We start from the raw sequence: 113202 nt of genomic DNA on the forward strand, positions 1-113202 counted from the left end.
TTGCAGCTGCGCCTGCCTTCGCCGTCACCGTGAGCCGTGCCGACGGTCAGCCGATGAACCCCAACGGCGAGCCGTTCTCCGCCACGGGCCCGACGACGCTCACCAAGGGCATCGGCCTGAACTGTACCGCGACGTTCAACGGTACGATCACCACGACCGGCATCGTCCAGATCACGTCGGCGACGTTTGCCGCCGGCAGCGCTCTGTGCGGCTCGATCTCCGCTGTCACGCCGTGGAGCGGCCAGGCCGACACCACGACGCAACTGACGATCAACAACGTGCAGGTCAACACCCCGCTGGGCGCATGCGGCCCGAGCAAGGTGGCGACGGCGTTCAGCAGCGCGAACTCGTCGTTGACGTTCAACAACTCGCAACTGTCCGGCGGCTGCAGCGTTTCGGGCACGGTCAACACGTCGCCGAAGTTCGTCGTTCAGTAAGCCGCGAGGCATTGGAGGGTCAGGCCGCTTCAGTGGATGGGTGGGCGTCCGGCGGATGCAGCGGGCGGGGGCAGGATGAACCGGCCGCCGCATTCGCCGGGAGGGCATCCACGTTCCGATTCGCGGGCGCGCAATCCCGGCGCCCGGGTGTGCTCCGGTTGTGCGTGTCGCGCGGAGCGACGGGAGGCGGGCCGACATTTACCGTGAGAGCGCTTCCATGAGCATTCGCAGAATCGCGTCGTCTATCGCGGTGTGGGTGTGGGCAGCGACGGCCGCGAGCCAGGCTTGCGCCGTGATCGTGACGCGGGCCGACGGCCAGCCGATGAATCCAGTCGGGGAGCCGTTTTCCATGAAAGGGCCGTTCACGATCAGCAAGGGAGCGATCCAGGCGAACTGCGTGATGACACTGAACGGCACGGTCGGGCCGACGGGCGTCCTGACGGTCACGTCAGCGCAGTTCGCGGGCGCCGGGCTGTGCGCGCTGGCGACGGGGAGTGCCAATAGCGCTCTACCGTGGACCGGGCAGTTCGACAACACGTTTCGCTTACAGCTCAACAACATGGCGTTGAGCGTCAACCTGCTCGGCGGCTGCGGTCCGGGTATCGTCGCGGCGAACTGGACCAATCCCTCGTCGGCGACGTTCGTGAACGCCGTGCTGTCGCCGAATTGCGAGGTGGCGGGCAGCCTGGTGACGTCGCCGCAGTTGCAGGTGCAGTAACGCAGCAGCATGCCTTGAGTTCTGGCGATGTGGCGCCTGTCGATCACAGGCCGCGATGCGCGATGAAAGCGCGATGCGCACGGGATGGCCAAGAGCCATCTTGCGTGTATCGCCGCGAGCCGTACCGGATGTCGTCTTGCGCGTGCAAGACCGCCCGTCCCGTGAACCGGGCGTACAGGGCGGCGTGGCGGGATGACGTTCGTGATGAGTTGCGGGGTCCGGCACGCTGCCGAGAGCGTGTCGGCCGCCCTGCTGCGCGTCACCCGGCGAGCGACATGAGCACGTGGTGCGGGAGTACCGGCAGACGGGCGGTACGCGGGTGGAGGCCAACGCTCGCGCGCTGTCGAGTCCGAACATGGGGCCTATAACGAATCGTTCCTGGCGCAGTGCCGATCCAGCGGGCGATCCCGGGCAGCTTGCCGCCGGCGTAGGGCGCAAGAGCCTGCGCACGGCATTCAGCAGGGGTTGTCGCCCGGGATGCGGATCGCGATCTGCGTTGTTTTACTTGGATGACCCATGCTCACCTACAACACTCAGTATGGTTACGCCAACAGCCTGCCCCTCGACCGTCTGCGCACGGCCGCCTGGGTTCAGCATCTGCTGGATCGCCTGGAGCGGGTCGCGCACGCGATGATCGCGGGCGGCGACGCCGGCATGGCGGAGGCGGGCCGCGCGACGCTCGATCGTCTGCGCGTGAACGCGCCGCGCGACGCGAGTCTTCTCGATCCGCTCTTCACGGCGGTCCTGGGCAACGACGGGCGTCACGGCAACCGGTCCGGCACCGCGTACGGCAGCTTTGCCGGCGCGCCCGCGCGGCGCGAGCTGCTGCTCGTCGAGCGCTACGTGCCCGGGTCGAAGCACGCATTCGACGCCGCGCACGGCGTGATGCACGCGTATGCGTCGCGCGATCAGGAAGTCGGCTGGGCCGCGCTCGAATCGATCGAGGCGGGCATCGGGCGGCCCGCCCCGGCGGGCGAAGACGGCGAGCCGGTGAGCGCCGTGCGCGCCGCGCGCAACGAGGGGCTGCCGGCGGGACGGATCATCGACGGTGCGATCGGGCGGACGTGGCAGCCCGACGAATCGACGCGGCGCTTCGATGAAATGGTCGCGCTCGTCGACTTCGCGGCAGCGATCGCGGCCGATACGCCCGTCACGCTGGCGGCCTACGGCGGCGACTACAACAGCGTGGCGTGCGCGATCCGCGGCGACCGGAGCGATCTCGCGTCGGTCGACGGTCTGCTCGCCGCGCTGGCGGTGTGCCGTCTCGAGCAACTGACCGATGCGGGGAGTTTCTGGACGTACTACCTGCTGGCCGGCATCGTGATCGCGTCGCCGGACGCGATGCGCGAAATGGGCACGCACTTTTACGACGATGCGTGGCGGTGCTGGATCGATGCGCTGCTGGCGCTGCCCGCGAGCGGAGAACTGGGCCACGGCGAAGAGGAGGCGCTGTCGCAGCTCGAGGCGTCGATGAGCTTCGTTGCCCGCCGCAACCCGATCGTTCATACGCGGCGCAAGCCGATCCGCTAGGCGAAGCGGCGCGGGCCGTTTCGCGCGGAGCGGGAAATATCTGGCATGCTGGCGGTTCCGTTTTCCGCCACCCGTCTCCGTCGAGGCCGGACCATGTCACTGGACAGCATGCAAGTCGCATCGCCGCTTACAGACTGCAAGTGTTGCGACGGCGCGAGCCGCTTGTGCGGGGTGGTCGATTTCTCGCGCTGCGGCGCCGATCATCAGGCCGGCGCGAAGGTCGATCCGTTTGCCGGCGTGCCGGTGTACTACTACCGCTGCGAGGCGTGCGGTTTCGTGTTCACCCGCGCGCTCGACGCGTGGACGCATGAGGATTACGCCGCGCATATCTATAACGACGACTATGTGCGGCACGACCCCGACTACCTGGGCAAGCGGCCGTCCGAGAACGGGGAGATGATCGCGAAGAACTTCCCGGAGATGGCGGAGGCGAACCTGCTGGATTTCGGCTCGGGTCTGGGATTGCTCGAAAAGGAACTGAAGGCCCGCGGATTCGGCCGGGTCGATTCCTACGACCCCTATACGGCGAGCGCCGCCGCGCGCGCGAGCCTGGCCGCCGCTTACCGGACGGTGTTGGCGTTCGAGGTGTTCGAGCATCATCCGCAGCCGCGCGCGCTGATGGCGGAGCTGGCGGGTTTTCTCGACGACGACGGCGCGGTGCTGTTCAGCACGATGATGGCCGGCGACGCGGTGATGGCGGAAGGGATCGAGCGGTGGTGGTACTGCGCGCCGCGCAACGGACATATCTCGTTCTTCGCGCCGCGCACGCTGGCGCGGCTTGCCGCGCAGCATGGGCTCGTGGCGGGCTCGTTCAACGAGAATTTCCATTTCTTCTACAAGCGGTCGCTGCCCGCATGGGCCGCCCGTTTCTCGCACCAGATCTGTTCTCTCTGATGCCGCTCGGCGGCGCGGCGCCCGCATGCGGTGCCGTGCCGCCGGATCATGCCGCGCTCGGGCGCATCAGATCGACAGGCAGATCTTGCCGAAGTGCTTGCCGTCCGCCTGGTGGCGGAACGCGTCCGCGATCTCGTCGAGTGCGAAGGTACGGTCGATCACCGGTCGGAAGCGGCTTGCCTCGAGCGCGCGGATCATGTCGATCTGGTGTTGCCGGCTGCCGACGATGAGCCCCTGCAGCTTTTGCTGGCGCGTCATCAGCGTGACGGTGGACACCGGGCCCGCGATGCCGGTCAGCACGCCGATCAGCGCGATGTGGCCGCCGATCCGGCAGGCCTGGATCGACTGGTTCAGGGTGTCGGGGCCGCCGACTTCGATGACGTAATCGACGCCGCGTCCGCCCGTGAATTCCAGCACCTTTGCCGCCCAGTCGGTGTCGCGGCGATAGTTGACGACGTGATCGGCGCCGAGCGCGCGTGCCCGCTCGAGCTTCTCGTCCGACGACGACGTGACGATCACCGTCGCGCCCATCTGCTTGGCGAACTGCAGTGCGAAGATCGATACGCCGCCGGTGCCGAGCACGAGCACGCTGTCGCCGGCCTTCAGGTTGCCGTCGACGACGAGCGCGCGCCAGGCGGTCAGGCCTGCGGTGGTGAGCGTCGCGGCTTCCGCGTGGCTGTAGCCCTTCGGCGCGCGCGTGAACCCATGCGCGGGCAGCACGACGTATTCGCGTGCGTAGCCGTCGACGCCGTCGCCCGGTGTCGTCGCGAAATCCGCGACGTTCGGGCCGCCGTCCAGCCATTGCGGGTAGAAGCCCGACACGACGGCATCGCCGACGGCGAATTCCGTGACGCCTTCGCCGATCGCTTCGACGACGCCGGCGCCGTCGGACATCGGGATGCGGCCGTCGGCGGCCGGCAGCCGGCCGGTGACGACGCCGAGGTCGTGATAGTTGAGCGAACTGGCGTGGATGCGCACGCGGATCTCGCCGGCGCGCGGGGCGCCCGGATCGGGCAGCGTGACGCGTTCCAGATGGTCGAGGCCGCCGGGGGCGCGCAGGGTAATGGCTTTCATGTCGGAGTGGTTCCTTGAGTGTGGCGGACGACGGGCGCAGGCAATGCGACCCGGGTGTCCGGATGGAGAACGGGAGGGCACGCCGTTCGTCTCGCCGGCTGCCGCATGGCGACGGGCGGCGGCGAGTCACCCAATTGTCGGCGGGTACGTCGAATATCGCAAGAACGTACAATTAACGCCGGTACTATCAAACATGTAGGTATATGGCCATGCGACCGAAACGTCTGGACAGCAAGAGCGGGTGCGCCGTCGAAGTCACCTTGTCCGTCATCGGCGGATTGTGGAAGCCGGTGATCCTGTTTCATCTGATGAAGGAAAAGAAGCGTTTCATGGAGCTGACCCGCCTGATGCCGAGTACCACGCAACGGATGCTGACGCTGCAGCTGCGCGAGCTGGAGGCCGACGGCATCATCGTGCGGCATGTCTATCCGCAAATCCCGCCGAAGGTCGAGTACGAGCTGACGCCGTTCGGCGCGACGCTCACGCCGGTGTTGATCAGCCTGCGCGAATGGGGCGAGACGTACCAGACACGCCGCGCGCGCGGCGCGTCCTCCGATGCCGCGGAGCCGGCGCAGGCCGGAGCGAGGAAGCGCGCCGCGCGGACGCAGCGGGCGGCGTGATGGCGACCGGCGCGCGCCGCCGGTGTCACGTCGTTCCTTTTGTGTCGTGTTGCGCGCCAGCCATGCCGACCTCGTCTTGCGTGGAGGCCGGCGGATCGTTCCGCCGATCGATTCGCGCCCTGAGCGCCGCTCACAATTTGCAATCCGAATCATTTATTTCCGGATCCCGGGAGTGCCGGGGTGCTGAAGCCGCGCTTATCCGTCGATGAAGGCGAATGTGTGACGCGTGTGGATTTATGCGGTTTATCCGCGATTTTCGGTACTTGAAATCCATTCGGATATTTCCGCTATTTCTGCTCGATCTACAACGTGGATATCCGTGCCGGAACGGCGGCCGTGTAGTGCCCGATGCGGAGCGGAGCGGGGTATCGGGCCATATTGACCTGCATGATTAGTGCCGCGATTTTTTCAATTTCCCGGATTGGGGACAGTCAGTTTCCGTGTACGGGAAAGATGCGATTCGAATCGGCATTTCATATAGGGATGCGAAATCGTTTTCGAACGGGCGGATGTAACGGAGCGCGGCCGTCGCGTTACGTTACGGGTAGGGTAACGCCGATGAGGGTTTCCATCGATCTGTGCGGCGGGCGTCCCGTATCGGGCAATTTAATTGTTCGTATCTTTGGTTTGGCGGGCAGATCGTCAAGACGTGCATAGCGCCTTCTCGCTGGCATGCTCCCTGCAGTGACCTCCGGGCCGTATCCACGGCAGTCCAACCGACATGAGGTCAGACATGAATAAAACTTTCAAATTGACGAATCTTGCGCTGTCCGCCGCGGCGGCATTCGGGATGGCGGCGGGCGCACCGGCCCATGCAGGGACGGTGGATATCCTGCCGTTGCCGGCGGCGATCGGGAGCATCGACCTGGCCGGCACGCCCGCGGGTGCGGGCACGATCGGGGGCGGAGCGTTGGGAGGCAGCGCAAGCATCGGCGGGGCGGGGGCGGCCGGTGTGGGCGTGACGATCGGCAATCCGGCGGGCGGTCAGGGTATCGCGATCAACGTGGGCGCGACCGGCTCGGCGAATGCGTCGATCAGTATCGGCAGCGGCCTGGTCGGGCCACTGGAAGGAACGGTCAGTACGGTGGTTGGCGCGCTCGGCGGCGCCGACCCCGTGGGAGCGGTAGGCGGCGCGGTCAACACCGCGGTAGGCGCGGTGAGCGGCGCATTGGGCGGGGCCAACGGCGCACTGGCGCCGGTGACGGGAGCGGTTAATACGGTTGTTGGTTCGCTGGGCAGTGGGAATCCGGTGGGCGCATTGAACGGCGCAATCGGTACGGTGACAGGCGCGCTGGGTAATCCGAGCGGTGCACTGGCTCCGGTGACGGGCGCAGTGAATAGCGTCGTGAGCACGCTGGCCGGTGCCGCTGGCAGCAACCCGATCGCTCCGATCACGAGCATCGTGAACGGCCTGGGCAGCGCATTGCCGGTGGGTAATCTCGGGAATCCGGTGGGTGCGTTGAACGGCGCAATCGGTACGGTGACAGGCGCGCTGGGCAACCCGAGCGGCGCACTGGCGCCGGTGACCGGCGCAGTAAACAACGTCGTGAGCACGCTGGCCGGTGCCGCTGGCGGCAACCCGATTGCTCCGATCACGAGCATCGTGAACGGCCTGGGCAGTGCATTACCGGTGGGCAATCTCGGCAATCCGGTGGGTGCGTTGAATGGTGCGATCGGCACGGTGACCGGCGCGCTGGGTAATCCGAGCGGCGCACTGGCTCCGGTGACCGGTGCAGTGAACAACGTGGTGAGCACGTTGACCGGAGCCGCCGGCGGCAACCCGATTGCTCCGATCACGAGCATCGTGAACGGCCTGGGCAGTGCATTACCGGTGGGCAATCTCGGCAATCCGGTGGGTGCGTTGAATGGTGCGATCGGCACGGTGACCGGCGCGCTGGGTAATCCGAGCGGCGCACTGGCTCCGGTGACCGGTGCAGTGAACAACGTGGTGAGCACGTTGACCGGTGCCGCCGGCGGCAACCCGATTGCTCCGATCACGAGCATCGTGAACGGCCTGGGCAGTGCATTACCGGTGGGCAATCTCGGCAATCCGGTGGGCGCGTTGAATGGCGCAATCGGTACGGTGACAGGCGCGCTGGGTAATCCAAGCGGTGCCCTGGCGCCGGTGACGGGCGCAGTGAACAACGTCGTGAGCACGCTGGCCGGCGCCGTCGGCAACAACCCGATTGCTCCGATCACGAGCATCGTGAACGGCCTGGGCAGTGCATTGCCGGTGGGCAACCTCGGCAATCCGGTGGGTGCGTTGAACGGTGCGATCGGTACGGTGACGGGCGCGCTGGGTAATCCGAGCGGCGCACTGGCTCCGGTGACCGGTGCAGTGAACAACGTGGTGAGCACGTTGACCGGTGCCGCCGGCGGCAACCCGATTGCTCCGATCACGAGCATCGTGAACGGCCTGGGCAGTGCATTGCCGGTGGGCAACCTCGGCAATCCGGTGGGTGCGTTGAACGGTGCGATCGGTACGGTGACGGGCGCGCTGGGTAATCCGAGCGGCGCACTGGCTCCGGTGACCGGTGCAGTGAACAACGTGGTGAGCACGTTGACCGGTGCCGCCGGCGGCAACCCGATTGCTCCGATCACGAGCATCGTGAACGGCCTGGGCAGTGCATTACCGGTGGGCAACCTCGGCAATCCGGTGGGCGCGTTGAATGGCGCAATCGGTACGGTGACAGGCGCGCTGGGTAATCCAAGCGGTGCCCTGGCGCCGGTGACGGGCGCAGTGAACAACGTCGTGAGCACGCTGGCCGGCGCCGTCGGCAACAACCCGATTGCTCCGATCACGAGCATCGTGAACGGCCTGGGCAGTGCATTGCCGGTGGGCAACCTCGGCAATCCGGTGGGCGCATTGAACGGCGCAATCGGCACGGTGACAGGCGCGCTGGGCAACCCGAGCGGCGCACTGGCGCCGGTGACGGGCGCAGTGAACAGCGTCGTGAGCACGCTGGCCGGTGCCGCTGGCAGCAACCCGATCGCTCCGATCACGAGCATCGTGAACGGCCTGGGCAGTGCATTACCGGTGGGCAACCTCGGCAATCCGGTGGGCGCATTGAACGGCGCAATCGGCACGGTGACAGGGGCGCTGGGCACCCCGAGCGGCGCACTGGCTCCGGTGACGGGCGCAGTGAACAGCGTCGTGAGCACGCTGGCCGGTGCCGCTGGCAGCAACCCGATCGCTCCGATCACGAGCATCGTGAACGGCCTGGGCAGTGCATTGCCGGTGGGCAACCTCGGCAATCCGGTGGGTGCGTTGAACGGCGCAATCGGCACGGTGACAGGGGCGCTGGGCAACCCGAGCGGCGCACTGGCTCCGGTGACCGGTGCAGTGAACAACGTGGTGAGCACGTTGACCGGTGCCGCCGGCGGCAACCCGATTGCTCCGATCACGAGCATCGTGAACGGCCTGGGCAGTGCATTGCCGGTGGGCAACCTCGGCAATCCGGTGGGTGCGTTGAACGGCGCAATCGGCACGGTGACAGGCGCGCTGGGCAACCCGAGCGGCGCACTGGCGCCGGTGACCGGCGCAGTGAACAACGTCGTGAGCACGCTGGCCGGCGCCGTTGGCAGCAACCCGATTGCTCCGATCACGAGCATCGTGAACGGCCTGGGCAGTGCATTGCCGGTGGGCAACCTCGGCAACCCGGTAGGCGCATTGAACGGCGCAATCGGTACGGTGACGGGCGTGTTGTCCGGTGCGGGCGGCACAGCCGGCCCGGTGGGCGGCCTCGTGACTACCGTGGCAGGCTCGCTGACTGGCGTGGCGGGCGGCGGGGCGGCGGCGGTGGGTCAGATCGGCGGCGCGGCGGCCTCGCTGATCGGCTCGACCGCGGGCGCGACGGGCAACTTGCTGACTTCGAGCGCCAACGCGGTCGGCACCGTCGCGAATGCGGCGGGCTCGCTCGCGACGACGGGCGCGGCGGCCACCAGCACGGTCGTCACCGCGGTGGGATCGACGGCGGGCACCGTTGCCGCGACGATACCGAGTCTCACGATCGGGCTGTCGAATCCGTCCGCACACTCCAATGGCGCATCGGCCAATCCGCTCGCGCCGGTGACGTCGCTGATCTCGACGCTGACGGGGGCATTGCCGAAGTGACGCGCTCCACGGCGCATCCCGGCACACGCCGTTGATGCGCCGTGGATTGCCGCGCAAGAAAATCGGCGCGGCACAAGGCGGTATGGCATGCCATACCGCCTTTTTCACGAACGGCGCCCGCACGGGTCAAAGCGCATGCCCGCGAAGCACGTCCCCTGCGCGAGATCCGATCTCGCGAGCGATGACCGCCTCGCTCGCCGCGACGCATGCCCGACCGGCACAGCCGCCGCCGCGCATTCGCGAGCCCGGCGTCAGCCGCCGCAGGCCGGCACGACGGGATCGTTGCTGCCGGTATAGAGGAATCCGTCCGAGACCCACTGGTTCGAGCTGAGCCGATACCACAGCCGCGTCGCGCCCCAATTGCCTTGCACCGAATCGCCATAGGCGGAACAGGCGAGCTGCACCGTGTCGCCGTTCGCCGCAGTACCGACGACCGACGCGGACAGCGACGGCGCGCTGCGCAGATTGACCGGACCGGGCGACCGGATCGGCGCCGCGACCGGCGGAGTGGGGTCGGGCGGGCCGCCGGGATCGTCGGCGCCGTAGTTGGTCAGCGACGCCTGCACGGAGACGCGCCGCTGGTTCCTGACCGCATACCCCGCATACGCGTTGGGTCCTTCGAAGAACTGCCAGCCGCCGATCGTCTTGCCGGTCACCGGGATGTCGTTGCCGTCCTGGCTCAACGACAGATGCACATGCGCGCCGGTGGTGTGTCCGCCGCACGGCAGCGCATTGCCGATCCGTCCGAGGTACTCGCCCTGGCGGACGCGCGCGCCGTTGGCGACCGAGGCGAGCTGAACCATGTGGTAGTACGTGGTCGCATAGCCGTTGTCGTGGACGAGCTTCACGATCGCGCTACCGTTGCGCTCGCAACTTCTGTACAGATACCCGTCCCGTGCGGCGAGCACGCGGCCGTCGCCGCCGGAAAAATCCAGCGAATTGTACGGACGGTTCTCGCCGCTCCAGCCGTGCGCGCCGCCGGTCCAGTACCACGCGGTGTCCCGCTGCCAGGGCAGCGCGAGTCCGGTCTGTCCCGGTGCGGCTCTGGACGGCGCGGCAGGTCGCGTGCTTCGCGTGTCGAGATGCGCGCGTTCGGCATCGTCCACGAGCGTGGACGGCACGGCTCGCAACAGCGCGGCGAACGCGTCGCTGCCTTCCAGGCCGACCTGCCATGCGCCGTCCGCGCGCCGGGCGAGAAACAGCTTCGTCACGGGATCGGCGGGCGTTCCATCGGCCACGACCTGCGTGGCGGTGCCCAGCACCCAGCCGGCAGCGTCATCCGAGCGGATTGTTTCGATGGCGGCGCCGTCGGTGGCGATGGGGGGAGGCGCCTGTTTGTCGAGCCGCGCGGAGAATGCATGCAAGACCGCGCGTTGCAGGTCCGGCGCTTCGACAGGTGCTGCGTGGACGAAGCCGCAAACGCAGGCGGCTAGCAGGGGGGCGATGAAGCGAGGTCTGAACGGGGAACGCGGATCAAGCGATGCCATGGAGTCTCCTGGTCGAGGGTCGGCGAGATCTGACGAAATCCTTACGCTCTGAGAACCATAGTGAAGTATTTGTAAAAGTAAACCTGGCCGATATGAACGAGCGCAATCCGTGTGCACCGATGCGGATTGTTTCGGTTCGGGTACCGCGTGCGGCGCGCCGGATGAAACAACTCGCGGCGTTGCGTCCGTCTGCTGATTGAGGATTGCCGATGCGGCAAACGCCTGCGACAGACGACCGGCGGACCGTGGGCAGATCGCGCCGACGGATGCGCGTCTTCGCATGCAGCGGGCGATACGCCGGAAGGCCGTATAGTGGCTGGCGTGCATCGTGCGATGCGCCGTGCGAGATCCCGGTGCGGCGAGCCGCGAGCCGGCGCGCGATGGAACCGCCATTCGAGGCATCCGAGAGACAAGGGCCGAGCGCCCGCAAAGGACGGACATGAAGAAACTGATCAACGAGGTGTCGAACGTCGTTCCCGACATGCTGAACGGCCTCGTCGCGCTGAATCCCCATCTGGCGCTGCTGCAGGGCAAGACGATCGTCGTACGCGCGGATGCCGACGCGGCCGCGTCGCGCGGCGAGGTCGCGCTGATCTCCGGCGGCGGCTCGGGCCATGAGCCCGCGCACGGCGGCTACGTCGGCGCGGGCATGCTGAGCGCGGCGGTCGCGGGCGAGGTGTTCACGTCGCCGTCGACCGATGCGGTGCTCGACGCGATCCGCGCGGTCGCCGGCGCGGCCGGGGTGCTGCTGATCGTGAAGAACTACACGGGCGACCGGCTGAACTTCGGCCTTGCCGCGGAGATCGCCCGTGCGGAAGGCATCCCCGTCGAGATGGTGGTGGTGGCCGACGATGTCGCGTTGTCCGCGCACGGCGAACATGCGGGGCGGCGCGGCCTCGCGGGCACCGTGCTCGTGCACAAGATCGCCGGCGCGGCCGCGGCGGAAGGGCGGCCGCTCGCCGAGGTCGCGCAGGCGGCGCGCGACGCCGCCGCGGCGCTCGGCACGATGGGCGTCGCGCTTACGCCGTGCACCGTGCCCGCCGCCGGCAAGCCGGGGTTCGCGCTCGACGACGGCGAGATCGAATGGGGCCTCGGCATCCACGGCGAAGCCGGCATCGAGCGCGGCGCGCTCGCGCCGGCCGACGCGATCGTCGCCCGGCTGCTCGCGCGGATCGGGGACGACCTGAAGCTCGCGCGCGGCGAACGGGTGGCGCTGCTGGTCAACAATCTGGGCGGCACGCCCTCCAGCGAACTCGACATCGTCGCGGACGCCGCGCTGCGCGATCTGGCCGGCAAAGGCGTGCGGGTCGAGCGGGCCTGGGCCGGCACGTTCCTCAGCGCGCTCGACATGGCGGGCGTTTCGCTGACGGTGCTGCGCGTGGACGATGCGCGGCTCGCATGGCTCGATGCCGCGTCGCGCACGAGCGCGTGGCCGGCGCTCGGCGGCCGGCTCGCACCGGTGTCGGCGAAGGCGGCACCGGTTGCGCCGGCGCATGCATCGAGTGCGCGGCTCGCGCGCGATGCGGCGTTGCGCCGCGCGATCGAGGCTGTCTGCGCGCGCCTGCTGGCGTCGGAGGCCGTGCTGACGGACATGGATCAGCGCGTCGGCGACGGCGACCTCGGCATCAGCCTGTCGCGCGCGTCGCACGGCGTGCTCGACGAGATCGACGGCTGGCCGTCGGCGGACGAACCGGCCGCGGTGCTGCGCGCGATGTCGACGACGATTCGGCGGGTCGTCGGCGGTACGTCCGGTCCGCTATACGCGATCATGCTGATGCGTGCGGCGGCGGCGCTCGACGGCGTGCGCGTGCCGGACATGCACGCGTGGACGAAAGCGTTCGCGGCGGCGGTCGCGGGCGTGATGGAACTGGGCGGCGCGCGGCCGGGCGACCGCACGATGGTCGACGCGCTGCAGCCGGCCGTCGATGCGCTGCGGGCATCGCTGGCCGCCGGGTCCGATGCGACGAGCGCGTTGCGCGCGGCCACCGATGCGGCGGTCGAGGGCGCCGTGCGTACCGCGTCGATGACCCCGCGCCGCGGACGCTCCAGCTATATCGGCGAGCGGGCGCTCGGTCATGCCGATCCCGGCGCGCATGCGGTGGGGCTGTGGCTCGCGGCGATCCGCGACGAACTCGCGCGCTAGATTCGGCGGACGAGGGGCTGCGGCATGCCGTGAGCGGCGGTGGCGGCGCGCTTCGCGCGGCGCGAGGGCCGTCGCTCGCGGATCCGACGATGCGCGTCGCGGACAAAGCGCATTACGTTCGCCGGTACCGCCCGTCAGAGACGGGTCCAGAGACGAGACCGTGCTTCCGTCCAGGACGATGCGAGAAGCGTTTTCCCGCATCGTCCTGACTCGATCGACACCGTTTCCGATCGGCCGTTTGTGAAGGCGGACGCACCTGCGTGAGCCGGAGTCAGGAGATTTGCAGTCCTATTCGGATCAGATAAGGCCCGCATCATGCCTTCGCATCGCATCGCATCGCATCGCTTGGCGCTTCGAAGACGCGGTGCGCGGGACTCGCGCGGTGGCTTCGCTTCCCGCGCGTCACACCAGCCGCCGAATCGACCGGCGACGCCAGATCAGCCGATAGCAGCCCGTCTGAAGCACGAGCATCGCGACGAAGGTCAGCGCATAGGCCCACCAGATGCCGGATATGCCGATGAGGGCGTTTAATCGGAACGCGGCCGGCAGCTCGATGCACAGGATCGCGCCGATGCCGAGCGCGGTCGGGAGGAGGACCGCGCCGCTCGCTCGCATGGCCCCGACCAGCACGTTCGCGAAGCCGAGCACGACGACGCTCCACGCGACGATATGCAGCAGCCGCAATGCCAGCGCGGCGACCTGCGGATCGGCCAGAAACCAGCCGACGATCGTCGGCGCGAGCCAGTACGCGGCCGCGACGAAGCCGCCCGTGACGGCGAGATTCAGCCACAGGCCGGTCCGGACGATCGCGCCGATTCGCTCCGCGCGGCCGGCGCCGATCGCGTGCGACGAGAGGATCGCGGTGGTGATGCCGAGCGACATCGCCGGCAGTTGCATCCAGCTCATGACCTGGTTGACTGCGCCATACGCGGCGGTCGCGGTCGAACCGTGACGATTGACGAGGCCGAGCAGCGCCATCTCCGCGAGCGCCATCGTCATCATCTGCAGCGACGACGGAATGCCGATCTTCAGGATCTTCGGGGCGAGCGTGCGATCGATGCGCACCTGCCGCAGCAGCGCCCGATCGGGCGCCAGCGGATGCGCGTCGCGGTGCCAGCGCCACGTCGTCCAGATCATCGCGAGCGCGAATGCGAGCAGGGTCGATACGGCCGCGCTCGCGACGCCGAGACGCGGCAATCCGCCCCAACCGCGAATCAGCGCCGGCGTGAGGACCAGCGCAAGCGCGGTGGCGAGCGTCAGCGTCCACAGCGGCGTTACCGCATCGCCGACGCCGCGGCTCATCGACGTGATCAGCCACAGCAGGAAGACGATCGGCATGCCGAGCAGCATCAGCTGCGCATAGCGCGCCGCGTCGGCGAGCACGTTGGAGGGCGTGCCGAGCAACCGCATGAGCGGCGCGGCGCAGACGCCGCCGATCAGGCTGACCGCGACCCCTGCGCACAGCATCAGCGCGAGTGCCGTGCCGGCGATCGCGCGCACTGTCGCACGGTCGCCGGCGCCCCAAGCCTGGCCGATCAGCACGGTGGCGCCGCTGCTCAGGCCGATGACGATCGCGAGCAGCAGGAAGAACACAGGGAAGAACGCCGACACGGCCGCGATCGCATCGATGCCGAGCATCTGGCCGAGGTAGATGCCGTCGAGTGTACCCGAGGCGGATTGCAGGATGTTGGTCAGCATCATCGGCGCGAGGATGGCCAGATAGATGCGCGATAGCGGCCGGTTGGGCGGTGTGGCGAGCATGGTTTGCGTGGACATGCGGATTCCTCGGGCAAGGCGAGATCCTGTCGGTGCGGCGGTCCGACCGATGGAGGGGGCAGCGAGACGGAAAGCGGTGCCGGCGGCGCGCCGGTTCAGTGCGGGATCGCGAACGCGGATCGTGCCGATAGCGGCAGCAATCGCGTGTCTTCGACGGCCGCGGTGCGGTGGCCGATGCCCGCGAGATAGGCGCGATGGGACGCGAACGCCAGGAAGGACTCGGCACTGTGCTGACGCACCAGCATCGCGAGATCCCAGCGTTCGGCGGGCGGCCCGATCAGCCACGGACCGCCCGCGCCGACGAGCATCAGCTCGCCGCCCGTTTCGCGCAGGTAAGGCAGCGTGTGCGCGAGATAGCGTTCGAATGCCGCCGCGCCGCTGATCGGCGCGGCCGGCGCGAGCTCGGGCGTGGCCGAATAGTCGGCCACGTCGCGCAGGCGCAGCAGGTTCAGCATCAGGATGGGCCCGTCCATTTGCCGCATGACGAATGCGCGGCCGGACTCCCGGGTGGGATCGAGGTAGCGGACGGCCGGGTCGGAATGGATCATGGATCTGGACTCCTCGTCAATCGTTCCGGGCCGTCGTCGCGTCGTCGCCGCCGAAGGCGAGCCAGCGTGCGTGATCGCGCACGTCGGCCGGCCATGCCGCGACGCAGGCGTCGAAGCGCGACACATCGTTCGCGAACAGCGCGCGCGAAGCTTCCTCGAAGCCCGGCAGATCGCCCGCGAGCGCCGACATGAAGTGATACGCGCGTTCATGCGCGAGCCGGATCCGGTCGCGCTCGCCGTGTTGACGGCGCGCTTCGTCGACCAGCTTGCGCAGTACCACGGACGCGCCGCCCGGCTGGGTCGCCAGCCAATCCCAGTGTCTCGGCAGCAGCGTGACTTCGCGGGCGACCACGCCGAGCTTGGGGCGGCCCCGGCCGCGTGGTTGATCGGGCTGCGCGGCGGCATCGTCCGCATCGACCGGGCCGATGGCCTCCGGTTCGGCGAAGCGCGCGCGCATCTCCGCGTCCGTGCCGCGCATATCGATGTCGATCGAGCGGCCGGTGCGGTTGTCGAAGATCAGCACCGGACCGGCCGCGTGTCGGTCGAGCGCTTGCCTGGCCGCAACGGCGATCGTCGCCAGCGACCCGGAGGCGATGCGGCGATGGCCGTCGAAACTGGTGTACGGATGAGAATTCGGATAGTGGGCCACGGCGGACTCCGGTCGAGACAGTGCGAGAATAATACCCGGGTATTATTCTTGAATCAATATCACCCGGGTAAAAATTAAAAACTACCGCCTGACCTTTGCGGGTGGGGATTGCCGCTGCGCGCGGACGGGATGCCCGCTCGCTCGTGCGGGATCGCGCCGCCGCATCTGGGCGGGCGGACGTATCCGAGGAGATGTCGCCTCGTTCAGGAGCCGATCATGAAAGCAGCGCAGCGGGCGATGGCGTTATCGATGCTGGGAGCCGCGTGCGGCTGGGCGCAGGCGGGCGGGCCAGGCGGCGGCAACGTGCCCGGCGCGGCGACGGCCGGCATGACTGACCGGGGCGATCCGGTCGACGGACCGAATGCGCGTTATGCGGTACCCGCGGAGATGAGCGGCATGGCGGCGGATCGCGGCCAGGCGCCGCGGCGGATGACGCCGCCCGCCCGGCGGCCCGACGGCGGGCAATGAGCCGGCGCGCTCAATCCTTCCGGTGGATCAGGAAAATGCCGGCGATGACGGCGAGCACGAGCAGCGAAATACTCGACGCCGTGTTCGCGCGCAGGAAGTCGAATGCCGGATGCCTCACGTAGTACATGAGGGAAAGCAGGATCAGAACGGTAAAGCCGTGTCGCGCATGCTTCATTTCAACGTCCCCGTAGGCGATATCCCAGTGTCGATATTTTTTGTGTGATCTCTCTAATAACGCGGAACGGGGGAATCCGATGACAACGCGAGGGTTAACCGCCGTCGCCGGGCGTCCTGCGGACACGCGCGTCGACGCGGGGCCTCGATCGGCCGTCGCGAGGCGGTGGCGTTCATTCCTACGGAAACGAGGCTGCCGCGCGGCGGGCGATGGTCGTGAGGGGGAGGTCGGCGTGCGTGTATGCGCCGGTCGATCCGGCAGCCGGTGCGCGCCGTGCCGGATCAGGCGTGACGCGCGGGCCGTGCCGCTTCAGGCGGCGCGTCGAACAGCGGCTGCAGCTGGGGAGCGAGCGATCTCAGCAACTGCACCGACATCGCGCTCGTGAAGTCGTAGCGGGCAGCGTAAGGCTCGTGCGCATAGGCGGTCAGGACGCCGAAGAAACGCGTGCCGATCGCGAACACGAAGGTCGCGCTGCGGTTGACCTTGCGGGATTCGATGAGACGCGCGCCGGATGCGTACACATTGAAGCGCTGGTCGCCGGTGCCGGTTTTACCGTAGATGTCGAAGGTCCGGCCGTCGGGGAGCGTCAGCCCTTGCGCCAGCCGTTTGGCGGTGCCGTCGAGCACGACGTCCCGCAGCATCCGCCGCACGACGGCGACGATCTGCGGGGAGAGCATCGTCTGCGGGGCCGCGGGCGCGCGGGCGAAGTGCGTCTCGTAGGGGGTGCCCGTCGCGAAGGCGAGCTGTGTGATGCTTTCCGTCGGCCGTGCTTCGCCGCCGTTCGCGATCATGCCGATCAATCGCGCGAGCGCGTCTGGCTGATCGCCCGATGCGCCGATCGCGGCGGCGAGCGATGGCGTGAGATTCGCGAACGGGTAGCCGAGCGCTTGCCACGATTTGCCGATCGTGTCGTACGCGCGCAGCTCGACCATGCGCCGAATCCGGCGATCCTGGGTCGCGTGGTAGCGGGTTCGGTAGAGCCAGGCATAGGTGCTCGTGCGCACGTCCCGGCTCGCGTCCTGGAGCTGGTCGAGCGAGGCGTCCGGATGCCGGCGGAGGTAGGCCAGCGTCCACAGCGCCAGCGGGTGCACGCTGGCGATATAGCCGCGATCGTTCAGGCTGAAGCGATCGACGGCGTACTTTGCGTACAGCGCGGCCAGCGCGTCGTCCGGCAGCGCGGCCGCCGGCGTGCCCTTCAGCGCGGCGCGCATGCGTGCATCGAACCAGTCGAGCGGCGCGTCCGGCGCGACGCTGCGCAGGACCGTCGCGATCTTGGGCGGGGATTTGCGCACCGTGCGCAGCAGCGCGGCCAGCGCGTCGTCGGCGGGCATGCCGGCGTAGCGCGTGTAAAAGCGCTTCACGTAGACGCGGCTTTCCTGATCCACGAAGCGACGCAGATAGCGCGACCGTTCGACGGGATCGTCGAGCCACGTCGAGGACGGCCCGGCGGTCTCGATCATTTCGTAGTGGACGATGTCGCGCATCAAGCGCACGAACACGAGATTGACCGAATGCGTGAACGCCGAATGCACGGTCAGGATCCGGCCGTTGTCGGACTTGTCGAAGTTGGTGAATGCCTGTTCGCCACCGCCCGTGCGGAACGTCTCGCCCGCGCCCGCCGAGTACTTGCGCTCGATGGCCGCGTCGAGCATCGGCGGCAGCGCGCGATCCGGCGCGTGCGCGAGATACGTGAGCGCCCAGAGCGTCAGTCCGTCGGACGGATCGGGTTCGACGCGGGCCAGCTCCGCGGCGGACAGCGACGCGTAGCGCGCGTGCAGGGCGGACACGATCTGCAGGTAGGTGACGATGGTCCGCAGCTTCGCGGTCGACCCGAGATTGAGCCGCGCGCCCTGATTGATGTCGAACGGTTCGTCCACGCTGTCGGTCTGCACCCGCAGCAGATTCGCGCCGCCGCGGCGCTCGTACAGGGTGAAGCTGTAGGTGATCTTCGACGGATCGTCCGCCGGGCGCAGCATCTCGAAGCCGTACAGGCCGGCCGCCTGCGCGCCCGCGCGCGTCGAAAGGTTCGCGAGGCGCGCGGCCACCGCCTGCTGAACCGCGTTGTCGAGCGTATCGGTGGCATCGAGATCGAGCCGGTCGAGCTGATAGAAGCCGGGCAGGCCGAGCGCGCCGAGCAGGTGCGAACGCGCCGACGTGACGGCTTTGCGTTCGACGAAGGACGCCGCCGGCTCGGGCGCCGGCGCGCGGCTCAGCGCGAGATGCGCGTCGAGCGCCGCGTCGCGCAGCGCCGGCGAGATCACGCCGCCGCTCGCGAGCAGGCGCAGATAGCTGTCGGTCAGCCGCTGCAGGGCCGGATAGCCGCCGTGCAGGAAATACGATGGCGCGCGCTGCGCGATCAGCAGCGACAGGACCTGGCGGAAGGTCAGCGCCTGCTCGGCGAGATTGGCGGCGGACGCCGGCGCGGCGAGCACGCGGTTGACGTCGCCGAAATCGCGCCCGTACCACGCGGCCAGACCGTCGCCGATGCCGATCACTTCGCCGATAGGCGGGCGGGCCGCGAGCGGGACCGCGTTCAGGTAGTGCACGACGATCGCCCGCCGCGCGGGCATCGTCTGCGGGCCGTTCAGATAGGCCTGCAGCGACGCGGACGCGATCTGGCGGAGCTTCTCGGGCGGCGTCGCGGTGCGGCCGTCCGGCGAGTGCCGGAATTTTTCCATCTGCGTCGCGAGCGTGCTGCCGCCCGGCGTTGCCTGATGATGATTGATCAGACGCGCGCCCTGGTCGGCCAGCGCGCGGCCGAAGCGGCCCCAGTCGAGTGCCGGATTGCGGTTCGGTTCGCCGGCGTCGAGCAGCGAACGGTCCTCGATGAACAGCAATGACGCGACGATGACGGGCGGGATCGCGTCGAAGCCGGGATAGATGCGCTGCGGGTAGCGCGCGGCGAACAGCGGCGCGCCGGTATCGTCGCGCAGCGTCAGGCCCGTCTGGTCTTTCTCGTCGTAAGGGGGAAACAGGCCGTAGTCGGCGAGCGACAGCATCCGCTCGGACTGACGCGCCTGCGACGTCACGACGAAACCGTGTTCGAGCAGACGCTGCCGAAAGCCGGGCAGCGCCGCGTAGCCGAGACGCAGATCGTAGGGGCCGTCCGTCGGGAACCGGATGCGATCGCTCGGGCCGCTGTCGACGCGATACGCGAGATCGCGGGCGTACTCGGACAGATAGCGGGCCTGCAGCCGCGAGGTTTCGATCTCGACCTGACACAGCCGGGCGACGATGATGAGCCCGATCGCGACGAGCGCGACCAGCAGCCAGGCGACCCGCCTCCAGATCGAGGCGGCACCGAGCGAACGAAGCGGAATCCGAACCAGCGGCCGATTCATGGCGGCATCTCCCGGCAGGGACCGGAGCGTGCCGGATCCTTCTTCGTAGTGTAGTCGCCAATCGGGACATGCCGGGCTCGGGAGTGACCCGGGGCGCGGTGTATTCGAGGCGGAGCCGCGGGCTTGTGGGCGGCGCGCACGGATTGGTACCATCGTCGGCCGTCCCTTCTTCATCCGGCGGCCCGCCCCGATACGTCCGCGCGATGCGCGCCGCTCGCGCCGGTCCGCCCCGCTTGCCGAGCCGATGACCGATTTCACCCGAACCCTGCTGTTGTCCGCCGTCTGCATGCTGTGTGTGCAGGCAAGCCGCGCGGCGTCCGCCGCCGACGCGCCACTGGCGCTGCAGGCGGCACTGATTCATGCGAAGGCCGTCGACTATTGCGCGAAAGGCCCCGCTGATGATCGCCGTGCGTGCGAAAACGATTTCATCACCACCGCCAGCCAGATAGTCGTGAAGCAGCCCGAGGTCGTGCCGGCCGGCGCGCAGGCGGCGGATTACGCGGCGGCCGTCGCGGACGCCGCGCGCCGCCGCCTGCCCGCGGCGGAACAACGCGCGTCGCCGGCGCCGGCCGACAGTCCGGATCCCGGCCAGGACCCCGCCGCGCAGATGATCGGCTTGTCGCGCGTGTGCGAGAAACTGTTTCCGGACACTGCCGTGCGCGCGAACGCGCAGCGGCTCGCGGCGCTCGAGGCGCAGAGCCCGGAGATCCACCGGGAGGCGCTCGCGCTGGCGGCCGACCGCTCCGCGGCGGCGCGCCGCCGGATCCATGCGGCCGAGACGCAGTTCGCGTGGGACGGGCAGATCGCGAAGCTCGTCTGCACGCTGTCCTGAGGCGGCGGGGTGGGTAAAAGCCGGTTCATCGGATCAGACCCCTGAAACTGTTACACTTTCCGTGTCGGCGCGCGGGCATGCCGAAATCGGCGGAAAGCCCACCGGGCGGGGCGTTGAGCGATATCCGGCCGTCCTCGGGGAGAACCCGGGTCGGTTCTTGAATTTGTCAAAACCCATCCATATAATTAGCACTCGCTGCACGAGAGTGCTAACAATTCTCTGTCGGGCTTTCCGGCCCGGCAGATTCCCTCAGCGTTCTTCAGTCTCAATCAAGAGAGGAGTGAGTAATGAACCTTCGTCCTTTGCACGATCGCGTGATCGTCAAGCGTCTGGATCAGGAAACCAAGACCGCCTCGGGCATCGTGATCCCCGAAGCCGCTGCTGAAAAGCCGGATCAAGGCGAAATCCTGGCAGTCGGTCCGGGCAAGCGCGACGACAAGGGCGCCCAGATCGCCCTCGACGTGAAGGTCGGTGATCGCGTCCTGTTCGGCAAGTACGCCGGTCAGACCGTCAAGGTCGACGGCAACGAACTGCTCGTGATGCGCGAAGAAGACATCATGGCCGTGGTCAACGCCAAGTAAGCGTTCACTAACGCTCTACATTCCCAAAGTATTCAAGGAGTTAGAAGATGGCAGCTAAAGACGTTGTATTTGGCGATTCCGCCCGCGCGAAGATGGTCGAAGGCGTGAACATTCTCGCCAACGCGGTGAAGGTCACGCTGGGCCCGAAGGGCCGCAACGTGGTGCTCGAGCGCAGCTTCGGCGGCCCGACGGTCACGAAGGACGGCGTGTCGGTCGCGAAGGAAATCGAGCTGAAGGACAAGCTCCAGAACATGGGCGCGCAGATGGTCAAGGAAGTGGCTTCCAAGACCAGCGACAACGCCGGCGACGGCACGACGACGGCAACCGTCCTCGCGCAATCGATCGTTCGCGAAGGCATGAAGTACGTCGCATCGGGCATGAACCCGATGGACCTGAAGCGCGGCATCGACAAGGCCGTGGCCGCTGCGGTGGAAGAGCTGAAGAAGATCAGCAAGCCCTGCACGACGAACAAGGAAATCGCTCAGGTCGGCTCGATCTCGGCGAACAGCGATTCGTCGATCGGCGATCGCATCGCTGAGGCGATGGACAAGGTCGGCAAGGAAGGCGTGATCACCGTCGAAGACGGCAAGTCGCTGGCCGACGAGCTGGACGTCGTCGAAGGCATGCAATTCGACCGCGGCTACCTGTCGCCGTACTTCATCAACAACCCGGACAAGCAAGTCGCCGTGCTCGACAACCCGTTCGTGCTGCTGCACGACAAGAAGGTGTCGAACATCCGTGATCTGCTGCCGGTGCTCGAGCAAGTCGCGAAGGCTGGCCGTCCGCTGCTGATCATCGCCGAAGACGTCGAAGGCGAAGCGCTCGCGACGCTGGTGGTGAACAACATCCGCGGCATCCTGAAGACCGTTGCGGTCAAGGCGCCTGGCTTCGGCGATCGTCGCAAGGCGATGCTGGAAGACATCGCGATCCTGACGGGCGGCCAGGTGGTGGCGGAAGAAACCGGCCTGACGCTCGAGAAGGCAACGCTGGCCGAACTGGGCCAGGCGAAGCGCATCGAAGTGGGCAAGGAAAACACGACGATCATCGACGGCGCAGGCGAAGCCGTGAACATCGAAGCACGCGTGAAGCAAGTGCGCGCGCAGATCGAGGAAGCGACGTCGGACTACGACCGTGAAAAGCTGCAAGAGCGCGTGGCCAAGCTGGCCGGCGGCGTGGCGGTGATCAAGGTCGGCGCTGCGACCGAAGTCGAAATGAAGGAAAAGAAGGCACGTGTCGAAGACGCACTGCACGCAACGCGCGCAGCTGTGGAAGAAGGCATCGTGGCCGGCGGCGGCGTCGCGCTGATCCGCGCTCGCACCGCGATCGCGGGCCTGACGGGCATCAACGCCGATCAGAACGCCGGCATCAAGATCGTGCTGCGCGCGATGGAAGAGCCGCTGCGTCAGATCGTCACGAACGGCGGCGAAGAAGCGAGCGTCGTGGTGGCGGCGGTTGCGGCAGGCAAGGGCAACTACGGCTACAACGCGGCAACGGGCGAGTACGGCGACCTGGTGGAAGCCGGCGTGGTCGACCCGACCAAGGTGACGCGCACGGCGCTGCAGAACGCGGCATCGGTCGCGGGCCTGCTGCTGACGACGGACGCAGCCGTTGCCGAACTGCCGAAGGAAGATGCTCCGATGCCGGGCGGTATGCCGGGCGGCATGGGCGGCATGGGCATGGATATGTAATCGGCATTGCGCCGACTGCATTGAGGAGCGCGCGGCAACGCGCGTTCTCCCAACAAAAAACCCGCAGCGATGCGGGTTTTTTGTTGGGCGCAAAACAGGCGCCGTTTCGAACGGGGCGCGACTAGTGCCGGCGAGCCGCGCTGGCCGCCGCGCCGGCGCTTGCCGGTGTGACGGGTGCCTCGTCGTCGTTGCTGCGCGCCCAGAAGAGACGATCGGGCAGATACGCGCCCATGCCCGGCCGGAACGCGTCGCGCGCCGCCTGGTACAGATACTCCTGCGCCTCGCGCACCGCTTCGGGCGGCTCCTGGCCGTTGGCGAGCAGCGCCGCGATGGCCGAGCCGAGCGTATCGGTGATGCCCATCAGCCGGTGCGGCGTCCGTTCCCACAGGTCTTGCCGGATCTGGCCGTCTTCGCTGTACAGCGTGTTGACGAGCCGGTGCGTGCCGGTTTCGGTCGCAAGGATGTACTCGCAACCCTGCGACAGCAGATGCGAGATCGCGGCGTCGAGATTCGGCGCCTCGGCGTCGCCGTCGGGCTGCGCGAGCGCGATCAGGGTCGCGTGATCGGCCACGAGCAGGGTGGTCTGCGGAGCGAGCAGATCGGCGATCGACTCGCGCAGATCGTCCGCCGCGAGCACGTGCTCATCGTCGAGCGTGAAGTCGGGGGCGAGCACGAGCGGCACGCCGTCGTAGTCGGCCACGACTTCCGCGATCGCGCTCACCACTTCGGCGCGGGTCGCGGCGCCGATCTTGAAGGCGGCCACGGGCATGTCCTCGAGCAGCATGCGGGCTTGCGCGGCGACGGTGTCGGGGTCGAGCCCGGTGACTTCGTCGCAGGCGGCGGAGTCGCGCACGGTATAGCCCGTCAGGACGGAAACGCCGTGACAACCCATGCTCGCCAGCGTCATCAGATCGGCTTGGAGGCCGGAGCCGCCAGTGGGATCGGACAGGCCGAAGGAGAGGACGATCGGAGGGGCGTTGCTGGACATGGAAAAAATGGGGAAAGAAAAAACGGAAGTGCGGAACGCACCACGAATGTGCGTGCTGCTAGGCATTATGCGGCTGAATTTGACGGATCGACCGGGTTTTTTTATCGCACCGCAACGAAGCCGCCCGGCTAGAGGCGGATCGCTAGGCAGTCCGGCCCCGACACGGTACCATCATGGCTCTCAAATCAACGGACTGTCCCTACGCGGCTTAAGATGGAATATACAAGCTGGATGTGCCTGATCTGCGGTTGGATTTACGACGAAGAGGCAGGCTTGCCGGAAGAGGGCATTGCCCCGGGCACACGCTGGGAAGACGTTCCCATCAATTGGACATGCCCTGAGTGCGGCGCGCGCAAAGAAGACTTCGAGATGGTGCAGATCTGACCGTCCCGCGCCGGCGCCGCCGTTCGAGGTGCGCCGGCGGCGTTCATGCGGTGCGTCGTCCGCCGGGCCCAGGCGCCGGCCGCGGCGCCGCTTCATTTGCTCGTGCTGACGCAGGTGCCCATGAATCCTGATCCCACCGCGATTCCGGTCCTCGAGGCGTTGCCTAATCCGCGAGGCGGTGCGGTGCGGGCGGCCGAGTCCGCGTTGCACGACGCGCAGCGCCTGTTCGAGCGGCGCGCCGATCCTGCCGCGCCGCTCGCGGCTGCTGCTGCTGCGCTGCGTGATGCCGGCTGGCTGGCCGCGCAGCGTTTCGCGGTCGCGTTGTCGCAGGCCGCGCCGCTGGCGGCGGCCGATCCGTCGCCTGTCGCGTTCGGGGCGGCGCTGCGCGATTTCCGGATGGCCGTCGAGCGGCACAACCTGCGCGAGCTGGCCTGTTCGCCCACGCTCTTCGATCACTACCGCGCGCTCCTTACCCAGTTCGCACGCGATTTGCGGGCCGATACGCCGCGCGACGTGCTGGCCCTGGCCGGCCGGCCGGTGCCGCCCACCGTCCTGCACCCGCTGCCGCCTCATGCGTTCGCCCACGTGCGCGCCCGTTTCGAGCAGGCATTGCTCGGCGTGCTGCGCGCGCCGCAGTCGCCGCCCGGCGCGGCGCTCGACGAGATCGCCGCCTGCATCGCGGAGCTGGCCGGCCCGCATCCGTACGATTTCTGGCGGCTGGCCGGCGCTTGTGCGCGTACGCTGCGCATGAGCGGCGGCGTGGAATTCAAACGCTTTCTCGCGCGCTGCAACGTGCTGCTGGGCGAGCAGTCGCGCGGCCTCGCCGCGCCGCCGCCCGTACTGGTCAGGGAGACCCTCGCGCTGTTGTGGTGCGATTACGCGCTGTATGGCGCGGCGGCGGAGGATGTCGACGATGTCGATCTGCTGCGCGACTACGGGCTGACGGTGGATTGGCACGTGGCGGCGACGCAGGCGTCGGAAGTGCTGTGGGAAGCCGGCGCGGCGCGGGCGGAACGCGATGCGGTACGATCCGCGCCGACCCGCGAGCTAGGTGTCGTCACCGTGAACGAGCATGCGTACGAGGATTTCCTGCAGACCGCCGATGCGTCGATGACCGACCTGTCGCGCGACGTTCGCTCGGCCGATGCCGGCGCGGCGCTGCAGGCGGCCGACGCGGCGTACCGCATCGGTGCGGCGGCCTGCGCGCTCGGGCTGGGCCAGATGGCGCTGCTGGCCGACGCGCTGGGGCTCGCGTGGCGGCGCAGCGCGCATGCCGGGCCGCCGAGCGAAGACGGCGCGGCGGTGCTCACGCAGGCCGCGGAGGCGCTGCGCGCGGCGCTGCACAAGATCGCGGCGGGAGTCGCGCCGTCCGACCTGTCGACCGCCTGCTGGGCGCTCGCGGACCTGCTCGCCCATGCGGCGCAACCGGCATGAATCCCGCTTGGCGCGGCGCGCGCGGCAGCGGCGATGCGGAGCGTTTTTGTGTTTTCCCGGGGGGTGCCCGCTCGCCGGCCGAACCCGCGACGATCTGCGCCGAACGCGTGATAGAGTGCAGCGTGATCCGCCATTTTGACCCGCGCGGCGCCGTGAAGCCGCGAATCGCGACATCGGTCACGCCGCGAGGTCTTTGCTAAAATTCAAACCATGCCAAAGAGTTCCGATCGCATTAATCTCACCAACCAGTTCCTGATCGCCATGCCGAACATGGCCGATCCGACGTTCTCGGGAACGGTGGTCTATCTGTGCGATCACAGCGAGCGCGGGGCGCTCGGCCTCGTCATCAATCGTCCTACCGATATCGATCTCGAATCGCTGTTCAACCGCATCGACCTGAAGCTCGAGATCGAACCGCTGTTGCATATCCCTGTTTATTTCGGCGGCCCGGTGCAGACCGAGCGCGGTTTCGTGCTGCACGAGCCGGTCGAGGGCAGTTCGTACAATTCGTCGATGAGCGTCGAAGGCGGGCTCGAGATGACGACGTCGAAGGACGTGCTCGAAGCGGTCGCCACGGGCACCGGTCCGAAGCGCTTCCTGCTGACGCTCGGCCACGCGGGCTGGGGAGCGGGCCAGCTCGAGGAGGAAATCTCGAAGAACGGCTGGCTGACGGTCGAGGCCGATCCGAAGATCGTGTTCGACACGCCGGCGGATGAACGCTTCGAAGCCGCGCTCGGTCTGCTCGGCGTCAGTTCGTCGATGCTTTCCGGCGAGGCAGGGCACGCATGAGTGCGGCGGGCTCGCGCGATGCGACGCTCCTCGCGTTCGATTACGGCGAAAAGCGCATCGGCGTCGCGGTCGGCAATACGCTGACGCGTCTGGCGCGCGCGCTCGTGATCGTCCCCAATCTGAACCGGGCGCACCGTTTCAAGGCGGTCGGCGATCTGATCGCCGAATGGAAGCCCGATGCCCTCGTGGTCGGCCTGCCGCTGCATCCGGACGGCACGCCGCATGAGATGACCCAGCAGGCGAAGCGCTTCGGCAATCAGTTGAACGGCCGCTTCGATCTGCCCGTGAGCTGGGTCGACGAGCGCTATTCGTCGGTCGAAGCGAAAGCCGACCTGCGAGCGCGGGGCGAGCGCGTCGGCCTGGTCGATGCGGAAGCCGCGCGCGTCATCCTTCAACAATACTTCGACCAATTGCCCGATCATCATGAGCTTCATTGATGCCGAGGCGCTTTATCGCGTCTTGCTCGACCAGATTCGCGGCGCCCACGGCGACGCCTCGTTCGCCGATCCGGCGGGCCCCGTGCTCGCGGGCATTCACAGCGGCGGCGCGTGGCTCGCCGAGCGCCTCGCGCGCGACCTGCGGGCGCCCGGCTTCGGCGTCGTCAATGTCGCCCTGCACCGCGACGACTACGCGAAGAAGGGGCTGCACAGCCAGGCCAGCCCGACGTCCCTGCCGTTCGACGTCGACGGGCGCCGGATCGTGCTCGTCGACGACGTGCTGTATACCGGCCGCACGGTGCGGGCCGCGCTGAACGAGCTGTACGACTACGGCCGTCCGGCCGCGGTCGAGCTGGCGGTGCTCGCCGACCGAGGCGGCCGCGAACTGCCGGTCGCCGCGCGCTTCGTCGGCGGCACGCTCGACGTGCCGGCCGGCGCGACGCTCGTACTGGCGCGCACGGACGATGCGCATTTCACGCTTCGCACCGAGGCGTCCGGCGCTTGAGCGCACGCGCCGAACCCGGATCGCCGCGGCGCGGATGCGCCCGGGCTTCGATCAGCAACACGTTGGAATCACGCACACCATGACCACCGACATCTCCGGCCGCATCGGCAACGCCGTCGCGGCCGCGCCCGCCGAGCGTTTTCGCTACGGCTTCCTGAAGGGCAACCCGCAGCTCACGAAAAACGGCGAGCTGAAACATCTGCTGTCGATCGAGGGCCTGCCGCGCGCGATCGTCAACCAGATCCTCGACACCGCCGAGCAGTTCGTCAGCGTGACCGACCGCGAAGTGAAGAAAGTGCCGCTGCTGCGCGGCAAATCGGTGTTCAACCTGTTCTTCGAGAATTCGACGCGCACCCGCACGACCTTCGAGATCGCCGCGAAGCGCCTGTCGGCCGACGTCATCAACCTGAACATCAATGCGTCGTCGACCAGCAAGGGCGAGTCGCTGCTCGACACGATCAACAACCTCTCGGCGATGCATGCCGACCTGTTCGTCGTGCGCCATGCGTCGAGCGGCGCGCCGTACCTGATCGCCGAGCATTGCGCGCCGCACGTGCACGTGATCAACGCGGGCGACGGCCGGCATGCGCACCCGACGCAGGGCCTGCTCGACATGTATACGATCCGGCATTACAAGCGCGACTTCACGAAGCTGCGCGTCGCGATCGTCGGCGACATCCTGCACTCGCGCGTCGCGCGCTCCGACATCCACGCGCTGACGACGCTCGGCGTGCCGGAAGTGCGCGCGATCGGTCCGCGCACGCTGCTGCCGGGCGGGCTCGAACAGATGGGCGTGCGGGTGTTCCACAATCTCGACGAAGGCTTGAAGGGCGTCGACGTGATCATCATGCTGCGTCTGCAGAACGAGCGGATGAGCGGCGCGCTGCTGCCTTCCGCGCAGGAATACTTCAAGAGCTGGGGGCTGACGCCGGAGCGCCTCGCGCTCGCCGCGCCCGATGCGATCGTGATGCACCCGGGGCCGATGAACCGCGGCGTCGAGATCGACTCGCAGGTGGCCGACGGTCCGCAATCGGTGATCCTGAACCAGGTGACGTTCGGCATCGCGGTGCGGATGGCGGTGATGGGCCTCGTCGCGGGCACCAGCGACTGACGCGCGCTTTCGCCGCGGCTTTTCATCGAACTCAACGAATTCAACGAATCAACAGGCAGCGCATGAAGATTCATATCAAAGGCGGCACGCTGATCGATCCGGTCGCGGGCACGGAGCGGCGGGCCGACGTGTTCGTCGCCGCCGGCAAGGTCGCGGCGATCGGTGCGGCGCCGGCCGATTTCCATGCGGCGAAGACGCTCGATGCGACCGGCATGATCGTCGCGCCGGGTTTCGTCGACCTGTCCGCGCGGCTGCGCGAGCCCGGCAACGAGCATCGGGCGACGCTCGCGTCCGAGATGGCCGCGGCCGTCGCGGGCGGCGTGACGAGCCTCGTGTGCCCGCCCGACACCGATCCCGTGCTCGACGAGCCGGGCCTCGTCGAGATGCTCAAGTTCCGCGCGCGCAATCTGCACCAGGCGCACGTGTATCCGCTCGGCGCGCTGACGGTCGGCCTGAAGGGCCAGGTGATCACCGAGATGGTCGCGCTTACCGAGTCGGGCTGCGTCGGTTTCACGCAGGCGAACGAGCCGATCGTCGATACGCAGGTTTTGCTGCGCGCGCTGCAATATGCGAGCACCTACGGCCACACCGTCTGGCTGCGGCCGCTCGATCCCTTCCTCGCGAAGGGCGGTGTCGCGGCGAGCGGGCCGCTTGCGTCGCGGCTCGGGCTGTCCGGCGTGCCGGTGTCCGCCGAGACGATCGCGCTGCATACCCTGTTCGAGCTGATGCGCGTGACGGGCGCGCGCGTGCACGTCGCGCGGCTGTCGTCGGCCGCGGGCATCGCGCTGGTGCGCGAGGCGAAGGCGGAAGGATTGGCCGTGACGTGCGACGTGAGCGCGAACCACTTGCATCTGATCGATGTCGACATCGGCTATTTCGACGCGCAGTTCCGTCTCGATCCGCCGCTGCGCGGCGAGCGCGACCGCGAAGCGATTCGCGCCGCGGTCGCGGACGGCACGATCGATGCGATCTGCTCCGATCACACGCCGGTCGACGACGACGAGAAGCTGCTGCCGTTCGCCGAGGCGACGCCGGGCGCGACGGGCCTCGAGCTGCTGCTGTCGCTGACCGTGAAGTGGGCGGACGAAGCGGGCGTGCCGCTCGCGCGTGCGCTGAACCGGATCAGCGCGGCGCCCGCCGACGTGCTGAAGCTGCCGGCCGGGCGCATCGCGGAGGGCTGTGCGGCCGATCTGTGCGTGTTCGATCCGCGCGCGCACTGGCGCGTCGAGCCGCGCGCGCTGAAGAGCCAGGGCCACAACACGCCGTTCCTCGGCTACGAGCTGCCCGCGCGGGTGCGCGCGACGCTCGTCGCGGGGCAGGTGGCGTTCGAGCGCCACTGAGCGGATCGCGAGTCATGAGAGCCTTGCGCAAGGCGCGTCTCGTTCTCCATCTGCTGCGGGGCATGGCGATCGCGGCGCTGTGCTTCGGACGCGTGACGCCCGAGCGGCAGCAGGAGATCACGCGGCGCTGGACCGAGCAGATGCTGCGGCTGTGCGGGATGCGGCTCGTCGTGCACAACGACGGCGCGCGTCTCGACGCGCGGGCGCTGGTGGTCGGCAATCATGTCTCGTGGATCGATATCTACGTGATCAACGCGTGGCGGCCGACGCCGTTCGTGTCGAAGGCCGAGGTGCGGCAGTGGCCGGTGGTCGGTTGGCTCGCCGAGAAGCTCGGCACGGTGTTCATCCAGCGCGAGAAGCGCAGCGAGGCGAAGCGGATCATGCACGAGCTGGCCGATCGCTTGAACGGCGGCGAGCTGATGTGCGTATTTCCGGAAGGGACGACGTCGGACGGGCTCGGGCTGCTGCCGTTCCATTCGAACCTGTTCCAGGCGGCGGTATCGGCCGGGTGCCCGGTGCAGCCGGTGTGCCTGATGTACGAGGATGCGCATGGCCGGCAGTCGGTCGCGCCGGCGTATGTCGGCGAGATCTCGCTGGGCGAGTCGCTGGACCGGGTGTTGGGCGGCGGACCGCTGGTGGCGCACCTGTATGTCGGCGAACCGATCGACGCGGCGGGCGACCGTCGCGAACTGGCGGCGCGCGCGCAGGCCTCGGTGGCGGCGTCGCTGGCCGGGTTGCAGGCGCGGGTTGCACGTCCGACGGACGAGGCGCTGGCGCAGCTCGCGGCGCGTGCGCGCCTCGCCGAGCCGGCCGACGGCGCACGCGGGACGGCGGCCGGGCCGGATGCCGCGCCGGAGGCCATGTCCGGCCGGGAAAGGTAGGCGCCGGCGCGACGGCTTATTCGCCGTCCGCGCCGCAGCTTTCGCAGGCGACTTGCGTGACCTCCCGGGCGGCGGGGTCCGCGGCGAGCCGCACGGCCGACAGCTTGTTACCCCATACGCAGCCTGAATCCAGCGCGACGAGATTGTCGCGCAACATCAATCCCAGTGCGGCCCAGTGGCCGAACACCACCGTGATGCCGGCGCTCCTGCGTTCCGGCGCGTCGAACCACGGCAGATAGCCGGCCGGCGCGGACGCGGGGCCGCCGTTTGCGCGGAACTCCATCGCGCCGTCCGGCGTGCAAAAGCGGATGCGGGTGAACGCGTTGAACGCGACGCGCATCCGGTCCGCCTTGTTCAGATCCTTGCTCCAGCGATTCGGCTCGTTGCCGTACAGGCCGCGCAGCGTGTCGCGCCAGCCGGGCGCGCGCAGCGCGCGCTGCAGTTCGTCGGCGAGTTCGAGCGCGAGCGTTGCGTCCCATTGGGGGAGCAGGCCAGCATGGACCATCAGCATGCCGTGCTCGAAATGAGCGAACGGGCGATGGCGGACCCATTCGAGCAGGTCGTCGGCGTCGGGGGCGGCGAGAATTTCGCCGATCGTGTCGCCGGATTTGAGTTGGCGGATGCCGGCGGCGGCGGACAGCAGGTGCAGGTCGTGATTGCCGAGCACGGCCGTTGCGCGGTCGCCCAGCGCGATGACGTCGCGCAGCGTGGCGAGGGAGGCTGGGCCGCGGTTGATCAGGTCGCCGACGAACCAGAGGGGGGTGTCGGGAGGGGCAGCAACGAGCGCGAGTAATTGTTCGAATGCGGTATGGCAGCCTTGCAGGTCGCCGAAGGCGAGGGGCGGCAGGGTGGCGGCAGGCTTTGTCATTGCTTGACGATCGAGGAGAGTTAAGGCGCGCGAAAGCACTCAGACGGTAACACAAGTCGTTACCCACTTCGGGTGTGGGGGGCGCAGGTGAAATTTGTCTAAGAATGATATTTTTTGGTGAAAATTTACTCGTTTTTTATTTGTTATTGTATCTGTCAAGCTGTTTCAAGATGTCAGAGGGATGTTTTTTTGACCTCCATGGCCTTATAATCGCGCCTTCATGGAGCATGCGGCAGCGTGACTGTCCGGCGGTTCGGGCTCAGGGCTTGGCGGGCCGGGAGTTAGCGTTACTTACGGTATTCCTGCAGAGAAGTCGATAAGTAGGCTGCGGTTGCGATCGCCGTCCGTTTGATCCCTCCATACTTCGACAAAAGGAATCCCATGATCTTGGTAACGGGCGGTGCCGGCTTCATCGGTGCCAACTTTGTGCTCGACTGGCTGTCGCAGTCCGACGAGGCTGCGCTGAATCTCGACAAGCTCACGTATGCGGGCAATCTCGGCACATTAAAGTCGTTGCAGGGGAATCCGAAGCATGTTTTCGCCCGGGTCGACATCTGTGATCGGGCGGCACTCGACGCGTTACTGGCCGAACACAAACCCCGTGCGGTGCTGCATTTCGCCGCGGAGAGCCATGTAGACCGTTCGATTCACGGTCCGGCGGATTTCGTGCAGACCAACGTGGTCGGGACGTTCACGCTGCTCGAGGCGACGCGCCAGTACTGGAACGGGCTCGATAGCGAAGCGAAGGCGGCATTCCGCTTCCTGCATGTGTCGACCGATGAGGTGTTCGGTTCGTTGTCCGCAACGGATCCCCAGTTCTCGGAAACCACGCCGTATGCGCCGAACAGTCCTTATTCCGCGACCAAGGCAGGCTCTGACCATCTGGTGCGTGCCTATCATCATACCTACGGTCTGCCGGTGTTGACGACCAACTGCTCGAACAACTACGGCCCGTATCAATTTCCCGAGAAGCTCATTCCGCTGATGATCGCCAACGCGCTCGCCGGCAAGCCGCTCCCGGTCTATGGCGATGGACAGAATGTGCGCGACTGGCTGTATGTCGGCGACCACTGCGCTGCGATCCGTGAGGTGCTGGCACGCGGCATTCCTGGCGAAACGTATAACGTGGGTGGCTGGAACGAAAAGAAGAATCTCGATGTCGTGCATGTGCTGTGCGATCTGCTCGACGAACTCAGGCCGAAGGCCAGCGGTTCGTATCGCGAGCAAATCTCCTTTGTGACGGATCGTCCGGGCCATGACCGCCGTTATGCGATCGATGCGCGCAAGCTCGAGAGGGAGCTGGGCTGGAAGCCTGCGGAAACATTCGAAACCGGTATGAGGAAAACCGTGCGGTGGTATCTCGGCAACCAGGTCTGGGTGGACGACGTGCTGTCGGGCGATTACCGCAAGTGGGTCGAAACGAACTACGCACAGCGTGTGTGAGGGCAAAGCGATGACACGCAAAGGCATTATTCTTGCCGGCGGTTCCGGCACACGGCTGTATCCGATCACGCATGCCGTTTCGAAGCAACTGCTCCCGGTGTACGACAAGCCGATGATCTACTACCCGTTGTCGACGCTGATGGTGGCGGACATACGCGATGTGCTGATCATCTCGACGCCGCAAGACACGCCGCGTTTCGAAGCCATGCTGGGCGACGGTAGTCAGTGGGGCATGAATCTCCGTTATGCCGTCCAGCCCTCGCCGGATGGTCTGGCGCAGGCCTTCATTATCGGCCGAGAGTTTCTCGGCAACGATCCGTCGACACTCATTCTCGGCGACAACATCTTCTACGGGCACGATCTGGCGAAACAACTCGAACGCGCGGCGGCACAGCCGTCCGGTGCGACGGTGTTCGCGTATCATGTGCACGATCCGGAGCGTTATGGCGTCGTGGAATTCGACCGGGATTTCAAGGCTGTCTCCATCGAGGAAAAGCCGACGAAACCCCGTTCGAACTACGCGGTGACCGGGCTGTACTTCTACGACAATCAGGTATGCGACATAGTGTCGGATATCAAGCCGTCGGCACGCGGCGAGCTTGAGATTACCGACGTGAATTCGCGTTATCTTGCCGCTGGCACGCTGGACGTCGAGATCATGGGACGCGGCTACGCCTGGCTAGATACCGGTACGCACGATTCGCTGATCGAAGCCGCGACGTTCGTCGCGACATTGCAGAAGCGCCAAGGGCTTGTAGTTGCGTGTCCGGAAGAGATCGCCTACAGAAGGCGCTGGATCGATGCCGAGCAGTTGCTGAAGCTGGCGCGGCCGCTTGCCAAGAACGGCTATGGGCAATACCTGAAAAACCTTCTTACGGATCAAGTGGCATGGCCATCCAAGTAACGTCGACAGTGCTTCCTGAAGTCAAGATCATCGAGCCGAAGGTGTTCGGCGATGCACGGGGCTTCTTCTACGAGAGCTTCAATGCACGAGAGTTCGCCGAGCATGTCGAAGCGGGTATTGAGTTTGTACAGGACAATCATTCGCGTTCGGCCAAAGGCGTGCTGCGCGGATTGCATTATCAGGTTCAGCATGCGCAGGGAAAGCTCGTTCGCGTAGTCGAAGGAGAAGTGTTCGACGTCGCCGTGGATGTGCGCAAGAGTTCACCGAATTTCGGCAAGTGGGCAGGTGTCGTCCTGTCGGCGGAAAACAAGCGTCAGCTGTGGGTGCCTGCGGGCTTCGCTCACGGTTTTGTCGTGCTGAGCGCGTCGGCCGAATTTCTGTACAAGACGACCGACTACTGGTATCCCGAGTTCGAGCGCAGCATCGTCTGGAACGACGCCGAGATCGGGATCGATTGGCCGATCGACGGCGAACCGCTGGTAGCGGCGAAGGATGCCGCCGGTAAGCGGTTTTGCGACGCCGAAGTATTTGCCTGAGAGTGCCATGAACAAGGAAGCTACGATCCTCGTCACCGGCATTAACGGGCAGGTCGGTTTCGAACTGGCGCGTACGTTGCAAGGTCTGGGGCGCGTTGTTGCGCTTGATCGGTCCGGGCTCGATTTGTCCGATCTGGAACAGATACGCTCGGTGGTGCGCGAGTTGAAGCCAGCCATCATCGTCAATCCTGCCGCGTATACAGCGGTCGACAAGGCTGAAACGGATGTCGACGCTGCAATGCGACTCAATGCGGATGCGCCTCGTGTCTTGGCAGAGGAAGCCGCGAGATGCGGTGCAACACTTCTTCACTACTCGACCGACTACGTTTTCGATGGCACCAAAGAGGGAGCCTATGTCGAAACCGACGCTACGAATCCGTCGAATGTATATGGCCGCAGTAAGCTCGCCGGAGAGCAGGCGATCGAGGCGACAGGCTGCGCCCATCTGATTCTGCGGACGAGTTGGGTGTATGGTCGAAGGGGCCGGAATTTCCTGTTGACGATGTTGAAGCTCGGGCGTGAGCGTCCGGAGCTGAAAATCGTCGCGGATCAGTTTGGGGCACCGACCTGGGCCAATACGATTGCTGTTGCTACGTCGCATATCGTTGCGCAAGGCGTTGCTGCGGGTAATGCGCAGGAGTGGTGGCGCGAGCGTTCCGGTGTCTATCATCTTACGGCGGCCGGCTTGACTTCCTGGCATGGCTTTGCCGAGGCTATTTTCGACCTCGCGCTGGGCGAGCACGCACCGAAGGCAGTGCCGATTCCTGCGAGCGAATACCCAGTTCCGGCAAGGCGGCCGGTCAACTCGCAGATGGCGCACGATAAGCTCACGGAGACGTTTGGCTTGCGCATGCCGGCATGGCATGACGCACTGCGACTTTGTTTGAGCGACTAGATGAGCTCAAACGTTACCCGATGTGAGGCATCGGGGGCCGTGGTTGTTTTCTATCGACCTGATCGCGCGTGCGTGGCGCGCGCCAACCGGCTTGCAGAGTCCGGGCTCTGTGTCGTAGTCGACAACACGGAGCAGGTTCGCGATGCCGGTGCACTGGGCTTGGATGCACGGATCATCTATGTGTCCAACGGCGAGAATCTGGGGGTGGCGACCGCCATCAACCAAGGTATCGAGAGACTGTTGCAGGAAGGCTGCGATAAAGCGCTCATCTTCGATCAGGATAGCGAGCCCTCGGCACGCTTGCTAAGCGAATTGCCTCGTCTGCTGCAACGGGAACTGGATCGTGGCGTGCGCGTCGCGCTGATTGGACCGGCTTACGAAGATGTTCGCCTCGGCGGGGTAGCACCGTTCGTGCGCTTTGGCTACTGGCGACTGCAACGAGTTATACCGCTTGGAGAGGAGCCCGTCAACGTGGACTTTCTGATCACGTCGGGTTCGTGTGTCAATCTCGCGGTGTGGCAAGAAGTAGGACCGATGGACGATCGCTTGTTTATCGACTTCGTCGATCTGGAGTGGTGCATCCGGGCTCGCTCGAAGGGGTATGTGATCCTCGGCGCGCCCACGGTCCGATTGAAGCATGAGCTCGGCGGCGAGCCCGTGAACGTACTTGGGCGAAGCTATCCCGGACACAGCGCGCTACGTCATTACTACATGTTCCGTAACGCGATCGAATTGATGAAACGAAGCTATGTTCCATGGAGTTGGAAGTCCACGGAGTTCGTCAAGCTTCCCATCAGGTTGATCGTCTACGGTTGCTTCATGCCGTCGGGCATGGAGCATGTCCGGCTGTCCATCCTGGGCGTACGGCACGGTTTGAGTGGTAGGCTGGGGCCGTTCAGGCGTTGATGGCGGTAGCGGCACCCATCGGAATTTTGAGAGATCTTGGACATTTCATGCTTAATCTCGCATTGACAGACTTGAAGCAAAGCATCGCGTCGTGGCGACTGTGGACTTTGCTTGGATGGTTGGAAATCAGGCAACGATATGCTCGCTCGAGGGTCGGTCCGTTCTGGCTGACCATCAGCATGGGCGTGATGATTGCGTCGATCGGCATCGTCTACGGTACCCTGTTCGGCCAGAAAATGAGCGAGTATCTGCCGTTCCTGGCGATCAGTCTTGTGGTGTGGAACGTATTCGCGCAGACGATTCAGGAGGGTAGTCTCGCTTATATCAATAGCAGTGCGTACATTCGCCAGGCATCTACTCCGAAGCTGATATATGTGTTCCAGGTGATGTGGAGGAATCTGATCGTTCTTTCACATAACTTCGTGATTGTCGTTGTCCTGTTCGCGATTTTTGGTGTCAAGAATTGGGAAATCGCGCCACTTTTCATCCCGGCCATGATCGTGTACTTGATCAATGCCCTGTGGATATCGATGCTGGCCGGCCTGCTTTCCGCAAGATTCCGGGATCTTCCGCAAATCATTGCCGCTCTGGTGCAGATCGCGTTCTATGTGACGCCAGTCATCTACAAGCCGAGCGCATTGAGCCGCTTTACCTTCATCGTTGAATTCAATCCCCTCGCTTATTTGATCGAGTTGGTGCGGACGCCGCTGATCGGAGAAGCCCCAACGCTGATGACGTGGGGCGTCACCATCGGGATGGCGGTCATCGGGCTGCCGACCGCGCTGCTGCTGACCGGACGCTACCTGAAGCGCATTCCGTACTGGGTTTGAGAGACTACGAATATGGCTTTTATCGAATTGAACGGGGTTACCCTCGATTTGCCGATTTACGATGTGCAAGGCCGTTCGCTGAAGAAGAAAGTAATGCGGATGGGACGTCGTAATACGATCGCGGAAGACAGTGACGGCGTGGTGGTCGTGCGCGCGCTGGATGACGTGAGTTTTCGCTTCGAGTCGGGTGATCGGGTCGGTCTGATCGGTCATAACGGTGCGGGCAAATCCACGTTGCTAAGAACGATGTCGGGCATTTACGCCCCGACGACCGGCCAGATTTCTCGCGACGGCAAGGTTGTCCCGTTGCTGGATATCAGCCTCGGGATGGATGAGAATTCGACCGGCCTGCAAAACATCAGGCTGCGCGGTTTGCTGCTCGGCATGAGCGATGGAGAAATTCGCGCCAAGCAACATGACATCGCGGAGTTTTGCGAGCTTGGAGATTATCTCGATCTACCGATTCGCACGTACTCGAGCGGGATGCGCGTGAGGTTGGCTTTCGCGGTATCGACCGCCGTAGATGCGGAAATTCTGCTGCTCGATGAGGTCATGGGCGTTGGTGATGCGTCATTCCGACACAAAGCCCAGGAGCGACTCGAGGATCTGCACAGCCGTGCCGAGATTGTCGTGCTCGCCATGCATTCCAACTCCGAAATTCGGCGGGTATGCAACAAGGCGCTCTGGATGGATCGAGGGAAGGTCAGGGCATTCGGGGCTGTCGACGATGTTGTCGCGGCCTACGAGGCGCAGATCTGACGTCCTCTACATCACGTGGCAAGCGCCGGGAGCGCTGGGGGCATGGCCAGAATCTGGCTTTCCGGTGAGCGGTATTTAAAATGGCGAGCGGCGGCTTGTACGCTCGGTAGGCATATTGTGGAAAAGGTAGATGCAATGAGTGATACCTCAAGCAATCGTTTGGTCGAGATATTTTTTGACCACAATGGAAATCTGTCGGATAAGTGGGAACAATATCTCAATATTTACGACATGGAGCTGAGAGGGTTCGTCGAACGGGCGCAGCCCGTTAGCCTACTGGAAATCGGTGTGCAAAATGGTGGCTCGCTGCAAGTGTGGAAGAAGTACTTCACGAACGGCTCGCGCATTGTCGGCCTCGACATAGAGGAAGCATGTCGTGGCCTGGATCTCGGTGAAAACATCGAGATCCTGATCGGCGATGCGTCCGACCCGGTGCAAATTCAGCAGCTGCTTGGTGACGACACGTTCGATGTCATCGTCGATGACGGCTCGCATCGGTCGGACCATATTATTGCCACGTTCATCGCATGTTTCGATCGATTGCGTGCGGGAGGGGTGTTCATTATCGAGGACATCCACTGTAGCTACATGGCGTCGCACGTCGGTGGGTTCCGCAAGCGTGATGCGGCCATCGAGATGCTCAAAGGATTGGCTGATGCAGTCAACTTCGATCATGTCGAAGAGGATGCACTTTCTTCGATGGCCAGTGAGGAACGGGCATATCTGAAGGAGATGAATCGTCACGTGGCCAGTGTGTCGTTTTACGATTCTGTCGTGGTCGTGCGAAAACTGATGACGCCGAAAACGCAGCCATATCGTCGAATCATGACAGGCAAGAAAATGCCGGTGGCGGATCCTTCGCCGGCGATCGTCGGAGAGGTGGCGCCGCTGTTGCGGGAGTTTGTCCTGTCATCGGCGGCAACGGGTGCATTCGGACCGCTGATACTGGAATCCCTCGCGTCGACGAAAGAGAGTCTGGAGCGAGTGCGTGCCGAGAGAGACGGGTTGGCCGCCAAGTCGGCGACGGAGGCGCGCGAGCTTGCTGCGGAAATTGGCCGGCTGCGCGAGGAGCATCAACAAACGAAGGGCGTCAGCATGCTCGCCGACGCGGAGATTCGTCGTTTGCGTGCTGCATCTCGCGTGGCGGTGCAATCGAGCCAGGATGCTGCGGAAGAGATTCGAGCGTTGAAGGAGGAGCGAGGTGAACTTGCCGCCAGGGCGCATGCATTGAGTGGCGAACTGACGAATCTGGAAAGCCGACTCGGCGAGATCATGCGCAGTACGTCGTGGAGGTTCGGAGCGCCTGTTCGGGTGCTCGGCACACAGCTCATGCATCGTTCGGCTGCCGTTAAGCGCGTAATGTATGCGAAACGTGCCGCGGGGGGATGGGCGCCGCTGCTGCGGATTGTGCGCCGGACGCTACGCGAGCAGGGATGGCGCGGCGTGGAGCAACGTTCGAGACAGTTCGCTGGCGACAGCGTCGAGATTCATCGACCGGATGCGCTTCAGGTGCGTATGACACAGACGCTGTCCGGTATCGCGGCTCGCTTCGGACCGGCTATCCATAAGCCTGCGGAGCCGCTGCGCGGCCCGACGATCTCACTGCTGATGCCGGTATACCGGACACCGCTGGATGCATTGCGTCAAGCAATCGCTTCCGTGATTCAGCAAACCTATCCGTCATGGGAACTGTGCGTTGTCGATGACGCCTCGATGGATGAGCGGTTGCGCAGCCTTCTCGAGGAATTTTCACGCAAGGACGCGCGCATCAAGATCAAGGTTGCGGACGTGAACGGTGGTATCTCGTCCGCGACCAATCTGGCATATGAAATGGCGACGGGGGAGTTCATCGCCCTCTTCGATCATGACGACCTGTTGACGCATGACGCGCTATCGGAGGTGGTTGCCGCGATTGCCGACAATCCGTCGGCGGACCTCTTCTACTCCGACGAGTGCAAGGTGGATCCGCGCGGTACACCGCTCGAAGTGTTTTCCAAGCCGGATTGGAGCCCGCTACTGCTGCATTCGTCGATGTATATCGGCCATCTGTCGGTGTACCGGCGTAGCCTGATGGAGCGTGTAGGGGGCTTTCGCAGCGATTTCGACTTTTCGCAAGATTATGACTTTGCCTTGCGAGCAGTGGAATTGACGGACGGTATCGTACATATCCCGAAGGTGCTCTACGGATGGCGGATGATTGCCGCATCGGGAGCCGCCGGTGGAAAGCCCTATGCACGGCTAAGCAACATCAATGCACTGCAATCGGCGGCAGACCGACAAAACCTGAAGGCCAAGGCGATTCCGCTGCCGACCGCGAACTATCTCCAATGGGGCGATGACGCCGTCTCCGGGTTCGTTTCGATCATCATCCCTTCCGACAACGAGCGCAACATCACTGAATCGATCAAGTCGATTCAGAACGAGACTGACTACCCGCATTGGGAAGTCCTCGTGGTGACGAATTCGACGATCGTTGATCGTTTGTCTGCGGATTCCGGGGACAAACGGATTCGATATGTTCGCTACGACAAGCCGTTCAACTTTTCGGATAAGTGCAATGTCGGTGCTGCTGTCGCCAGTGGCGAGTTCCTTGTTTTCTACAACGACGACGTTCGCGTTATCACGAAGAAGTGGGTCCAGCGAATTCTGGAATTGCTGCAGATGGCAAGCGTGGGCGCCGTAGCGCCCAAGATGTTGTATGAAAACGGCACGATCCAGCACGCTGGCATGGTGACCGGTGTGAGGCGTCTTTTCGGTACGGCGTTTCACTGCCTCGATGCGCAGACGACCCTTCACTATAATTTTGCGCAATCCATTCGTGAAGTGTCCGTGTTGTGCGGCGCGTGTATTGCCGTCACGAAGAAAGTATTCGAGGAAGTCGATGGGTTCGATGCCGTCAATGCCGCAATCTCGCATTCGGATGTCGACCTGTGTTTCAAGATACGCGATCGCGGTCTCTCGTGCGTCTATACACCGTACGCCGAGCTAACCCATATCGGCCACGTATCGATTGCCGAAACCGAGAAGGAAGACAAGAAGGCGGCCCGGCCCTTCAAGCAAGACAAGGCCGATATCAATATGCTGAGGCGCTGGCCTTGGTTCGTCGCCGACGATCCGTACTTTACGAAACCGATGCGGGAGCAGCTGTTTCACGACTCGCCCGAGCGTTTCCAGATCTTTGCGCCGCGGGAAGTCGCGCATGAAGACGGGCGCGACGTGTTGCTCCTCGCCCATGATCTGACGATGAGCGGCGCTCCGAGGCTGTTGTTCGAGATGGCGCTTTTCCTGAAGCGCAGCGGGCATTTCGTTGTGGTGGCGACGCCAGCGGACGGCGCGTACCGGGTGCCGCTTGTCGAGCATGGCATTCCGGTTATTTGTGATGAGCTGGTGTTGACCGGTTCGGATCATCTGTTCGATCTTGCGAAGAATTTCGATATCGTGATCGGCAATACCGTACTGTGCTGGAAAGACATCGATCGATTGGCGGGATACACGAAAACCTATCTTTATAGTCACGAGTCTCAGATTGTTTCGGATCACTTCGCCGGGTTGCATGGCTTTGGTTCCGCGGTGAAGTCTGCAACAGGGGTGATGGCGGCAAGCTCGCGCGCGGCAAGTCACCTTGAAAGATTCCGCAGCGATATCGATATTCTGCCGGGGTACGGAGCGGACGATCTTCCCTGGAAAAAATATGAGACTCCGGTGCCCGGTGCGGCGATCGTGGTGACGCTGATCGGCTCCAAGGAGTCCCGCAAGGGGCAAGATATTGCCGTCGAGGCGCTGCGCTTGCTGACGAGCCGCTATCGAGAGCGCAAGGTGGTTTTGCGATTGTATGGACGGGATCATGAGCCCGCGTTCGTTGCGAGGCTGGAGAAGCTGGTCGCCGATATGCCCGAGGTCGAGCTTGGCCCGGAATTGCCACATGACGCCTATATCGCAGCGCTGGGAGCGTCCGATATTGTCCTGTCGGCTGCGCGCGACGACACGCTGCCGCTGGTGTCGCTGGACGCTTTGGCGCTCGGGCGAATCATGGTGTGTACCCGTGAAACCGGAACCTCCGATTTTCTCGAGGAGGGCGTTTCCGGATTTGTCGCCGCACAGGCATCGCCGGAAGCCGTTGCAGACGCCTTGCAGCAAGCGCTCGACCAGATGGCGGACTGGCCGTCTATCGGTACCAACGCACGGAACGTGTTCGAAGAGAATTTCACGAAACGCATTTTCCATCAGAGAACGCTTGCCGTTCTGGACCTGCAGGAAGAAAGCATACCGTCCGCATAGCCCCCAAAGAGGTTCGTTAGAGGCGGGGGGGATTGATGGGGCTACGCCGGGGGACTATCCAAAACCTTGGCTAGACCGCCTTGCTCTGGACGGCGAGGCGGTCGAGTACCCCGCTAAGACGAATGCGACGCGTACCGACCCGTATCGCCGATTTGATCTGCGAATGACGCAGGGAGATGCGATATTCGCCGTTTCAGCGGGTAGAGCGGCGAGTTTCAGCGGGTTGGGTTGAGCCACCGACGAAGGGCTCTGAGCGGTTGAGTGAGTCGCCAGGACCGGGAGGCGGTCACTTGGGCGATTATCTGCTCGAGGGCAGTGATGCGCGATGCCGCCTCATGCTGCAACGCCGAGATCTCGATCTGGTGCTCATGCCTTAGAGTCTCTTCGCGGCGCCTGACTGTCTCGGTGACTCTGGCGGATTGCTCCTGGAACGTGACGGTCTCCTGCTGCAGTCTTTCGATCAAGGCGGAGTGGTTGACCGTTTCTTTTCGCAGGCGCGATAGTTCGCGCATAAGGGCGACACGGCTGAGCTCGTCGTGAGACGGATATTCCGTCCCCTGGGTACTGTTCACGCGCTGGCCGATTGCGTTGACTTCCCGCCCTGTTCGTACTTTCGAGGTATCGGCAAGACGTGCGTGAGCAGCTATTGCCTGCTCATGCGAACTGCGCGCGCCGATGATATTTGCCAGCCTTGACCAGAGGTATTCCGGATCGTTGATCAGTCTGGGGAAATCCAGAAAAATGATCGGGATGTCTTTCTCGACAAGTGCCCGTACGGTTTCGTGAAAGCCAAGCGCCAGGATGCGCGCCTGATCTACCGGGTTCAGTGAGTAGATGACGCCGCCAGGAGTTTCCGCCCAATTTTCCCAGTGTGTCGCGTCCTGCGGTAGCTGTTCATTGCCATATCGCGCACGCATTTCCAAAATGACCCTGCTTGTCGCCGCCTCGACAAGGTTTCTCATTGGGATGATGACTGCGTCGAGGGTGATGTCGGTCCGAGCAACCAAGTCATTGACCATCTCGAACAGCCAGGGAGATTTGACGACGTACGGCAGTTGACTATCCTGCACAAGCACGTCTTCGAGTCCTGCGTTGGCATTTTCGTCGAGTTGCTCGTGGGGGTTGGCCGTGAGCCGAGTGTCGAGCCCGCATGCTGTCAGGTACTGGACCAGGAAGCTGGTGCCCGCGCGACCTGTGCCGGCGATAACGAGGTGATGGGTCATTGCGCTTGTGAGGCTAGGCGCCTTGTCTTGGAAGACTGCATATTAACAAGAGGCTCGATCTTTCCAACGTGGGGGGATGGTTCGCTTTGTCCGGTGGATTCTGCGAAATGTAACGCACGATATTTTTGTTCGCGTTACTGATTCTGGTGCCGGAAATAACGGATCCTGCACGTATGGATGAAACGATGGATGCTGATTTGGAGCGTCGATGTCGATGGGGTAGTCGAATGCACGGCGATCGAATCGAGAAGCATCAGGATAGTGGCCTCTATTCTAACTGCTACGATGCTCGCGATGAGCAATCGGACCGCGGCATGCGTTGCGAATTGTTACACCATGGCCGGCGCCGAGAGTATGAAATGCAATATTGAGTTCAAGGGCACTTGATGTATTTATTTCGCGTTATTTCAATGCGGCGGGTATCGGGATCGCCCGCGCGGCGGGTTGCAGCCGAGGCGGGGATTGCTCAAACGAGTGCTTTTGAGCACACTGGCGGTTTTCCCGTCGGCTGGCCGGATTCGGGTGGAGCGGCTGCAGACTGCCATGATTGCTACTAGTGCATTCCCAGAAGAACGCGTGGAACTTTCGGTGTCGGTGGTCGTATATCGGCCGGATCTGGATGAATTGCGCGGTACCTTGCGCAGCCTGAGCGACGCACTCGTTGCGGCGCGCTCGCATCTTCCCGGTCTGTCGGCGCATTTGTACCTGATCGACAACGGCGGCTTCGATGCCGATTCGGCAACGATGGCGGTGCTTGCGGAGGGCGGCATTGCTTGCACGATGATCGCGGGACATGGCAATGTGGGTTACGGTTGTGGCCACAACCTTGCCGTCGCGAAAGCAAGCAGCCGCTATCATCTTGTTCTGAATCCTGACATCGATCTCGAGCGCGACGCGCTGGTGCGTGCGTTGTCTTTTATCAATACGTATTCCGATCTGGGCTTGCTGGCCCCGCGCGTCGGCGACGGCGACGGAGCGATCCAGTATCTGTGTCGCCGTTATCCCACGCTTCCTGATCTGTTCGTCCGAGGGTTCCTGCCAGCACGAATGCGCGTCCTGTTCGATCGGCGCCTCGCGCGATACGAGATGCGCGACGTCATCAACGATCGCGATGTCGTTTGGGATCCTCCGATCGTGAGCGGGTGCTTCATGCTGTTCCGTACCGATGTGCTCAGGAAACTCGGCGGCTTCGATCCTCGTTATTTTCTTTATTTCGAGGACTACGACCTGAGCCTGAGGGTGCATGAGGTGGCGCGCGTGGCATACGTACCGTCCGTCCGGGTCCGCCATTACGGTGGGGGTGCGGCCCGGAAAGGGTCCGCGCATATCCGGATGTTCGTCGCATCGGCATGTCGGTTCTTCAATCGGTTTGGCTGGAAGTGGTTATGAGCCGGATTCTGGTGACGGGAGCGAACGGGTTTGTCGGACGCGCGCTGTGCCGCGTGTTGCTCGCACGGGGGCACACCGTGACCGGCTTGGTCCGGAAGAGCGGCAGCTGCGTCCGCGGCGTCGCTGAATGGGTTGACGAGCGCGCGGATTTTCACGGACTCCCGGATAACTGGCCGGAAGGATTCGCGGCCGATTGCGTCATTCATCTAGCCGCTCGAGTGCATGTCATGGATGACAAGGCCCCGGACCCGCAAGCGGCATTTCGCGAATCCAATGTCCTGGGCACGCAGCGGGTCGCGCAGGCCGCCCAGCGGCACGGGGTGCGGCGTTTCGTATTTCTGAGCAGCATCAAGGCCGTCGCGGAGATCGATGACGGCCGGCCGCTAGATGAGACGGCGGAACCGTCGCCGCAAGACGCTTATGGGTGCTCGAAGCTCGAGGCAGAAAAGATGCTGGTGCAGTTCGGGAGCGAAACCGGGATGGAAACGGTGATAGTGCGCCCGCCGTTGGTCTACGGGCCGCATGTCAGGGCCAATTTTCTGCGTATGATGGATGTGGTCCGGCGAGGAATACCGCTGCCGCTGGGGGCGGTCGGCGCGAGGCGCAGCCTCGTCTACGTCGACAACCTAGCGGATGCGCTTGCTTTGTGCGCCGCTGATCCACGCGCCGCGAACCACTGTTTTCATGTTGCCGATGACGGTGCCCTGACCGTCCCCGAACTGCTGGCGCGCATTGGTCTGCATTTGCAGCGACCGGCAAGGTTGGTTCCGGTTCCCGTCGCATGGCTGCGTGCTGTGGGAAAGTTGACGGGAAGAACGGGAATGATCGAGCGATTGACGGGTGACTTGAGGGTGGATGCTTCCTTGATTCGCGAGGCGCTTGGCTGGCGACCTCCTCATACGGTAGATGAAGGGTTGTTGGCGACGGCTTGCTGGTATCGTTCGACACATGATTGATGAAAGGGTGTGCTGGCCGATGCAGTTTCATTCGATGTCACCGTGGGGAAGCCTGATGTTGAGCGCGGCGAGCGCCTGCCTCATCTGTCTGGTCATTCTGTTCGGCCTATTGAAAACGGGATGGGCATGGCGTCTGGCTACCGATATACCGAACGATCGTTCGATGCATACGCGCCCGACGCCGCGTGTCGGGGGATGGGGGGTGGTACCGGCTGCGGCAATCGTGATGTTCGCCGTCGGGCAGGAGGCCTGGCTCATCGGAGTGTTGACGCTATTTCTGGCTGCTGTCTCGCAGATCGACGATCGGCGAGGCTTGCCGGCCCGGTACCGGTTTGCCGCGCACCTGATTGCTGCCATCGTATTTGTCGCCTGCGGTTCGACGGGGCTCGCGTGGTGGTGGTCGGCCGTGCTCGCGATTGGACTTGTGTGGGGAGCCAATCTCTATAACTTCATGGATGGGTCCGACGGACTTGCGGGTGGAATGGCGTGTTTCGGTTTTGGCGGGTACGCGCTTGCGGCGCTCTATAGTCCTCTGCCCAACCCGGCTATTGCCTGGGTATGTGGCGGCATAGCCGGCGCGGCGTTCGCTTTCTTGCTATTCAACTTTCATCCCGCCCGGCTGTTTTTGGGCGATGCCGGCTCGATCTCGTTGGGTTTTCTGGGTGGAACCATGGGTATCTGGGGGGCGCGGACAGGGACCTGGCCGGTGTGGCTACCGGTTTTGCTGTTCGCTCCATTCATTGCAGATGCATCTGTAACGCTTTTGAGACGTTTGTTACGACGCGAAAAGTTCTGGCAAGCGCACCGTGACCATTATTATCAGCGTATGGTTCGGTCGGGAATCGGGCACGCCCGTGTCGCATTGTATTGGTACGCCGCCATGCTTGGAGGCATCATATGCGCGTGGTGGGCGCTAGGACGCTCCGCGTGGGTCCAATGGACGGTTGTCGCCGGGTGGATGTTGGTGTTGATGCTGATCGGTGCTGTGATCGACGTTCGTTGGTCCCGGTATCAAACAACTATTGCTAAATCGTGAGAGGTATGACGCCGATGTTCAGACCCCCAGCGTCATGGCTGTCCTTCTGTGCTTTCCTGTTCGATCTACTGGCAGTCGCGGTAGTGTGGCTGGTCGCGTACCTGGTCAGATTCAATGGCGGCATCCCCCCGGAATTTCTTGAAGGCGGGATTGCTGCGCTCGTCTGGGTGCTACCCGTCTATGCATTGATGTTTCGGGTCTTCGGTCTTTATCGCGGGCTGTGGGTGTTCGCCAGCCTGCCCGATTTGCTGCGTATTTCGAAAGCCGTGATTTGCGGCGGCCTTGTCGTCATGGTGGGTGCAGTGATGTTGCGCCCCACGCCGATCATTCCTCGCTCCGTTCTGCTGCTGTCGCCACTTTTGCTTTTTCTTGCGATGGGCGGCGCGCGCGCACTCTACCGCGCCACGAAAGAATTCTATTTGTACGGGGGGCTCGTCGGACAGGGCAAACCGGTACTGGTGCTGGGAGCGGGCACGGCCGGCGCAAGCCTTGCGAGGGAGTTGTCGCGCTCCGGTGAATGGCGGCTCGCGGGTTTGCTCGACGACGATCCCATGAAACAGGGGCGCGAAGTCTACGGCTACAAGGTGCTGGGGCCGATTAGCGATTTGGCCCGGTGGGCCGAGGCGACGAAAGCGGAACACGTCATTATCGCGATTCCTTCGGCGACCGTCGAAGCGCAGCGTCGAGTCGCCACATTCTGCGTGCGTGCTGGTGTTCGCGCGATGGTGCTGCCGTCGCTCACCGCGCTGATGCCAGGGCAGGGCTTCCTATCTCAGGTCCGCCAGATTGATCTCGAAGATCTGCTCGGGCGTGATGCCGTGTCGATCGATACGCCTCACGTCGAGGCGTTGTTGCGCGACCGGGTGGTCATGGTGACCGGTGCGGGCGGCTCGATCGGTTCCGAGCTGTGCCGCCAAATTCTTCGCTTTGAACCTGCGCAACTGATCGCGTTCGATCTGTCAGAGTATGCAATGTATCGCCTGACGGAGGAATTGCGTGAACGTTTCCCCGAGCAATACATCGTTCCCATCATCGGTGATGCGAAGGATTCGCTGCTGCTCGACCAGGTCATGTCGCGCTACGCGCCGCATATCGTATTCCATGCCGCTGCGTACAAGCATGTGCCGCTGATGGAAGAGCTTAATGCATGGCAGGCGCTGCGCAACAACGTGCTCGGAACCTATCGCGTCGCGCGTGCGGCGATCCGCCACGACGTCCGCCATTTCGTGCTGATTTCGACCGACAAGGCGGTTAACCCGACCAATGTGATGGGTGCGAGCAAACGCCTCGCCGAAATGGCGTGCCAGGCGTTACAGCAAACCAGTGACCACACCCAGTTCGAAACGGTGCGCTTCGGGAATGTCCTGGGCAGCGCCGGCAGCGTGATCCCGAAGTTCCAGCAACAGATCGCTAAAGGCGGCCCTGTAACGGTCACGCATCCGGAAATCACGCGCTTTTTCATGACGATCCCCGAAGCCTCGCAGTTGGTGCTGCAAGCATCGAGCATGGGGCAGGGCGGCGAAATCTTCATCCTGGACATGGGCGAACCCGTCAAGATCGTCGATCTCGCGCGCGACTTGATTCGCCTGTACGGTTTGTCCGAGGATCAGATCCGTATCGAATTCAGCGGTCTGCGTCCAGGCGAAAAATTATATGAAGAATTGCTGGCGGATGACGAGACGACCACGCGCACCCCGCATCCGAAATTGCGTACTGCGCGTGCGCGCGAAGTAGCGGACAACTTGCTGGATGAACTGCTGCCTTGGCTGATGCAGCATCGGGTACTGAGCGATGACGAAGTCCGCCGTGATTTGCGGCGCTGGGTGCCCGAATACCAGCCGGCGGTCAGTCCGACGCTACAGACGGTGCAATACAGCAAAAGCCGCGATAGCCGGACTCGTGGTGGCACGTGAACCTGGATGGCCAAGACTGGAGAACAGGCGATCCGAAGCGTCTGTTCTCATGACTGGTTTGTTTTTTGCCGCTTCCTCACCACCAACCAGCGCGGCACCTTGAACCTCACGATGCTCATATAAAGCCACACATAAGTGACGGCGAACACGATCACGAACGCGAACAGGTGCACCGTGTGCCGCCAGAACAGCGTCGCCGGAATCACCGCCACGAGGCACAGCAGCCACAGATACGGCGACGTCAGCGAATTGCGCCGCGTCAGCTCGTGCGCCACGCGGGTGCCGACCGCCCAGCGCATCAGCCGCTTGTAGACCAGCATATGCAGGTGAACGCCGTCCGGAATGCCCGGCGAGATGCCGCGCACGAACTTCTTCCGGTAGATCGAGAAACAGGTCTCGAAGATCGGATACATGAAGAGCAGCACCGGGTACCATGCCGACACCTCGCGATGCCGCATCACGAGCAGGATCGCCAGTTCGGCCAGCATGAAGCCGATGAAATACGCGCCGCCGTCGCCGAGAAAGATCAGTCCCGCCGGGAAATTCCAGATGAAGAAGCCCATGATCGCGCCCATCATCACCAGCGACGCGGACAGCACGATCGCATCTCCCACCTTGAACGCCACATAAGCGAGCGACGCGAACATCATGAACGCCACCATCGACGCCAGACCGTTGAAGCCGTCGATGATGTTGATCGCGTTGGCAAGCGCGGCCACGGCGAGAACGGTCACCACGGCTGAGATCGCCGTGTAGGCCAGCAGGAAATCGAGCGGCGGCACGCTGATCCGGGTCACCGCGACACCCAGCACCCCGAAGGCGAGCGCCGCGGCACCCATCGTGCAGATCAGCCGCGCGCGCGGCGATACGCGTTTGGTCAGATCCTCGATCAGCCCGGACGCAAACGCCGGCAGGCCGCAGGCGGCCAGCCCCAGGATGCTGCCGGCGATGACGGGGTACTGACGGGAAATCAGCAGCGACGAGACGATCACCCCGGCCAGAATCCCGATGCCGCCGACGCGCGGCACCGGATGCGTGTGAAATTTCTGCACGCCCGCGAGATCGCTGTCCGTCGAGAATTTCTCGTGCAGATGGGCGTAACGCACGATGAAGAGCGTGACGAGCAGGGAGACGATGAAGCCGGAGGCGAAACTCAGCATGGGACTGCCCGGGGAAAGGTCAGCGGATTATACAAAACCCTGCGGGTTCTTTTCCTGCCATCTCCAGTGGTCGGCGCACATCTGCTCGATGCCGAACTGCGCGCGCCAGCCGATGATTTCCGCGGCGGCGGCGGGGTTCGCATAGCATTCGGCGACGTCGCCGGGGCGCCGCGCGACGAGTTCGTACGGCACCGGCCGTCCCGACGCCTGCTCGAACGCGCGCACGACGTCGAGCACGCTGTAGCCGTGGCCGGTGCCGAGGTTGACGACGAAGCTCGCGTCGCGCGTCGCCAGCGCATCGAGCGCGGCGAGATGGCCGCGCGCGAGGTCGACCACGTGAATGTAATCGCGCACGCCCGTGCCGTCGGGGGTCGGATAGTCGCTGCCGAACACGCGCAGCTTGTCGAGCTTGCCGACCGCCACCTGCGCCACATACGGCATCAGATTGTTCGGGATGCCGGCGGGGTCCTCGCCGATCAGGCCGCTCGCGTGCGCGCCGACCGGATTGAAGTAGCGCAGCGTCGCGACCCGCCAGGCCGGGTCGGCCCGTTCGACGTCGCGCAGGATCTGCTCGGCGATCAGCTTGGTCTGGCCGTACGGATTGGTGGCCGATAGCGGAAAGGTCTCGTCGATCGGCGAGCGCCCGGGCACGCCGTAGACGGTCGCCGACGAACTGAACACGATGTTCCGGACCTTGCGTTCGCGCATCACCTTCAGCAGCGCGAGCAGGCTGTCCACGTTGTTACGGTAGTACTCGATCGGTTTCGCGACCGATTCGCCGACCGCCTTCAGCGCCGCGAAATGGATCGCCGCCGTGATCGGATGCGCATCGAAGACGCGGCCGAGCGCGGCTTCGTCGCAGACGTCGATCGGATGGAACGCGGGGGTTTTGCCGGTGATCGCGGCGATCCGCGCGAGCGCTTCGCGCTTGCTGTTGACCAGGTTGTCCGCGATCACGACGTCATAGCCGTGTTCGAGCAGCTCGACAGCGGTATGGGAGCCGATGTAACCCGCGCCGCCCGTGACGAGAATCGTGCCTTTGGTGCTCATGCCGATGTACTCCCTCAGAATGTGATGCCCGTCTGGGCGTGAATGGTGTGCTGATAGCGCTCGACAACCCGCGCCTCGTCGAATTCGTCGGCAACCTTGCGCCGGCCGCGCTCGCCCATCGCGCGGCGGGCATCGTCGCCTAGGTCGAGCATCCGCGCCATCTGCGCGGCAAGGCTCGCACTGTCGCGCGCCGCGCAGAGCAGGCCGGTTTCGCCGTCGGCGACCACGTCGCGGCAGCCCGGCACGTCCGTGGCGACGATCGGGCGGCCCATCGCCGACGCTTCCATCAGCGTGCGCGGCACGCCTTCGCGGTACGACGGCAGTACGACGCAGTCCGCCGCCGCGATATGCGGCCGCACGTCGTGCGCCTCGCCCAGGTAGTCGATCACGCCTTCATGCGCCCACGCATCGATGTCCCGCATCGAAATGGCGCTCGGATTGTCGACGCCGGCCGGCCCGAGCAGCTGGAAGCGCGCATGCGGATAGCGGCCGCGCAGCGCGCGTGCCGCATCGACATACTCCCGCACGCCCTTGTCCCACAACAAGCGGCCGATCAGCACGAAGACGAAGGTGTCGCGCGCGGGCAGCGGCGTGAAGGCGAACTGCTCGAGATCGACGCCTTCGCCGTGCAGCAGGCGCGCGCGTTCGGGGTGCGCGAGCAGGCGTTCCTGCTCGAACGTCGCCAGATCGTCGCGGTTCAGGAACCAGACCTCGCGGGGGAAGCGGAACGCGAACCGGTAGAGCCGCTTCGCGACCTGCGCGGCGCGGCTCTTCTGGATGAACACGTAGCCGAGCCCCGTCGTCACGGCGATCGACGGCGTGCGTGCGAGCCACGCGGCGATCGAGCCGTAGATGTTCGGCTTGATGGTGTAGTGAAACACCAGATGCGGTTTCAGCGCACGGTAATGCCGGTATAGCGCCGCGAGCGTGCGCAGGTCTTCCCACGGACTCGTGCCTTTCGACGCGACGGGCAATGCCAGGTAGCGGCAGCCCATCTCGATCAGCGGCTCGACGGTGCGGTCGCGCGGCGCGAGCACGATCACGTCCGCGCCCCGGGCGACGAGCATCCGGATCAGTCCGTGGCGGTAGGTGTGGATCGCCCAGGCCGTGTTGCAGACCAGGACGATGCGCAGCGGGGAAGCATCGCTCATGAAAATTCGAAAATAAATAGCGGGCGGCGGCGCGTCATGCTGGTTTGCGCGACGCGAACAGGGTGCGCTTCAGCCATTGCAGCGTGCGGTACGGCGTGACGAAATGCAGCAAATTCTTGGCGAGACCGGCCCAGTCGTAGGGGTTGAGCGCATTGAAATGCCGCAGCAGCAGCGCCAGCGTCGACGCGACCTGCCGGCGCCGCTTTGTCGCGCTGATCCCGCCCTCGTTCAGCTCGTAGTACAGCCCCAGCTCGGGCAAATTCGCGCAATCGTAGCGTTCCATTAAGCGCAAAAAAAGATCGAGATCCTCGGCCGCGCGGTATCGGGCGCGGTAGTTGCCGGCCGCCCGAACCGCGTCGATCCGCAGCATCATCGAGGGATGCACGAACGGCGAGCGGAAGAACCGCGTGCGCCGCAGCGTCGCGGGATCGGCGGGCGGGGTCAGCATGAACAGCGGCCGGCCGTCGCGCGTCACTACCTGGGTCCACATGCCGAGCCCGGCGACCCGCGGGTGCGCGTCGAGGTACGCGCGCTGCTTCGCGAGCCGGCCGGGCGCGGCGAGATCGCCCGCGTCGATCCGGGCCGCATAGCGGAAGCCGCGCGCGGCCAGCGCATCGATGCCGGCCGCGAGCGCGCGCTCGATGCCGACGTTGTGCGGCATCCGCAGCACGTCGACCGCGAGGCCCGGCAGGTCCGGCGCGACGATCGGCGGCGTGCTGCCGTCGTCGACGATCAGCACGCGGACCGGTGCGTCCTCGCGAAACGACGCGAGCGTGCGTAGCACGTCGTCGTGCCCGTTGTACGCGGGCATCAGCACGGCGACGTCGTCGAGCGAGGAAATGGGGGAGGACGTCATGGGCGCAGCTTGAAGCGGATGTAGTAGAAATTGACCGAAGCGGCGGCCAGATAGCCGGCCGCGAGACCGACCAGTGCGCCGTACAGGCCGAGTCGTGGAATCGCGATCAGGTTGACGACGGCGGCGATCGCGAGCGCGAGCAGCCATTTCGTCAGCAAAACGAATTTCGCCTGATATTTGAGAACGATAAGATTACCAATGGCTTCGATGCCGGCGGGTACGGAAAGCCACACTGCCCAGCGAAAGATGCTGACCGACGCCTCGTAGCCCGGCCCGAACACCTTGCCGATGATGAGCCCGGCGAGCAGGTCGAGCACCAGCGCGCCGGCCACCATCAGCGCGGCCGTCATGCCGATCAGGCGCCAGACGTTGCGGCGCAGCCGGGCGACGTCCTGCACCCGATAGATGAACGCGGGCGCGATGGTCTGGGCCAGCATCAGCGCGAGCGTGATCCAGTTCTCGTTCAACTGCTGCGCGGCCGCGTAGCGGCCGAGTTCGGCGAACGACACGTGGCGTTCGAGCATCAGCCGGTCGAGTTTCAGGAACAGGTACATGCAGATCAGGCCAAGCCAGAACACCGTGCCGGCGGTCGCGAAATGCCGGAACAGCGGCCGCTCGACGGTCCAGCCGAGCGTGCCGCCGTGGCGGTGGCGGTAATACAGCAGCAGCGCGGCGGCGATCGCGGCGGCTTCGAGCGCCCACAGCCAGCCGAAGCGCGCCGGGCCGGCGGCGGCCCGCACCAGCAGCCAGACCAGCGCGGCCTTGGCGAGCGCGGCGGCCATGCTCGCCAGCAGCTGCGGCTTGCTGTAGGTCATGCTCTGCAGCCACGCGTTGACCACGCCGACGAACGGTTCGCGCAGTACCATCGTCACGGCGAGCCCCGCGAGCATCGCGCCGACGAGCGGATCGAGCATGCCCGCCGCGATGCCGCCCCAGGTGAGCGCGAGCGCCGCGGCCGATACGGCGAAGCGCAGCGCGAACGCGCTGCCGAGCACGGCGCCCAGCTGGGCGGCCGGGCGCTGGACGATGGTCGGCACCAGGATTTCCGCGCCGCACACCCAGGTGAGCGGCGCGAGCACCAGCAGCAGCGTGTTCGCGTACTGCCACTTGCCGAACACGTCCGGGCCGAAGTAGCGCGCGAGCAGGCCGCTGATCGCGATCGCGACGCCGATCTGCGTGAGCCGCTCGAGGCCCAGCCAGACGAGGTTCGCGACGGCTTTCGCGACGTCCGGGTTCGCGATCCGCGTGAGCGAGAGCTTCAGCATGGGAATCGGGGTGGAAATGTACGCAAGATGACCGGGCGAGCCGCTTCCGCCCGCAACTTTGCTGCAATGAAGCATCCAGGCATTAAAATGGGCGCGATCCGCGTATCTGAAACCGGCGATTATAAGTTGGATCGGGTTCGCTCCCGGCATTGGCATGGCCCGCGCCGCCCGTCCCCGGCAATCCGCCGGGGCGGCAGGTTCGGCGCGCGGCTGGCGGGCGGCCTTTTTTTCATGCACGACACTGAGAGTGAATCGATGATTTCCCAATCCATTTTCAAGGCATACGACATTCGCGGCGTGATCGGCAAGACGCTCGACACCGACACCGCGCGCTCGATCGGCCGCGCATTCGGCAGCGAAGTGCGCGCCCAGGGCGGCGACGCCGTCGTGGTGGCCCGCGACGGGCGCCTGTCCGGCCCGGACCTCGTCGGCGCGCTGGCCGACGGATTGCGTTCGGCCGGCGTCGACGTCGTCGACGTCGGCATGGTGCCGACCCCGGTCGGTTATTTCGGCGCGAGCGTGCCGCTCGCGCTCGCGGGCGGCGAGCGCCGGATCGATTCGTGCATCGTCGTGACGGGCAGCCACAATCCGCCCGACTACAACGGCTTCAAGATGGTGCTGCGCGGCGCGGCGATCTACGGCGAGCAGATCCAGGCGCTCTATCGCCGCATCGTCGCGGGCGACTTCGCCGAGGGCGAGGGGAGCTACGAGCGCTACGATCTCGCCGACAAATACATCGAGCGCATCGTCGGCGATATCAAGCTCGCGCGGCCGCTCAAGCTCGTCGTCGACACGGGCAACGGTGTCGCGGGGCAACTCGCGCCGCGCCTTTTCAAGGCGCTCGGCTGCGAGGTGGTCGAGCTGTTCACCGAGATCGACGGCAATTTCCCGAACCACCATCCGGACCCGGCGCATCCCGAGAACCTGCAGGACGTGATCCGCGCGCTGAAGGAAACCGATGCGGAGATCGGCTTCGCGTTCGACGGCGACGGCGACCGCCTCGGCGTCGTCACGAAGGACGGCCAGATCATCTATCCGGACCGCCAACTGATGCTGTTCGCCGAGGAAGTGCTGTCGCGCAACCCGGGCGCGCAGATCATCTACGACGTCAAGTGCACGCGCAATCTCGCGCAATGGGTGCGCGACAAGGGCGGCGAGCCGCTGATGTGGAAGACCGGCCACTCGCTGGTGAAGGCGAAGCTGCGCGAGACCGGCGCGCCGCTGGCGGGCGAGATGAGCGGCCACGTGTTCTTCAAGGATCGCTGGTACGGCTTCGACGACGGCCTGTACACCGGCGCGCGCCTGCTCGAAATCCTCGCGCGCGTCGCCGATCCTAGCCGACTGCTGAACGGCCTGCCGAACTCGATCTCGACGCCCGAACTGCAGCTGAAGCTCGAGGAAGGCGAGAACGTGAAGCTGATCGACCGGCTGCTCGCGAACGCGAAGTTCGACGGCGCGGACGAGGTCGTGACGATCGACGGGCTGCGCGTCGAATATCCGGACGGTTTCGGTCTCGCGCGTTCGTCGAACACGACGCCCGTCGTCGTGCTGCGTTTCGAGGCCACCAGCGAAGCGGCGCTCGCGCGGATCCAGGACGCGTTCCGTCGCGAACTGACGGCGGCGAAGCCGGACGCGAAGCTGCCATTCTGACAGTCTGATCCGGCCCGGCCGGGCGGCGGCGCGGGGCGTTCGCGACCCTTGCGCCGGCGCAAGCCGGCGGCAAAAAGCGGCGAGGCGCGCAAGCGTCCGCCGCTTTTTGCCTGTGCGGGGGCCGCGCCGCGATAAAATCCGTCCTTTATGCCTGTGCCGGCCGTCAGCCGGCTTTTTTTCAGCGTGCAAAAAATTCTGATCGTGCGGGTGTCGTCGCTGGGCGACGTCGTGCACAACATGCCGGTGATCGCCGATATTCGCCGGCGCCATCCCGATGCGCAAATCGACTGGCTTGTCGAGGAGAGCTTCGCCGACCTGGTGCGTCTGGTCGACGGCGTGCGCAACGTACTGCCGTTCTCGCTGCGGCGCTGGCGCAAGCGGCTCGGCTCGGCGGCTACCTGGCGCGAAATCCGCGCGTTCCGGCGCCGGCTGGCCGCCGAACACTACGATCTGGTGATCGACTGCCAGGGCCTCATCAAGACCGCCTGGGTCGCGAGCTGGGCGCGGGGGCCGCTGGTCGGGCTCGGTAACCGCACCGACGGCGCAGGCTACGAATGGCCCGTGCGCTTCTTCTACAGCCGGCGCGTGCCGATCCCGCCGCGCACCCACGTGGTCGAGCGCTCGCGCCAGCTGGTTGCGGCGGCGCTCGGCGATCCGGCGCCCACGCCGGCCGATCCGGTCGAATTCGGCCTCGACACGCGCCGGGCGGCGCTCGCGCTGTCCGCGCTGGACCTGAATCTGCCGGTGCCGTACGTGGTGTTCGTCCATGCGACGTCGCGCTCGGACAAGCAGTGGCCCGACGCCGCGTGGATCGAACTGGGCCAGGCGCTCGTGCGGCGCGGCGCGTCGCTGGTGCTGCCGTGGGGCAACGATGCCGAGCGGGCGACCAGCGAACGGCTCGCGAAGGAGTTCGGCGCGGCCGCGATCGTGCCGCCGAAGCTGCCGCTGCCGGCCGTGGTCGGCCTGATCGACGGCGCGGCGGCCACGGTCGGGGTTGACACGGGTCTGGTCCACATCGCCGCGGCGCTGAAGCGTCCGAGCGTCGAACTGTACAATTTCGCCACTGCCTGGCGCACCGGCGGCTACTGGTCGCCGAACGTCGTCAATCTCGGCACGGCCGGCCAGCCGCCGTCGCTTTCCCAGGTGAAGGCGGCGCTCGCGGCGTTCGGCCTGCTGTAATCCACACAGGCGATCATGAGCGAATCCCAGATCATCGAAGTGACGTCCGCCGATTGGAGCGGACTCAATCTCTCCGTGCCGCGCGAGCAACTGCTCGCCGCGGTCGAAACCGGCAAGGTGCTGTATTTCCCGCACCTGCGCTTTCCGATCGAAGGCGGCGAGGAAGCGCTGCTCGATCCGGCGCTCGCCGACCCGAAACGCAAGAACATCAGCCTGGCGCCGAACGGCGGCGCGCTCGCGGGCGTGCTCGGCGACGGCGTCACCCAGTCGGCGGTGCGCGCGCTCGTCGCGCGCTTCCAGCAGCAGGCGGGCACGCTCGTCGACGGGCTATTCCCCGAGTATCGCGGCAAGCTGCGCGTCGCGCCCACCAGCCTGCGGCTGATGCAGGTCGAGACGCGCCAGACTTCGTGGCGCAAGGACGACAGCCGGCTGCACGTTGATGCGTTCCCGTCGCGCCCGAACTACGGCGAACGGATCCTGCGGGTCTTCACGAACGTGAACCCGGCTGCCGTGCCGCGCGTGTGGCGCGTCGGCGAGCCGTTCGAAGATGTCGCGAAGCGCTTCCTGCCCCGTATCAGGCCGCAACGGCCGGGCTCCGCATGGCTGCTCGATCTGCTGCACGTGACGAAGTCGCGGCGCAGCGCGTACGACCACCTGATGCTGAATCTGCACGACGGCATGAAGGCCGACCTCGACTACCAGCGCAACAGCCCGCAGCAGACGATGCCGTTCCCGCCCGGCTGCGTGTGGATCTGCTTCTCCGACCAGACCTCGCACGCGGTGATGTCCGGCCAGTTCATGATGGAACAGACTTTCTTCCTGCCGGTCGCCGCGATGGCGCGGCCGGATCACGCGCCGCTCGGCATCCTCGAGCGTCTGCAGGGCAGGGCGCTGGTGTGAACGCGCATCGATCGAATTACACCGGGGTGACGGTTTCATGCTGAGAGCGATCTATCGCGCACTATGGTGGCTCGTCGCGCCGCTGGCCGTGCTGCGCCTGCTGCTGCGTTCGCGCAGGGAACGCGGCTACCGCGAGCATATCGGCGAGCGCTTCGGCCGCCGGAGCGCGTCGGCTGTCGCCGCGCGGGGCCCCGACGATCTCGCGCCGCTGGTGTGGGTGCATGCGGTATCGGTCGGCGAGACGCGCGCGGCGCAGCCGCTGATCGAGGCGCTGATGCACGCCCGGCCCGACGTGAAGATCCTGCTCACGCACATGACGCCGGGCGGCCGCGCGACGGGCGAACAGATCTTCGGCGACCGGGTGCTGCGTTGCTATCTGCCGTACGACATGCCGCACCTGGTGCGCCGGTTCCTGCGCGCATGGCGGCCGACGCTCGGCCTCGTGATGGAAACCGAGGTATGGCCGACGCTGATCGACGAGTGCCGCCGCGCGGACGTGCCGCTGGTGCTGACCAACGCGCGGATGTCGGCGCGTTCGTTCCGGCGCGCCGCGAAATTCGGCGCGGCCGCGCGCGAGGTGTTCGGCGGTTTTTCTCGCGTGCTCGCACAGAGTCCGGCGGATGCGGAGCGGCTGGCGTCGCTCGGCGCGCGCAACGTAGCGGTGCTCGGCAATCTGAAATTCGACATGGCGACCCCGCCCGAATTGGCGGCACGCGGCCGCGCGTGGCGCGCCGCGATCGGCGCGCGGCCGGTATGGGTGGCGGCCAGCACGCGCGAGGGCGAGGAGGCGCTGGTGCTGGAGGCGTTCGCCGCGCTCGCGACGCCGGGCGCGCTGCTGATCCTCGTGCCGCGCCATCCGCAGCGTTTCGCCGAGGTGGCCGCGCTGGTCGAGCGCGGCGGCATGACCTGCGTGCGCCGGTCGGTGTGGGCGCCCGATGCCGCCGCGGCGGCGGCGGGACAGACGATCGCCGCGCTGCCGCGGGACGTGTCGGTGCTGCTCGGCGATTCGATGGGCGAGATGGTCGCGTATTACGCGGCATCGGATGTCGCGTTCATCGGCGGCAGCCTGTTGCCGTTGGGCGGGCAAAACCTGATCGAGGCTTGCGCGGTCGGCGTGCCGGTGCTGATCGGGCCGCACGTGTTCAACTTCACGCAGGCCACGACGGATGCGGTGGCCGCCGGCGCGGCGGTGCAGGTGCCCGATCCGGCGGGGCTCGCGCAGGCGCTCGGCGCGCTGTTCGAGGACCGCGCGCGGCGCGTGGCGATGGGCGCGGCGGCCGCCGCGTTTGCCGCGCGGCATCGCGGCGCGACGGCGCGCACGGTCGACGTGCTGGCCGCGCTGCTGCCACAGCGCGGTGCACAGGCACGCGGCGACGGCGAGTTCGAAACCGACTGATACCGCGTGGCCGGCCGGACACGGCGCTTCGTGCCCGGCCGGCGCTCAGGCCGTCAGCAGCCCCTTCTTCTCGATGAACGCGATCACGTCGGCAACGCCGTCGAGCGCTTTCAGATTGCACATCACGTACGGACGTTCGCCGCGCATCTTGCGCGTGTCCGATGCCATCACGTCGAGATTCGCGCCGACCATCGGCGCGAGATCCGTCTTGTTGATCACCAGCAGGTCCGATTTCGTGATGCCGGGGCCGCCCTTGCGCGGAATCTTCTCGCCGCCCGCGACGTCGATCACGTAGATCGTCAGGTCCGACAGCTCGGGACTGAAGGTGGCGGCCAGGTTGTCGCCGCCGGATTCGATGAACACGATGTCCGCGTCGGGAAAGCGCGCGAGCATCCGGTCCACCGCCTCGAGATTGATCGATGCGTCCTCGCGGATCGCCGTGTGCGGACAGCCGCCCGTCTCGACCCCCATGATCCGCTCCTCGGGTAGCGCGCCCGCGACGGTCAGCAGCCGCTGATCTTCTTTCGTGTAGATGTCGTTGGTGATCGCGACGAGGTCGTAGCGGTCGCGCATCGCCTTGCAGAGCATTTCGAGCAGGGTGGTCTTGCCGGAGCCGACCGGGCCGCCGATGCCGACGCGTAGCGGCGGCAGTTTCCGGGTGCGGCGGGCGGCGGACGAAGGAGGTGTATTCATGATGGATGAGATCAGGAGCGGAACAGCCGCGAGTATTGCGATTCGTGCCGCGACGACAGGATGCCGAGCTGCGGCGCGAACGTGTTGAGATCGGCGGGCGCGGTCGCGAGCGCGCGGCGCACCGCGTCGCGGATCGGCGCGCGCAGCGCGACCAGGATCTTTTGTCCGGCCAACTGCCCGAGCGGCACGGCCTTCAGCGCGGCGGCCGTCTGGTTCTCGATCCAGCCGAATGCATAGGCGGTCAGCGCCGCCTCGGCGCCCGCATCGTGCGCGGCCGCGGCGAAGGCGAACGCGGTCGGCAGCGCGACCGGCGTCAACGACGCGAGCGTCGCGCGCCGCGCCGCATCGCCCCATTCGAGCGACGTGCACAGCTGCGCGAGCGACCAGCCCATCTGAGCGGTCTCGCGGCGCAACTCGGCCGATTCGCGGCTGGCGAGGAATTCCTCGTCGGCGTCGGCGAGCGCGGCCGCGTCGTGGTGCCGCCAGCGCGCGAGCTGATGCGCGAGAAACGGCAGCTCGCCGGACGCGAGCACGTCGGCGAGCCCGCTCGCGATCCAGTCGCGCGCGCTGTCGGCGTCGCGGATCAGGTTTGCGTCGAGCGCGGCTTCCAGGCCCTGCGAATAGCTGAACGCGCCGATCGGCAGCGCCGGCGACGCGAGGTGCAGCAGCGCGACGAGTTCAGCGGTGTCCATGGCCGTGCGCGTGCGAGCAGGACGGACCATGCGGGTGGTCGTGGTCGTGAGCATGATCGTGACCGTGCGAATGACCATGATGTTCGCCGAACACCTGCTGCGCGAGCGCGTAGTCTTCCGCGAAGGTCGCATCGTGTCCGTGACGATGGCCGCCGCCGTATGCGCCCGATTCCGGCTGGAACGTGGCCGCCACGCGCTCGACCGTCGCGCCGACGCGCGTCAGCATGTCGGCGAGCACCGGATCGTCCTCGAGCTTCAGATAATCGGCGCCGACCTCGACCGGCGTGTGCCGGTTGCCGAGGTGGTAGGCGGCGCGCGTGAGCGTCAGCCGGTCCGGCGCGCGTACCAGCAGCACCGCTTCGGCCGCCGCCGCGATCCGCACCAGCGCGCCGTCGTCGGCCACCAGCACGTCGCCGTCGCGCAGCACCGTGCCGCGCGGCAGCACCAGCGCGATCTCTTCGCCGCCGTCGAGCGTCGCGGCGAGCCGGCTCCTGCAGCGCGCGTCGTAGGAGAGGGTGAGCGTCGGCGCGCGCGCGACGAGCGAGGCGGCGAGCTTCACGTTGGGGGCGATGCGTTTGTCGAGGGTGCGCATGGATCGGGTGTCGTCGGAATGTCGAAAGCGTCAGAACAGGAAGTAGCGCTGTGCCATCGGCAGCACGGTCGCGGGCTCGCAGGTCAGCAGCTGGCCGTCGGCGACCACGTCGTAGGTCTCGGGATCGACGCTGATCGACGGCCGCCACGCGTTGTGGATCATGTCGTCCTTGGTCACGCTGCGGCAGCCGCGCACCGGCACCACGCGCTTCGCGAGCCCGTAGCGCTCGGCGATGCCCGCGTCCGCCGCCAGTTGCGACACGAAGGTCAGCGAAGTCCGCGCGAGCGCGCCGCCGCGGGTCGCGAACATCTCGCGGTAGTGGACCGGCTGCGGCGTCGGGATCGACGCGTTCGGGTCGCCCATCTGCGCCATCGCGATCATCCCGCCCTTCAGGATCATCGCGGGCTTGATGCCGAAGAACGCGGGTTCCCACAGCACGAGATCGGCCCACTTGCCGGGTTCGATCGACCCGACCTCGTGCGCGATGCCGTGCGCGAGCGCCGGATTGATCGTGTACTTCGCGACGTAGCGCTTCGCCCGGAAATTGTCGTTGCGCGCGCCGTCACCCGGCAGCGCGCCGCGCTGCACCTTCATCTTGTGCGCGGTTTGCCACGCGCGGATGATGACCTCGCCGACCCGGCCCATCGCCTGCGAATCCGACGACACCATCGACAGCGCGCCCAGGTCGTGCAGGATGTCCTCGGCGGCGATCGTTTCGCGGCGGATCCGCGATTCGGCGAACGCCAGATCCTCGGCGATCGACGGGTCGAGGTGATGGCACACCATCAGCATGTCGAGATGTTCGTCGAGCGTGTTGATCGTGTACGGACGGGTCGGATTCGTCGACGACGGCAGCACGTTCAGCTCGCCGCACACCTTGAGGATGTCGGGCGCGTGGCCGCCGCCGGCGCCTTCGGTGTGATACGTGTGGATCGTGCGCCCTTTGAACGCGGCGACCGTCGATTCGACGAAGCCGCCTTCGTTGAGCGTGTCGGTGTGGATCGCGACCTGGGTATCGGTGTCGTCCGCGACCGACAGGCAGTTGTCGATCGCGGCGGGCGTCGTGCCCCAGTCCTCGTGCAGCTTGAGGCCGATCGCGCCGGCGGCGATCTGCTCGGTGAGCGGCTGCGGCAGGCTCGTGTTGCCCTTGCCGAGAAAGCCGAGGTTGATCGGCCAGCCGTCCGCCGCCTGCAGCATCCGCTCCAGGTGCCACGGACCGGGCGTGCAGGTGGTCGCGTTGGTGCCGGCCGCCGGGCCGGTGCCGCCGCCCAGCATCGTCGTCACGCCGGACGCCAGCGCTTCGTCGATCTGCTGCGGGCTGATGAAGTGGATGTGCGTGTCGATGCCGCCCGCCGTGACGATCATGCCTTCGCCGGCGATCACCTCGGTCGCCGCGCCGATCGCGATCGTGACGCCGGGCTGGATGTCCGGGTTGCCGGCCTTGCCGATCGCGGCGATGCGTCCGTGCTTGAGCGCGATGTCCGCTTTCACGATGCCCCAGTGATCGAGGATCACCGCGTTGGTGATCACGGTGTCGGCGACGTCGGCCGCGTTGCGCTGCGACTGGCCCATGCCGTCGCGGATCACCTTGCCGCCGCCGAACTTCACTTCCTCGCCGTAGATCGTGCAGTCGCGCTCGATCTCGATCAGCAGCTCGGTGTCCGCGAGGCGGATGCGGTCGCCCGTGGTCGGGCCGAACATTTCCGCGTACGCGCGGCGGCTCAAGCGTAGTGTCATGGTGTGGTCGAATCCGTGGATGGCGTGGCGGCGTGCGGCGCGTCGCTCAGAGCGGCCCCATCACCTTGCCCTGAAAGCCGTACACGACGCGCGCGCCGGCCAGTTCGACAAGCTCGACGGTGCGCGACTGGCCGGGCTCGAAGCGCACCGCGGTGCCTGCCGCGATATTCAGCCGGAAGCCGCGCGCCTGTGCGCGATCGAACGACAGCGCGTCGTTGACTTCATGGAAGTGGTAGTGCGAGCCGACCTGCACGGGGCGATCGCCGGTGTTCGAGACGCTCAGCACGATCGTCTTGCGGCCGGCGTTCAGTTCGTGCTCGCCGTCGTCGGTGAGGATTTCGCCCGGGATCACGAGGCCTCCCGTCCGAACGGGCCGGTGGAGGCGTCGGCGCGGGAGCGGCGGCGGGCGGAGTCGCGAAAGCGCAGCATGGCGTGCCTTCAAGGAATCGGATGATGAACGGTGACGAGTTTGGTGCCGTCGGGGAACGTCGCTTCGACCTGGATGTCGGGAATCATCTCGGGCACGCCGTCCATCACGTCGTCGCGGCCGAGCAGCGTCGTGCCGTAGTGCATGACTTCCGCGACCGTCCTGCCATCGCGCGCCGCTTCCATCAGCGCGGCGGTGATGAACGCCACCGCTTCCGGATAGTTGAGCTTCAGGCCGCGTGCCCGGCGGCGTTCCGCGAGCAGCGCCGCGGTGAAGATCAGGAGTTTGTCTTTCTCGCGGGGAGTCAGCTTCATGAAAGATGAATGCTTTGGAAAACGTAATATGTCGATGCCGGCTGCGTGGCCGACGATGCGCGGCTATCGTAGCACCGCGCTTTCGACTGTGGCGCGACGGCGCTGAATCCTTTGAGCAAGGGGCATGCCACGCGTTCTTTCGAGGCAAAACGCGCGATCGTGGTGCCGCGCGCACCGCGATGACGCGCGCCGATGAAAGGCATGCGTCAGGACGGTGCAGGCTTCAGGTTTGCCAGAGCCGCAGCGGCCGGGCGTCGACGCCGTGCACGATCGGACGCAGGTGCAGCCACTGCAGGACGAACAGCTGCTGGAGGGCTTCCATCGAATGCGCGAGCGCGCGGATGAGGATCACGCCGGGCGTCACGCAGCTGACGCCGGCGCGCAGCGTGTCGTCGAACGGCAGCTGCGGCGCGAGGGTTTCGGCGAGCGTATCGGTGCAGGCGGCGCCGAGCGCCCACAGCGCGCCGTAGACCGGAAAGCCGCCGAGCCCCTGCAGCGCGTTGCGCAGCGGATCGTCCGCGTACAGGTGCGCGCGTTCGGCCCAGAGCGCGCGGCCGTCGGCGCCGACGATCTTCGAATGCGATGCGATCCGCCCGGTCGACCAGGTTTCGCCTGCCGCCTGCCGGCCCAGTTGCGACGCATCCCAGCCGAGCACGCTCGCGCCTTCGCCGAGCGTCAGCCTGAAGTCGAGCGAGGCCTGCGCGGCGTCGAAGAAGAGGTTGTTTTGCGGCAACCAGTCGAGCTTCGCGTGCGCGCCGACCGCGATGTCGATCCGCTGCTTCGCGTCGAGCCCGTTCGATTTGTACCACTTGGTCGCGCCGGGCGTGGCGAGCACCGCGTGCGCGCCGTCGCCGATGCGCACGCGGATGTCGAGGCGATCGCCGCCCGCCATGCCGCCGGGCGGATGCACGATCACCGCGTGACAGATGCCGTCGCCTTCGGGATAGAGCGCGCGCTGGACCCGCAGCGGTCCGTCGTGCAGCCGGTGCACGAGGGTCGTGCGCGCGTCGCGTCGCTCGAAGCCGAGTTCCAGCCGGGCGCGCCATGATTTGGCGGCGGCGGTGCGGACGAGCGTAGCGTGGGAATCGTGGGCGGACATCGGTCGAATCGAGAAAGCGGGCGCGCTAATGCTACAGGATGCGAGCCGTCCGATGGGCGCGCCGCATGCGGCGCGCCGGATCCGATGAGCGGACCCGGCACTGCCCGCGCGAGGCAGCCGCTCAGACGGCGATCAGCTCGCGCACGCCATGCGCATCCATGTCGCCGCCCGCGCCGCCCGCGACGATCTCGCCGCGGCTCATCACCCAGTACCGGTCGGCGATCGAGCGCGCGAAATCGTAGTACTGCTCGACCAGCAGCACGGTCATCTTCGATTCCTCGACGAGCTGGCGCAGCGTGCGCCCGATGTCCTGGATGATCGACGGCTGAATGCCTTCCGTCGGTTCGTCGAGGATCAGCAGTCCGGGCTCGCTCATCAGCGCGCGGCCGATCGCGAGCTGCTGCTGCTGGCCGCCCGACAGGTCGCCGCCGCGCCGCGCGCGCATGTCCTTCAGCACCGGGAACAGCGCATAGATCCGGTCCGGCACCTTCGACGGCGCCTTGCGGCTCGCCGCGCCGACCAGCAGGTTTTCCTCGACGGTCAGCCGCGGGAAGATGTCGCGGCCCTGCGGCACGTATGCGAGCCCCGCCGCCACGCGCGCATACGGCGGCAGCGCGCCGAGCGCGCGGCCGCGCCACGCGACGCTGCCGCTCTTCGCGGGCACCACGCCCATCAGGCAGCGCAGCAGCGTGGTCTTGCCGACGCCGTTGCGGCCGAGCAGCACGGTCAGCTCGCCCTCGCGCGCGCTCAGGCCGACGTTGCGCAGGATATGGCTGCCGCCGTAGTACTGATTGAGTCCTTCGATCGTCAGCATCGCATCATCGTCCCAGATAAGACTCGATCACCGCTTCGTCGCGCTGTACCTGATCGAGCGTGCCTTGCGCGAGCACCGCGCCTTCCGCCATCACCGTCACGCGGCCCGTGTCGCCCGCGAGCGCCGCGACGAATTCCATGTCGTGCTCGACCACCATCATCGAGCAGGTGCCGCGCAGCGTGTTCAGCAGCTCGGCCAGCTCCATCGTTTCGTGGTCGGTCATGCCGGCCGCCGGTTCGTCGAGCAGCAGCAGCGCCGGCCGCTGCATCAGCAGCATGCCGATCTCGAGCCGCTGCTTCTGGCCGTGCGACAGTTCGCCCGCGAGACGGTATGCGCTGTCCTCGAGCCGCAGCAGCGCGAGCGTTTCCTCGATGCGCGCCTGCGCGGCGCGGTCGAGTCGCGCGCGCAGCGACGCGAGCCAGCGCTTGTCGGTCTGCATCGCCAGTTCGAGGTTTTCCCACACGGGATGCTGCTCGAACACGGTGGGTTTCTGGAATTTGCGGCCGATGCCCGTGCGGGCGATCTCCGGTTCGCTCATGCGCGACAGGTCGATGGTCTGGCCGAGAAAGACCTTGCCCGCGTCGGGCCGAGTCTTGCCGGTGACGACATCCATCATGGTCGTCTTGCCGGCGCCGTTCGGGCCGATCACGCAGCGCAGTTCGCCCGCGTCGATCGCGAGCGACAGCTTCTTCAGCGCGCGGAAACCGTCGAAACTCACTTCGACGTCCTCGAGGTAGAGGATCGTGCCGTGAGCGGTGTCGATCGCGCCGGGCGTCACCAGGCGCGACATCGGCGCGGAGCCGCTGACGGCGTGCAGGTCGCCGCCGAAGGGCGTGTGGGGATCGTTCATCGGCGCGCTCCTCGACCGGTCAGGGTGTCGATCAGACCCATGATGCCGCGCGGCAGCAACAGGGGCACCAGCACGAAAATCAGCCCGAGGAAGAACAGCCAGTATTCGGCGAAGTACGCGGTGAACACGCTCTTCGCGCCGTTGACCGCGAACGCGCCGACGATCGGCCCGATCAGCGTGCCGCGTCCGCCGACCGCGACCCAGATCGCCATCTCGATCGAATTGCCCGGCGACATCTCGCCCGGATTGATGATGCCGACCTGCGGGACGTACAGCGCGCCCGCGATGCCGCACAGCGCCGCCGACACGGTCCACACGAACAGCTTGTACGCGAGCGGACTGTAGCCGAGGAACATCAGCCGGGTTTCGCCGTCGCGCACCGCGGTGACGACGCGCCCGAGCTTGCTCGTGACGATCGCGCGCGCGGCGACGAACGACAGCACGAGGGTCGCGAAGGTCAGCAGGAACAGCGTCGTGCGGGTGCCCGGCGAGGTGATCGCGAACCCGGCGATCCGCTTGAAGTCGGTGAAGCCGTTGTTGCCGCCGAAGCCGGTTTCGTTGCGATAGAACAGCAGCATCGCGGCGAACGTCATCGCCTGCGTGATGATCGACAGGTATACGCCCTTCACGCGCGAGCGGAACGTGAAATAGCCGAAGACCCAGGCGAGCGCCGCGGGTACCAGGATCACCAGCGCGAGCGCGTAGGCGAGATGGCTGGTGCCGCTCCAGTACCACGGCAGCTGGTGCCAGTCGAGGAACACCATGAAGTCGGGCAGGTCGCTGCCGTACTTGCCGTCGCGGCCGATCGCGCGCATCAGGTACATGCCCATCGCATAGCCGCCGAGCGCGAAGAACAGGCCGTGGCCGAGGCTCAGGATGCCGCAGTAGCCCCACACCAGGTCGAGGGCGAGCGCGGCGATCGCGTAGCACATCAGCTTGCCGGTGAGCGTCATCGCATAGGCGGACAGATGGAACGCGCTCGTCTCGGGCACCACCAGCGCGGCGAGCGGCACGCCGACGCCGATCGCGATGCACAGCGCGAGCAGCGCGAGCCACGCGCGCCGCGACAGCAAGGCGGGGCGCGGCGGCAGGCCGAGCGCGAAGCCGGTGGCCGGCGCGTCGGCGCCGGGTGCGACGGCGGGCTTCGGCGCGGACAGGGGTTGGGCGATCGATGTCATGTCAGGCCTCCGCGCTGCGGCCCTTCGGGGCGAACATGCCCTGCGGGCGCTTCTGGATGAACAGCACGATCATCGCGAGCACGATGATCTTCGCGAGCACCGCGCCCCAGAACGGCTCGATCGCCTTGCTGACGAGCCCGAGCCCGAAGCCGCCGAGCACCGTGCCGGCGATCTGCCCGACGCCGCCCAGCACCACGGCCATGAACGAATCGATGATGTAGTTCTGGCCGAGATCCGGGCCGACGTTGCCGATCTGCGACAGCGCGCAGCCGCCGAGACCGGCGATGCCCGCGCCGAACGCGAACGCATACGAATCGACCCGCGCGGTCTTCACGCCGACGCACGCGGCCATCCGGCGATTCTGCGTGACCGCGCGCACGAACAGGCCGAGCCGCGTTTTCGTCAGGACGGCCCACGCGATCGCGACGACGATCAGCGCGAACGCGAGGATCGCCAGGCGGTTGTACGGCAGGATCAGGCCTTGCATCACGGTGACGCCGCCGCTCATCCACGACGGATTCTCGACCTGCACGTTCTGCGCGCCGAAGATCGTCCGGGTCGCCTGGATCAGGATCAGGCTGACGCCGAAGGTGGCGAGCAGCGTTTCGAGCGGGCGGCCGTACAGGTGCTTGAGCACCGTGCGCTCGAGCACGATGCCGATCGCTGCCGCGGCGGCGAACGACGCGGGTATCGCGAGCAGCGGATACCAGTCGAACGCGCCGGGCAGGTAGCGCTGCACCAGCGCCTGCACCGCATAGGTCGCATACGCGCCGATCATCAGGAATTCGCCGTGCGCCATGTTGATCACGCCGATCAGCCCGTAGGTGATCGCCAGGCCGAGCGCGGCGAGCAGCAGCACGCTGCCGAGCGACAGCCCCGCGAACAGCGTACCGACGATCTCGCTGCGACGCTGGAGCGCATGCAGCGCGTCGAGGCCCTGCCGGGCCGCATCGCGCACCTGTGCATCGGGTTCGACGTCGCTGCCGTCCGGATTCTTCGCGACCAGCGGCCGCAACTGCTCGATCATGTCGAGGTCGCGTCGCGCGGCGACGAGCCGCACCGCTTCGAGGCGTTTCGCCGGATCGGCGTCATGCAGCGCGGCGATCGCCCACAGCGCGTCGAGGCGGCGCTTGAGCGCCGGATCGGTTTCCTTCGTGCGCGCCTGGTCGATCAGCGGCTTCAGCGATGCGTCGGGATTCTTCAGCAGCGCGTCGATCGCGGCGCGGCGCGCGGCGGGATCGGGCGACGCGAGGTCGAGCCCCGACAGCGCGTTCGCGATCTTGCTGCGCAGCAGGTTGTTGAGCATCACGGGCTGTGCGTCGCCGGCCGGCGCGGGCGCCTGCGTGACGGCGTCGCGTGCGGTGTCGCCGGTCTGGATCAGGAGGCGTCCGGCGTCGGTGGCGAGCGCGTCGCCGTTCGCGAGCGCGTTCAGCAGCGCGACGGCGGGCGGATCGCCGGCGGCGGCGAGGTGGTCGATCGCGGCGGCCTTCGCGTCGAAATCGTCGCCGGCGAGCGCGGCGGCATCGGCGGCGGCCAGCGCGAACGCGGCGGGCGTTGCGGCGGCGAGCGTCAGGAAGACGGCGAGCGCGGCGAGTGCGCGCGCCGCGCGGCGGGAAAGCATCGGCATCGGTACATCCTGGCAGGCGGAAAGGGCGCGCGCGGCACGGCCGCGCGCGGGCAGGGCGCCGCGTGAGCACGCGGCGCCGGCGGGGGCGTCACGCGACGGCGACGCGGCTGCGGCGCAGGAACGCCGGAATCGAGCTGACCACATCGGGCTTGCCCTGATTCCCCGCGATGTACGGGCTCCACGGCTGCGCGCGGATCGCGGTCTTGGTCTTCCACACCACGTTGAACTGACCGTCGCCGCGAATCTCGCCGATCATCACCGGCTTGTGCAGGTGATGGTTGCCGTCCATCGCCAGCGTGAAGCCCGACGGCGCGGCGACGGTCTGCCCGATCATCGCGACGCGCACCTTGTCGACGTCGGCGCTCTTCGCCTTCTCGACCGCCTGCTTCCACATGTGGATGCCGACGTAGGTGGCCTCCATCGGATCGTTGGTCACGCGCTTCGCGCCGCCCGGCAGGTTCTGCGACTTCACCCAGGCGGCGAACTGGTCCTTGAACTTCGTGTTGGTCGGGTTCTTGACCGACATGAAGTAGTTCCACGCGGCCAGGTGACCGACCAGCGGCTTGGTGTCGATCCCGCGCAGCTCTTCCTCGCCGACCGAGAACGCGACGACGGGCACGTCGGTCGCCTTGAGACCCTGGTTGCCGAGTTCCTTGTAGAACGGCACGTTCGAATCGCCGTTGATGGTGGAGATCACCGTGGTCTTGCCGCCCTGCGCGAAGGTCTTGATGTTCGCGACGATCGTCTGGTAATCGCTGTGGCCGAACGGCGTATAGATTTCCTGGATGTCCGCGTCCTTCACGCCCTTCGACTTCAGGAACGCGCGCAGGATCTTGTTGGTCGTGCGCGGGTAGACGTAGTCGGTACCGAGCAGGAAGAAGCGCTTCGCGCCGCCGCCTTCCGCGCTCATCATGTACTCGACGGCGGGCAGCGCCTGCTGGTTCGGCGCCGCGCCGGTGTAGAACACGTTGCGCGACATCTCTTCCCCTTCGTACTGCACCGGGTAGTACAGCAGGCCGTTCAGTTCCTCGAATACCGGCAGCACCGATTTGCGCGACACCGACGTCCAGCAGCCGAACACGCACGCGACCTTGTCCTGCGTGAGCAACTGGCGCGCCTTTTCCGCGAACAGCGGCCAGTTCGATGCGGGATCGACCACCACCGGCTGGATCGGCCGGCCGAGCACGCCGCCGCTGCGGTTGATTTCGGCGATCGTCATCAGCGCGGTGTCCTTCAGCGACGTTTCCGAGATCGCCATCGTGCCCGACAGCGAGTGCAGGATGCCGACCTTGAGCGGGCCGCCGGCCGGGTCCGCCGCACGCGCGAACGGGCTCTGTCCCGCGAGCGCCAGCGCGCCCGTCATCGATCCGAACTTCAACAGACTGCGACGTTTCATCGAATTCCCCTTGGCGTGTTGGAGTGCATGCGCACCGAATCGGGTGCGCTGCACGACGGGTCACGCAAGGCATGTGCCAGATCGCGTCCGGCGGACGCTGCCGCAAGGCCGGACGGGGCCGGCGTGACGAAAGCCGAGATCGCAGGCTGCATGCGGAGGCATCGCATGGGCCGTCGCGGTGCAGTGCGACGGGCTCAAATGGTGCATGGCCGGGCTGCGTCGGGTTGGGGCGAATTGGTTTGCCGGATCGTTCGGCGGCCTTGCGGATGGACGCGTCCGCGAGCGTTCGAGACAGTGGCGCGGCACGCTCGGGGCAACCTGGCCAAGACGGAGGTCGCCTTTTATCGAAGATCCTCTGACTCGGAGGCTGTCGGCGACGCACTCGGCGATGGCGTGTCGCCGGGCAACGTGCGGCGCGCGCCTGATGTGCCCCGGGCGCGACTATTTGGGGAGGCCGGGACTGCGCTGATCCCGATCGGTGCCGTCGCGCGTAAGCCGCGTGAAGGTAAACGGAGTCATGCGTCGGCGACGTCGGAGATTTTCGGAAGGATGTGAAGACGCGCGATGTGGGCGCTTTCTTCGCGTACTCTCTGCCGTCGATCGTCACGAGCGCATGGGAGGCGCAATCGTGCGGACGAACGCGGCGATGTGTCGTGTCGAGGCGGGATCAGTAGCGGGATGCAACGAACGGATCGGCGTTGCGCGACCGCGCGAGGCTGCGTGCGTTGCAGGCTGCGCCGCGTCGTGGAGCCGCGCGACTTGAAGCGAGCCGCGAATGCGCGGGAACAAACGGAAGAGGACGGGCGGGGACGGCGCGCACGGCGGCGCGCCGCATCAAGGCAGGCTCAGTAGCGGGGCACCGACGGATCGACGTCGCGCGACCAGGCATCGATGCCGCCTTGCAGGTTGTACAGCTTCGTGAAGCCGCGCGACGCGAGGAACATCGCGACTTGCGCGCTGCGCATGCCGTGGTGGCACACGCAGACGATCTCCGCTTCGTCGTCCAGCTCTTCGCTGCGCGCGGGGATCTGCTGCATCGGAATCGACACGCTGCCGGCGATCTTCGCCGTATCGATTTCCCACGGCTCGCGCACGTCGAGCACGACGGGCGCGGTGCGCGACGAATCGGCGAGCCACGCGGCGAGGGCGGGCGCGGTCAGGATCTGCATCGACATCGGGGGCCCGCTCAGAACTTGAAGCGCGATGGCTCGACGGCGTTCGCGAGGTGCTCGACATAGGTTTCGAACACGTCGGCGACGCGGAACTGCTTGTCGTCGATGCGGGTGATGATCTGCGCCTTCATCACCGGACGGCCGCCGACGAACGCCGCGAGGCGCCCGCCCACCTTCAGCTGCTCGAGCAGTTCCTGCGGCACGACGGGCAGGCCGCCCGACACGCAGATCACGTCGTAGGGCGCCTTGGCCGGCAAGCCGCGCGAGCCGTCGCCGAGCACGACTTCCGCGTTGGTCACGCCGTTGTTCTTCAGGTTGTCTTCCGCGAGCTTCGCGAGCGTCGGATCGATCTCGACCGTGACCACGTGCTGGCTGCGATGCGCGAGCAGCGCCGCCATGTAGCCGGAGCCGGCGCCGATCTCGAGCACGCTTTCGTGCTTCTTGATCGCGAGTTCCTGCAGGATGCGCGCCTCGACGCGGGGGAACAGCATTTTCTGGTCGCCGGGCAGCGGCAGCTCCAGATCGGCGAACGCGATGTCGCGGTACGCGGCCGGAACGAAGTTTTCACGCTTGACGACCGACAGCAGGCCCAAGACCTCTTGATCCAGCACATCCCACGGGCGGATCTGCTGTTCGATCATGTTGAAACGCGCTTTTTCGATATTCATGGTGGTCATGCAGCCTGGACGGCCATCAGCGTGGATAGAAAAACCTGTCGATTGTACCAAACGGGGCGCGCATCTTGCCTTCAGAACCCCTGCAAGGGCGTTTACCGCTTGCTGTTCTTGATCTGCTCCTCGAACGCGAGGTCCAGCTTGCTGGCCTTGCGCGGCTTTTTCGGCCCGAATCCGTCGACGAACGCGACGAACTCGTCGAGCGGCAGCGGCTCGCACAGCTTCGCGGTGGCGCCGCCCGAGCGGTCGGCCAGATAAAAGAGGCCGCTCGGCAGGCTGACCGCCGCGTACTGCGGATGGTCCGAACGGGATTTCAGGCGTTCGACCGCGGAGGTCGCTCGGGTGGTGCGCATGGCGTGGCGTCAAACGGAGTGCGGGGAAGGCGCCACTTTAACAATATCCGGGCGCGAGCGCGCGGATTGCGCCGCCGCCCGCCGGCGGTTTCAGACCGTCTTCGAGTAGCGCGTCGCGGCCGTGCCGGACAGGTACGCGTCGAACACCATCGCGATGTTGCGGACGTACATCCGGCCGGCCGGATGGATCGTCAGCCGGTCGCCGGCGATCGACAGCAGGCTGTCCCGCTCGAAGCCGCGCAAGGTGTCCAGCTCGCGGGCGAACCGGTCGGCGAAGCGGATCCCGTAGGTCGCCTCGAACGGCGCGAACGGCAGTTCGAGATTGCACATCAGTTGGGTGATCAGGTCGCGGCGCAGGCGATCGTCGGCGGTGAGGCGCACGCCGCGCGCGATCGGCAGGCGCGCCGCGTCGAGCGCCGCGCCGTAGCCGGGCAAATCCTTCGCGTTCTGCGCGTAGACGTCGCCGACCTTGCCGATCGATGATGCGCCGATGCCGATCAGGTCGGTGTCCGCGCGCGTGCTGTAGCCCTGGAAGTTGCGCTGCAGCGTACCGTTGCGCTGCGCGCGCACCAGTTCGTCGCCCGGCCGCGCGAAGTGGTCCATGCCGATGTACACGTAGCCCGCGCCGGTCAGCTGCTCGATCGCGAGCCCGAGCAACGCGAGACGCGTCGCGGGCGAAGGCAGCGCCGCCGCGTCGATCTGCCGCTGCATCTTGAACAGATGCGGCATGTGCGCGTAGCCGAACACCGACAGGCGGTCCGGCGCCAGTTCGATCATCGTGTCGAGCGTGCGCGAGAAGCTGGCGACGCTCTGGTGCGGCAGCCCGTAGATCAGATCGACGCTCGTCGAGTGATAGCCGGTTGCACGGGCCGCGGCGATCAGGTCGGCGGTCATCGCGAGCGGCTGCACGCGATTGATCGCCTGCTGCACGGCCGGATCGAAATCCTGCACCCCGAGGCTCAGCCGGTTGAAGCCGAGCGTGCGCAGGTGCACCAGCGTGGCGGCCGATGCGCTGCGGGGATCGATTTCGATCGAGAACTCGCCGTGCGGATCCGGCGCGAGCGTGAAATGTTCGCGGGTGGCCGCCATCAGCTCTGCCGTTTCGCTGTCCGACAGGAAGGTCGGCGTGCCGCCGCCCCAATGCAGCTGCGTGACCGTGCGCGACGGATCGAACAGCGCCGCCTGCAGCGCGAGTTCCCGTTTCAGCTGGTCGAGATAGGGCCGCGTGCGCCGGCGGTTGCGGGTCGCGATCTTGTTGCAGCCGCAGTAGAAGCAGGCGGTGTCGCAGAACGGGATGTGGAAGTACAGCGACAGTTCGCTCGCCGCCGCGCCCGGGTCGGCGGCCGCGCGGACGTAGTCGGCGGGGTCGAAATCGTCGCGGAACTGCAGCGCGGTGGGGTAGGACGTGTAGCGGGGGCCGTTCGCGCTGTATTTCGACAGCAGGTCGGGGCGGAACAGGGTATCGGCGGGAAGCGGCGTCATGCGGGGCTCGAATCGTTCTCCAGGACGCCATTCAGTATATAAACGGCCGATTGACCTGAATTGTGTAATAACGTCGCAGCGGGCGATGGCACAATGCAGGTTCGGGCGGTGCGCAGCGGGTGTTGCGCGCCGCGTATTTCATCGAATTTGCGAGTGTTTGGCGTGATGTTTGCCGAAGTTGCAGAAAAATCGCCGGGGCCGCCGGCGCACGCGTGCCGCGAAGGATGCGCGGCGTGCTGCATCGCGCCGTCGATCTCGAGCCCGATTCCGGGCATGCCGCACGGCAAGCCCGCCGGCGTGCGCTGCATTCAGCTGGGCGACGACGCGCGCTGCCGGATCTTCGGCCGCCCCGAGCGCCCCGCATGCTGCTCCGGCTTGCAGCCGAGCGACGAGATGTGCGGCGCGTCGCGCGCGCATGCGCTCGCGTGGCTGACGCAGCTCGAGGCCGCGACACGGCCGCAGGCCCCGTCCCTTTTCGCAGGAGATTGTGCATGACCCAGACTCGCGTGCCGAACCGGCGCCGCTTTCTGTTCGCCGCCGGCGCCGCTGTCGGTGTGACCCTGTCGCTGGCCGCGTGCGCGTCGACGTTCCCGTTCATTCCCGACCACTACACGTTCTCGCAAGGCGACGTGCAGAAGGCGGTCGCGCGCAAATTCCCGTACCAGAAGACGGTGGCGCAGGTGGTCGACGTCGCGCTCGCGAATCCGGTGGTGGGGTTGAAGCCCGACCAGAACCGGGTGGCCGTGCAGCTCGACGCGCGCTTCGTGAGCCCGTTCCTGCGCACGCCGGTGAACGGCACCTTCACGGTGTCGGGCCAGCTCGCCTACGACGCGCCGAGCCGTTCGGTCGTGCTGAAAGCGCCGTCCGTCGACAGCGTGAACCTCGACGGCGACGCGCAGGCCTACACGCAGCAGGTCGGCGCAGCGGCGGGGATGCTCGCGACCCAGTTGCTGACCAACTATCCGATCTACACGTTCAAGCCCGAACAACTGCAATTTGCCGGGGTGAACTACGAACCCGGTACAATCACGATTCTTACAAACGGCATACGCGTGGCGATCGTCGAAAAATGACGTGACGCTGCACGTGCGGCCGGGTGGGCCGCGCCTGTGTCGTGGCCTGGGGTTGAGGCTTCTTCAAAATCGGGCCACGGATGGACTGGATACTGATCTGCAAAGCGCTGATTCTCGGCGTCGTCGAGGGGCTGACGGAATTTCTGCCGGTGTCGAGCACGGGGCATCTGATCGTCGCGGGCAGCTTCCTCAATTTCAATGATGCGCACGCCAAGACGTTCGATGTCGTGATCCAGTTCGGCGCGATCCTGGCGGTATGCTGGGAGTACCGGCGCCGGATCGGCGAAGTGGTGACGGGGCTGCCGTCCCAGCCGCAGGCGCGGCGCTTCACGCTCAATGTCGTGATCGCCACTATTCCGGCCATCGTGCTCGGCCTGCTGTTCGAGAAGGCGATCAAGGCGGCGCTGTTCTCGCCGGTGCCGGTCGCCTTCGCGCTGGTGGCGGGCGGTCTGGTGATCCTGTGGGCGGAAGCGCGCCAGCGGGATCGCGACGTGCCGCCGCGGGTGCGGACGATCGACGAGCTGACGCCGCTCGATGCGCTGAAGGTCGGCGCCGCGCAATGCTTCGCGCTGATTCCGGGGATGTCCCGCTCGGGCTCGACGATCATCGGCGGGATGCTGTTCGGTCTCGACCGGCGCGTAGCGACCGAATTCTCTTTCTTCCTCGCGATTCCGATCATCTTCGGCGCGACGCTCTACGAAACCGTGAAGGACTGGCATGCGTTCTCGGTCGATTCGATCGGGCTGTTCGCGCTGGGGCTGTTGGCGGCGTTCGTCAGCGCGTTCGCGTGCGTGCGCTGGCTGCTGCGCTACATCGCGTCGCACGATTTCACGGTGTTCGCGTGGTACCGGATCGTGTTCGGGCTGTTCGTGCTGCTGGTCGGCTACAGCGGCTGGCTCAACTGGAGCTGAGCGGCCGAGGCTGCGCGGCGGCTGGCCGATAAAAAAGGCGACGGCATGATGCCGTCGCCTTTTTGTTTGGGCGGGATGGAGCGGGCAGCGATCAGCCCGCGCGCTTCCTGAACACGAGATCCCATACCCCGTGCCCGAGGCGCAGGCCGCGCCGTTCGAACTTCGTCACCGGGCGGTAGTCGGGGCGCGGCGCGTACGCGTCGGCCGTGTTCTCGAGCGCGGGATCGGCGCCCAGCACGTCCAGCATCTGTTCCGCGTAGTTCTGCCAGTCGGTCGCGCAGTGGAGGTAGGCGCCCGGCTTGAGTTTCGATGCGAGCTGCGCGACGAACGGCGGCTGGATCAGGCGGCGCTTGTGATGGCGCGCCTTGTGCCACGGGTCCGGAAAGAAGATGTGCACGCCGTCGAGGCTCTCGGGCGCGATCATGTGTTCGAGCACTTCGACGGCGTCGTGCTGAATGATGCGGATGTTGGCCAGGCTGTGTTCGCCGATCAGCTTCAGCAGCGCGCCGATGCCGGGTTCGTGCACCTCGACGCCGAGGAAATCGTCGCCCGGGCGCAGCGCGGCGATCTCCGCCGTCGAGGCGCCCATGCCGAAACCGATCTCCAGAATGCGCGGCGCAGCGCGGCCGAAGGCCCGATCCCAGTCGAGGCGTTCGGGCGCGTAGGGGACGACGAAGCGCGGACCGAACTCGTCGAGCGCGCGGCGCTGGCCGGTGGATACGCGGCCGGCGCGCGTCACGAAGCTGCGGATGCGGCGATGATGGAGCGGGTTCGCCGCGCCGGACGCGCCATCTTCAGCGTGATGGCCGGGGGCGGTGTCGTCGGCGCTGGGGTCGTGGTGCGGCAGGCCGGTGTCGTTCGGATCGTGAATCATCGTGGCAAGACAAGGAATGGGCGAAAGCGGCCGAATCTCGTTGTGCGAGTGTAGCGCGCCGCCGGTGCGGCCGGCAGGCCCGCCCGATACGAAAAAGCCGCCTTCGACGAGGCGGCTTCGCGCGGACTACGGGCTGCGTTTCGGGTTGCCGGGCAGCGGAAAAGTGGAGCGGGCGATGGGAATCGAACCCACGTCATCAGCTTGGGAAGCTGAGGTAATGGCCATTATACGACGCCCGCAGAACGCGCAATTCTACAGGGCTTGGCACGAATCTGGCAAGCAACGCGGCCGCGGCGGACGGCATCGAAACCGGCATGGTCCGACGAGGACGGCGGCATCGCTCGACGCGTCGGGAATCATCGACTCATGTCTCCTGCGGAGCGTCCAGGCAACCGGCATCGAGTGTCGCGCTGCCCGCTCCGCTATCGGCGCCTATCTGGCGTCATCCCATGACGCCAGATAGGCGATCACCGCGCGCGATGCTTCGCGGCATATCTCCGGCGACACCCGGCCTTCCTTCGCATAGCCGTGCTTCATGCAGGCGAAAGCGATCTCCAGGCTGATGGTGGCGGCGTCGGGCGTCGAGGGCAGCGCCGCAAGCACGCCCATGCTCGCGGCCTTGGCGCGGAACAGCATGCCGAGGGTCGCGTTCTTGGCGTCGTGCGCCGCGAGATCGGTGTCGGAGAACGATCCGCGCAGGAGCAGGACGCAGGCGGCGGGATGGGCGTTGTAATACGCGGCCGTCACCTCGATCGCCGCATCGTCGCGGCGAAGAACCGGAATGTGCAAGGGATCGTCGGCATGACCTTTCCGGATCAGCGCATCCGGCAGGTTCGCGACGAGACGGCGTACAACCGCTTCATGAGCCGGGTCGGCGGGCCGTTCGCGACCCTGATGGCGCGGACGCCGTTCGCCGGACTGCGCGTGCCGATGTCCGCGGCCAGCAAGATGCACACGCTGGTCAACGACCCGGCCGCGCTGAAGGCCTGCCTGGCGGACAGGACCTCGGCGGGCAAGTGGGTGACCCCGAGCTTTCTGGCCAGCCACGCGGACTATCAGCCGGCGCTCGAGCCGGAACATTTCGACGTGTACCCGATCCTGCTGACGCAGCCCGCACAGGACCGATGGACGCCGTTGCACCTGAGTCAACTGTTCCTGCGGCGGATCGGGCAAGGTTCCCGTCACGGTGACGATGCTGGAAAACGCCGGACATTATCCGCTGGAGCAACCCGGACTGAATCGGATGGTGACGGCTGTCCATGATTTCTGCGTCGACGTGACGCGCGGGAACGGATGATCGAACCAGCCGGCGAATATCGGAGACGGACGTTTTCTCTGAGGACGGAGCGGGTCATGGCGTGCTCGATGAGTGGAACGGCGATCCTGCGGCGAAGCGGCATGAAAGACGCCATGACCTGTTGCCAGGCCTCGTTTTCCTTCGGCGCTTGTTTTGACGTCGGTCCGGAACGCTTTGCGGCTCGAGTTCTTCAACCAGCCGTCCGGCTCGCGCTGTCGTGTCCCTTCGGTTCGAGCACGCCCGTCGTCGCGCTCGTCCGTCAGGTCGAAACGTCCCGAAGCCCCCGCACGGTTGCGAAGCCGATCCCATTGCGCCTAAAGTAGATCCCGATCCCGCCCGAGGAAGCTCGCCGTCCGGCCGACCGCCCGCGCGGCCGGTCGGCCCGCGCCTCGCCGAACCCGGGGCGGCGGCTCGCGGCCGGCGCCCAACCTGAAGGAACCGCCTTGATCTATTCCATCCTCGCGATCTTCATCGGCGCCGGTCTCGGCGCGCTGTTGCGCTGGTTCCTGAGCCTCACCCTCAACGCGGTCCTGCCCGAGGTGCCGCTCGGCACGCTCGCGTCGAACCTGATCGGCGGCTACCTGATCGGCATCGCCGCCGTGGTGTTTACGACGAAGGCCGGACTCCCGCCCGAATGGCGGCTATTTGTCATCACCGGGTTCATGGGCGGGCTGACGACTTTCTCCACCTATTCCGTCGAAGTCATGACGCACGTGGTGCAGGGCGAAATCGGCTGGGCGATGACCGTGGCCGTCCTACACTTAATAGGGTCGTTCGTATTGACGGGACTCGGCATGTGGACCGCGCGCGCGTGGCTGATCGCGGCCTGATCCGCTGCCGGCGGAGGACGCATCATGGACAGGGTTTTCCTGCGCTTCTACGTGCACGAGAATCACCGGCTGCACTGGAAGCCGCTATGGGAGTGGCTGCTCGAGACGGCCAGCAGGACGGGCGTGGCGGGCGGCTCGGCGTTCCGGGCGATGGCGGGCTTCGGCCAGCATCACGTGCTGCACGAAGACCGTTTCTTCGAACTGCAGGGCTCGCTGGCGGTGGAGGTGGAGTTCGTCGTCACCGAGGCGGAGGCGCAGCGCCTCATCGAACTCGTGTCGCAGGAAAAGGTGCGGCTCTGCTATGCGATGATTCCCGCGCGCTTCGGTGTGATCGACAACCTCGATACCGCGCCGCCCGTCGCCAACTAGCGGGCGAACGGGCGAACGGGCGGACGGACGGGCGATCAGATCCCGAACAGCGTCATCGACACGGCGGCGCGCGTCACGATCATGATCAACACCTGCACGATCACGAACAGCAGGATCGGCGACAGGTCGATGCCGCCCAACTGCGGCAACACGCGGCGCAGCGGGTTCAGGAACGGCGCGGTCAATTGATACAGGATCGCCATCGCGGGCGAGCGCGGATTGAGCCACGACAGGAACGCCATCAGGATCGTCATCCAGAACACCAGTTGCAGCGTCCATTTCGCGACGGTCAGCAGCGCGACGACGATCAGTGTCGGCGCCATCGACATCGCGTCCACGCCCGACATCGTCACCATCAGCACCACGTAGACGAGCGAGGTCGCGAGCGCCGCGACGACGCTCGCCCAATCGATGCCCCGCACGCCCGGAATGATGCGGCGCAGCGGCAGCACGAGCCAGTTGGTGGCCTGCAGCACGGCCTGCGTGACGGGGTTGTACGGCGACACGCGCACGGCTTGCATCCAGACGCGCAGGATCAGGGCGGCGCCGAACAGCGTGAAGACGGTATTGAGCAGAAAGCGGGCGATCTCGCCGAACATCGTTGGAATCCTTTTTGTACAGTCGGGTAGCGTGAGGCCGCCGCGCAAGGCGACGGCGCATCGGGCGTCACCTTATCACGGCTTTTCCCGGGCGGGTGCACCCGGCGGGAGCGCGCGCCCGAGCGAGTTTTCGACCGCGCGCTCGAGCGCATCCAGCGACGCGGGCGGCGGGGTGCGGCGGCGGGCGAGCATCAGCGCGCGGCGGGTCAGCAGCGCGTAGAGCGCGGCGTGGTCGCCGCCGCGCGTTTCGAGCAGCGCGAGCTGCTGCTCGACGATACGCGCGTCGCCGCGCGACACGGGACCGGCCAGCGCGTTCGCCAGGCCCTTGTCGCGCGCGGTTTCGATCGTGCCGGCCAGCATCGGCAGCAGCGCGCGCAGCGCGTCGTCTTCGTCGAATCCGAGCGAACGCCACAGTTCCACGCATTCGGCCAGGTTGCACAGCGCGAAGCTCGCCGCGTAGTGCGCGGCCGCGTGATACAGCATCCGGCCGCCGGCCGGGATCGACAGCGGATGGCAGCCGAGCGCGGCCGCCAGCGCGGCCAGCGTGTCCTTGAGCGCGCCGTCGGCCTCGATCGTGACCGAGCAGCCGTCGATGCGGGCCAGATCGGCGTCGCCCCCGCCGAACAGATAAAGCGGATGGAAGCCGCCCGTCGCCGCGCCTTGCTCGCGCGCCGGGTCCAGCAGCGCGACGCCCGATGCGCCGCTGCAATGGACGAGCGCCTGCTCGTGCGAACGGGACGGATCGAAGCGCAGCCGGGCGGCAAGGGGGGCGAGTTCATCGTCGGGCACGGTCAGGAAGATCAGATCGGCGGCGTCGACCACCGCCTGCGGCGTGTCGAGCGCGGCGCAGCGCGGCGCGGCCGACGGTGCGGCGACGGCGGCGATCAGGTCCGCGAGCGCCTGCGCGGAGGCAGGCGCGCGGCTCGCGATCGCGGCGACCGGGTAGCCGGCCCGCGCGAAGCGGCGCGCGACGCAGCGGGCGAGCCGGCCCGCGCCGATGAAACCGAGACGAGGGAGGGCGGGTAAGGTCATGGGAAGCTCGGGAAGCCGTGGCACAGGCCGTCAGTATCGCGTATTCGCCGGCCGGTCAGGCCGGCTGCGACGGATTGTCCGGCGCGCGGGGTGGCGGAGCGGCCCGGCCCGGGCGCTGCCCCGTCAGCGCCTTGTCTCAAATTTGTAATCAATCATTACGGGACACGGTGCGGCGCGCGCGCCGGAATCGGTAAGAGTGCCCGATCGGTCCGGGCGTTTTTCGCGGGTCGGCCGAAGTGCCGCCCCGGCACGGCTCCGGACTTGCGCCGTTCACCGCGAAGCACCGTCCTGTAAGGCTTCCAGCAATTGCAATTTGCAACAAATGTGCATGGATCGTCATACGGGTTTTCGCTACATTGCATCCATACAGCAAGCAACCAGCGGCTGTCATGTGGCGCGCACTCTCTGCCGCGCCGCCAGGAGAACCGAAGTGAAAAAGCTCATTCCGTTTATTGCCGCCGCAGCACTGGGTCTCGGGGTCGCGAGCGCCGCGCAGGCGCACGTGTCGGTCGGCATCGGCATCGGTCTGCCGATCGCGCCTGCTTATCCGGTCTATGCGCCGCCGCCGCCCGTGTATTACGCACCTCCGCCGCCTGTCTACTACGCGCCGGCGCCTGCCTACTACGCGCCGCCCGCCGTCGTGGTCGGCGGCGGATACGGCGGGTACTACGGCCATCCGTACTGGCACCATCGCGGCTGGTATGGCCACCCGTACTGGCGTCGTTGAGATCCGTCGCGCGGCCTGAGCGCCGCGCGCGATCCGGCGCGGCACGGCATCGGTCCGCGCCGCGCCGTTTTTCGTTATGCGGGGGCTGCATGCGCCGCGTGAAGCTGGGAGAATGCCTGTTCCTCCCTCTTTCGCCGCCTGCCGCAATGTCCGCTACTTCCGCCCGTCCCGCTCTCGCCGCCCCCACGTTCGCCGATGTCGCCGATGCCGCCGCCCGGCTCGCCGGCGCCGCGCATCGCACGCCCGTCTTGACGTCCCGTACCGCCGATGCGCGCACGGGCGCGTCGCTGTTCTTCAAGTGCGAGAATTTCCAGCGGATGGGCGCATTCAAGTTTCGCGGCGCCTACAACGCGATCTCGCATTTCGACGCCGAGCAGCGCCGCGCGGGCGTCATCACGTATTCGTCCGGCAATCACGCGCAGGCCATCGCGCTCGCCGCGCAGCTCGCGGGCATCCGCGCGACCATCGTGATGCCGCACGACGCGCCCGCCGCGAAGGTGGCCGCGACGAAGGGCTACGGCGGCGAAGTCATCACCTACGACCGCTACACGGAAAGCCGCGAGGCACTCGGCGCGCGGCTTGCGCAGGAGCGCGGCATGACGCTGATTCCGCCGTACGACCATCCGCACGTGATCGCCGGACAAGGTACCGCCGCGAAGGAACTGATCGACGAGGTCGGTCCGCTCGACATGCTGGTCGTCTGCGTCGGCGGCGGCGGGCTGATCGCGGGCAGCGCGCTGTCGGCGGCGGCGCTTGCGCCCGGCTGCGCGGTGATCGGCGTCGAGCCGGAGGCGGGCAACGACGGCCAGCAGTCGCTCGCGCGCGGCGAGGTCGTGCACATTCCCGTGCCGCATACGATCGCGGACGGCGCGGCGTCGACCCATCTCGGCGGGTACAACTTCCCGATCATCCAGTCGCTCGTCGGGCAGATCGTGACGGTCAGCGACGCGCAACTGGTCGACACGATGCGCTTCTTCGCGCAGCGGATGAAGATGGTGGTCGAGCCGACCGGTTGCCTGGCGGCCGCGGCCGTGCTCGACGGCGTGCTGCCGGTCGCCGGCAAGCGGGTGGGGGTGCTGGTGAGCGGCGGGAACGTCGATCTCGCGCGCTACGGCGAGTTCCTGCAGGGCTGACGGCCGCCACGGCCGACCGGCCGCGCTACGCGGCGTTCAGGATCAGATCGCGATAGCCGCCGACGATCACGCTGTACGAGAAGTACGCGAACAGCAGCGCGGAGACCACGTGGCAGGCCCGCATCAGGCCTGCTCCGGCACGCTTGCGCCCCTGGCTGGCGAGCGTGCAGAGGAACAGCGTCCACGCGAGTCCGCCGAGAAAGAAGCCCGACAGGAACACCGACGCGGTCACGGGCGTGGTCGCGCCGGCTTTCGCGATCAGCGCGCCACCGACCGCGGCGAACCACAGGATCGCCGACGGCGACGACATCGCGAGCAGCATGCCGCGCCCGAAGCTGCGCCAGGTGCTGGCGGGCGCGCTTGCGGCGGTCGGTGCGCCGTCGGCGCCGGACGGCGCGGGCGCCGGGTAGAGCGCTTCGCGCGCCATCTTCCAGGTCAGGAACAGCAGCACCGCACCGCCGCCGAGCCAGACCACCCAGCGCACCGCGTCGAACCGCAGCAGCACCGCCATGCCGGCCAGCGCGAGCGCCGCGTAGACCAGATCGCCGACGCACGAGCCGATGCCGAGCCAGAAGCCCGGCCTGAAACCGTGCGATAGCGTGAGCGACAGCATCGCGACGTTCACCAGCCCGATATCGAGGCACAGCGAAAGCGACAGGAAAAAACCATCCGACAACATCGATGCGGGCTGCGGGTTCATATGCTGCGGTATCTGTCTCTGTTTGCGATCGGGCTATTGGAAAGGACGCGCGGCGGCCGGTCAAGACAGGCCGATTTCGGTCCACAGGCGATCGACGCGGGCCTTCACGGCGGCGTCCATCTCGATCGGCCGGCCCCATTCGCGCTGGGTCTCGCCCGGCCACTTGTTGGTGGCGTCGATCCCCATCTTCGAGCCGAGGCCGGCAACCGGCGACGCGAAATCGAGATAGTCGATCGGCGTGTTCTCGACCATCACCGTGTCGCGCACCGGGTCGACGCGGGTCGTGATCGCCCAGATCACTTCGTTCCAGTCGCGGATATCGACGTCCTCGTCGACCACGACGATGAATTTCGTATACATGAATTGCCGGAGGAAGCTCCACACGCCGAGCATCACGCGCTTCGCGTGGCCCGCGTAGCTCTTCTTCATCTGGACGATCGCCATCCGGTAGCTGCAGCCTTCCGGCGGCAGGTAGAAATCGGTGATCTCGGCGAACTGCTTCTGCAGCAGCGGCACGAACACTTCGTTCAGCGCGACGCCGAGCACGGCGGGCTCGTCGGGCGGCTTCCCCGTGTAGGTCGAGTGGTAGAGCGCATCGCGGCGCATCGTGATCCGCTCGACGGTGAACACGGGAAACCACTCCTGCTCGTTGTAGTAGCCGGTGTGATCGCCGTACGGGCCTTCGAGCGCATGCTCGTAGTGCGCCGCGGCGCCTTTCGCCGGACGCGGCGGCGCGCCCGCCGGCGCGTCGCCCGGCTGGCCCTGTTGCGGATGGATGAAGCCTTCGAGCACGATCTCGGCGCGCGCGGGCACCTGCAGCGTGTCGACGCCCGGGGTCAGGCATTTCGCGAGTTCGGTGCGGCCGCCGCGCAGCAGGCCCGCGAACTGGTATTCGGACAGTGTGTCCGGGACCGGCGTCACCGCGCCGAGGATCGTTGCCGGATCGGCGCCCAGCACGACGGCGACCGGGTACGGCTGGCCGGGGTGCTTGAGCGCGAACTCGCGGAAATCGAGCGCGCCGCCGCGATGGGCAAGCCAGCGCATGATCAGCTTGTTGCGGCCGATCAACTGCTGCCGATAGATGCCGAGGTTCTGGCGGGTCTTGTTCGGCCCGCGCGTGACCGTGAGTCCCCAGGTGACGAGCGGCCCGGCGTCGCCCGGCCAGCAGGTCTGGATCGGCAGCTTCGCGAGATCGACGTCGTCGCCTTCCCACACGATCTCCTGGCACGGCGGCGACGACACCGTCTTCGGCGCCATGTCCCACACCGCCTTGGCGAGCGACAGCAGCTTGCCGGCATCCCTCAGGCTTTTCGGCGGATCGGGTTCCTTCAGCGCGGACAGCAGCCGGCCGACGTCGCGCAGCGACGCGAGCGCGGCTTCGTCGCCCGCATCCACGCCCATCCCGAGCGCGACGCGCCGCGGTGTGCCGAACAGGTTGCCGAGCACCGGAAACCGGTAGCCGGTCGGCGCGTCGAATAGCAGCGCCGGGCCGCCGGCGCGCAGCACGCGGTCGCACAGCTCCGTCATTTCGAGGACGGGCGACACGGGCTGGGTCACGCGCCGCAGCTCGCCGAGGCTTTCGAGGCGGCTGGTAAAATCGCGTAAATCTTTGTATTTCATGAAGAATATCCGGACCGCCCGCGATCCGCGGCGGCGATGGGTAGGCGGAAGGCGGCACCCCGCCCGGGATCGAGGCCCGATTTTACCCGGCCGCGCGCGCGGACGATTGAAACCCAAAAAAACGGCCGGGGGCAGCGGAGCCAGACGGCACGCGGGTCTCCGATCTGAAGGGTAATAAATCATTACTTTTTGTTATGATTTTGAAATTTTATAGTGTTGACGATCTATAAAACCCTGCTAGAATCCGCTCACATTGGTTGCAGGACCCTGGTTTCAAGTCGCCAATCTCCGGTCCTTTAGACGCAACGCGTCTCCGTCGGCCGATACCTGCACGGCTTTCCGACGGTCTGTTTGAAGTCCTAGCCAGCGCCCAGTCGACGCTGGTTTTTTGCGTGGGAGCCACCGCGCGTCCGCCCGCCTGGTAAGGCGCCGGCCTATTTTCCGCCGTGGCCCCCGAACGGTACTTATACCGTTTCTCCGATACCGCTTCGCCCGACCAAGGCACGCGGTGTCTTGATTCCGCGGCAACGCCTTCTGTCTCGCCTTCGAGCTGAGCGAGCCGCACGAGTCATGTTCATGGGAGATCTGAATGAACGCTTGGTTATCGTGGCGTCCCAATGAGCGGCATGCGCAGGTAGTGCGCGCAGCGCTGCGTCGTGGGACGCGTGTCAGTCACCATTTATTCAGCGTGGTCGGCGGAATCGCCGTCGTCATCGCGTTGACGTTGTGGCTCCTGCCCAACGTACGCGGCACCATCGCGGCCCGGTTGATGCCGGTCATCTCGGCGGCCGTCCAGGCCGGCCCGGCCCGGCTCCTGTCCGGCCATCCGCTGCCCGCGTTCGGCCCCGCCAACGCCGAACAGCAGGACGACGCGGCCGGCGCGGAAGCGGCGAACACCGCCTATGACGGCGCATTCGACGGCACGGGCCTCGCCGGCGGCGCACCCGCCGGGTTCGATGCAACCCGCACCGGCACGTCGCCGGTCTCGCTCGCGAAACTGATTCCGACCCAACGGGTCGCGGCCGATGCGCGCGACGATCGCGTGCTGACGTCGAACCGCGAACAGGCGCTTGTCGCGACCTACCTGGCGCGCCGCTATCGCGTCGCGCAGGAACCGGTCGGCCAGCTTGTCACGGCGGCATTCAAGACCGGCCGCGAGATCGGCCTCGATCCGCTGCTGCTGCTTGCCGTCATGGCGATCGAATCGGGCTTCAACCCGTACGCGGAAAGCGGCGTGGGCGCGCAGGGGCTGATGCAGGTGATGTCGAAGGTGCATTCCGACAAGTTCGAGTACTTCGGCGGCACGGATGCGGCGCTGCAGCCGCTCGTCAACATCCAGGTCGGTGCGCTGGTGCTGAAGGATTGCATCGCGCGCGGCGGTTCGCTGCCGGGCGGTCTGCGGCTGTACGTAGGCTCGACGTCGCAGGACGACGGCGGCTACGGCGCGAAGGTGATCGCCGAGCGAGACCGGTTGCGCGACGTCGCACGCGGCCGCAAGGTGTCGATCTACGCGGCGCAGGCGCCGCAGCAGGCCGCACCGGGCGCCGTCACGACGGCGTCGGTGTCGACGGCGGGCGGGCAGAAGCGGGTGCAGGCGACGCTCGACGGCGCGCATCCGATGGCGATCAAGGCGATGGCGCCGAAAGCGATGCCGCAGAACGACGCCAGCGTCGATACGGCCAAGCACGACGCCGGCACGTCGGAACTCGGTACGTAAGCAATACCGCCGGTCGAAAGACGGCGAGCCGAAACGAAAAAGGGCGCCCCCGCGGGGGCGCCCTTTCTTTTTCCAGGAGCGGCCGGCGGCCGCCTGGCGCTGTCAGTGCCCGAACAGCCGGCCGAGCCGTTCGACGGCCTCCTCGAGGCGCGGATACGCGGTCGCGTAGGACAGCCGGATGTAACGGCGGGGCGCGGCCGCGCCGAAATCCATGCCCGGCACCAGCACGACCCCCGCGTCGTGCAGCATCGCGGTGGTCAGCGCCGCGCTGTCGCCCGCCGCCGAATGGGCGACGCCGCTGCAATCCGCATACACATAGAACGCGCCGTCGGGCATCACCGGTACGCGGAAGCCGAGCCGTTCGAGCGCCGGCACGATGAAATCGCGGCGCCGCTTGAATTCGAGCCGGCGCGCTTCGTAGATCTCGAGCGTGCGCGGCTCGAAGCAGGCGAGGGCGGCATGCTGCGCGAGCGCGGACGGGCAGATGAACAGGTTCTGCGCGAGCTTCTCGAAGGTGCCCGTCAGCGCGGGCGGCACGACCAGCCAGCCGAGCCGCCAGCCCGTCATGTTGAAGTATTTCGAGAAGCTGTTGACCGTGACGACGTCGTCGCCGAACGACAGCGCGGATACCGGCGCGCCGTCGTAGCTCAGGCCCTGGTAGATCTCGTCGACGATCGAGAAGCCGCCGCGCGCGCGTACCGCTTCGACGATCCGCTTCATTTCGTCCGGCTCGATCGACGTGCCGGTCGGGTTCGACGGCGACGCGAGCAGCACGCCGCGCGTGCGCTCGCTCCATCGTTGCTTCACGTCGTCCGAGGTCAGCTGGAAGCGGGCGTCGGGGCCGCTCGGCACGAGCACTGCGCGTCCTTCGGCGGCCGCGACGAAGTGGCGGTTGCACGGGTAGGACGGATCGGGCATCAGCACTTCGTCGTCGCGGCCCACGAGCGCGAGACAGGCAAGCAGCAGCGCGGCCGATGCGCCCGCCGTCACGACGATCCGCTCCGGCGCGATCGTGAGCCCGTAGGCCCGCGCGTAGTGCGCGGCAATCGCTTCGCGCAGCGGCGCGATGCCGAGCGCGCTCGTATATTGCGTGACGCCCTGACGCAGCGCGGCGGTCGCCGCGTCGATAACGGGCTCGGGCGCGGTGAAGTCCGGTTCGCCGATCCCCATGTGGATGATGTCGCGGCCCGTGCGTTCGAGCTGCACGGCCTCCTTGACGAGTTCCATCACGTAGAACGGTTCGATCGCGTCGACGCGCGACGCAAGCCGGATGAGCGAATCGGCGGCGGTATTCATCGTTGAATCGGGCAAGGTGACGCGCAAGGAAAACGGGCGCCGAAGCGCCCGCGGGGTGTCATGCGTTGCGGCGGACCTGGATCTCGGCCGAACGCAGCGTGACGGCCAGCTTGTCGAGCACGCCGTTGACGTACTTGTAGCCGTCCGAGCCGCCGAACGTCTTCGCGAGTTCCACGGCCTCGTTGATGACGACGCGGTACGGCGTTTCGATCTGGTGCTTGAGTTCGAACGTCGCGATCAACAGCACCGCGCGTTCGACCGGCGACAACTGGTCGATCGGCCGGTCGAGGCTGGGCGTCAACGCTTCCGCCAGTTCCGCGTGGTCGCGGATCACGCCGTGCAGGATCGTATCGAGCAATTCCTTGTCGGCTTTGTCGTAACCCTGCGCGCCGCGCAGCTGCGCGTCGATTTCGCCCGGGGACGCATTCGACAGCAGCCACTGGTAAAGGCCTTGCGTCGCCAGCTCGCGCGATTGTCGGCGGGCGCTCTTCTTCATGCGCGCTCCTCCTCGTCTTCCTCGTCTTCGTCTTCTTCGTCGTCGCTCAACTGGTCGAGCGTCATCGTGAGATTGGCCATCTCGACCGCCACGCGCGCGGCGTCGCGGCCCTTTTCGGTCATCCGCGCGATGGCTTGCTCGTCGGTGTCGGTGGTGAGCACCGCGTTCGCGATCGGCGTGTTGAAATCGAGCGCGAGGCGGGTGATGCCCGCGCCGCTTTCGTTCGACACGAGTTCGAAGTGATAGGTCTCGCCGCGGATCACCGCGCCGAGCGCGATCAGCGCGTCGAACTGGTTGCTTTCCGCGAGCTTTTGCAGCGCGAGCGGGATTTCGAGCGCGCCGGGGACGGTGACGAGCAGCACGTCTTCGCCGGACACGCCCAGGCGTTCCAGCTCCTCGACGCACGCGTCGGCGAGGCCGTTGCAAACCGGCTCGTTGAAGCGCGATTGCACGATGCCGATCCGCAGGCCGTCGCCTTCGAGATTCGGTTGGTATTGTCCGATTTCCATATTCTTTCCGTAGTTTGGGTGAGCGGTTGTTAGGTCTGCAGCAAGCGCTGAAACGCAGTCTGATGCAACGTGAAACCGTTATGCGCGCGACGCCGGCGCGGCATCCGCCGCGCCCTGGCCGCACGTCGACGCGGCGCCGCCGGGCATCGGCACGAAGCCGGTGACCTCGAGGCCGTAGCCCGACATGCTGCCGAGCTTGCGCGGGTTCGACAGCACCTGCATCTTGCCGACGCCGACATCGCGCAGGATCTGCGCGCCGATGCCGAACGTCTTGAAATCGACCGGTCGGCGTTTCAGCACGGCCGCCTTTTCTTCCTCGTCGAACGCCTTGAAGACGTCGACCAGATGTTCCTTCGAATCGCCGCAGTTCAGCAGCACGATCACGCCGAGTTCGCGGGCGGCGATGTCCTTCATCGCGGCGTCGAGCGTCCACGAATGGGTGGACACGCCGGTTTCGAGCAGATCGAGCACCGACAGCGGTTCGTGAACGCGCACCGGCGTCTCGGTGTCCGGCGACGGCGTGCCGCGCACCAGCGCGATATGTGGCGAGCCGCTCGGCTGGTCGCGGTACAGCACCGCCCTGAACGCGCCGTGCGCCGTCTGCATCGTGCGCTCGGCGACGCGCTCGATGATCGACTCGGTGCGGCTGCGGTAGTGGATCAGATCGGCGATGGTGCCGATCTTGAGGCCGTGTTCGTGCGCGAACTCGATCAGGTCCGGCAGGCGCGCCATCGTGCCGTCGTCCTTGATGATTTCGCAGATCACCGCGGCGGGCGTGAGGCCCGCGAGCGCGGTGAGGTCGCAGCCGGCCTCGGTATGGCCCGCGCGCACCAGCACGCCGCCCGGCTGCGCCATGATCGGGAACACGTGACCCGGCTGCACGATCTGGTCGGCGCGGGTGTCGTGCGCGACCGCGGTGGCGATCGTGCGGGCGCGGTCGGCGGCCGAGATGCCCGTCGTCACGCCTTCGGCCGCCTCGATGCTGACGGTGAACGCGGTACCGTACTGGGTGCCGTTGCGGTACGTCATCAGCGGCAGGTTCAACTGCTTGCAGCGGTCCTGCGTCAGCGTGAGGCAAACCAGGCCGCGGCCGTAGCGGGCCATGAAGTTGATCGCTTCCGGCGTGACGAATTCGGCGGCGAGCACCAGGTCGCCTTCGTTTTCGCGGTCTTCTTCGTCGACCAGGATCACCATCCGGCCGGCTTTCAGCTCGGCGATGATGTCGGGCGTGGAGGCGAGCGTCATAAAAAGGTCGGAACAGAGGAAAGCGCGTATTTTACGCCACCCCGGACCGGTTTTCGCCGCGACCGGGCCCGTTGGCCGAAACGCCTGTCCGGCGAGCCGCCGAATCGGGACCGCGAACGACCGGGGCGGCACCGGTGGATCGGGGCGGCGAGGCGGGGTGTGGCGGAGAGCGTGTCCCCGGCGCCGCCCCGGCTGCGGGATTCCGGATCGAGCGGGCGGGTCGCGCGCCTATTCTTCCGATCTATAGCGGCGGCGAGTCGGGACGGCCACCGATCGAAACGTGCGTTGTCGATCCGACGGTCGGCATCAGCCCGCCGGCAGGCCGGGAATGGCCACGCCGAAGGTCTGCAGCAGCAGCACCGCGTTCAGCCCGAGGATGACGATCGTCGCGGCGACCGCCGCGACATCGGTCAGCCGGCCGTTGGCGAACTCGCCCATGATGTCCCGGCGGCGGGTGAACAGCACGAGCGCCAGCATCGGGATCGGCAGCGCGAAGGACAGCACCACCTGACTGATCACGAGCGCCTGCGTCGCGTTCACGCCGAGGCCGACCACCACGAAGGCCGGCACCATCGTCACGAGTCGCCGCACCCAGATCGGAATCCGGAAGCCGACGAAACCCTGCATGATCATCTGCCCGGCCATCGTGCCGACCACCGAGCTGGAAATCCCCGAACTGATCAGCGACACCAGGAAGATGCCCGCGGCGCTCGCGCCGAGCAGCGGCGTCAGCGTGTGATAGGCGGTCTCGATTTCCGCGACGTCCGGATAGCCGGCATGAAAGGCGGCGCTCGCCATGATCACCATCGCCATGTTGACGAGGCCCGCGATCGACAGCGCGACGATCACCTCGCGATTCGAGAAGCGCACCAGCGCGCGGTGTTCATGCGCGTCGCGCCCTTGCGTGCGGTCCTGGGTCAGGCCGGAGTGCAGGTAGATCGCGTGCGGCATCACGGTCGCGCCGACGATGCCCACCGAGATCGTCAGCGCCGCGCCGTTCGGCATCGCCGGCAGGATGGTGTGCAGTGCCACCTGGCCCCATGCCACCGGCGCGATGAACATCTCGATCAGGTAGCACACGCCGATCACCGCGACGAGCGTGCCGATGATGAGCTCCATCGGCCGGAAGCCGTTCTTCTCGAACACCAGGATGCCGTAGGTCGCGACGGCGGTCACGCCCATGCCGGCGAGCAGCGGCATCTTGAACAGCAGCGCGAGACCGATCGCGCCGCCGAGGAATTCGGCGAGGTCGGTCGCCATCGCCGCGATTTCGCTGACGCCCCACATCGCGTAGACGGCGGGGCGCGGGAATTGTTCGCGGCACAGCTCGGCCAGGTTGCGGCCGGTGACGATTCCGAGCTTGGCCGAGAGCGCCTGGAACAGCATCGCGATCACGTTGGCCATCAGCACGACCCACAGCAGCGTGTAGCCGAACTGCGAGCCGGCCTGGATATTGGTCGCGAAATTGCCGGGGTCCATGTAGGCGATCGATGCGATCACCGCGGGGCCGGCGAACAGCAGCGCGGAACGCAGCCCGCCGCGCCTGCCGGCCAGCACCTCGCGGATGCCGCGCGTGGTGCGCTCGGTCAGGGAGGATTTGCTGCTCGCACTCGGCATGGGTGCTCTCTGGGCCCGGAATCGATGTGTCGATGCTATCACTCCAGAGGAAAGTCGACGCGGACGCGCGGCGCGTCTCGGTGGTGTGCTTCATGCGACGCCGTTCGACGACGGTCCGCACCTCGCATCGAGGCGCGACGAGTGAAGGGCCTGGTGGTCGACCGCGGCGATATCCCGTCTGCGCTCGGAATCCGCCCGCCGTCGCTTCTCGAACATTCGCGCGTCGTGTTTGCGGGCCATGCGTGGGCGCTTAACGGTGCCGATGACGGGCTGTACCCGGCGACTTCATTCGTTTCGCGACCGGCAGGCGCCGCATGCGGCGGCGGCGTCTCATCGCCGCCTGTCCGCAGCGACACCGCGCGGCCGTTTCAGTTCTGAAACCATTTCGATCGATCCACGGCTGCGCGGCGCGACGGCGCCAACCCCGGCGGGCAGTGGCACGGTACATGCGTCACCACGGGATGCCGCGCGCGGCGTAGCCGGGCCTGCGCCCGCTGCCCACGGCCGGCACGATGCCCCGGTCTGCATCGCCTTTCGTCGGACCTCGCGCGCAGATGCGATGCGCGTCGCGTCCCCAGCGCCTGCACGCCCGGGTGGATGACATCGCAGTCGATTTCCGTTCGGGAGGCGTCATGTTCGCCACACGTATGGCCGGATTGTCCTCGGTGGCCGTGGGACTGGGGTTTTTGTGCGGCGCGCTTCATGCGCAGCCGGTACCGCGCGTCGTGACGCAGGCGGTGGACGAGCGGGCGACCGTGACGCTGCCCGGCAACGTCCGGCCCGAGGCGACAGCCGCCAACGATCGCGGGCGCGTCGACGACACGCTGATGCTCGACCACATGCAATTGCTGCTGCAGCGGCCTGCGCAGACCGAGGCGGCGCTCGTGCGGCTGATCGATCAGCTGCACGATCCCGCATCGCCGACATTTCATCACTGGCTGACGGCCGACCAGTTCGGCGCCGAGTTCGGCCCGTCCGGCGCCGACGTGGCGGTCGTCACCGACTGGCTGACGCGGCACGGCTTCACGGTCGGTTCCGTGCAAAAGAGCGGCATGGTGATCGATTTCTCCGGTACCGCGGAGCAGGTGCGCACCGCCTTCGGCGCGGAAATGCATTACCTCGACGTGAACGGCAGCACGCACATCGCGAACATGAGCAATCCGCGCATTCCCGCCGCGCTCGCCCGCATCGTGAACGGGATCGTGTCGCTGCACGACTTCGTTCCGCATACGAATTTCAAGGCGCGCCCGTCGTATACGTTCACGAGCGGCGGCTCGACCTATCAGGCCGTCGTGCCGGCCGATCTCGCGACCATCTACAACTTCGGGCCGGCGTTCGCGTCGGGCTTGACCGGCCAGGGGCAGACGATCGTCGTGATCGAGGACACGAACGTCTACAACACGGCGGACTGGACGACCTTCCGGGCGACCTTCGGACTGTCGGGATACACGAGCGGATCGTTCACCCAGGTCCATCCCGCGCCGTCGAGCGGCGCCGGCAACTGCACCAATCCCGGCGTGGTCGCGGGCAACGAGATGGAGGCCGAACTCGATGCGCAATGGGCGAGCGCCGCCGCGCCGGGCGCGGCGATCGTGCTCGCGTCGTGCAAGGACACCCGCACCACGTTTGGCGGCCTGATCGCGTTGCAGAACCTGCTCAACGGCAGCGCGCCGCCGCCGATCGTCAGCATCAGCTACGGCGAATGCGAAGCGGAAAACGGCGCCTCGGCCAACGCGGCTTACTACGCCGCCTATCAGCAGGCGGCGGCGCTGGGGACCTCGGTGTTCGTGTCCGCCGGCGACGAAGGGGCGGCGAGCTGCGATGCCGATGCTTCGAAGGCGACGCACGGGATCGGGGTCAACGGGTTCGCGTCGACGCCGTACAACGTTGCGGTCGGCGGCACCGACTTCGGCGACACCTATGCCGGTACCAGCGCGACCTACTGGAGCGCGACCAACGGCTCGACCTATGGCTCGGCGCTGTCGTACGTCAACGAAATTCCGTGGAACGATTCCTGCGCGAGCACGCTGATCGCCACGAAGCTCGGCTATGCGACGACCTACGGATTCAACGGATTCTGCAACAGCTTCACCGGCCGCGAGGACTTCCAGACCACCGCGAGCGGCAGCGGCGGCCCGAGCGGCTGCGCGACCGGCGCGGCGGCCCGGACGGGCATTGTCGGCGGAACCTGCAAGGGATATGCGAAACCGTCGTGGCAGGCGCTCGTCGGCAATCCGTCCGACGGCGTGCGCGATCTGCCCGATGTCTCGCTGTTCGCCGCGAACGGCGTGTGGGGCCACTACTACGTGTTTTGCGATTCGGATCTGGCCGACGGCGGCGCGGCCTGCACCGGCGCGCCGAGCGGCTGGTCGGGTGCGGGCGGGACCTCGTTCGCGTCGCCCATCTGGGCCGGTATCCAGGCGCTCGTCAATCAGAAAATGGGCGCGAAACAAGGCAACCCGAATACCGTCCTTTATCCGCTCGCGGCGACGGAGTACGGCGCGGCGGGGAGCAGCGCGTGCAATTCGAGCAACGGCAAGAATGCCGGCGCCAGTTGCGTCTTCTACAACGTCACGCAAGGCGACATCGACGTGAACTGCAGCGGCTCGACCAACTGCTATATGCCGGGCGGCTTCGTGGGCGTGCTGTCGACGACCAGCAGCAGTTACCAGAAAGCGTATGGCACGGGAACGGGCTGGAATTTCGCGACGGGGATCGGCACGGTCAACGTGATGAACCTGTTGAGCGGCTGGTGAAAGCGTCGGAACCGTGAGCGGCGGGGGCCGGTGCCGCGATAGCGGATACCGGGCCATTCGAGGCTCGGTTCGGGAAGCGGGTGGAGCCTGGAGAGAACGCGCGGCGTTGCGGGCATGCTGCCGGGGGGCGTCGCCGTACCCCGGTGGGGCGTCGAGCGGTGTGCGAGCGCGCCGGCGTATCGCGCGCCCGGCGGGTTTCGGCCGAGCGCGCGAAGCTTCGCCACCCGGCCGGCGACGGCAGGACCAGACGGCTGCCCGGTCCGTTCGCCGTATTCGTATTACTCGCTGTCTTCCTTCAACTGCGGCAGCGCCGATGCTTCGCTCGGGGTCAGCAGGCCGACCTGGGCGTAGATGCGCAGCTTTTCGCGGGTATCGGTGATGTCGAGGTTGCGCATCGTCAGCTGGCCGATCCGGTCGCGCGGCGAGAAGGTCGACACGACCTTCTCCATCGACAGGCGTTCCGGCTGGTACGTGAGGTTCGGCGATTTCGTGCTGAGGATCGAGTAGTCGTTGCCGCGACGCAGTTCGATCTTCACTTCGCCGGTGACCGCGCGCGCGACCCAGCGCTGCGCGGTTTCGCGCAGCATGATCGCCTGCGGGTCGAACCAGCGGCCCTGGTACAGCAGCCGGCCCAGGCGGCGGCCGTTCTCGCGGTACTGTTCGATCGTGTCTTCGTTGTGGATGCCGGTGACGAGCCGCTCGTACGCGATGTACAGCAGCGCGAGCCCCGGCGCTTCATAGATGCCGCGGCTCTTCGCCTCGATGATCCGGTTCTCGATCTGGTCGCTCATGCCGAGGCCGTGGCGGCCGCCGATGCGGTTCGCTTCCAGCAGCAGCTCGACCGCATCCGTGAATTCGACGCCGTTGAGCGCGACCGGGCGGCCTTCCTCGAAGCGCACCGTCACTTCCTCGGCCGCGATCTTCACGTCGTCGCGCCAGAACGCGACGCCCATGATCGGGTTGACGATCTTGATGCCGCTTTCGAGGCTCTCGAGATCCTTTGCTTCGTGCGTCGCGCCGAGCAGGTTCGAATCGGTCGAGTAGGCCTTTTCCGCCGACATCTTGTACGCGAAGCCCGCCTGGCGCATGAACTCGGACATTTCCGCGCGGCCGCCCAGCTCGTCGATGAAGGTCTGGTCGAGCCACGGCTTGTAGATTTTCAGATCGGGGTTCACCAGCAGCCCGTAGCGGTAGAAGCGCTCGATGTCGTTGCCCTTGTAGGTGCTGCCGTCGCCCCAGATGTTGACGCCGTCTTCCTTCATCGCGGCGACGAGCATCGTGCCCGTCACGGCGCGGCCGATCGGCGTCGTGTTGAAGTAGGTGACGCCGGCCGTCGAGATGTGGAACGCACCGCATTGCAGCGCCGCGATCCCTTCGGCGACGAGCTGCGCGCGGCAGTCGATCAGGCGTGCGCCCTGCGCGCCGTACTCGGTCGCGCGGCGCGGGATCTGCTCGTAGTCGTCCTCGTCGGGCTGGCCGAGGTTGGCGGTATAGGCATACGGCACCGCGCCTTTGAGCTTCATCCAGTGCAGTGCCGCGCTGGTGTCGAGGCCGCCGGAGAAGGCGATGCCGACCTTCTGGCCGGTCGGTAAGCTTTCAAGAATCGTCGTCATGAGGAAAACCGTTCAATCAAGGTCTGGATGGAGGGAATCTCGCGGAATCTGCAAGTATCGTCTGTGCCTGATATTGAGGCAAGCCCGGCGCACCGGCCGGACCGGGCCGCGCGGCGGGGCCGGCGGCCCCAAAGTCGACCGCTGAACGAGTTCGATATCGTCGGGAGAAAGGGGCGGACGGCCGCTTCGGCGGCGTATCGCAGACGCAGCGGGTCAGGACGGGGCGGCGCTTCGGCGAGGGTCGGATAGTCGCCGGTCGAGCCGTCGGCGCCGACTCGCGAAGGCGCGCCTGCTGTTCGCGCAGCTGTGGGGTCGGATCCGGGAGGTGCCGGCCTTCCCACGGAGCCGCCGGTTCTCGGGCACGCGGCAAGCGGGCGCCGGGAAGGGCGGTGGCGGAGAGGCTCATGCGGGGCCGCCGGCCGCGTGGGCGCCCCCGCATCGTGTGTCAGGCCGGCAGGAGCCGGTCGTATTCGTCGTGGAGGCGGCTCCAGCCGTCCCAGAACGTTGCGGGCGCCTCGCCGCTCGCGCGGGCCACGAGGATGTCGAGGTGCATGTGCCAGCCGGCGGCGACCTTCAGCCGCATCGAGCGTTCGGCCAGGCGGCGGTGGATCACGGTGAGCAGCACGTCGCTGCCGCGCGGCGCCAGTTCGAACGACACGTCGCCGCTGCCGCTCCAGGCGATCGCGAGTTTGCGCGGCGGGTCGAGTTCGGTGATCCGGCTCTGCATCCGGTGCTCGGCGGCGAAACCGGGCGGACGCCGGCCGGGCGGATCGCTCAGCGCGTCGTTGCGCCAGACCAGTTCGAACGGCGCGCCGGCCTGCAGCGTCATCTCGCCCGCCGCCAGCCACAGGCGGCGCAGGTCGCTGTCGACCAGATAGGCCCAGACGCGTTCGACCGGACCGGGCAGAAGGCGCTGGATCGTCAGGGTGGCGGGCTCGGTCAGCGTGCCGTAGGCGTTCGGCATGGCGGGTGCGTTCATCGATCGTCTCCTTCGGAGGGTGGGGGTGTGCGCGCGTCTTCGTCGCGCAGCAACTGTTCGAGCATGTCGAGACGCTGGGTCCAGAAACGCTCGTAAAAACTTAACCACGTGTGGGCGCTTGCAAGCGGGCCGGGTGCGAGCCGGCACAGATGCGTGCGGCCTCGCACCTCGCGCCGGATCAGCCCGGCGCGCTCCAGCGCCTTGATGTGCTTCGATGCTGCCGCGAGCGAGATCGCGAACGGCTCCGCGAGCTGGCCGACGGTCCGTTCGCCGCCGGCGAGTTCGCGCAGCATCCTCCGGCGCGTGGCATCGCCGAGCGCATGGAAGACGGCATCCAATTGAGTCGTTTCTAGTTCAACCATATGGTTGAGTATAGGAATGTCTACCCAGAAAGTAAACCAAAAGGTTGAATGATTGGCGGCGGGGTTTGCGGGAGATCGGGCGATACGTGTTTCCCGGAGGGACACGCTCTTCACGGGACGGTCGCCCTGTTCGCGCGTCCGGCGCGCCGATGGCAAGATCCGGAGCACGGCGCCGCCCCGCGCACGGACGCTGAAAAATTTTCGCGGCATGCACAATATTCCCGAGCCTGAAACGTCTTCAGGCGCATGGAACCCCTGCCCACTCCTCACACGATGACCGAACGAGACAGCGACATCACCGCGACCGTTTTGCGTGAGCGCGCGAGGCTCGGCAATTTCATCCGGCGCCGGGTGCGCGATCCGGGCGACGCGGAAGACATCCTGCAGGACGTCTTCCATGAATTCGTGCAGGCCTACCGGCTGCCGGCGCCGATCGAGCAGGCGAGTGCCTGGCTGTTTCGCGTCGCGCGTAACCGCATCGTCGACCGGTTTCGCAAGAAGAAGGCGCAGCCGTTGATCGCGAGCCCGGAGGCGGCGGACGACGCCGGCGACGAATATCGCCTCGATCTCGCGCTGCCGGCGCACGACGCGGATCCGGACGCGCTTTATGCGCGCTCCGTGCTGCTCGAAGCCCTGCAGGATGCGCTCGACGAACTGCCGCCGAATCAGCGCGACGTGTTCATCGCGCACGAACTGGGCGGGCGCAGTTTCAAGGAAATGGCGGCGGAGAGCGGCGTGGCGGTCAACACGCTGCTCGCGCGCAAACGCTATGCGGTCCTGCATCTGCGCGCGCGGCTGCAGACCACGTATGACGAACTCGATCTTTGAAGGAGTGGATGAATGACGTATCGAATCAGATGGGTGGGCAAGGTGTTGCTCGTGGCGGTCGGCGTGGGCGTGCTCGGGGTCGCGGTGATGCTGCTGTGGAACGGGGTGATGCCGGCGATCTTCGTCGGCGCGCGCGCGATCGGCTATTGGCAGGCGCTGGGGCTGCTGATCCTGAGCCGCATCCTGTTCGGCGGGTTTCGCGGACATGGCGGCTGGCACGGGCGGCGTCACTGGCGCAAATGGGAAGCGATGTCGCCCGAGGAGCGCGAGACGTTTCAGCAGGCCTGGCTGTCGCGCCGTGGCCGGGCCAGGGAGGAGTGAACATGCCGCGCGAAGCGTCGGGACGCGATTGCAGGCAGGACCCGGGCGTCATCGTGCCGGTGGTCGATCTGAAACGCTGCGAAGGCAAGGGCGATTGTCTGGCGGTGTGTCCGGAGCACGTGTTCGAGATCCGGCGCATCGACGATGCCGATTACCGGAACCTCGGCGCGATGCATCGCTTCAAGCTGCGCGTGCACGGCATGAAGGTGGCCTATACGCCGAATGCCGACGCGTGCCGGTCGTGCGGCCTGTGCGTGACGGCCTGCCCGGAGCGCGCGATCAAGCTGGCGCGCGCGACGCCGCCCGATGCCGGGTCGACCGGCTGAGGTTGCGCATCGGCAAGACCCGGCGCGGCACACATTCCACCCGTTCGACACGGAGAACCCATGTCACCCTCGAGCGCCGCACTGCTGAAGCGGCTTCATGAACAGAGCAACGATCAGGTCATGGGCCGCGCCCGCGCGCAGTTCCACGGGACGAACGAAGCGTTCCTGGCGCTTGCGCGGCAATACGAGGCGCTCGCGCCCAGATTGAAAGGGCGCTTCCTTGATGCGCACGGGCTGTCCACCGACGATTCCGAGGCATCGCAAGGGACGACGCTGTCGCTGGCCGTGTCGGAGCACATGGGGTGCTTCCTGCATCAGATGGTGCTGTCGCACCGGCCGTTGCGGATCCTCGAGCTGGGCAGTTCGTACGGCGTATCCACGCTGTATTTCGCGGAAGCGCTGCGGACGCTGGGCCGCGGCACCGTGATCGCGACCGAGAGGGATGCCGAGAAGTGCGCACACATCCGTGCGCACGTCGAGACAGCCGGGCTGGAGCGGTATGTGGACCTTCGCGAAGGCGATGTCTTCGAGACCGTCTCGGCGCTCGACAGTACGTTCGACATCGTGTTCATGGACATCTGGGCCAGTACATATCTCGCGTTGTTCAAGCGGATCGAAGGGCGGCTGCGGCCGGGCTCGATCGTGATCGCGGACAACATGTATACCGCCGGGGACGACGTACGGCCCTACAAGCGGTACGTCGATCGTCATCCCCGGTTTTCCAGCATGACCCTGGACTTCGAATCGGGCGTCGAGCTGACCGTCGCGCGGTAGGGTGTCGCGGGCGGGGCGAGTGATCGTTGTGGGAGGTCCGGCGGCATCCGCCGCAATCGGCGAGATCAGGCTCGCTCCGGTTGAGCAGGATCGGACCGACGTCGAGAGCGTCAAGTCCGAACACGGGCCGACAGGTGACGCGGGAACTCAAGAACGCCGACGCCATCGCATGACCCGTAGATATCCTGCCGGACAGCCGGGGTCTGAGCGCATCGCCGTCGTTGATCCGCGCGGACAGCTGGCCGGCCGTGGGCGGCGCGCCCCTCGAGCATGCGATCCGAAGCATCGCGGGGCGATTTCGATTTCGATCGACGTGATGCGGTTCTGCATCCCGCCGGTTGCAAGCGATCTTTCGTTCGATCTGGTTGGACTCGTGCGAATCGAAATGCCTGAAGTGCGCGAAGCGCGCTTGCCGCCCGGGCGTTCAAGTTTCGGTATCTGCTGCTTCCTGCGAGCTTCGGAGTGCCGTTCGGCATGCGTTGCGTATTCTCGCCTCGACGATGATCGATCTGCGGCGTTACCGCTGAAAGTCGACGTCGGTATGAGCAGCGTCGAGATGATGTTCGTGCCGTAAAGCATTGCATCCATGTCGTCGGCAATTCTGAAGCTTTTACGTGAAAGCCGCGCCGGACGGCTCAGGTCCGGTGGTGGCCGCGTCCCCCGCGGGCGAACCGCAAACCGCGGGCTATCCGGTCGAGCCCTAGGCATGTCCGAAATGCTGCTGAGGGTCCACCGCGATGACGGTGCTCCGTCGCTCTGCATCACGGAAACCGGCTTCGCGGTGCAGGAGGCCGCGCCGGCGGACGGCATGGTGGACGATACGCCGCGCGCGTCGTACCTGGCCAGCTATCTGGCCGAGGCGCTCTCCGCCTATCGGCAGGGCGTTCGATTGAAGGGCGTGTTCTGCCGGGCCGCGTTCGACAGTTGGGAATGGGCGAGCGGATTCACGAAGCAGTTCGGATTGATCCACGTCGATCAGTCCACGCAGACGCGCATGCCGACACGCTGCCTTGCCTACTATTCGCGCTGCATCGCCAGCAACACGGCAATGTAGTTGCTTGGCGCGGCGCACGTTGTTCGTGCGCCGCGGTTTCGGCGATCCGATGCGTGCGAGACCGTTCGTGCAGGAGGCGCCCGCCGTCGAAAATCGAATTACGCCACCGGCTTGTGGCCGTCCTGAGACGTCGACAGCATCCGCTCCACGTACCGCGCGATCAGATCGATCTCCAGATTCACCCGCGACCCGGCTTTCAGATGCCTCAGCGTCGTCACTTCGACGGTATGCGGGATCAGGTTGATCGAGAATTCGCAGCCGTCCGTGCGATCGTCGATCGAGTTGACGGTCAGGCTCACGCCGTTCACCGTGATCGACCCCTTGTACGCGAGATAGCGGCCAAGCTCGCGCGGCGCGAGCACGCGCAGTTCGTGCGACTCGCCGACCGGCGCGAAGTGCGTGACCGTGCCGAGCCCGTCGACGTGGCCCGACACCAGATGGCCGCCGAGCCTGTCGTGCGCGCGCAGTGCTTTCTCGAGGTTCACGTCGCCGGGCTCGGCGAGTCCCACCGTCTTGTTCAGGCTTTCGCGCGACACGTCGACGTCGAACGAGTTGGCGGTCTTGCCGATCGCGGTCATGCACGCGCCCTGGATCGAAATGCTGTCGCCGAGCGCGACATCGGCGAGGTCGAGCCCGCCCGCATGCACCGTGAGGCGCACGCCGGCATCGGGGCCTGCGCCGAGCGGCTGGATGGTTTCAATGCGGCCGACTGCCGCGACGATTCCGGTAAACATCGTGGTCGATTCCGTTCAGTGAGTGTCGGGGGCGGGCGCGAAGCGCGCGAGGATGCGCAGATCGTCGCCGACGCGTTCGATGCCGTGAAAGGCGAGCTGCACGCGCGCGTCGAGTGCCGTGGGCGCGGCCAGGTCGAACATGCCTGCCGCATCGGCGCCGAGCAGGCTCGGCGCGAGATAGACGAGCAGTTCGTCGACGCAGCGCTCGCGCAGCAGCGATCCGTTCAGCTTGTGGCCGGCCTCGACGTGCAGTTCGTTGAAGCCGCGCTGGCCGAGCGCGGCGAGCATCGCGGGAAGGTCGACTTTCCCGCGCGGGTTCGCGAGCGGCACGACTTCCGCGCCGCGCTCGCGCAGCACCGCCGCGCGCGCTTCGCCCGCCGCGTCGAGCGCGCCGCAGAAGATCAAGAGCGGCGCGCCGTCGAGCAGGCGCGCGTCGAGCGGCAGCTCGACCCGGCTGTCGACCAGCACGCGCTGAGGCTGGCGCGGCGTCTCGATGCCGCGCACGGTCAATTGCGGATCGTCCTCGCGCACGGTGCCGATGCCCGTCAGGATCGCGCACGCGCGGGCGCGCCACGCATGGCCGTCGGCACGGGCGGCCTCGCCCGTGATCCACTGGCTTTCGCCCGTCGGCAGCGCGGTGCGGCCGTCGAGCGACGCCGCCGTCTTCATCCGCACCCACGGGCGGCCGCGCGTCATCCGCGAGACGAAGCCGATGTTCAGCTCCTGCGCTTCCTGCGCGAGCAGACCGCAGCGCACGTCGATGCCCGCGTCGCGCAGCATCGTGAGGCCCCGTCCCGACACTTGCGGATTCGGGTCTTCCATCGCCGCGATCACCCGGCCGACGCGCGCGTCGATCAGCGCATGCGCGCACGGCGGCGTGCGGCCGAAATGGCTGCACGGCTCGAGCGTGACGTAGACGGTGGCATCCTGCAGGTCGTGGCCGTGCGAGCGGGCGTCCTTCAGCGCCTGCACCTCGGCGTGATCCTGGCCGGCCGGCTGCGTGAAGCCTTCGCCGATCACCTCGCCGTCCTTGACGATCACGCAGCCGACCCGCGGATTCGGCGTGGTCGTGTACATGCCGCGCGCCGCGAGCGCGAGCGCGCGCTGCATCTGAATGAAATCGCTGTCCGAGAACATCGGCGGCGGCTCCGGCGTCAAGCCGCGAGCGCGGCGAACGCGCGGCGCGCGGCGGCGAGCGTCGCGTCGACGATCGCATCGTCGTGCGTGCTCGACACGAAACCGGCCTCGTACGCGGACGGCGCGAAATACACGCCTTCGTCGAGCATCAGGTGGAAGAAGCGGTTGAAGCGCTCGATATCGCTCTTCGTGACGTCCGCGAAGCGCACCGGCACCTGTTCGGTGAAGTAGAGCCCGAACATCGCGCCGATCGAATCGGCGGCGAACGGTACGCCCGCCGCGCGCGCCTCGGCGGCGAGGCCGTCGGCGAGGCGCCGGGTCTGGCGCGTCAGCGCGTCGTAGAAGCCCGGCGCTTGGATCAGCTTGAGTGTCTTCAAGCCCGCGGCGACCGCGATCGGGTTGCCGGACAGCGTGCCGGCCTGGTAGACGCCGCCGAGCGGCGCGAGGTGGGCCATGATGTCGCGGCGGCCGCCGAACGCGGCGGCCGGCATGCCGCCGCCGATCACCTTGCCGAGGCAGGTGAGGTCGGGCCGGATGCCGTAGTGTTCCTGCGCGCCGCCGAGCGCGACGCGGAATCCGCACATCACCTCGTCGAAGATCAGCACGGCGCCGTGCCGCGTGCACAGCGCGCGCAGCGCGTCGAGGAATTCGGGCGTGCCGCGCACGAGATTCATGTTGCCCGCGACCGGCTCGACGATCACGGCGGCGATCTCGTCGCCGAATGCGGCGAATGCCTCTTCGAGCGCGGCGACGTTGTTGTATTCGAGCACCGTCGTATGTTTCGCGATGTCGGCGGGGACGCCGGCCGAGGTCGGATTGCCGAACGTGAGGAGGCCCGAGCCCGCCTTCACGAGCAGGCTGTCCGCGTGGCCGTGGTAGCAGCCCTCGAACTTGACGATCCGGCTGCGGTCCGTGAAGCCGCGCGCGAGGCGCAGCGCGCTCATCGTCGCCTCGGTGCCGCTCGACACCATCCGCACCTGCTCGATCGACAGCACCAGCTTGCAGATCTCCTCGGCGATCTCGATCTCGGCCTCGGTCGGCGCGCCGAACGAGAAGCCGTCGGCGAGCACCCGCTGCACGGCTTCGAGCACCTCGGGATGGACGTGGCCGACGATCATCGGCCCCCACGAGCCGATGTAGTCGATGTAGCGCTTGCCGTCGGCATCCCAGAAGTACGGACCTTGCGCGCGCGTGATGAAGCGCGGCGTGCCGCCGACCGAGCGAAACGCCCGCACGGGCGAATTGACGCCGCCCGGAATGGTTTGCTGGGCGCGTTCGAAGAGGATCTGATTGTTCGACATGAATTGAGACCTGCGAGAGAGGGCGGGACGGGCGCGGACGGCGCGCCGCGGCTCGCGTCGGGCGAAAAACGATCTTTCGATTGTACCGGAGACGCGCCGAACCGGCCCCCGGGCGGCCGTGCGGCGCTTCGGCGCGGGCGGCCGCTAGCTGCGCGGCGGCTTGCGCTTGCCGGTCAGCTCCGCCCAGCGCTTCTCGAGCGCGCCTTCCGCGACCGGCTTGATCGAGATGCCGGAGGTCTGCGCATCCCAGGTCTGCACCGAGAACGGGTGGATCCGCAGCGCGTCGCGGGGGATCACGACCTCGTGGTGGCCGTCGACCAGCCAGTCGTAGACGAAATCGATGCACAGCCGGTAGCCGCGCTTCCTGTCCGGATCGGGCACCTCGTAGGGCGCCCGGGTCACATAGCCCGAGCCGAACACGCCTTTCGGCTCCTTCGCGACCCGGTGCAGGAACACCCGGTCGCCCGGCAGGATGCTGCGCGAGAAGCCGCAGCCCCATACGTCCGCGACCGCCTCGCCCGACTTCACGCGCGCGGCGGCCTCGGGCAGGTCGGGCCACGGCCATTTCTTGGGGCTCCAGATCAGCAGGAAGGCAGTCATATCGAAGGCTCGCGGCGGATTCGCCAGCGTAAAAAATGGCGAGCTTAACCGATGCCCGCCCGATGCGGCTTCGGCGAGGGCTGAAAGGGGCGCGTACAATTGTCGCCTCGAGGCGGCCTGTCGGGCCGCCGGTTCGCCGTGCCCGACCGGGCTTCGCGCCGTGCGGCGCCCCGGCCGCTTCTTTCTGGATTCCCATGTCTCATGTCGTCAGACGCCGGCCCGATGGCCGGCTGATCCTGCTGCTGGGCGCGCTTGCCGCCTGCGGGCCGATCGCCACCGATATGTACCTGCCGAGCCTGCCGTCGATCGCCGACGGTTTCGGCGTCAGCGCGGCCGCCGCGCAGCGCACGCTCACCAGCTTCATGGCCGGCTTCTCGATCGGGATGCTGCTGTACGGGCCGCTGTCCGACACCTACGGCCGCCGGCCGGTGCTGCTGGGCGGCATCGCGCTGTTCACGCTCGCGAGCATCGGCTGCGTCGTTTCGACGTCGGTCGACATGCTGATCATGGTGCGCTTCATGCAGGCGCTCGGTGCCGGCGCGGCGTCGGTGCTGTCCCGCGCGATCGCCCGCGACGCGCACGAGCCGACCGACGCGGCGAAGGTGCTGTCGATGGTCGCGATCGTCACGGCGGTCGGGCCGCTGCTCGCACCGCTGCTCGGCGGACAGATCCTGCGCGTCGCCGGCTGGCGCGCGGTGTTCGTCGTGCTCACGCTGTTCGGCGCGGTATGCGCGGTGACCGCGTTTCTGCGCGTGCCGGAGACCTGGCCGCGCGAGCGGCGTGCCAGTTCGGCGGTGCTGCGCTCGTTCGCGGCATACGGCCGGATCCTGTCCGATCCGGTCGCGTGGGGGCACATGCTGTGCGGCGGGATGGCGTTCGCGGCGATGTTCTCGTACATCACCGCGACGCCGTTCGTCTACATCGATTATTTCCACGTGTCGCCGCAGCATTACGGGCTGCTGTTCGGATTGAACGTCGTCGGCATCATGATCGGCAACTTCATGAACACGCGCCTCGTCGGCCGGCTCGGCGCGCTGCGGATCATCGCGGGCGCGTCGCTGGTCAGCGGCATCGCGTCGCTCGCCGTCGCGCTGGTCGCGATAACGGGGTGGGGCGGGTTGTGGTCGATCGTCGTATGTCTGTTCTTCGTCGTCGGCGTGGTCGGGATCCTGTCCGCGAACTGCACGACCGACCTGATGCTGCGCTATCCGCACAACGCGGGCGCCGCGGCGGCCGTGTTCGGCGCGATGCAGCTGGCGCTCGGCGCCGTGGCGAGCGTCGCGATCGGCGCGATGGCCGACGGGACACCGTTCGGGATGGGCGTGACGATCGGCGCGATCGGCGTGCTGTGTCTCGTCGGACGGATGCTGGTGCTGCGCTGGCACGGCTGGCCCGTCGGGCGCGACTGAGCGCGCCGGCCGGGCGGATCGGCCGACCGGAACAACGCCTGAAAAAAGAAAATGCCGCCGGGTCGATTCGACCCGGCGGCGTTTTTCATGCCGCGCCGCGCGGGCGGACCGTCAGTCGCGCGCCGCCGGCGCCGCGCCGTGGCTCAGCCAGTCGAGCACGTCGGCGGTTTCCTCGTCGGCGCCCGCGCGCGCCTTTGCCTGCGCGACGGCCTCGGCCAGCTCCGCGTTCGGCGACGCGCGGCGGATCGCGACGCCCACCGCGAGGATGTCGATCATCACGAGATGCAGGATGCGCGAGATCATCGACAACTGCGATTCGCGCATCTCGATGTGATCCGTCTCGAGCGCCACGGTCGCGCGCTTCGCGAGCGGCGTGTTGCTCGACGTGATCGCGATCACCTTCGCACCCGCCTGCATCGCGACGTCGAGCACGCGCAGCAGCTCGGGCGCGCGGCCCGACTTCGACACCGCGACGATCACGTCGCCCTTGCCGAGCAGCGCCGCCGATGCCGCCTGCATGTACAGGTCGCCGTAGGCGATGGTCGGAATGCCGAAGCGGAAGAACTTGTAGTGCGCGTCCTGCGCGACGATGTTCGAATTGCCGAGCCCGTAGAACTCGATGCGCCGCGCATTGTTCAGGATGTCGATCGCATGCTCGACGTGCTCGAAATTCAGATGCTCGCGCAGCTGCAGGATCGCCGACACGGTGTTGTCGAGCACCTTGGCGCCGAAATCGGTCGCGGTGTCGCCGAGGTGCACCTGGCTGTGGCTCATCGGGATCGTGCCGGTCAGGCCGGTCGCGAGCTTCAGCTTGAAGTCGGACAAGCCCTGGCAGCCGAGCGAGCGGCAAAAGCGGATCACGGTCGGCTGGCTCACGTCGGCCTTGCGCGCGATGTCGATGATCGGGTCGTTGATGATCGAGCGCGGATGATTGAGCGCGAGATCGGCGACGCGCCGCTCGGCGGGCGTCAGCGCGTCGCGCATCTGGCGGATCCGCTCGAACACCGCCGACGACGCGCCGCCCGAGCGGTTCGACAGCTGCTCGGCGAGGATCGCCGATACGCCGAGGAACGCCGGGTATTCGGCGGTGATCAGGTAGGTGGGCACGTTCGCCAGGTAGGCTTCGAAGCGGCCTTTCGCCTCGAAGCGCGCGCGGAACGGCGAGCGCATGAACAGCTCGCCGAGCCGCGGCACCACGCCGCCGCCGATATACACGCCGCCGAGCGAGCCGAGCGTGACCGCGAGATTGCCGGCGAAGGTGCCGAGGATCGCGCAGAAGCACTCGACCGTTTCCAGCGCGAGATCGTCGCCGGCATGCGCGCGCTCGACGATCTCGGCCGTATCGACCGTCGCCGCGACGCGCTTCTTGTCGCGCGCGGCGAGCGCGCGGTAGATGATCTCCATGCCGGGGCCGGCGCAGACGCGCTCGAATGACACGTGCGGGAATTTCTTGCGCGCGTACTGCAGCACCAGGTCCTCGCGCTCGTCCATCGGCGCGAACGACGCGTGGCCGCCTTCGCTGCCGAGCGCGATCCAGCGGTCGTCGGCCGGGATCAGCCCGGACACGCCGAGGCCGGTGCCGGGGCCCATCAGCCCGATCACGCTGTTCTGGCGGCGCGTGCCGCCGCCGATCTGCAGCCGCTGCGCGTCGGTCAGGCCGGGCAGCGCCATCGCGAGCGCGGTGAAATCGTTGACGACCAGCAGCGTGTCGAAGCCGAGCGCGCGCCGCGTCGCCTCGATCGAGAAGCTCCAGTTGTGGTTGGTCATGCTGACCTGATCGCCGTCGACCGGATTGGCGATCGCGATCGCCGCGTGGTTCACGCGGCCGATCTTCACGTCCTTCAGATACTTGCGGATCGCGTCGGTGAGCGTCGGATAGTCGGCGCCGGGATACACGCGGATCTGCGTGATCTCGCCCGGACCGGTTTCGAGCGCGAAGCGGGCATTGGTGCCGCCGACGTCGGCCAATAGGCGCGGGCCGTCGGCGTGCTGGCTCGGGACGGCCTTAGTTTGCACACCAGTAGACATCGAGCTTTGTCCCCTTGTCGTTGGCCAGTTTCGAAATGGCGTTCTGTTGCGGCGCGGCCGCGGCGGCGTCGAGCACCGCGCGCTTGTTCGCGCCCGCGATCAGCAGGAACAGCCGGTCGATGCGCTTCAGCGCGTCGAGCGAGAAGCTCACGCGCGGATGCGGCGCCGCGCCGGGATGCACGGCGACGAAGCGCTCGGCGGTCGAGACGGCATGGTCCCATTCGGGTGCGTCGGCGAAGATCGACGCGGTGTGGCCGTCCTCGCCCATGCCCAGCACGCCGACGTTCGGTAGCCGGTGCGCGGGGTTCGCATTCAGCGCGGCGATCTGCGCATCGAGCGCGACGCGCGTGTCGACGAGCGGCAGGAAGCGCGCGCCGGCGGCGGCGTTCTGCAGCAGCGTGTCGCGCACGAGACGGGCGTTGCTCGCAGGGTCGGATTCGGGTACCCAGCGGTCGTCGATCAGCGTGACGTCGACGCGGGACCAGTCGAACGCGACGCCCGACAGGGTCTGCAGGAACGGTCGCGGACTCGTGCCGCCCGACACCGCGAGCGTCGCGCCTGCATGCTGAGCCAGCGACGCTTGCAGCGCCGCGCTCACTGCCTGCGCGAGCGCCTCGGTCTGCGCGCGCGGGCTTTCGAAAGCGTGAAACTCGATCACTTCTCCTCCAGGCTGCTTTTATTGAATTCGGTGGACTGCGGGTGCTGCTGCGCGCGCGGCGGGGCGGGCCGCGCGCACCGGCGGATCAGTTTTCTTCTTCGAGCCAGCAGGTGCCGTGCTGCGCGAGCATCGCGCTCGCGGCGGCCGGCCCCCAGGTGCCCGCCGCGTACGGCTTCGGCGGCTTGATCGAGGACGCCCATTCGTTGAGGATCGGCTCGACCCAGCGCCATGCGGCTTCCTGCTCGTCGCGCCGCACGAACAGCGCGAGGCGGCCGTTGATCACGTCGAGCAGCAGGCGCTGGTACGCCTCCATCTGGCCTTCCTTGAAGAACTGGTCGAACGCGAGGTCCAGGTGCACGCTCGCGAGGTTCATCCCTTCGCCGGGCTGCTTCGCGAGGCAGTAGAGACGGATCGACTCGTTCGGCTGCAGGCGGATCACCAGGCGATTCGCGCCGGGGCGCAGCGCGGTGGGGCCGAGCGCGGAGTGCGGCACAGGACGGAAGTTGACGACGATCTCGGCGACCCGGTCGGCGAGACGCTTGCCGGTGCGCAGGAAGAACGGCACGCCGGCCCAGCGCCAGTTCTCGATCTCGACCTTCAGCGCGACGAAGGTCTCGGTCGCGCTGTCGGGCTTCACGCCTTTCTCGGTCGCATAGGCGGGCACCTGGGTGCCCTTGATCACGCCCGCGTGGTACTGACCGCGCACCGCGACCTTGCCGATGTCGCGCGGGTCGATCGGCTTCAGCGCGCGCAGCACGCGCAGCTTCTCGTCGCGCACCGAGTCGGAATCCATCGAGTGGGGCGGCTCCATCGCGACGATCGACAGCAACTGCAGCAGGTGGTTCTGCACCATGTCGCGCAGCGCGCCGGTGTTGTCGTAGAAATCGCCGCGCGCCTCGACGCCGAGCTCTTCCGCGATCGTGATCTGGATGCTCTCGACCCATTCGCGGCGCCACAGCGGCTCGAACAGCGCGTTGCCGAAGCGCAGCGCGAGCAGGTTCTGCACCGGCTCCTTGCCGAGGTAGTGGTCGATCCGGTAGATCTGGTCTTCCGCGAAGATCTCGCCGACCGCGTCGTTGATCGCGTTCGACGAGCGCAGGTCGTAGCCGAGCGGCTTCTCCAGCACGATGCGCGCGCCTTCGTTGAGGCCGACCGCGGCGAGCGCCTTGCAGATCGGCTCGAACAGCGACGGCCCGGTCGCGAGGTAGAACACGCGGATGCCGGACAGCTTGTCGACCGTGTCGCGCAGCAGTGCGTAATCTTCCGCACGGCCGAGGTCGAGCTTTACATAGACGATACGGTCGAGAAAGCTGCGCCAGCTCGCGTCGTCGAACGCGCTGCCGGCCGCTTTCGCCGCGTGCGCCTTGACGTGCTCGTCGATCCACTGGAGATAGCCGTCGCGGTCCGCCGCGTGACGGGCCACCGCGACGATCTTGCCGGCTTCGGACAGCATGTTCGCGCGGTGCGCCTCGTAGAGCGCCGGCAGAATCTTGCGCATCGACAAGTCGCCGGTGCCGCCGAAAAGAACGAAGGTGAAGCTGGAATCGGTATGCATGTGTCTCCGCCGGGTTCGGGTGGCCGCAAAGCAAGCCGTAGTGCGATAAAAATATTTTTGACACTGAATTGTAGTTTAACTACAATCCGCCGCAAGGGGTAGCACCCAATCGAAGAAAAAGAAGCGCACGGTATCGAAGAGGCGCGATCTTCGGCTGGGGCATGCGGCGTGCGGTGCACGCCGAGTGTCGAATGTTATCGGACATTGGTGGTGCGCATATTTCGCCCGCGCCGCATGTCGCTGCACCCTGGGTTCGAGCCGCGCCGCGGCGAGAGCCGGAATCACAAGAGGAGACAATCGTTGAATCTCAAGCCACTCAGTTCCTAAGAGCCCGCGGCCGGTGTCGGCCCGCACGCATCGCATGCGTCGTTCGCGGCTCGATTCCCCCGCATTTCACGTATGTCCGGTAGAACCCGGCTTTCGCGTACGCTCGAAAGCCTTACGAGTTGATTCAGTCTGGAGGAGATAAGTAATGAAAGTTCGCGCGATCATGGGGGCGCTGTGCGCCGCAGGTCTGATGCTCGGCGCCGCGGCGGCGCAGGCGGCTGAAAACGTCACCGTGCTGCACTGGTGGACGTCGGGCGGCGAGTCGAAAGCCGTCGGCGTGCTGAAGGACGACCTGCAGAAGCAGGGCTACGTATGGAAGGATTTCGCGGTGGCGGGCGGCGCGGGCGCCGCGGCCATGACCGCGCTGAAGACCAAGGTGATCAGCGGCGATGCGCCGTCGGCCGCGCAGATCAAGGGTCCGCTGATCCAGGATTGGGCGGACCAGGGCGTGCTGGTCAATATCGATTCGGTCGCGGGCGACTGGAAGCAGAACCTGCCGCCGGAAATCGACAAGATCATCCGCTACAAGGGTAACGTCGTCGCGGTGCCGTTCTCGGTGCACCGCGTGAACTGGCTGTACATCAACAAGGCCGCGCTCGACAAGATCGGCGCGAAGGTGCCCACCACGTGGCCGGAATTCTTCCAGGTCGCCGACAAGCTGAAGGCGGCCGGCATTCAGCCGGTCGCGATGGGCGGCCAGCCGTGGCAGGATCTGACGCTGTGGGAAGACGTCGTGCTGTCGCAGGGTCCGGCGTTCTACAAGAAGGCGCTGGTCGATCTCGACCAGGCGACGCTCACGTCGCCGCAGATGCTCGACGTGTTCAACACGGTGCGCCGGATCCAGGGCTACTTCGACAACGGCCGCAACGGCCGCGACTGGAACCTGGCGACCGCGATGGTCATCAACGGCAAGGCCGGCATGCAGTTCATGGGCGACTGGGCGAAGGGCGAGTTCGAGAGCGCCGGCAAGAAGGCGGGCAAGGACTACATCTGCGCGGCGGTCCCGGGCACCGCGCATTCGTTCACGTTCAACGTCGATTCGTTCGTGTTCTTCCAGCAGAAGGGCCAGAAGACGGCCACGCCGGGCCAGCTGGCGCTCGCGAAGACGGTCATGACGCCCGATTTCCAGGAGCAGTTCAGCCTGCTGAAAGGGTCGGTGCCGGTGCGCCTCGGCGTGAAGATGGACAAGTTCGACGACTGCGCGAAGAAGTCCTATGCTGACGAGCAGACCGCGATCAAGTCGGGCGGCTTCGTGCCGTCGCTCGCGCACAGCATGGCGCAGAGCGATGCCACGGCGGGCGCGATCACCGATGTCGTGACGAAGTTCATGAACTCGTCGCAGGATTCGAAGAGCGCGGTGGCCGCGCTCGCGAAAGCCGCGAAGGTGAAGTAAGGGAGCGGATACGCCCGGTCGCGGCAGCGTCGCTTACCGGGCGTTTTCATATCCGTCTCGAACGGGCCGTGGCCGGCCCGCGCCGTATCCGACGCCGGCCCGGCCTCAGCCGAGCCAGGCGTTCTTGTTCCAGGAGTCGAATCAAGTGGCTGCCCCTCTTAGCGGAAACGGACCCAGCGCGGCTGCCGCCGCCCGTCGCACGTCGCCGCTGTCGGCGTTCGCCGATCGCTGGATTCCGAAGCTGGTGCTCGCGCCCAGCATCGCGATCGCCGTGGTGTTCATCTACGGCTTCATTGCCATCACCGGCTATCTGTCGCTGACGAATTCGCGCCTGCTGCCGAATTACGCGTTCGACGGCTTCGGCCGCTATACCGACCTGTTCCAGAACGACGTCTGGTGGACCTCCGCCGCGAAC

The 113202-nt window shown here is 66.6% G+C and carries 107 protein-coding genes and 1 tRNA gene (1 of these 108 only partly in view); 55 read left to right on the forward strand and 53 right to left on the reverse strand.

Going from position 1 to position 113202, the window contains the following annotated elements; translation table 11 throughout:
* The 4 genes from RZR99_RS03370 to RZR99_RS03385 form a co-directional block, all read left to right on the forward strand.
* A partial coding sequence (locus RZR99_RS03370; protein ID WP_323118334.1) for an activator protein occupies nucleotides 1-437 on the forward strand: 437 nt, incomplete at its 5' end.
* Nucleotides 438-654: 217 nt separating this feature from the next.
* Complete coding sequence (locus RZR99_RS03375; protein WP_323118335.1) at nucleotides 655-1155, forward strand: activator protein; 501 nt, start codon at nucleotides 655-657, stop codon at nucleotides 1153-1155.
* Nucleotides 1156-1671: 516 nt separating this feature from the next.
* Complete coding sequence (locus RZR99_RS03380) at nucleotides 1672-2685, forward strand: hypothetical protein (RefSeq protein WP_323118336.1); 1014 nt, start codon at nucleotides 1672-1674, stop codon at nucleotides 2683-2685.
* A gap of 93 nt (nucleotides 2686-2778) precedes the next feature.
* Complete coding sequence (locus tag RZR99_RS03385; protein ID WP_323118337.1) at nucleotides 2779-3579, forward strand: class I SAM-dependent methyltransferase; 801 nt, start codon at nucleotides 2779-2781, stop codon at nucleotides 3577-3579.
* 66 nt (nucleotides 3580-3645) lie between these two features.
* Here RZR99_RS03385 and RZR99_RS03390 read toward each other — a convergent pair whose 3' ends face one another.
* Nucleotides 3646-4653, reverse strand: a complete 1008-nt coding sequence (locus RZR99_RS03390; protein WP_323118338.1) for a zinc-dependent alcohol dehydrogenase family protein — start codon at nucleotides 4651-4653, stop codon at nucleotides 3646-3648.
* Nucleotides 4654-4862: 209 nt separating this feature from the next.
* Here RZR99_RS03390 and RZR99_RS03395 point away from each other — a divergent pair, with 209 nt between their 5' ends.
* Nucleotides 4863-5273, forward strand: coding sequence for a winged helix-turn-helix transcriptional regulator (locus RZR99_RS03395; protein ID WP_323118339.1), 411 nt, complete (start codon nucleotides 4863-4865; stop codon nucleotides 5271-5273).
* Nucleotides 5274-6024: 751 nt separating this feature from the next.
* Nucleotides 6025-9387 (forward strand): beta strand repeat-containing protein, encoded by a 3363-nt coding sequence (locus RZR99_RS03400; protein WP_323118340.1) that lies wholly within the window; start codon nucleotides 6025-6027, stop codon nucleotides 9385-9387.
* Between the two features lie 251 nt (nucleotides 9388-9638).
* On the opposite strand, the gene RZR99_RS03405 is transcribed toward RZR99_RS03400, so the two are convergent.
* Nucleotides 9639-10874 carry a peptidoglycan DD-metalloendopeptidase family protein gene (locus RZR99_RS03405; protein WP_323118341.1) on the reverse strand — a complete coding sequence of 412 codons (1236 nt, stop codon included), beginning with the start codon at nucleotides 10872-10874 and terminating at the stop codon, nucleotides 9639-9641.
* A gap of 439 nt (nucleotides 10875-11313) precedes the next feature.
* On the opposite strand from RZR99_RS03405, the gene dhaL reads away from it, so the two are divergent.
* Entirely contained in the window at nucleotides 11314-13017 is a 1704-nt protein-coding gene (dhaL, locus tag RZR99_RS03410) for a dihydroxyacetone kinase subunit DhaL (RefSeq protein WP_323118342.1), read from the forward strand.
* Nucleotides 13018-13419: 402 nt separating this feature from the next.
* Here dhaL and RZR99_RS03415 read toward each other — a convergent pair whose 3' ends face one another.
* The 3 genes from RZR99_RS03415 to RZR99_RS03425 all read right to left on the reverse strand — a co-directional run bounded on the left by RZR99_RS03415 (nucleotide 13420) and on the right by RZR99_RS03425 (nucleotide 15990).
* Nucleotides 13420-14793, reverse strand: a complete 1374-nt coding sequence (locus RZR99_RS03415) for an MATE family efflux transporter (RefSeq protein WP_323118343.1) — start codon at nucleotides 14791-14793, stop codon at nucleotides 13420-13422.
* 95 nt (nucleotides 14794-14888) lie between these two features.
* On the reverse strand, nucleotides 14889-15341 hold the full coding sequence (locus tag RZR99_RS03420) for a DUF1330 domain-containing protein (RefSeq protein ID WP_323118344.1): 453 nt from the start codon (nucleotides 15339-15341) through the stop codon (nucleotides 14889-14891).
* Nucleotides 15342-15357: 16 nt separating this feature from the next.
* A complete protein-coding gene (locus tag RZR99_RS03425; protein WP_323118345.1) occupies nucleotides 15358-15990 on the reverse strand; it encodes a DUF2239 family protein in 633 nt (210 codons plus the stop codon).
* A 216-nt stretch (nucleotides 15991-16206) separates the two neighbouring features.
* Here RZR99_RS03425 and RZR99_RS03430 point away from each other — a divergent pair, with 216 nt between their 5' ends.
* Nucleotides 16207-16458 (forward strand): hypothetical protein, encoded by a 252-nt coding sequence (locus RZR99_RS03430; protein WP_323118346.1) that lies wholly within the window; start codon nucleotides 16207-16209, stop codon nucleotides 16456-16458.
* 10 nt (nucleotides 16459-16468) lie between these two features.
* Here the strand turns inward: RZR99_RS03430 and RZR99_RS03435 are convergent, their stop codons facing one another.
* A complete protein-coding gene (locus RZR99_RS03435) occupies nucleotides 16469-16633 on the reverse strand; it encodes a hypothetical protein (protein ID WP_323118347.1) in 165 nt (54 codons plus the stop codon).
* 281 nt (nucleotides 16634-16914) lie between these two features.
* Nucleotides 16915-19974, reverse strand: coding sequence for a transglycosylase domain-containing protein (locus RZR99_RS03440; protein ID WP_323118348.1), 3060 nt, complete (start codon nucleotides 19972-19974; stop codon nucleotides 16915-16917).
* 244 nt (nucleotides 19975-20218) lie between these two features.
* Between RZR99_RS03440 and RZR99_RS03445 the strand changes: the two genes are divergently transcribed.
* The 3 genes from RZR99_RS03445 (at nucleotide 20219) to groL (ending at nucleotide 23075) form a co-directional block, all read left to right on the forward strand.
* Nucleotides 20219-20806, forward strand: coding sequence for a hypothetical protein (locus tag RZR99_RS03445; protein ID WP_323118349.1), 588 nt, complete (start codon nucleotides 20219-20221; stop codon nucleotides 20804-20806).
* Between the two features lie 287 nt (nucleotides 20807-21093).
* Nucleotides 21094-21387 carry a co-chaperone GroES gene (groES, locus tag RZR99_RS03450; RefSeq protein WP_323118350.1) on the forward strand — a complete coding sequence of 98 codons (294 nt, stop codon included), beginning with the start codon at nucleotides 21094-21096 and terminating at the stop codon, nucleotides 21385-21387.
* Between the two features lie 47 nt (nucleotides 21388-21434).
* Complete coding sequence (gene groL, locus RZR99_RS03455) at nucleotides 21435-23075, forward strand: chaperonin GroEL (RefSeq protein ID WP_274001461.1); 1641 nt, start codon at nucleotides 21435-21437, stop codon at nucleotides 23073-23075.
* 121 nt (nucleotides 23076-23196) lie between these two features.
* Here groL and RZR99_RS03460 read toward each other — a convergent pair whose 3' ends face one another.
* Nucleotides 23197-24063, reverse strand: coding sequence for a hydroxymethylpyrimidine/phosphomethylpyrimidine kinase family protein (locus tag RZR99_RS03460; RefSeq protein WP_323118351.1), 867 nt, complete (start codon nucleotides 24061-24063; stop codon nucleotides 23197-23199).
* A gap of 213 nt (nucleotides 24064-24276) precedes the next feature.
* On the opposite strand from RZR99_RS03460, the gene RZR99_RS03465 reads away from it, so the two are divergent.
* The 8 genes from RZR99_RS03465 (at nucleotide 24277) to RZR99_RS03500 (ending at nucleotide 30944) form a co-directional block, all read left to right on the forward strand.
* Complete coding sequence (locus tag RZR99_RS03465) at nucleotides 24277-24447, forward strand: rubredoxin (protein ID WP_323118352.1); 171 nt, start codon at nucleotides 24277-24279, stop codon at nucleotides 24445-24447.
* 183 nt (nucleotides 24448-24630) lie between these two features.
* Entirely contained in the window at nucleotides 24631-25881 is a 1251-nt protein-coding gene (locus tag RZR99_RS03470; RefSeq protein WP_323118625.1) for a hypothetical protein, read from the forward strand.
* Between the two features lie 210 nt (nucleotides 25882-26091).
* Nucleotides 26092-26670, forward strand: a complete 579-nt coding sequence (locus RZR99_RS03475; protein WP_323118353.1) for a YqgE/AlgH family protein — start codon at nucleotides 26092-26094, stop codon at nucleotides 26668-26670.
* Nucleotides 26667-27107 carry a Holliday junction resolvase RuvX gene (gene ruvX / locus RZR99_RS03480; RefSeq protein ID WP_323118354.1) on the forward strand — a complete coding sequence of 147 codons (441 nt, stop codon included), beginning with the start codon at nucleotides 26667-26669 and terminating at the stop codon, nucleotides 27105-27107. The genes RZR99_RS03475 and ruvX overlap by 4 nt, the downstream gene beginning before the upstream one ends.
* Entirely contained in the window at nucleotides 27094-27612 is a 519-nt protein-coding gene (gene pyrR / locus RZR99_RS03485) for a bifunctional pyr operon transcriptional regulator/uracil phosphoribosyltransferase PyrR (protein ID WP_323118355.1), read from the forward strand. The genes ruvX and pyrR overlap by 14 nt, the downstream gene beginning before the upstream one ends.
* Nucleotides 27613-27691: 79 nt before the next feature.
* On the forward strand, nucleotides 27692-28723 hold the full coding sequence (locus RZR99_RS03490) for an aspartate carbamoyltransferase catalytic subunit (RefSeq protein ID WP_323118356.1): 1032 nt from the start codon (nucleotides 27692-27694) through the stop codon (nucleotides 28721-28723).
* A gap of 62 nt (nucleotides 28724-28785) precedes the next feature.
* The gene (locus RZR99_RS03495) at nucleotides 28786-30063 is read left to right on the forward strand and encodes a dihydroorotase (RefSeq protein WP_323118357.1); all 1278 of its coding nucleotides are present in this window, start codon (nucleotides 28786-28788) and stop codon (nucleotides 30061-30063) included.
* Nucleotides 30064-30077: 14 nt separating this feature from the next.
* Entirely contained in the window at nucleotides 30078-30944 is an 867-nt protein-coding gene (locus RZR99_RS03500; RefSeq protein ID WP_323118358.1) for a lysophospholipid acyltransferase family protein, read from the forward strand.
* A 16-nt stretch (nucleotides 30945-30960) separates the two neighbouring features.
* Here RZR99_RS03500 and RZR99_RS03505 read toward each other — a convergent pair whose 3' ends face one another.
* Nucleotides 30961-31812: a symmetrical bis(5'-nucleosyl)-tetraphosphatase gene (locus RZR99_RS03505; RefSeq protein ID WP_323118359.1), complete on the reverse strand. Its 852-nt coding sequence runs from the start codon at nucleotides 31810-31812 to the stop codon at nucleotides 30961-30963.
* A 381-nt stretch (nucleotides 31813-32193) separates the two neighbouring features.
* Here RZR99_RS03505 and rfbB point away from each other — a divergent pair, with 381 nt between their 5' ends.
* From rfbB to RZR99_RS03545, 8 genes are read left to right on the forward strand one after another with little or no spacing between them, the layout of a single operon-like run.
* The gene (rfbB, locus tag RZR99_RS03510; RefSeq protein ID WP_323118360.1) at nucleotides 32194-33255 is read left to right on the forward strand and encodes a dTDP-glucose 4,6-dehydratase; all 1062 of its coding nucleotides are present in this window, start codon (nucleotides 32194-32196) and stop codon (nucleotides 33253-33255) included.
* Between the two features lie 10 nt (nucleotides 33256-33265).
* Nucleotides 33266-34159, forward strand: a complete 894-nt coding sequence (rfbA, locus tag RZR99_RS03515; RefSeq protein ID WP_323118361.1) for a glucose-1-phosphate thymidylyltransferase RfbA — start codon at nucleotides 33266-33268, stop codon at nucleotides 34157-34159.
* Entirely contained in the window at nucleotides 34144-34695 is a 552-nt protein-coding gene (gene rfbC / locus RZR99_RS03520) for a dTDP-4-dehydrorhamnose 3,5-epimerase (RefSeq protein ID WP_323118362.1), read from the forward strand. The genes rfbA and rfbC overlap by 16 nt, the downstream gene beginning before the upstream one ends.
* 7 nt (nucleotides 34696-34702) lie before the next feature.
* Complete coding sequence (gene rfbD / locus RZR99_RS03525; protein ID WP_323118363.1) at nucleotides 34703-35590, forward strand: dTDP-4-dehydrorhamnose reductase; 888 nt, start codon at nucleotides 34703-34705, stop codon at nucleotides 35588-35590.
* Nucleotides 35591-36496 (forward strand): glycosyltransferase family 2 protein, encoded by a 906-nt coding sequence (locus tag RZR99_RS03530; RefSeq protein WP_323118364.1) that lies wholly within the window; start codon nucleotides 35591-35593, stop codon nucleotides 36494-36496.
* 47 nt (nucleotides 36497-36543) lie between these two features.
* Nucleotides 36544-37326, forward strand: coding sequence for an ABC transporter permease (locus RZR99_RS03535; protein ID WP_323118365.1), 783 nt, complete (start codon nucleotides 36544-36546; stop codon nucleotides 37324-37326).
* 12 nt (nucleotides 37327-37338) lie between these two features.
* Entirely contained in the window at nucleotides 37339-38085 is a 747-nt protein-coding gene (locus tag RZR99_RS03540) for an ABC transporter ATP-binding protein (RefSeq protein WP_323118366.1), read from the forward strand.
* 42 nt (nucleotides 38086-38127) lie between these two features.
* Nucleotides 38128-42363 carry a glycosyltransferase gene (locus RZR99_RS03545; protein ID WP_323118367.1) on the forward strand — a complete coding sequence of 1412 codons (4236 nt, stop codon included), beginning with the start codon at nucleotides 38128-38130 and terminating at the stop codon, nucleotides 42361-42363.
* A gap of 215 nt (nucleotides 42364-42578) precedes the next feature.
* Here the strand turns inward: RZR99_RS03545 and RZR99_RS03550 are convergent, their stop codons facing one another.
* On the reverse strand, nucleotides 42579-43586 hold the full coding sequence (locus RZR99_RS03550) for a hypothetical protein (RefSeq protein WP_323118368.1): 1008 nt from the start codon (nucleotides 43584-43586) through the stop codon (nucleotides 42579-42581).
* Nucleotides 43587-44129: 543 nt separating this feature from the next.
* Here RZR99_RS03550 and RZR99_RS03555 point away from each other — a divergent pair.
* From RZR99_RS03555 to RZR99_RS03570, 4 genes are read left to right on the forward strand one after another with little or no spacing between them, the layout of a single operon-like run.
* A complete protein-coding gene (locus RZR99_RS03555; RefSeq protein ID WP_323118626.1) occupies nucleotides 44130-44975 on the forward strand; it encodes a glycosyltransferase in 846 nt (281 codons plus the stop codon).
* Nucleotides 44972-45931, forward strand: coding sequence for a UDP-glucose 4-epimerase family protein (locus RZR99_RS03560; protein WP_323118369.1), 960 nt, complete (start codon nucleotides 44972-44974; stop codon nucleotides 45929-45931). The genes RZR99_RS03555 and RZR99_RS03560 overlap by 4 nt, the downstream gene beginning before the upstream one ends.
* Before the next feature lie 55 nt (nucleotides 45932-45986).
* Complete coding sequence (locus RZR99_RS03565) at nucleotides 45987-46967, forward strand: MraY family glycosyltransferase (protein ID WP_323118627.1); 981 nt, start codon at nucleotides 45987-45989, stop codon at nucleotides 46965-46967.
* A gap of 5 nt (nucleotides 46968-46972) precedes the next feature.
* Complete coding sequence (locus RZR99_RS03570; protein WP_323118370.1) at nucleotides 46973-48880, forward strand: polysaccharide biosynthesis protein; 1908 nt, start codon at nucleotides 46973-46975, stop codon at nucleotides 48878-48880.
* 47 nt (nucleotides 48881-48927) lie between these two features.
* Here RZR99_RS03570 and RZR99_RS03575 read toward each other — a convergent pair whose 3' ends face one another.
* The 5 genes from RZR99_RS03575 to RZR99_RS03595 are packed head-to-tail and all read right to left on the reverse strand — an operon-like array spanning nucleotide 48928 to nucleotide 54437.
* A complete protein-coding gene (locus RZR99_RS03575; protein ID WP_323118371.1) occupies nucleotides 48928-50040 on the reverse strand; it encodes an MraY family glycosyltransferase in 1113 nt (370 codons plus the stop codon).
* Nucleotides 50041-50067: 27 nt separating this feature from the next.
* Nucleotides 50068-51090, reverse strand: coding sequence for a UDP-glucose 4-epimerase GalE (galE, locus tag RZR99_RS03580; protein ID WP_323118372.1), 1023 nt, complete (start codon nucleotides 51088-51090; stop codon nucleotides 50068-50070).
* A gap of 14 nt (nucleotides 51091-51104) precedes the next feature.
* Nucleotides 51105-52241, reverse strand: coding sequence for a glycosyltransferase family 4 protein (locus RZR99_RS03585; RefSeq protein WP_323118373.1), 1137 nt, complete (start codon nucleotides 52239-52241; stop codon nucleotides 51105-51107).
* A gap of 34 nt (nucleotides 52242-52275) precedes the next feature.
* Entirely contained in the window at nucleotides 52276-53097 is an 822-nt protein-coding gene (locus tag RZR99_RS03590; protein ID WP_323118374.1) for a glycosyltransferase, read from the reverse strand.
* The gene (locus RZR99_RS03595; RefSeq protein WP_323118375.1) at nucleotides 53094-54437 is read right to left on the reverse strand and encodes a lipopolysaccharide biosynthesis protein; all 1344 of its coding nucleotides are present in this window, start codon (nucleotides 54435-54437) and stop codon (nucleotides 53094-53096) included. Before RZR99_RS03595 ends, RZR99_RS03590 begins: the two co-directional genes overlap by 4 nt.
* Before the next feature lie 156 nt (nucleotides 54438-54593).
* Between RZR99_RS03595 and RZR99_RS03600 the strand changes: the two genes are divergently transcribed.
* The 4 genes from RZR99_RS03600 (at nucleotide 54594) to waaA (ending at nucleotide 59487) form a co-directional block, all read left to right on the forward strand.
* Entirely contained in the window at nucleotides 54594-56012 is a 1419-nt protein-coding gene (locus RZR99_RS03600; protein ID WP_323118376.1) for a phosphomannomutase/phosphoglucomutase, read from the forward strand.
* A 183-nt stretch (nucleotides 56013-56195) separates the two neighbouring features.
* Nucleotides 56196-57191, forward strand: coding sequence for a lipopolysaccharide heptosyltransferase I (gene waaC / locus RZR99_RS03605; protein WP_323118377.1), 996 nt, complete (start codon nucleotides 56196-56198; stop codon nucleotides 57189-57191).
* Between the two features lie 15 nt (nucleotides 57192-57206).
* Complete coding sequence (locus RZR99_RS03610) at nucleotides 57207-58091, forward strand: Kdo hydroxylase family protein (protein WP_323118378.1); 885 nt, start codon at nucleotides 57207-57209, stop codon at nucleotides 58089-58091.
* 37 nt (nucleotides 58092-58128) lie between these two features.
* On the forward strand, nucleotides 58129-59487 hold the full coding sequence (waaA, locus tag RZR99_RS03615; protein ID WP_323118379.1) for a lipid IV(A) 3-deoxy-D-manno-octulosonic acid transferase: 1359 nt from the start codon (nucleotides 58129-58131) through the stop codon (nucleotides 59485-59487).
* A 45-nt stretch (nucleotides 59488-59532) separates the two neighbouring features.
* Here the strand turns inward: waaA and ureG are convergent, their stop codons facing one another.
* From ureG to hemN, 16 genes are all read right to left on the reverse strand, one after another.
* Nucleotides 59533-60180 (reverse strand): urease accessory protein UreG, encoded by a 648-nt coding sequence (gene ureG / locus RZR99_RS03620; protein ID WP_323118380.1) that lies wholly within the window; start codon nucleotides 60178-60180, stop codon nucleotides 59533-59535.
* An 11-nt stretch (nucleotides 60181-60191) separates the two neighbouring features.
* On the reverse strand, nucleotides 60192-60872 hold the full coding sequence (locus RZR99_RS03625; protein ID WP_323118381.1) for an urease accessory protein UreF: 681 nt from the start codon (nucleotides 60870-60872) through the stop codon (nucleotides 60192-60194).
* On the reverse strand, nucleotides 60859-61464 hold the full coding sequence (gene ureE, locus RZR99_RS03630) for an urease accessory protein UreE (protein WP_323118382.1): 606 nt from the start codon (nucleotides 61462-61464) through the stop codon (nucleotides 60859-60861). The genes RZR99_RS03625 and ureE overlap by 14 nt, the downstream gene beginning before the upstream one ends.
* A 30-nt stretch (nucleotides 61465-61494) precedes the next feature.
* Nucleotides 61495-63201 (reverse strand): urease subunit alpha, encoded by a 1707-nt coding sequence (ureC, locus tag RZR99_RS03635; protein ID WP_323118383.1) that lies wholly within the window; start codon nucleotides 63199-63201, stop codon nucleotides 61495-61497.
* A 46-nt stretch (nucleotides 63202-63247) separates the two neighbouring features.
* A complete protein-coding gene (locus RZR99_RS03640; RefSeq protein WP_323118384.1) occupies nucleotides 63248-63553 on the reverse strand; it encodes an urease subunit beta in 306 nt (101 codons plus the stop codon).
* A gap of 86 nt (nucleotides 63554-63639) precedes the next feature.
* Nucleotides 63640-63942: an urease subunit gamma gene (locus RZR99_RS03645; protein WP_323118385.1), complete on the reverse strand. Its 303-nt coding sequence runs from the start codon at nucleotides 63940-63942 to the stop codon at nucleotides 63640-63642.
* 223 nt (nucleotides 63943-64165) lie between these two features.
* Nucleotides 64166-65041: an urease accessory protein UreD gene (locus tag RZR99_RS03650; RefSeq protein ID WP_323118386.1), complete on the reverse strand. Its 876-nt coding sequence runs from the start codon at nucleotides 65039-65041 to the stop codon at nucleotides 64166-64168.
* 121 nt (nucleotides 65042-65162) lie between these two features.
* A complete protein-coding gene (gene urtE / locus RZR99_RS03655) occupies nucleotides 65163-65855 on the reverse strand; it encodes an urea ABC transporter ATP-binding subunit UrtE (RefSeq protein ID WP_323118387.1) in 693 nt (230 codons plus the stop codon).
* 4 nt (nucleotides 65856-65859) lie between these two features.
* A complete protein-coding gene (gene urtD / locus RZR99_RS03660) occupies nucleotides 65860-66705 on the reverse strand; it encodes an urea ABC transporter ATP-binding protein UrtD (RefSeq protein ID WP_323118388.1) in 846 nt (281 codons plus the stop codon).
* Nucleotides 66702-67883 (reverse strand): urea ABC transporter permease subunit UrtC, encoded by a 1182-nt coding sequence (urtC, locus tag RZR99_RS03665; protein WP_323118389.1) that lies wholly within the window; start codon nucleotides 67881-67883, stop codon nucleotides 66702-66704. The genes urtD and urtC overlap by 4 nt, the downstream gene beginning before the upstream one ends.
* A 1-nt stretch (nucleotide 67884) precedes the next feature.
* Nucleotides 67885-69510 (reverse strand): urea ABC transporter permease subunit UrtB, encoded by a 1626-nt coding sequence (urtB, locus tag RZR99_RS03670; protein WP_323118390.1) that lies wholly within the window; start codon nucleotides 69508-69510, stop codon nucleotides 67885-67887.
* An 88-nt stretch (nucleotides 69511-69598) separates the two neighbouring features.
* A complete protein-coding gene (gene urtA / locus RZR99_RS03675) occupies nucleotides 69599-70906 on the reverse strand; it encodes an urea ABC transporter substrate-binding protein (protein ID WP_323118391.1) in 1308 nt (435 codons plus the stop codon).
* A gap of 845 nt (nucleotides 70907-71751) precedes the next feature.
* Nucleotides 71752-72075, reverse strand: coding sequence for a rhodanese-like domain-containing protein (locus RZR99_RS03680; protein WP_323118628.1), 324 nt, complete (start codon nucleotides 72073-72075; stop codon nucleotides 71752-71754).
* 17 nt (nucleotides 72076-72092) lie between these two features.
* Nucleotides 72093-72746: a protein-L-isoaspartate O-methyltransferase family protein gene (locus RZR99_RS03685; RefSeq protein WP_323118392.1), complete on the reverse strand. Its 654-nt coding sequence runs from the start codon at nucleotides 72744-72746 to the stop codon at nucleotides 72093-72095.
* A gap of 101 nt (nucleotides 72747-72847) precedes the next feature.
* Nucleotides 72848-73105 carry a hypothetical protein gene (locus RZR99_RS03690; protein ID WP_323118393.1) on the reverse strand — a complete coding sequence of 86 codons (258 nt, stop codon included), beginning with the start codon at nucleotides 73103-73105 and terminating at the stop codon, nucleotides 72848-72850.
* Nucleotides 73106-73195: 90 nt separating this feature from the next.
* Nucleotides 73196-74587, reverse strand: a complete 1392-nt coding sequence (hemN, locus tag RZR99_RS03695; RefSeq protein WP_323118394.1) for an oxygen-independent coproporphyrinogen III oxidase — start codon at nucleotides 74585-74587, stop codon at nucleotides 73196-73198.
* Between the two features lie 165 nt (nucleotides 74588-74752).
* Here hemN and RZR99_RS03700 point away from each other — a divergent pair, with 165 nt between their 5' ends.
* The 3 genes from RZR99_RS03700 (at nucleotide 74753) to RZR99_RS03710 (ending at nucleotide 76571) form a co-directional block, all read left to right on the forward strand.
* Nucleotides 74753-75082, forward strand: a complete 330-nt coding sequence (locus tag RZR99_RS03700; RefSeq protein WP_323118629.1) for a YkgJ family cysteine cluster protein — start codon at nucleotides 74753-74755, stop codon at nucleotides 75080-75082.
* The gene (locus RZR99_RS03705; protein WP_323118395.1) at nucleotides 75079-75660 is read left to right on the forward strand and encodes a DUF1439 domain-containing protein; all 582 of its coding nucleotides are present in this window, start codon (nucleotides 75079-75081) and stop codon (nucleotides 75658-75660) included. Before RZR99_RS03700 ends, RZR99_RS03705 begins: the two co-directional genes overlap by 4 nt.
* Before the next feature lie 80 nt (nucleotides 75661-75740).
* Nucleotides 75741-76571, forward strand: coding sequence for an undecaprenyl-diphosphate phosphatase (locus RZR99_RS03710; RefSeq protein WP_323118396.1), 831 nt, complete (start codon nucleotides 75741-75743; stop codon nucleotides 76569-76571).
* A 91-nt stretch (nucleotides 76572-76662) separates the two neighbouring features.
* On the opposite strand, the gene trmB is transcribed toward RZR99_RS03710, so the two are convergent.
* From trmB to RZR99_RS03725, 3 genes are all read right to left on the reverse strand, one after another.
* The gene (trmB, locus tag RZR99_RS03715; RefSeq protein WP_323118397.1) at nucleotides 76663-77445 is read right to left on the reverse strand and encodes a tRNA (guanosine(46)-N7)-methyltransferase TrmB; all 783 of its coding nucleotides are present in this window, start codon (nucleotides 77443-77445) and stop codon (nucleotides 76663-76665) included.
* Nucleotides 77446-77609: 164 nt separating this feature from the next.
* Nucleotides 77610-77684 (reverse strand) — tRNA-Gly (locus RZR99_RS03720).
* Between the two features lie 193 nt (nucleotides 77685-77877).
* Nucleotides 77878-78234 carry a hypothetical protein gene (locus tag RZR99_RS03725; RefSeq protein WP_323118398.1) on the reverse strand — a complete coding sequence of 119 codons (357 nt, stop codon included), beginning with the start codon at nucleotides 78232-78234 and terminating at the stop codon, nucleotides 77878-77880.
* Between RZR99_RS03725 and RZR99_RS03730 the strand changes: the two genes are divergently transcribed.
* From RZR99_RS03730 to RZR99_RS03740, 3 genes are all read left to right on the forward strand, one after another.
* The gene (locus tag RZR99_RS03730; protein WP_323118399.1) at nucleotides 78229-78708 is read left to right on the forward strand and encodes an alpha/beta hydrolase; all 480 of its coding nucleotides are present in this window, start codon (nucleotides 78229-78231) and stop codon (nucleotides 78706-78708) included. The genes RZR99_RS03725 and RZR99_RS03730 overlap by 6 nt on opposite strands.
* A 477-nt stretch (nucleotides 78709-79185) precedes the next feature.
* A complete protein-coding gene (crcB, locus tag RZR99_RS03735; protein WP_323118400.1) occupies nucleotides 79186-79572 on the forward strand; it encodes a fluoride efflux transporter CrcB in 387 nt (128 codons plus the stop codon).
* Between the two features lie 24 nt (nucleotides 79573-79596).
* Entirely contained in the window at nucleotides 79597-79941 is a 345-nt protein-coding gene (locus RZR99_RS03740) for a DUF190 domain-containing protein (protein ID WP_323118401.1), read from the forward strand.
* 35 nt (nucleotides 79942-79976) lie between these two features.
* On the opposite strand, the gene RZR99_RS03745 is transcribed toward RZR99_RS03740, so the two are convergent.
* Complete coding sequence (locus RZR99_RS03745) at nucleotides 79977-80540, reverse strand: YggT family protein (protein WP_323118402.1); 564 nt, start codon at nucleotides 80538-80540, stop codon at nucleotides 79977-79979.
* Nucleotides 80541-80615: 75 nt separating this feature from the next.
* Nucleotides 80616-81572 (reverse strand): Rossmann-like and DUF2520 domain-containing protein, encoded by a 957-nt coding sequence (locus tag RZR99_RS03750; RefSeq protein ID WP_323118403.1) that lies wholly within the window; start codon nucleotides 81570-81572, stop codon nucleotides 80616-80618.
* Nucleotides 81573-82002: 430 nt separating this feature from the next.
* Between RZR99_RS03750 and RZR99_RS03755 the strand changes: the two genes are divergently transcribed.
* Nucleotides 82003-82299: a hypothetical protein gene (locus RZR99_RS03755; RefSeq protein WP_323118404.1), complete on the forward strand. Its 297-nt coding sequence runs from the start codon at nucleotides 82003-82005 to the stop codon at nucleotides 82297-82299.
* Between the two features lie 146 nt (nucleotides 82300-82445).
* Nucleotides 82446-83432 carry a threo-3-hydroxy-L-aspartate ammonia-lyase gene (locus tag RZR99_RS03760; protein ID WP_323118405.1) on the forward strand — a complete coding sequence of 329 codons (987 nt, stop codon included), beginning with the start codon at nucleotides 82446-82448 and terminating at the stop codon, nucleotides 83430-83432.
* A gap of 25 nt (nucleotides 83433-83457) precedes the next feature.
* Here RZR99_RS03760 and RZR99_RS03765 read toward each other — a convergent pair whose 3' ends face one another.
* Nucleotides 83458-84132 (reverse strand): LysE family translocator, encoded by a 675-nt coding sequence (locus tag RZR99_RS03765; protein ID WP_323118406.1) that lies wholly within the window; start codon nucleotides 84130-84132, stop codon nucleotides 83458-83460.
* A 60-nt stretch (nucleotides 84133-84192) separates the two neighbouring features.
* Entirely contained in the window at nucleotides 84193-85752 is a 1560-nt protein-coding gene (locus RZR99_RS03770) for a UbiD family decarboxylase (RefSeq protein ID WP_323118407.1), read from the reverse strand.
* Between the two features lie 589 nt (nucleotides 85753-86341).
* Between RZR99_RS03770 and RZR99_RS03775 the strand changes: the two genes are divergently transcribed.
* Complete coding sequence (locus RZR99_RS03775) at nucleotides 86342-87469, forward strand: lytic transglycosylase domain-containing protein (RefSeq protein ID WP_323118408.1); 1128 nt, start codon at nucleotides 86342-86344, stop codon at nucleotides 87467-87469.
* Nucleotides 87470-87571: 102 nt separating this feature from the next.
* Here the strand turns inward: RZR99_RS03775 and RZR99_RS03780 are convergent, their stop codons facing one another.
* From RZR99_RS03780 to RZR99_RS03800, 5 genes are all read right to left on the reverse strand, one after another.
* Entirely contained in the window at nucleotides 87572-88765 is a 1194-nt protein-coding gene (locus RZR99_RS03780) for a pyridoxal phosphate-dependent aminotransferase (RefSeq protein WP_323118409.1), read from the reverse strand.
* Nucleotides 88766-88823: 58 nt separating this feature from the next.
* Nucleotides 88824-89261, reverse strand: a complete 438-nt coding sequence (gene nusB, locus RZR99_RS03785) for a transcription antitermination factor NusB (RefSeq protein WP_323118410.1) — start codon at nucleotides 89259-89261, stop codon at nucleotides 88824-88826.
* On the reverse strand, nucleotides 89258-89770 hold the full coding sequence (gene ribH, locus RZR99_RS03790; protein ID WP_252985352.1) for a 6,7-dimethyl-8-ribityllumazine synthase: 513 nt from the start codon (nucleotides 89768-89770) through the stop codon (nucleotides 89258-89260). The genes nusB and ribH overlap by 4 nt, the downstream gene beginning before the upstream one ends.
* A gap of 78 nt (nucleotides 89771-89848) precedes the next feature.
* A complete protein-coding gene (gene ribBA, locus RZR99_RS03795) occupies nucleotides 89849-91015 on the reverse strand; it encodes a bifunctional 3,4-dihydroxy-2-butanone-4-phosphate synthase/GTP cyclohydrolase II (RefSeq protein ID WP_323118411.1) in 1167 nt (388 codons plus the stop codon).
* Nucleotides 91016-91321: 306 nt separating this feature from the next.
* Nucleotides 91322-92632, reverse strand: coding sequence for an Nramp family divalent metal transporter (locus RZR99_RS03800; protein ID WP_323118412.1), 1311 nt, complete (start codon nucleotides 92630-92632; stop codon nucleotides 91322-91324).
* A 141-nt stretch (nucleotides 92633-92773) separates the two neighbouring features.
* Here RZR99_RS03800 and RZR99_RS03805 point away from each other — a divergent pair, with 141 nt between their 5' ends.
* Together RZR99_RS03805 and RZR99_RS03810 are read left to right on the forward strand one after the other, a co-directional pair.
* A complete protein-coding gene (locus tag RZR99_RS03805) occupies nucleotides 92774-93010 on the forward strand; it encodes a hypothetical protein (RefSeq protein WP_323118413.1) in 237 nt (78 codons plus the stop codon).
* 254 nt (nucleotides 93011-93264) lie between these two features.
* The gene (locus tag RZR99_RS03810) at nucleotides 93265-95388 is read left to right on the forward strand and encodes a S53 family peptidase (RefSeq protein ID WP_323118414.1); all 2124 of its coding nucleotides are present in this window, start codon (nucleotides 93265-93267) and stop codon (nucleotides 95386-95388) included.
* Nucleotides 95389-95666: 278 nt separating this feature from the next.
* Here the strand turns inward: RZR99_RS03810 and argG are convergent, their stop codons facing one another.
* The 3 genes from argG to RZR99_RS03825 all read right to left on the reverse strand — a co-directional run bounded on the left by argG (nucleotide 95667) and on the right by RZR99_RS03825 (nucleotide 98342).
* A complete protein-coding gene (gene argG / locus RZR99_RS03815) occupies nucleotides 95667-97001 on the reverse strand; it encodes an argininosuccinate synthase (protein ID WP_323118415.1) in 1335 nt (444 codons plus the stop codon).
* Nucleotides 97002-97446: 445 nt separating this feature from the next.
* Entirely contained in the window at nucleotides 97447-97980 is a 534-nt protein-coding gene (locus RZR99_RS03820) for an SRPBCC family protein (protein WP_323118416.1), read from the reverse strand.
* A complete protein-coding gene (locus tag RZR99_RS03825) occupies nucleotides 97977-98342 on the reverse strand; it encodes an ArsR/SmtB family transcription factor (RefSeq protein WP_323118630.1) in 366 nt (121 codons plus the stop codon). The genes RZR99_RS03820 and RZR99_RS03825 overlap by 4 nt, the downstream gene beginning before the upstream one ends.
* 246 nt (nucleotides 98343-98588) lie before the next feature.
* On the opposite strand from RZR99_RS03825, the gene RZR99_RS03830 reads away from it, so the two are divergent.
* From RZR99_RS03830 to RZR99_RS03855, 6 genes are all read left to right on the forward strand, one after another.
* Complete coding sequence (locus RZR99_RS03830; RefSeq protein ID WP_323118417.1) at nucleotides 98589-99170, forward strand: RNA polymerase sigma factor; 582 nt, start codon at nucleotides 98589-98591, stop codon at nucleotides 99168-99170.
* A 12-nt stretch (nucleotides 99171-99182) separates the two neighbouring features.
* On the forward strand, nucleotides 99183-99491 hold the full coding sequence (locus tag RZR99_RS03835) for a hypothetical protein (protein WP_323118418.1): 309 nt from the start codon (nucleotides 99183-99185) through the stop codon (nucleotides 99489-99491).
* Between the two features lie 2 nt (nucleotides 99492-99493).
* Nucleotides 99494-99817 carry a ferredoxin family protein gene (locus RZR99_RS03840; RefSeq protein WP_323118419.1) on the forward strand — a complete coding sequence of 108 codons (324 nt, stop codon included), beginning with the start codon at nucleotides 99494-99496 and terminating at the stop codon, nucleotides 99815-99817.
* Nucleotides 99818-99877: 60 nt separating this feature from the next.
* Nucleotides 99878-100591 carry an O-methyltransferase gene (locus RZR99_RS03845; protein WP_323118420.1) on the forward strand — a complete coding sequence of 238 codons (714 nt, stop codon included), beginning with the start codon at nucleotides 99878-99880 and terminating at the stop codon, nucleotides 100589-100591.
* 169 nt (nucleotides 100592-100760) lie between these two features.
* Nucleotides 100761-101165 (forward strand): hypothetical protein, encoded by a 405-nt coding sequence (locus tag RZR99_RS03850; RefSeq protein WP_323118421.1) that lies wholly within the window; start codon nucleotides 100761-100763, stop codon nucleotides 101163-101165.
* 132 nt (nucleotides 101166-101297) lie between these two features.
* Nucleotides 101298-101645, forward strand: a complete 348-nt coding sequence (locus RZR99_RS03855) for a family 1 glycosylhydrolase (protein ID WP_323118422.1) — start codon at nucleotides 101298-101300, stop codon at nucleotides 101643-101645.
* 98 nt (nucleotides 101646-101743) lie between these two features.
* Here the strand turns inward: RZR99_RS03855 and RZR99_RS03860 are convergent, their stop codons facing one another.
* The 4 genes from RZR99_RS03860 to RZR99_RS03875 all read right to left on the reverse strand — a co-directional run bounded on the left by RZR99_RS03860 (nucleotide 101744) and on the right by RZR99_RS03875 (nucleotide 105417).
* A complete protein-coding gene (locus RZR99_RS03860; RefSeq protein ID WP_323118423.1) occupies nucleotides 101744-102379 on the reverse strand; it encodes a riboflavin synthase in 636 nt (211 codons plus the stop codon).
* A 15-nt stretch (nucleotides 102380-102394) separates the two neighbouring features.
* Nucleotides 102395-103516: a bifunctional diaminohydroxyphosphoribosylaminopyrimidine deaminase/5-amino-6-(5-phosphoribosylamino)uracil reductase RibD gene (ribD, locus tag RZR99_RS03865; protein ID WP_323118424.1), complete on the reverse strand. Its 1122-nt coding sequence runs from the start codon at nucleotides 103514-103516 to the stop codon at nucleotides 102395-102397.
* A 17-nt stretch (nucleotides 103517-103533) separates the two neighbouring features.
* The gene (gene hemL / locus RZR99_RS03870) at nucleotides 103534-104817 is read right to left on the reverse strand and encodes a glutamate-1-semialdehyde 2,1-aminomutase (RefSeq protein WP_323118425.1); all 1284 of its coding nucleotides are present in this window, start codon (nucleotides 104815-104817) and stop codon (nucleotides 103534-103536) included.
* Between the two features lie 144 nt (nucleotides 104818-104961).
* Entirely contained in the window at nucleotides 104962-105417 is a 456-nt protein-coding gene (locus tag RZR99_RS03875) for a hypothetical protein (protein WP_323118426.1), read from the reverse strand.
* 194 nt (nucleotides 105418-105611) lie between these two features.
* Between RZR99_RS03875 and RZR99_RS03880 the strand changes: the two genes are divergently transcribed.
* Nucleotides 105612-106826: a Bcr/CflA family multidrug efflux MFS transporter gene (locus RZR99_RS03880; protein WP_323118427.1), complete on the forward strand. Its 1215-nt coding sequence runs from the start codon at nucleotides 105612-105614 to the stop codon at nucleotides 106824-106826.
* Nucleotides 106827-106937: 111 nt separating this feature from the next.
* Here the strand turns inward: RZR99_RS03880 and RZR99_RS03885 are convergent, their stop codons facing one another.
* The 3 genes from RZR99_RS03885 to zwf all read right to left on the reverse strand — a co-directional run bounded on the left by RZR99_RS03885 (nucleotide 106938) and on the right by zwf (nucleotide 111067).
* On the reverse strand, nucleotides 106938-108854 hold the full coding sequence (locus RZR99_RS03885) for a bifunctional transcriptional regulator/glucokinase (RefSeq protein WP_323118428.1): 1917 nt from the start codon (nucleotides 108852-108854) through the stop codon (nucleotides 106938-106940).
* On the reverse strand, nucleotides 108832-109512 hold the full coding sequence (pgl, locus tag RZR99_RS03890) for a 6-phosphogluconolactonase (RefSeq protein ID WP_323118429.1): 681 nt from the start codon (nucleotides 109510-109512) through the stop codon (nucleotides 108832-108834). Before pgl ends, RZR99_RS03885 begins: the two co-directional genes overlap by 23 nt.
* A gap of 85 nt (nucleotides 109513-109597) precedes the next feature.
* A complete protein-coding gene (zwf, locus tag RZR99_RS03895) occupies nucleotides 109598-111067 on the reverse strand; it encodes a glucose-6-phosphate dehydrogenase (RefSeq protein WP_323118430.1) in 1470 nt (489 codons plus the stop codon).
* Between the two features lie 472 nt (nucleotides 111068-111539).
* Between zwf and RZR99_RS03900 the strand changes: the two genes are divergently transcribed.
* Together RZR99_RS03900 and RZR99_RS03905 are read left to right on the forward strand one after the other, a co-directional pair.
* Nucleotides 111540-112787: an ABC transporter substrate-binding protein gene (locus RZR99_RS03900; protein WP_323118431.1), complete on the forward strand. Its 1248-nt coding sequence runs from the start codon at nucleotides 111540-111542 to the stop codon at nucleotides 112785-112787.
* Nucleotides 112788-112932: 145 nt separating this feature from the next.
* Nucleotides 112933-113202, forward strand: partial view of a carbohydrate ABC transporter permease gene (locus RZR99_RS03905; RefSeq protein ID WP_323118432.1) — the 5' end (the start) only. 672 nt of this gene lie beyond the right edge of the window; 270 of the gene's 942 nt are visible here — the first part of the coding sequence; its start codon is at nucleotides 112933-112935; the stop codon falls past the right edge of the window.

It is taken from the genome of Burkholderia alba (assembly GCF_034721475.1).
In the GTDB taxonomy this organism is placed as follows: Bacteria; Pseudomonadota; Gammaproteobacteria; order Burkholderiales; family Burkholderiaceae; genus Burkholderia; species Burkholderia alba.

Coding starts and splice junctions, on each gene's coding strand:
- RZR99_RS03770 (WP_323118407.1), bottom strand. CDS start 85,752: ATGAAATACAAAGATTTACGCGATTTTACCAGCCGCCTCGAAAGCCTC.
- RZR99_RS03390 (WP_323118338.1), bottom strand. CDS start 4,653: ATGAAAGCCATTACCCTGCGCGCCCCCGGCGGCCTCGACCATCTGGAA.
- RZR99_RS03680 (WP_323118628.1), bottom strand. CDS start 72,075: ATGCAGATCCTGACCGCGCCCGCCCTCGCCGCGTGGCTCGCCGATTCG.
- RZR99_RS03465 (WP_323118352.1), top strand. CDS start 24,277: ATGGAATATACAAGCTGGATGTGCCTGATCTGCGGTTGGATTTACGAC.
- RZR99_RS03595 (WP_323118375.1), bottom strand. CDS start 54,437: ATGCTTCATTGCAGCAAAGTTGCGGGCGGAAGCGGCTCGCCCGGTCAT.
- RZR99_RS03705 (WP_323118395.1), top strand. CDS start 75,079: ATGACCCAGACTCGCGTGCCGAACCGGCGCCGCTTTCTGTTCGCCGCC.
- RZR99_RS03850 (WP_323118421.1), top strand. CDS start 100,761: ATGACCCGTAGATATCCTGCCGGACAGCCGGGGTCTGAGCGCATCGCC.
- RZR99_RS03775 (WP_323118408.1), top strand. CDS start 86,342: ATGAACGCTTGGTTATCGTGGCGTCCCAATGAGCGGCATGCGCAGGTA.
- RZR99_RS03800 (WP_323118412.1), bottom strand. CDS start 92,632: ATGCCGAGTGCGAGCAGCAAATCCTCCCTGACCGAGCGCACCACGCGC.
- RZR99_RS03740 (WP_323118401.1), top strand. CDS start 79,597: ATGGACAGGGTTTTCCTGCGCTTCTACGTGCACGAGAATCACCGGCTG.
- RZR99_RS03505 (WP_323118359.1), bottom strand. CDS start 31,812: ATGACAAAGCCTGCCGCCACCCTGCCGCCCCTCGCCTTCGGCGACCTG.
- rfbA (WP_323118361.1), top strand. CDS start 33,266: ATGACACGCAAAGGCATTATTCTTGCCGGCGGTTCCGGCACACGGCTG.
- RZR99_RS03685 (WP_323118392.1), bottom strand. CDS start 72,746: ATGAATATCGAAAAAGCGCGTTTCAACATGATCGAACAGCAGATCCGC.
- ribBA (WP_323118411.1), bottom strand. CDS start 91,015: ATGACGCTCGCCTCCACGCCCGACATCATCGCCGAGCTGAAAGCCGGC.
- RZR99_RS03645 (WP_323118385.1), bottom strand. CDS start 63,942: ATGAAGCTGACTCCCCGCGAGAAAGACAAACTCCTGATCTTCACCGCG.
- RZR99_RS03880 (WP_323118427.1), top strand. CDS start 105,612: ATGTCTCATGTCGTCAGACGCCGGCCCGATGGCCGGCTGATCCTGCTG.
- RZR99_RS03590 (WP_323118374.1), bottom strand. CDS start 53,097: ATGACGTCCTCCCCCATTTCCTCGCTCGACGACGTCGCCGTGCTGATG.
- dhaL (WP_323118342.1), top strand. CDS start 11,314: ATGAAGAAACTGATCAACGAGGTGTCGAACGTCGTTCCCGACATGCTG.
- groL (WP_274001461.1), top strand. CDS start 21,435: ATGGCAGCTAAAGACGTTGTATTTGGCGATTCCGCCCGCGCGAAGATG.
- RZR99_RS03535 (WP_323118365.1), top strand. CDS start 36,544: ATGCTTAATCTCGCATTGACAGACTTGAAGCAAAGCATCGCGTCGTGG.
- RZR99_RS03860 (WP_323118423.1), bottom strand. CDS start 102,379: ATGTTTACCGGAATCGTCGCGGCAGTCGGCCGCATTGAAACCATCCAG.
- RZR99_RS03495 (WP_323118357.1), top strand. CDS start 28,786: ATGAAGATTCATATCAAAGGCGGCACGCTGATCGATCCGGTCGCGGGC.
- RZR99_RS03500 (WP_323118358.1), top strand. CDS start 30,078: ATGAGAGCCTTGCGCAAGGCGCGTCTCGTTCTCCATCTGCTGCGGGGC.
- RZR99_RS03540 (WP_323118366.1), top strand. CDS start 37,339: ATGGCTTTTATCGAATTGAACGGGGTTACCCTCGATTTGCCGATTTAC.
- RZR99_RS03780 (WP_323118409.1), bottom strand. CDS start 88,765: ATGAATACCGCCGCCGATTCGCTCATCCGGCTTGCGTCGCGCGTCGAC.
- rfbC (WP_323118362.1), top strand. CDS start 34,144: ATGGCCATCCAAGTAACGTCGACAGTGCTTCCTGAAGTCAAGATCATC.
- RZR99_RS03380 (WP_323118336.1), top strand. CDS start 1,672: ATGCTCACCTACAACACTCAGTATGGTTACGCCAACAGCCTGCCCCTC.
- RZR99_RS03430 (WP_323118346.1), top strand. CDS start 16,207: ATGAAAGCAGCGCAGCGGGCGATGGCGTTATCGATGCTGGGAGCCGCG.
- urtA (WP_323118391.1), bottom strand. CDS start 70,906: ATGAAACGTCGCAGTCTGTTGAAGTTCGGATCGATGACGGGCGCGCTG.
- groES (WP_323118350.1), top strand. CDS start 21,094: ATGAACCTTCGTCCTTTGCACGATCGCGTGATCGTCAAGCGTCTGGAT.
- RZR99_RS03820 (WP_323118416.1), bottom strand. CDS start 97,980: ATGAACGCACCCGCCATGCCGAACGCCTACGGCACGCTGACCGAGCCC.
- pyrR (WP_323118355.1), top strand. CDS start 27,094: ATGAGCTTCATTGATGCCGAGGCGCTTTATCGCGTCTTGCTCGACCAG.
- argG (WP_323118415.1), bottom strand. CDS start 97,001: ATGACGACGATTCTTGAAAGCTTACCGACCGGCCAGAAGGTCGGCATC.
- RZR99_RS03440 (WP_323118348.1), bottom strand. CDS start 19,974: ATGAATCGGCCGCTGGTTCGGATTCCGCTTCGTTCGCTCGGTGCCGCC.
- ureC (WP_323118383.1), bottom strand. CDS start 63,201: ATGACACTACGCTTGAGCCGCCGCGCGTACGCGGAAATGTTCGGCCCG.
- RZR99_RS03490 (WP_323118356.1), top strand. CDS start 27,692: ATGACCACCGACATCTCCGGCCGCATCGGCAACGCCGTCGCGGCCGCG.
- ureE (WP_323118382.1), bottom strand. CDS start 61,464: ATGCGCACCCTCGACAAACGCATCGCCCCCAACGTGAAGCTCGCCGCC.
- RZR99_RS03840 (WP_323118419.1), top strand. CDS start 99,494: ATGCCGCGCGAAGCGTCGGGACGCGATTGCAGGCAGGACCCGGGCGTC.
- urtC (WP_323118389.1), bottom strand. CDS start 67,883: ATGACATCGATCGCCCAACCCCTGTCCGCGCCGAAGCCCGCCGTCGCA.
- RZR99_RS03765 (WP_323118406.1), bottom strand. CDS start 84,132: ATGAACCCGCAGCCCGCATCGATGTTGTCGGATGGTTTTTTCCTGTCG.
- ruvX (WP_323118354.1), top strand. CDS start 26,667: ATGAGTGCGGCGGGCTCGCGCGATGCGACGCTCCTCGCGTTCGATTAC.
- RZR99_RS03545 (WP_323118367.1), top strand. CDS start 38,128: ATGGCCAGAATCTGGCTTTCCGGTGAGCGGTATTTAAAATGGCGAGCG.
- RZR99_RS03750 (WP_323118403.1), bottom strand. CDS start 81,572: ATGACCTTACCCGCCCTCCCTCGTCTCGGTTTCATCGGCGCGGGCCGG.
- RZR99_RS03600 (WP_323118376.1), top strand. CDS start 54,594: ATGCACGACACTGAGAGTGAATCGATGATTTCCCAATCCATTTTCAAG.
- RZR99_RS03420 (WP_323118344.1), bottom strand. CDS start 15,341: ATGATCCATTCCGACCCGGCCGTCCGCTACCTCGATCCCACCCGGGAG.
- RZR99_RS03690 (WP_323118393.1), bottom strand. CDS start 73,105: ATGCGCACCACCCGAGCGACCTCCGCGGTCGAACGCCTGAAATCCCGT.
- RZR99_RS03575 (WP_323118371.1), bottom strand. CDS start 50,040: ATGCTGAGTTTCGCCTCCGGCTTCATCGTCTCCCTGCTCGTCACGCTC.
- RZR99_RS03900 (WP_323118431.1), top strand. CDS start 111,540: ATGAAAGTTCGCGCGATCATGGGGGCGCTGTGCGCCGCAGGTCTGATG.
- waaA (WP_323118379.1), top strand. CDS start 58,129: ATGCTGAGAGCGATCTATCGCGCACTATGGTGGCTCGTCGCGCCGCTG.
- urtB (WP_323118390.1), bottom strand. CDS start 69,510: ATGCCGATGCTTTCCCGCCGCGCGGCGCGCGCACTCGCCGCGCTCGCC.
- RZR99_RS03395 (WP_323118339.1), top strand. CDS start 4,863: ATGCGACCGAAACGTCTGGACAGCAAGAGCGGGTGCGCCGTCGAAGTC.
- zwf (WP_323118430.1), bottom strand. CDS start 111,067: ATGCATACCGATTCCAGCTTCACCTTCGTTCTTTTCGGCGGCACCGGC.
- rfbD (WP_323118363.1), top strand. CDS start 34,703: ATGAACAAGGAAGCTACGATCCTCGTCACCGGCATTAACGGGCAGGTC.
- rfbB (WP_323118360.1), top strand. CDS start 32,194: ATGATCTTGGTAACGGGCGGTGCCGGCTTCATCGGTGCCAACTTTGTG.
- RZR99_RS03875 (WP_323118426.1), bottom strand. CDS start 105,417: ATGACTGCCTTCCTGCTGATCTGGAGCCCCAAGAAATGGCCGTGGCCC.
- RZR99_RS03530 (WP_323118364.1), top strand. CDS start 35,591: ATGAGCTCAAACGTTACCCGATGTGAGGCATCGGGGGCCGTGGTTGTT.
- trmB (WP_323118397.1), bottom strand. CDS start 77,445: ATGATTCACGATCCGAACGACACCGGCCTGCCGCACCACGACCCCAGC.
- ribD (WP_323118424.1), bottom strand. CDS start 103,516: ATGTTCTCGGACAGCGATTTCATTCAGATGCAGCGCGCGCTCGCGCTC.
- urtD (WP_323118388.1), bottom strand. CDS start 66,705: ATGAACGATCCCCACACGCCCTTCGGCGGCGACCTGCACGCCGTCAGC.
- RZR99_RS03760 (WP_323118405.1), top strand. CDS start 82,446: ATGTCCGCTACTTCCGCCCGTCCCGCTCTCGCCGCCCCCACGTTCGCC.
- RZR99_RS03585 (WP_323118373.1), bottom strand. CDS start 52,241: ATGAGCGATGCTTCCCCGCTGCGCATCGTCCTGGTCTGCAACACGGCC.
- galE (WP_323118372.1), bottom strand. CDS start 51,090: ATGAGCACCAAAGGCACGATTCTCGTCACGGGCGGCGCGGGTTACATC.
- RZR99_RS03810 (WP_323118414.1), top strand. CDS start 93,265: ATGTTCGCCACACGTATGGCCGGATTGTCCTCGGTGGCCGTGGGACTG.
- RZR99_RS03885 (WP_323118428.1), bottom strand. CDS start 108,854: ATGTCTACTGGTGTGCAAACTAAGGCCGTCCCGAGCCAGCACGCCGAC.
- RZR99_RS03460 (WP_323118351.1), bottom strand. CDS start 24,063: ATGTCCAGCAACGCCCCTCCGATCGTCCTCTCCTTCGGCCTGTCCGAT.
- RZR99_RS03610 (WP_323118378.1), top strand. CDS start 57,207: ATGAGCGAATCCCAGATCATCGAAGTGACGTCCGCCGATTGGAGCGGA.
- RZR99_RS03825 (WP_323118630.1), bottom strand. CDS start 98,342: ATGGTTGAACTAGAAACGACTCAATTGGATGCCGTCTTCCATGCGCTC.
- nusB (WP_323118410.1), bottom strand. CDS start 89,261: ATGAAGAAGAGCGCCCGCCGACAATCGCGCGAGCTGGCGACGCAAGGC.
- ribH (WP_252985352.1), bottom strand. CDS start 89,770: ATGGAAATCGGACAATACCAACCGAATCTCGAAGGCGACGGCCTGCGG.
- RZR99_RS03565 (WP_323118627.1), top strand. CDS start 45,987: ATGTTGAGCGCGGCGAGCGCCTGCCTCATCTGTCTGGTCATTCTGTTC.
- RZR99_RS03550 (WP_323118368.1), bottom strand. CDS start 43,586: ATGACCCATCACCTCGTTATCGCCGGCACAGGTCGCGCGGGCACCAGC.
- RZR99_RS03475 (WP_323118353.1), top strand. CDS start 26,092: ATGCCAAAGAGTTCCGATCGCATTAATCTCACCAACCAGTTCCTGATC.
- RZR99_RS03555 (WP_323118626.1), top strand. CDS start 44,130: ATGATTGCTACTAGTGCATTCCCAGAAGAACGCGTGGAACTTTCGGTG.
- hemL (WP_323118425.1), bottom strand. CDS start 104,817: ATGTCGAACAATCAGATCCTCTTCGAACGCGCCCAGCAAACCATTCCG.
- urtE (WP_323118387.1), bottom strand. CDS start 65,855: ATGCTGACGATCGAAGGACTCAATCAGTACTACGGCGGCAGCCATATC.
- RZR99_RS03415 (WP_323118343.1), bottom strand. CDS start 14,793: ATGTCCACGCAAACCATGCTCGCCACACCGCCCAACCGGCCGCTATCG.
- RZR99_RS03835 (WP_323118418.1), top strand. CDS start 99,183: ATGACGTATCGAATCAGATGGGTGGGCAAGGTGTTGCTCGTGGCGGTC.
- RZR99_RS03570 (WP_323118370.1), top strand. CDS start 46,973: ATGACGCCGATGTTCAGACCCCCAGCGTCATGGCTGTCCTTCTGTGCT.
- RZR99_RS03560 (WP_323118369.1), top strand. CDS start 44,972: ATGAGCCGGATTCTGGTGACGGGAGCGAACGGGTTTGTCGGACGCGCG.
- RZR99_RS03650 (WP_323118386.1), bottom strand. CDS start 65,041: ATGTCCGCCCACGATTCCCACGCTACGCTCGTCCGCACCGCCGCCGCC.
- RZR99_RS03710 (WP_323118396.1), top strand. CDS start 75,741: ATGGACTGGATACTGATCTGCAAAGCGCTGATTCTCGGCGTCGTCGAG.
- RZR99_RS03385 (WP_323118337.1), top strand. CDS start 2,779: ATGTCACTGGACAGCATGCAAGTCGCATCGCCGCTTACAGACTGCAAG.
- RZR99_RS03375 (WP_323118335.1), top strand. CDS start 655: ATGAGCATTCGCAGAATCGCGTCGTCTATCGCGGTGTGGGTGTGGGCA.
- RZR99_RS03625 (WP_323118381.1), bottom strand. CDS start 60,872: ATGGACACCGCTGAACTCGTCGCGCTGCTGCACCTCGCGTCGCCGGCG.
- RZR99_RS03845 (WP_323118420.1), top strand. CDS start 99,878: ATGTCACCCTCGAGCGCCGCACTGCTGAAGCGGCTTCATGAACAGAGC.
- RZR99_RS03745 (WP_323118402.1), bottom strand. CDS start 80,540: ATGTTCGGCGAGATCGCCCGCTTTCTGCTCAATACCGTCTTCACGCTG.
- RZR99_RS03435 (WP_323118347.1), bottom strand. CDS start 16,633: ATGAAGCATGCGCGACACGGCTTTACCGTTCTGATCCTGCTTTCCCTC.
- RZR99_RS03405 (WP_323118341.1), bottom strand. CDS start 10,874: ATGGCATCGCTTGATCCGCGTTCCCCGTTCAGACCTCGCTTCATCGCC.
- RZR99_RS03855 (WP_323118422.1), top strand. CDS start 101,298: ATGTCCGAAATGCTGCTGAGGGTCCACCGCGATGACGGTGCTCCGTCG.
- ureG (WP_323118380.1), bottom strand. CDS start 60,180: ATGAATACACCTCCTTCGTCCGCCGCCCGCCGCACCCGGAAACTGCCG.
- RZR99_RS03700 (WP_323118629.1), top strand. CDS start 74,753: ATGTTTGCCGAAGTTGCAGAAAAATCGCCGGGGCCGCCGGCGCACGCG.
- RZR99_RS03445 (WP_323118349.1), top strand. CDS start 20,219: ATGACCGATTTCACCCGAACCCTGCTGTTGTCCGCCGTCTGCATGCTG.
- hemN (WP_323118394.1), bottom strand. CDS start 74,587: ATGACGCCGCTTCCCGCCGATACCCTGTTCCGCCCCGACCTGCTGTCG.
- RZR99_RS03830 (WP_323118417.1), top strand. CDS start 98,589: ATGGAACCCCTGCCCACTCCTCACACGATGACCGAACGAGACAGCGAC.